The organism is Streptomyces sp. NPDC050433, from assembly GCF_044458565.1.
Taxonomy (GTDB): domain Bacteria; phylum Actinomycetota; class Actinomycetes; order Streptomycetales; family Streptomycetaceae; genus Streptomyces.
Genome location: NZ_JBITIB010000015.1, coordinates 57052 through 172394 on the forward strand (window position 1 = coordinate 57052; position 115343 = coordinate 172394).

Here is a 115343-nt window from a genome sequence, read left to right on the forward strand (position 1 = left end):
CGGAGGTAGACGCCGTAGCGGTACGGGTCACCGGGAGCCTGCGCGAATCGGCTGGCCGATTCGGCCGGGGTGGGGTTCGGGGTCACGATCGCGGTCACTGTCCTGCCTGCTTCCGGTAGTCCTGGATCTTGGCGGTCGCCGCCTTCTCCGCCGCCTTCAGGGCGCTGTCGAGGGAGGTCTTACCGCTGAACGCCTGCTGCATCGCGGGTACGACCTCGGCACGTACGCCCGTCATGGCTCCGGTGAGGCAGCCTGAGGTGGCCGTCGTGGCCGGGGTTTCGGCGAACTGCTTGCCGAGCACGGCATAGGGCTCGTTCTTGGTGAGGAACTGCTTCCAGGCGGGCGAGTTGTCGACGCCGGTGTTGATCGGGGCGTAGCCGGATGCCTCGGCGAACCGTTCCTGCGCCTCGGCCGAAGCGAGGTAGCTGACCACCTTCCAGCTCGCCACCTGCTCGGCCTCGCTGTGTCCTGCCTGGTCCACCCACATCGCGGCACCGCCGACCGCCGGCCCCGCGGTGCCCTTCGAACCCGACAGGGGATAGGGCAGCGCGGTGTAGTCCGTCATGCCCGACTCCTTCAGGCCGCCGATGGCGCCGCTGGAGTTGAACATCATGGCCGTCTTGCCTGTGGCGAAGGCCGACAGGGCCGCGTTGCCGTCGACGCCGGTGTCGAGTGCGACGCCGTCGGTGTAGAGCTCCGCCATCGTGCCGATCGCGGCGCGCTGCGGCGCGCTCGTCAGCTTCAGCGCCGTGGCTCCGTCCTCCTCGCGGCCGTTGTACGGCGTGCAGTAGGGGACCCCGGCCGCGGCGGTGAGTTGCTCGAACCACCAGCCGTCCAGAGGCATGTCGATGCCCTTGACTCCGGACACCTCGGCGTGGATCTTGCGGGCGGCCGCTGCCACGCCCTTCAGCGTGCCGAGGGTGGAGCGGTCCACACCCGCTCGGTCCAGCAGCTTGTCGTTGACGTACAGCAGGGGCATGGACGTGTTGAGAGGAACCGCGAGCAACTCGCCGTCGGCCGTGTAGTAGTTGCGCGCGGCCGGGCGGAGCTGGTCGAGGTCGAGGTCCTTCGGGTTGGCGGCGGCCATCGCCTGGGCGGAGACGGTCTGCTTGGTGTCGCGCAGATAGCCGGTGGTGATGTCGTTGGAGACCATGATGCTCGGCGTGCCGCCGTCGCGGGTCGCGGAGGTGTACTTGGCGATCGCGTCGGCGTAGTTGCCCTGGAACGACGCCTTGACCGAGATCTTTCCGGTGTTGGCCTTGTTGAACGCGTCGATCTCCTTCTGGAGCGCTTCCCCGGCGGGGCCGCCGACCCCGTGCCACAGGGTCACGGTCACCGGCCCCTTGGCCGCTGCCAGCGCTGACGGTCCCGGTGCGGCTCCGGTGGCCTCCTCGCCGGAACCGCCGCAGGCGGTGAGTGTCGTGGCGGTGACGGTCGTCAGGAGTGCGGCCAGGAGGGGCAGTTTTCCGGGACGCGAGGATCGCGAGGATCGCGGGAATCGGGAGGATGGTGAGGACATGGCGGATCGTCTTCCTTCTCGGAACATGTCTTGGTACATGCGTGACGGTGGGTGGGTGGCAGGTGGGGCGACTACGCGGTCACCCGCGCGGCGAGGCCCCGGACCAGGAAGCGCTGCCCGAACAGGACGAGCAGCAGGGTCGGCAGCAGGACGAGCAGGGTGCCCGCGTAGATCACGGCCGGGGTGGCGGCCTGGTCGACGACGAGTTGGGCGAGGCCGACCTGGATGGTGCGCCTCTGGGGGGAGTCGGTGATCAGCAGCGGCCAGAAGTAGCCGTTCCACGCCGACAGGGCGCACCACATCGCCGCCGTGATCAACTGCGGCCGTGCCATGGGCAGTACGACGTGCAGCAGGGCCCGCAGTTCACCGCAGCCGTCCAGTCGTGCGGCCTCCCAGGTCTCCCGCGGCAGCGCGAGGAACGCCTGGCGGAGCAGGAAGACCGCGTAGCCGGCGGCCAGGTACGGGATGACGATCCCGAGCAGGGTGTCGCGCAGCCCGAGCCCGGTGGCGGTTTCGAAGTTGGGGATGACCAGGCTCTCTCCGGGAAACGCCAGGGTGGCCAGCACCAGCGCGAAGGCGATGCCCCGGCCGCGCCAGCGCGGAAAGACGAGCGCGTACGCGGCCAGTGCGGCGGTGGTCAGTTGGGCGGCTGCCTGGAGGGCGGTGACGGCCACGCTGACCAGGTACTGCCGGGCCAGCGGAGCGGAGTCCAGGGCCGCGCGCACGTTGTCGAGGGTCAGTCGGCCCGGCACCGGTATGAGGCGGCCGGCGGCGACATCACCCGGCGGGAGGAGGGCGGTGACGACGGTGACGTACACGGGGAAAGTGACGAGCACGACCACGACACCCAGCCACAGCCAGCGCAGCACGGAACCGGCCTGAACGCGTTTGCTGTTCACGCCCACCTCCTCAGCACCCGGAACTGGATCGCGGTGATCACCAGGACGAGGGCCAGCAGGACCACGGCCAGGGTCGAGGCCAGGCCCACCTGGGGCAACGCCTCACCGAACGCGCGCTGGTACAGCTCGTACACCAGCGTGGACGTGGCGCCGGCCGGGCCGCCACGGGTGAGCACCTGTACCTGGGTGAACACCTGCAGACCACTGATGGTCTGGGTGACCAGGAGGAACACCAGGCTCGGCCGGAGCATGGGGATGATCACCGACCGGGCCAGCCGCAGTCCCGAGGCGCCGTCGAGCGCCGCGGCCTCGATGACCTCCTGATCGAGCTGGCTCAGCGCGGCCAGCAGTACGAGGAAGGCGAAGCCGAACTCGTACCAGGCAGTGGCGATCGAGATGCTGAGGACCGCCCACGCCGGAGACTGGAGCCACTGCGGCCCCGTGACGCCGAGGTGGGTCAGCACCTGGTTGAGCGTCCCGACCGCCGGCGCGAACAAGCCCGCGAACACGGCCGACGCCGCCGCAGCCGAGTAGGCGAACGGCAGGGACAGCAGCACCGACACCACGGCACGGGGCTTCCGGGCGGCCCGGCGCAGCGGAAGCGCCGCGGCGAGCGCCCCGCCCACGGAGAGCAGCACGCTGAGCCCGGCGATCGTCCCGGTGGCGAGCAGTGCACGCTGGAGGTCCGGGTCGGCGACCACGTCGACGTAGTGCGCGACGCCGACGAACCGGGTGGGGTCACCCAGCAGATCGGTGTCGTACAGGCTCAGGGCGACGCCGCGGACGACCGGCCAGTACGCGAAGACGAGTAGCAGTCCGACGCACGGCAGGACCATCAGCGGACCGGCCAGGGTGGCCGGACGTGGTCCGGCCGATCCGCGCGGTCTGCGCGGGCTGCCGCGTCGACGGCGGAGTGGAACGTTCCCAATCATGAGTGGAACGTTCCCACTCCGCGCACGTCCACCGAAGGGCCCGACGGGTGAACAATCCGTAAATTGCCGTTCGGGTCTCAGTCGTGAGGCAGCGGAGACGCCGTCGTCCGGCCCGCCACCAGCGCGCCGGGCAGCGCGCGGTGATGGTCCGGCGGCTGCTCACCGTCGAGCAGCTGCACCAAGGCGTCGACGGCCCCGCCGCCGATGAGGTCGATCGGCTGGCGCCAGTGCGTCAGCCCGATCAGGGACGTGGTCAGGTCCCCGACGCCGTCGTAGCCGGTGACGGACAGCCTGTCCGGCACGCCCACGCCCCGGAGCCGTAGTTGCTCCAGGAGAGCGACCGCGTGACGGTCGCTGGGAGCCATCACCGCGGTGATCGCCGGATGCCTCAGGACCTGCGTCGCCCACGCGCCGGCCGTCTCCCGGTGCGGTCCCGGAATCTCCAGCACACGCGCTCCGCGCTCCCGCAGGCGGCGGACCATGGCCCGGGTCCGCGGCCCCATCGTCACGGAGCTGCTCGCCGGCACCGTGACCACCGCGACCTCGCGGTGCCCCAGTTCGACGAGGTGGTCCGCCAGGGCGGAACCGCCCTCCTCCTCGTCGCAGTACACACTGGTGATGCTCGGATGGGTCTCCGGGCGTCCGGCCACCACGGTCGGCAACCGCTCGGCGAAGGGCAGGATCTGCTCGCTCGACAGCAGCCCGCTGCACACGACCAGCGCCTCGACCCGCAGCATCGCTAGAGTCTCCAGAGCCCGGTACTCGTCGCTCACCTCGAACCCGCCGGACCCGGTCGCGGTGACCACTCGGTAGCCGTGGAAGGCGGCGCGCTCCTGCATCGCGGTGAGCAGGTGACCGTAGAAGGGCGTCGCGGCGTCACGCACGAACGCCCCGACGGTGTACGTACGGCGGGCCACCATGGCACGGGCGGACGCGTTGACGACGTAGCCCAACTCCCGCGCGGCTTCGAGGACCCGCTGCCGGGTCTCCTCGCCCACGCTGCCGCGCCCCGAGACGACGCGGGACACCACCGACTTGGACACCCCGGCCCGCCCGGCCACATCTATGATCGTCGGGTTGCGCGGCCGGTCAGCCATCGAGCACGCCCTCGCCCGCCAGCGCCGCTGCCGCGGCCTCGCCCGACGTCCACACGTGCGCGTTCCAGCCGTGCGCACGGGCCGCCGCGACGTTCTCCGGCCGGTCGTCGAAGAACACGATCTCCGACGGTGACCGGCCCAGCCGTTCGCCGGCGGCCCGGTACACGAGCGGGTCCGGTTTCATCAGGCCGAGGTCCGACGAGAAGACCAGCGTCTCGAAGCAACCGCTCCACGACGCCCGGCGGACGACCCGCGCCAGCGAGGCCGGGGCGTTGGAGAGGATCCCCAACGGCGTCCCACGCTCCGTCAGCAGGGCGAGCAGAGCGGCGGCATCGGGTTCGAGAGTGGCCCAGCACTCGGTGTCGATCCGATCGAGCCGCTCGACCCACGCTGCGTCGATCCGGCGCCCCAGCGCCTCGGCGATCGGACGCCAGTACGCCTCCGGGGAGGCGCCCAGGTCGTAGGCATCCCGGTGGGTCCAGTAGGGCTCGGCCAGTTCGGACTCGGGTACGTCGAGGGCCTCGGCGAGGGCGGCCTGCGCGCGACCCGACGGCGCGAGGACGCCGCCGAGATCCCAGACGACGATGGTCGGCGAAGTATTTTGGGAACGTTCCACATCGGGATGATAGCGGGACTCGGCCCGGCCCGGTGAAGATACTCGCTTCGGCTTTCTGCTGCGGGCCGGCTCTGCCGCCCGATCGGCCCGAGGGCTGCCGGAACCGCGTCCTCAGTGGGTGATCGGGTGCGAGTGACGGCCCGACGTCTCGTCGATCTCCGAGTGCGCCTTCTCAAGGAGCTGCGACGCGATGTCCGCCAGGGCCCGCGAGCCCGCGATCTCCTCGCCCACCCGCGGTTGCTCCGAGTCGGTCGGGTGCCGCAACGCGTAGCCCCGGCCCCTCAGCTCCGAGCCGTCGGCAAGTCTGACCAGCGCCGCCGCGGTGGTGCGGTTGCCCTCCTCGGTGAACTGAAGCTCGACGTGCCATCCGACGAGCGTGAACATGATGAACCACCTCCAGGTCCCCCGGTGTCGTGCATCGCATGACGCCCCTCTTCCAGACTGCGCCCGGCCCAGCCCCCGAGCCACTCGAAGCGGATTCCCGGCGGACCGGCGCAAGCAGCCGCCGAGCTGAGGCGCCGATCGACCACACGCATCCCGGACACCCGCTGGGACGCCTACTGTCCGAGGGCCGCGCGGGTGTCCCCCCGGCCGCTGTGAGCGCACCCGGAGGCCGGCTGCCCGCCGCGCAATGAGGCCTGGACCTCCGAGGGCCCGCCGATCGCGCCAATTACCTTACATAGAGGCCGGGTTGTGGTGGAAGGTGCGTGGAAGTCGTGAGAGTTCGTACAAGATTCCCGGGATTCGGTAACGGCGGCGGAAAACTTGGAGGGCTCACTCGGCGCTTCGAACAGGTCGGGCGCCGATCCACGCGATGGGAGACCGATCAACGATGCTCACTCTGGTACGGAGCAGAGTGCGGACGGCCGCACTCGCGCTCTCGGCCGTCGCGGCCCTCGCCTTCGGCACGACCGCAACGACCGGCGCGACAGCGGCTCCCGCTCCCGCTCCCGGTCCCGCTCCCGCTCCCGCGAAACAGGGGCCCACCTCGGTGGCGTACGTCGAGGTGAACAACCACAGCATGCTGAACGTGGGCAAGTACACCCTCGCCAACGGCGGCGGCAACGTCTTCGACGTCGCCATCATTTTCGCGGCGAACATCAACTACGACACGGGCACGAAGACGGCGTATCTGCACTTCAACGAGAACGTGCAGCGCGTCCTCGACAACGCCGCCACGGAGATACGGCCGTTGCAGCAGAAAGGCATCAAGGTCGTCCTCTCGGTGCTCGGCAACCACCAGGGCGCGGGCTTCGCCAACTTCCCGACGCAGCAGGCGGCTTCGGCGTTCGCCAAGCAGCTGTCGGACGCCGTGGCCCGGTACGGCCTCGACGGCATCGACTTCGACGACGAGTACGCGCAGTACGGCAACAACGGCACCGGTCAGCCCAACGACAGCTCGTTCGTTCACCTGGTGACCGCGCTGCGCGCGAACATGCCGGACAAGATCATCAGCCTCTACAACATCGGCCCGGCCGCGTCGCGGCTCTCGTACGGCGGCGTCGACCTCTCGTCCAAATTCGACTACGCCTGGAACCCGTACTACGGCTCCTGGCAGGTCCCCCGCATCGCACTGCCCAAGTCGAACCTGTCGCCGGCGGCCGTCGAGATCGGCCGGACCTCGCAGAGCACGGCCGCCGACCTGGCCCGCCGCACCGTCAGCGAGGGGTACGGCGTCTACCTGACGTACAACCTCGACGGCGCCAATCGCAGCGCCGACGTCTCCGCGTTCACCAGGCAGCTGTACGGCAGCGAGGCCAGCTACACACCGTAGGGCGCCCGCAGGCGCCGTAACCCACGCAGGCCGCGCCTTCGACAGCGATGTCGGAGGCGCGGTCGCACGTTTTCCTGGTCCAAACGAGCGATCAATGCTGACCTTTAGTAATCAATTGATGACTTTAAGTCATTTTGTCTGTTAGGTGGCGTCACCGGTCAGAACGCCTCCACCAAGGTCGGGCGAGAGGATGCCTGCATGCCGCCTGGATCCGACGGTCCGACGACGCACCGCTTCGCACTGCGCGGCCGTATCGTCACCCTTGACGACAACGGCACGGTGCTCGACGACGGCGTCCTCTACGTCAGTGGCCGGTCCATCGACGCCGTGCTCCCGGCCGGGGCACCGGCTCCACCGGGTTTCGGACACGTGACTCCTGTCGTGACCGCCGGCACCGTGTATCCCGGCCTGATCGAGCTCCACAATCACCTGCCTTACGACGTCCTGCCGTTGTGGAACGTGCCGAAGAAGTACGGCAACCGCTCGCAGTGGGGCGGCAGCGGGAATCCGGCCTATCGCACCTTGGTCACCGGACCGATGCGGGTGCTCGGGGAAGATCCGAAGCTGATGCCCGCCGTGGTGCGCTACGTCGAGGCCAAGGCGATGTTCAACGGAACCACGACCACGCAGGGCATCGCCCTGTTCAGCAACGCCGGGGCGCGCCGGATGTACCGGGGAATCGTCCGCAACGTGGAGGAGACCGACGATCCCGAGCTGCCCGAGGCCAACTCCCGGATCGCCGATGTGGTGGCAGCCGACGCCGAGAAGTTCCTGGCGCGTCTCAAGCAGCCGCACCGGCTGCTGCTCCACCTGGCCGAGGGCACGGACAAGGCAGCTCGGGATCATTTCCTGGCCCTCAAGATCGAGGAGGGCCGGTGGGCGATTACGGAGAACCTGGTCGGCATTCACTGCACCGGGCTCGCGGCCGAGGACTTTCAGGTCTTGGCCGACCACGGCGGCTCGATGGTGTGGTCACCGTTGTCGAACCTGCTGCTGTACGGGCGGACCGCCGACATTGCCGCTGCCCGCCGGGCCGGTGTGCTCATCGGGTTGGGTTCGGACTGGTCGGTCTCGGGCAGCAAGGGTCTCCTGGGTGAGCTCAAAGCCGCCCGGCTGGCCGCCGACGCCGACGAAGTGGAGCTCAGTGACCGGGAGTTGGTGGCCATGGCCACCAGGGACGCGGCCCGGATCTTGGGTTGGGAACGCGCCGTGGGTTCATTGCGGCCTGGCCTGCGTGCCGACCTGTTGATCACCGCCGGCACGGCCGGCGACCCCTACACGGCACTCATCCAGGCCGCGGACACCGACATCCGGTTGGTCGTCATCGACGGCGTCGCGCGCTACGGCCTCCGCGACCTGGTCAAGGCCCTGGCATCCGCCGAGGAACTGGAAGAGGTGTCCGTGACCGGGCGGGGCAAGCGTGTCGTCAACCTGCACGACGAGGCCGCAGATCCCCTTGTCGCCGGTCTGACGCTGGCTGAGGCGGCCGATCGGCTGACCACCGCCCTGGCCGACCTGCCCGCGCTCGCGGCCCGCACCCCACAGCCGACACCGCTGACCGGCGCGGCCGTGGGTGGCGTGCGCTGGCAGCTTGCACTGGACGAACTAGCCCCGACCGGCGCCGAGTTGCGCCCACGACTACCCCTGTCGGCCGCTGGGGGAACACACCGCACAGGCCCAGAACTGGGGCCGATGACGGCAGCGGTCGGCGCTCTCGCGCCCATCGTGCTCGACGGCCTCACCGCCAGTTCCGACAGCGCTTTCGCGGCGGCCCTGGCTCACGAGAACAACCTGCCCGCCGGCTTTGGCGCCCGGCTGGCCCGGCTACTCACCTGACCTTCTCATCCGGTGCAGCCGCACCCACGCCGACAGAACAGGAGCCCCGTCATGCTTGTCACTCAGCTCGCTCTGGTGTCCGAGACTCGCCAGATCACTTCCTCTCAGCTCAACCGGGTGGCCGCTGCCCTACAGAAACAGGCGATGCGGGACTTTTCCCCCATCTGGAAGACCCGGGCCACCGTCGACGCTTTCGACAAGCTCGACGACGTGCCGGTGGGCTACTGGCCGATGATCGTCAAGGACGACATCAACCAGGAGGGGGCCGCCGGTGTTCATCTCGACAAGAACGGCCAGCCCTTCTCCCTGATCGAATACAGCGACAGCTGGTCGCTCACCGCCAGCCACGAAATGCTTGAGATGCTCGGTGATCCCGGCGGCAACCGCCTGGTCGCCGGCCAGTCCCCGAAGTCCGGCCAGGGGGTGGTGGAGTTCCTGGTGGAGGTCGCCGACCCGTCCGAGGCACCGGAGAACGGCTACACCATCAACGGCCTGTTGATGTCGGACTTCTTCACGCCCCACTTCTACGACCCGGTCGCGGCACCCGGTGTGCGCTACAGCTTCACCGGCAAGGTGGACGGGCCGCGCAAGATTCTGCCCGGCGGCTACATCAGCTGGCACGACCCGGTCGGTGACCACTGGTGGCAGCAGGTCTGGTTCGGTACCAAAGAGCCCAAGTTCGTCGACCTGGGCCGACTGACGGCCAGGGCCGGAAGCCTCCGGGCGGCCATCGATTCCCGCACCGGGACGATCACGCGCATCGCCCGCAGTGGTCCGCAGTCCGATCGTTTCGCGGCTGCCCGCACGTTGACCGCGGCGGCCAAGCAGTCCACCGCCTCCCGGGCCAATGGATGGCGCAGCCGGATCGAGGAGCTGCAGGCCGAACCGGTCGTCGAGGGCACCTGGGAGGACGCGGAGTAGGACAGCGGAGTAGGACAATGGAAGCGACGTTGGCATCAGGTCGCCTGAGACGGAGGGCGCACCGTGACTGAGAATGAGAAGAGCGCCAAGGACCGTGCCGATCAGCTGCATGAACTGATCGACCGGCTCACCGACGGCGCGGTTCGCCCCGACGCTCCTGCTCCGACCGGATCCCGCGGGGAAAGCTTGCGCGAGGCCGTTCACCGTCGGATGCGCGAACTCCGTGCTCCTGGGAATGGGAGGAAGGAAGAGCCGGCTCCGGACGACGAGTCCGCTTGACGGCGGACGGCAGTCGGCCCTCATCCCCGCCATCGGCGATGTTCCGCCGAGTCGCGATGTCGTGGCAGGCCCTTCAGTCCCAGGGCGTGACTGCGAGCCGGATACTCGACCGGTCACCGAGGATCGGCACGGCGGTGGCGGGCAGTGGTATGTGCGCGACCCATGTGCCGCTCTGCGGGTCCTCGTCGCTGAGGGGCGTGCCGCCGGGTTCGTGCTGACTGATGGCGCCCGGGATGAGCGAGTTCCAAGTGGCCCAGATCCCGGGGCCGCTGTGTGCTGTACCGACGTCGACGACCAGGGTGTCGTCGAAATCAGCGGCCCGTTCGAGATGGTCGCCGAAGCTCAGGAACCCATGGTGTTCCCGTAGCGAGAGGATTCGCACGTGCAGCGCGTATCGCATGGTCCCGGAACCGGGCGGACGGGACAGGTCGCCGCACAGGAATGTCGTCGCCAGCGTGACGGCTCCGTCAGTCGCGTCGTCGGCCGGCCGGCCCGAGAGCTGGATGGGGCACCAGTGCGAGGCCAGTTGCTCGTGCATCACGATCGGCAGGCCGCGCACCGACAGTTGCACCTCGGCCTGCCATGTGACGCCGTCTCCCGAGGCGAACTGATGGTTGACCAGTGCGGCTTCGACCTTCCGGTCGCCGAAGAGGAAACGCCGTAGGTTCTGGTACCCCTCCTCGGAGTTGACCAGGCCGTACCGTCCGCTGTGGCTGCGGTGCACATACGCGCGGTGGGCTCCTGGAACATAGGCGTTCTCGATCTGGACCAGCCCGTCGCTTCGGGCGCCGACGGCGGCCGAGGACAGGCCGAGCGCGACTTCGTAGTCCTTCGGATCGGTCCCCACCAGGCAGAAGACCCGGTGCCGAGGGAAGGCCCCGTCGCGCTCGGGCATGTCACGGGCGCTCCAGGAGTCAGGACGGCCCTGCGGGTCCACGTCGTTCTCCGGGGTCAGATACTCGTACATGCGCTGCGGGCCGAAGATGTCTGCTCCGTTGATGCCGGTGGCATCCCGTATTTTCTCCAGCAGTCCGGAGCCGATATCGAAGGCGATACCTCCGTGCGGGGTTCCGTAAGTGAAGAGCTTCTCCACATAATCCGTCGGTTCGCGATTCAGATCGGGGAGGATTTTCTGCAGGAGGCATCGGCAGACGAGCCCGCCCATGGAGTGCGCGACGAGAATCACGCGCGGTGCCCCGGTCTTGGCCTGGAGTTTCTCGATCAGACGCAACAGGCCGGCTGCGGCGTCCTCCAGGCGGAACCCCTCAGGGTTCCCGCCCCATGTGCTCGCGGACACGTCGTAGAAGCGGTGCACCCAAATGCTGTTGGGCGGAATGTCGTCGTGACTGTCGAGATACGCCTCCTGGTCGCCCTCGACGAGAATACGGTAATCCTCGTCCAAATGTAGTCGCAGCAAAGGGCTTTCGAACTGGTAGAAGCTGGGTTGGTCGTCCGGACCAACTCGTACGTGGGTGGAACCCTCATTGAACCCGTAGAAGGGATCCATGACGGCGGAGTTGATCCCCGAAGCGTCACCGGCAAACCCTCGTACATATACGATCGGGAACTTGATCACATCCGTCATGAGTTCTCCCTCGTGGTCCGATGAGAACGGGGTGGGATGGGAAAGAGCACCCACAGTCCACCCGTACCGTGCCGCTCCGCATGACGCACGCCCAGGACTTTGAGCGTCACCCGCATGGCCTAATCAGCCGTTTGATCGCCCGAACGGGTGGTTGGCCGGTCTGCGAGGGGCCATCCCCGGCGCAACTGCCCCACCACAATTCATACGACGTCGCGGAGACCATTTCAGGAGCCACGTGCGCATGCTCTAACGAGCAGACCGCACCCATACGGACTATCGTTTTTTGCATGACGACACAAACGACGTACCTCACGCACTACACGGTCCAGCGGGGTAATACGCTCACCGCTATCGCCGGGATGTTCGGGACCACGGTCGAAAAGCTCGTCAAGTGGAACCGGATTGACAACCCGGACCTGATTCACCCCGGACAGCGGCTGATCGTTGGGCAGCACGACTCACCCCAGGACACCTTCTACACGGTCAAGTCCGGTGACACGCTCACCGCTATCGCCGGGAAGTTCGGGACGACCGTCGAGACGCTCGTCAAGTGGAACCGGATTGAGAACCCGGACTTGATTCACCCTGGACAGCGGCTCATCGTCGCCAAATCGGATACGACTGCGGCATGACTGAGTCCCGGCCTGACTGACTCCCTTCGATGACTCGACGGGAACGTGCGATGCGGAGGGCGCCTGACGGGCAACTTGCCCGTTGAGGCGCCCTTCGCCTGTGCTTGGAAGGAACGATGTCACTCACGCGGCCAGGTGCTCGGGGCGCTCGACCAGGACGCCGTTTTCGAACGTGGCGCCGGCGCGGACCAGGGCGACGAGGAACGTCGACTCGATCGGGTTCGTGGTCCGCAGGTGGATCCAGTGCTCGGCCGGGAAGTCGTCGAACGCCGGCAGTTCCTCGGCTTCGTCGGTGATCTTCGCGACGGCGGCCGTACGAGCGTGGTGTCAGCGGCGAGCAGCGTTGCATGGGCGGCCAAGAGAACCCCTCATTGAACACCAACAGCCACTCGGGCCCGTCTCGTTCGGACACGACGGCGCGGGTGGGCAGGTCGCCTTCGCCGACGTGACGCACCAGGTCGGATTCGCGTCCCTGACCAACCTCATGGAAGCGGGCCGCGCTCCTCCTCCAGTTCGCGGATCCTCTTCCGCGCGGCGGCGAACTCTGCTTCCACCGGGCCCGGGCCCGGGCCCGGGGCCGGTGCGGCGCAGCCGTACGCGTCGGGGAATGCGCTCCGGGGCGCGACCATTTCGCGGCCAACGCCCGGGCCGACGCGAAGCCGCCCGCTCCTTGCAGCTCCGCCGTCTGCCGCGCACGAAAGCCGTGAGGCCCGCACCGACTCGCGGGTGGGCGACCCGATGCCGCGCAGGGTGGGGCAGGTCGGCCGGCGCTGCGGTGGCTCCGAATTCTTTGAGCTCAGGAGTAATCGTGCCGGCGGTGCCGACGACGCGGACGCCCGTCGTCCATCGGCCCGCCGCTGATGGCCGCCCATCCCACGGTGCCGATATACCTGGTCTGGCACAAAATGGGCGCATGAACCGTTACGGCGGGCTTCGATGACCCCGACCCAGGCCATTCGACGTCTGATCCCGCGCACGGTGGCCGGTCAGATGTTCGTCCTGCTCGTGGTGATGGTCCTGGTCCTGGGGGCGGGCGCGGTGGCGGCGCTGGTCGTGCAGGCGGGCAACAACAGCGAGGACGTGGCCCGGGTACGCGCGCTGGCCGTCGCGGAGACCTTCTCTCGGGCACCGGGAGTGCTCGCCGCGCTGGAATCCCCCGATCCGAGCGCGAGGCTGCAACCGATCACCGAGGTGACCCGGCGCGAGACCGGGGTCGACTACATCGTCGTGACAAACACGAAAGGAGTCCGCTACACCCACCCCAACCCGGCGGAGATCGGGAAGTCCATCACCGGCACGCTTTATCCGGCCACCGCGGGCAAGCCCTTCACCGACAGGGTCCCGGGCCAAACGCTGCCGTCCCCGTCGATCCGCGCGGTGGCCCCCGTGTTCGACAAGAAGGGCTCGGTGGTGGCCCTGGTCAACGCGGGAGTGACGATCGCGGGTACGTCCGGCACCGTCAACCGGCAGCTCCCGGCGCTCCTCGGCGGCGGTGCCGCGGCGCTCGCACTGGCGACCGTGGGCGTGGCGGTGATGAGCAGACGGCTGCGACGGCAGACCCGCGGGCTCGAACCAGCCGAGATCACCCGGATGTACGAGCACCACGACGCCGTTCTGCACACGGTCCGGGAGGGCGTCCTCATCATCTCCGACGACGGCCGACTGCTGTTGGTCAACGACGAGGCACGCCGCCTGCTCGACCTGCCCCCCGACGTACCGCTGCGCGAGGTCGCAGATCTCGGACCCCGGCTCGACCAGGCCCTCATCCGGCTCCTCGCCGATGGACGCGTCGCCACGGACGAGGTCTACAAGGCGGCGGGCCGCTTCCTGGCCGTCAACCAGCAGCCGACGCGCTCGGACGGACACGCGCTGGGCAGCGTCGCCACACTCCGGGACACCACGGAACTGCGAGCGCTGGCCGGCCAGGCCACCGAGGCCCGCGAAACGCTCACGCTGCTCTACGACGCCACCGTGACCATCGGCACCACACTTGATCTGACCCGGACCGCCGAAGAACTCGCCCAGGCGGCGCTCCCGCGGTTCGCCGACTTCGCCACCGTAGACCTGTTCGAGTCGGTGCTGCAGGGGGCGGAACCGGCTCGGGAGAGGGACGAGTTGCGCCGGGTGGCGGCGGCCGGGGCAGGCGGACAGCGTCCGTTGTACCAGGCGGGCCGGACCGTCAGCTTCCACTCCTCCTCACCGCAGGCCCGGAGCTTGGCGGACGGGAGGTCTGTGCTCGAACAAGATCTGGCCGAGGCGTTCGTGGGGACGGACCAGGACCCCGCACACGCCGAGTGGCTCCGGGCACACGAGATGCGCTCGCTGATCACGGTTCCGCTGCGTGCCGGGGGCTGGGTCCTGGGCGTGACGAGCTTCTACCGGGGCGAACGGCTCGACACCTTCGACGAGGAGGACGTGTCCACCGCCGAGGAACTGGTGGGGCGCGCCGCGGTCTGCCTCGACAACGCCCGGCGCTATGCCCGCGAACACGCCATGGCCGTATCCCTCCAGCGCAGCCTGCTTCCGGGTGAACTCCCCCAGCAGAACGCGGTCGAGGCCGCGTACCGGTACATCCCGGCCCGGTCGGGGGTGGGAGGCGACTGGTTCGATGTCATCCCGCTGTCCGGTGCCCGTGTCGCCCTTGTCGTCGGGGATGTCGTCGGCCACGGGCTCCACGCCGCCGCCACCATGGGCCTCCTGCGCACCGCCGTCCTCAACTTCTCGGCACTCGATCTGGCGCCCGACGAACTCCTCACACATCTCGACGAACTCGTCAGCCGTCTCGACCAGGACGAGAACCACCGGGGCCGGGAGAGGGGAGCGGCCGCGACCGGCGGTACGGGGATCATCGGGGCCACCTGCCTGTACGCGATCTACGACCCGGTCTCCCGGCGCTGCACCATGGCCCGCGCCGGCCACCCGGGGCCCGCGATCGTCCGCCCCGACGGCACCGTCGACTTCCCTGACGTGCCTGGCGGGCCACCGCTCGGCCTCGGCGGTTTCCCCTTCGAGGTCATCGACGTGGACATCGAGGAGAACAGCGAGATCGTTCTCTACACCGACGGCCTCATCGAGAACCGTCGCCAAGACATCGACAGCGGACTGGAGCGGCTGGAGCAGGCACTCGCCCATCGTGAGCAGTCCCCGCAGCAGACGTGCGACGCGGTACTCGACGCGCTTCTGCCCGCCGATGTGGCCGATGTGAGTGATGACGTCGCCCTGCTCGTCGCCCGCACCCGCGCCCTGGACACGGACCACTTCGTCGTCTGGGACGTGCCTGTCGATCCCGCCGCCGTCGCCACCGCTCGCGCCGACGTCACGAGGAAACTCTCCTCCTGGGGGATGGACGAGGCCGCCTTCACCACGGAACTCGTCGTCAGCGAACTCGTCACCAACGCCATCCGCCACGCGATCGCCCCCATCCATCTGCGCCTCGTGCGCGACCAGGGCCTCATCTGCGAAGTCTCCGACGGCAGTAGCACCGCACCCCATCTGCGCCGCTCCACCGCGGGGGACGAAGGCGGACGCGGTCTCTTCCTCGTGGCCCAGCTCACGGAAAGCTGGGGCACCCGGTACACGTCTCGCGGAAAGACGATCTGGGCCGAACAGGCCCTGTCCCCGGCCGACGACACCGAGCCCGGCGGGCCGACCCGGCCACCGGACCCCGACGAGCCCGACCAGGCCGCCTCGCGTTGAGCGCGGTGGATACGGCTCGCACGCGCACCGGGCGAGCCTCGCTCACGCAGCTGTTGGTGTCGTACCCGCCGCCCCGTGTCGACCAGACCCGCGACGAAGCCGCGCTCGCCGTCCGGGAGTTCAGGCCGCCGGTCTCGCGCCGTTCATCCCGAGACCGCAGCCGGTAGAGCTGTGTCCAAAAACTTACTGGCCATCCATTGACTCTCTCCGTACTCGACTCCTAATGTTCCGGCCAAGGCAACAGCGTTTCGCTCACTGGAACGCACTAAGGCTTAGCTGTGTGGATCCACCCGAGGAGTCGTGGTGAAGAACGCAGGCATAGAGCAACTAATCGAGCCATTCCGCATTGGCGGCCTTGACGTCCGCAATCGTGTGTTCGTCCCAGGGCATACGACGAACTTCGGCCACGCGAATCATCCGACCCGGCGCCATGTGCACTACCACGCCGAACGGGCGCGGGGGGCGGTGTCGGGTTGATCATCACCGAAGCCGTACGGGTGCACCCCACCAGTGCGGGGCGCCACATCAGCCTTGGCTGTTTCGACGACACCTCGGTCCCCGCCTACGCGGCGGTCACCGAAGCCGTCCACGCACACGGCGCCCTGGTCTTCGCACAACTCATGCACGCGGGCCGGCAGGCCAACGGTGACGCCACCCGCACGGCCGCGTGGGCGCCGATGGATGTGCCCTGGGCGTCGGGTGCGGCGATACCCCATGCCATGGGACCCAGCGACATAGGGGTGGTCGTCGGGGCGTTCGGTGAGGCGGCGCGCCGGATGGGCGGGGCCGGATTCGACGGCGTCGAGATCCATCTCGGCCACGGTCATCTGCTCCAGCAGTTCCTCTCGCCCTTCACCAATCAGCGCACCGACCGCTACGGCGGCAGCGAGGAGAACCGGCTCCGGCTCGTCCGGGAGGTTCTGGAGCGGGTGCGTGAGCGTGCCCCGGACCTGCCGTTGGGCATCCGGGTCAGCGCCGACGAATTCCTGCCGGGCGGCCTGGGACCGGCCGAGGTGATGGCCGCCGTCGGCGTGCTGCGCGCCGAACACCCGATCGCGTACGTCCATGTGAGCCACTCCGCGTACCACGGCAGTTCCTCACTGGCCACTCAGATGGCCGACATGAGCTTCGGGCACGCGCCGTTCCGGCACCACGCGGCCCAGTTCAAGCGGGCGTTTCCCGATCTGCCGGTGCTCGCCGTCTGTCGGCTGGACAGTCTGGCCGAGGCGGCGGTGCTGGTCGAGGAGGGCGAGGCCGATCTGGTGGGGCTCGCCAGGCCGCATATCGCCGACCCCCATCTGGTCCGCAAGACACTGGACGGCCGCGCGCACGAGATCCGGTCCTGTCTTGCCTGCAACCAGGGATGCGTGGGGCGGCTGGAGGCGAGCCTGCCGATCTCCTGCGTGGTGAATCCCGAGGTCGGGGCGGAGCGCGAGTGGATCGCCGTACGGTCGGCCGCACGGACCCCCGCCCGGCGGGTCGTGGTCGTCGGCGGGGGACCGGCGGGGATGGAGGCCGCCCTGTCCGCCCGGCGGGCCGGTCACGAGGTGACCCTTGTCGAGGCCGGTGACCACCTTGGCGGCCAGATCGTCCGTGCCGGATCGGTTCCGGGCCGGGAGCGGCTGACCCTGATGACGGACGAACTCGCCAGAGACATCGCCCGTGCCGGTGTGACCGTACGGACCGGCGAGAGTGTCAACGCGGCCGACCTGCTGCCCGGGGGGCGCCACGACGGCTTCGAAGGGGTGATCCTGGCGACCGGATCGCTACCCCGAAGGCGTGAACTCCCCCTGGGGCCCGAGGTGTTCGACCTCTGGCAGGCGATACACGCACTCTCCGGCAAGGATCCTGACACACCACCAGCCCTACGCGGCACGGTGGTGATCCGTGACGACGGCGGCGACTGGCCCGCTGCGTCGCTCACCGAATGCCTGGCACGCGAGGGGGCCGCCGTACACCTGGTGACCCCGGCGGCGGCGCTCTTCCCGCGTATCACCACCTACTCCAGGCTCGGCCTCACCCAACGGCTGGGCGCCCTGGGGGTGAAGGTCCGGCCGCTGCGTACGGTCGTGGACGCCGTCGGCGACCGGGTCACGTTGAAGGACACCCTGAACGGCGACACCGAGGAGCTCCACGGCGTCACCGCCATCGTCGACGCGGGCCTGCCGACCGCGGCCGACGACCTCTACCGCGTGCTCGACGGGCACCCCGACGCGCCACCGGTGCTGGTGGTGGGAGACGCCAACGCGCCACGGACCGCGCTCGAAGCCATCTACGAGGGACGCATGGCAGGAACGTTTCTTTCCAGCGCGGCGAGCGGAGCCGGAACCCTGGCCACCGCGGGAGCCACCGCTGTCACGGCCCACTGAACGGCGCCACCACCACGCCGCCGACGGGCCCCGTCCACCGCACCCCGCAGACCTCCGCCGTATCTCGGCGGTCCGCTGCCCGCCCACACCCCCGCCGGCACAACGGCCCCGTCCACCTCACCACTCCACCCGTTCCGCGTACCGCGAAGCTCCGCCGCACACGTACCGAGAAGGAGTCGTCATGATCGATATCGAGGACCGGCTGACGCTCGACGAGCGCTCCCGAGTCGACTACATCCTGGCCCTGCGCAAGCAGTGGGCCAACACCGTCTATCCCGCGCTGACGCGGGAGTACGCCGCAGACGGCGAACCGCCGGCGGACACCGTCGAGCAGGCCGCGAACCGGCTCCACGAACTCAGCCTCTACCCGTGGTTCAGCCATCTGGAGCGCGTCCAGCAGAAGATGCTGTGGAAGGCGGCCGGCGAGGCGGTGCTCAGCCGCCGCGCACAGCTCACCGAGCAACTGGCCGAGACGGCGGCGGACGGCGCCGGCACACTCACCCTCAACTCGTCCCTCGAACTGCCTTCCTGGTACACGGACTTCGACATCCACATCCAGCCCGGCAGCTTCTTCTCCGACGACATGTCGGCCTATGTCTACGAGTTCGGCGCCCGCATCGTGATGCTGCGGGACAACGACGGCTACAAGTTCCACAAGCTGTTCACGCAGACGGCCCTGCCCGAACTCCCCGCCGCCGAGCGGGTCGTGGACATCGGCTGCGGCTTCGGGAAGAGCACCCGGCCGCTCGCGGGCAAGTACCCCGGCGCGGAGATCATCGGGGTCGACCTCGCGGCACCGGGGCTGCGCCTGGCACACGCCGAGGCAGCCGCCGAGGGCCTCGCCCTCAGCTACCGCCAGGCCGACGGCCGCGCGACCGGACTGGAGTCCGGGTCCTGCGACGTCGTCACCGGGACGATGGTGCTGCACGAGATGCCGTCCGACGCGGTCCGCGAAACCATCCAGGAGGCCGCGCGGCTCCTCAAACCCGGCGGGGCGCTCCGCTTCCTGGAGTTCCAGCCGACCGGCGACCCGTTCCGCGACGCCACCGTCTTCGAGCACGCCGAACGGAACAACGAGCCCTTCTTCCACGACCTCTTCGGGTCGGACCTGCTCGCGATGTGCGCGGAGGCCGGGCTGACAGGCGCCTCCTGGGCCCCCTTCGACGAGCGCAACGACGGCGTCCGCGAGGACGGCTGGGGCGACCGTCGCGAATGGCACTTTCCCTGGGCCGTACTGGCGGCGAACAAGCCGGAGGAACGATGAGTGACGAGTTCGACTACTTCAAGGACCCGCGCATCGGCAAACTGCTCGACCTGGTCCTGCAACTCAGCACCGACGTCCATGTCACCGCCCAGCGGACCCTCGCCCTGGAGGCGCTGCTGGTCAGGAACGGCACGCTGAAACAAGGGGAGTTGGACTCCTTCCTCCCCGAGCCCGCCGAGCAGGCCCTCCTCGACCGCGGACGGGAGGAGATGCTGGGCCGCCTCGTCAGCATCCTCTCCGAGGCGGGACCCGCCGAGCACCCGCTGCGCGACCAGTGGGAAGAGCTCCTGACGAGACGGGCCGGCTGATGGACGCCCGGCCCGAGCAGCCCACCGCCCTGGTGGACCGCTATCTGCGGCTGTGCGAGGACCGGGACCTGGAGGCCGCGGCCGGTCTGCTGGCACCGGGCGTGGCCTTGGTCTTCCCCGGCGGGCAGCGGCACGCCTCGCTCGCAGCGATGGCGGCGAGCGCCCGAGGTGACTACCGCTGGGTGCGCAAACGGCGCGAGCGGTACTTCGCCGCCCCCCTGCCGGACGGCTCCGGTGCCACCGCCGTCACCTCCCTCGGCACGCTCTACGGGGAAGACCTCGCGGGCAGTCCGTTCGAAGGCATCCGCTACGCGGACGTCTTCGTCGTCCAGGACGGCCTCATCTCCGAGCAGCACGTCTACAACGACCTCGCTCTCGCCGGAACATCCCGCTCCACCGCCATCGGCGCACCCTCAGACCCACCGATCCGAACGAGGTGTCGGACATGAAGCGTTCCCTACGAATCAGCTGCGCGGCGCTCGCCGTCGCCACCCTCTCGGCGACCGCCGCCTGCGGTGGCGGATCAGCCTCCTCCAGCAAGGAGAAAGGCGGCACGGCGACGATCGAGTTCTCCATCGCCTCCGCCGTGATCGGTCCCAAGGAAGAGGTCGCCACCTATGCCGTCGGCAAGCAGGAGGGCTTCCTCGACAAGGAGCGGATCAAGGTCGAGACCTCCAACGCGGACGGCTCGGTGGCCGCGCTCCAGGCGGTCGCGTCCGGCAGCGCCGACATCACCGCCGCCGACGTCGGCGCGATCCTCGCGGCCAGGGAGAAGGGCGTTCCGGTCAAGGCGATCGGCGGACTGGTGCAGAACTGGCCCTGGGTGATGGCCGTTCCGCCCGGCAGCGGCATCAAGACGGCGGCCGACCTCAAGGGCAAGAAGATCGGCGTGATCTCCCTCGCCTCGGGATCGGCGATCTACGCGAGGGCGTACGCGGCGAACGCCGGACTGGACGAGAAGGACATCGAGCTGCTCCCGGTGGGTGTGGGGGCGCAGGCCGCCTCCACCCTCAAGCAGGGCAAGGTCGACGCCCTCGCCCTCTACACCCAGGCGTACACCACGATCGAGAACACCGGCACGACCTACCGCTACCTCGACAACCCGGACATGTTCCAGGGCATCCGCTCCATCACCTTCGCGGTGCGAGAGGACACGCTCGACAAGCGCCGGGACGAACTCGTCCGGTTCCTGCGGGCCTCCTACCAGTCGATGCTCTTCTCGGCGGTCAGCCCGGAGGCGGCGATGAGGGACGGATACAAGGTCTTCCCTCAGGTCCTCGCCGGCAAGTCGGCCGACGACCGCATCGCCGACGACACCAAGATCTTCGAAACCTGGATGAAGTCGGCCACTCCCAGCAGCGGGAACCCCGAGGACTTCGCCGACTGGGGCGCCATCAGCGACCAGGAGTGGCTGAAGACCGAAACGTACACCAAGGAGTCCGGACAGATCACCAAGGACGTCCGGATCGACGACGTCTGGGACGACAGCCTCCTCAAGGACGCGAACGACTTCGACTCCGCAGCCGTCGTCGCCCGCGCGCAGAAGGCCGGGACGGCCACCGACTAGCACCGACCAGCACCGACCGGAAACGGACCGAGAGTTAAGGACGCCAGCATGGCCATCAGAACACTCGGCCGCCGACAGGCGGCCGCACCGGCCCCCACGGCTGACGAGACGGCCTGGATCGAGGTGGCCGGACTGGAGAAGCTGTACCGCCCCCGCAGGTCGGAACCGACCCGGGCCCTGTCGGACATCGATTTCCAGGTGCGGCGGGGGGAGTTCGTCTCCGTCGTCGGCCCCTCCGGCTGCGGCAAGACCACGATGCTCAAGATCCTCGCCGGCCTCATTCCCAAGACCGCGGGCACGGTGCGCGTGGCGGGGCGCGAGGTGACGGGGCCGCTGCCGGAGATCGGCATGGTCTTTCAGGCGGCGACGCTGCTGCCCTGGCGCACCATCCTGGAGAACGTGATGGTGCCCGTGGAGGTCCAGCGGCTGGACCGGACGCGCTACCGCGAACAGGCCCGCCGGCTCCTGAGCATGGTCGGCCTCGACGGATTCGAGGGCAAGTACCCGCACGAGCTGAGCGGCGGCATGCAGCAACGGGCCGGTATCTGCCGGGCGTTGGTGCACGATCCGGCGGTACTGCTCATGGACGAGCCGTTCGGTGCCCTCGACGCCATGACCCGCGAGTACATGAACGTCGAACTCCTGCGCATCTGGCGGGAGAGCGGCCAGACCATCGTCTTCGTCACCCACTCCATTCCCGAGGCCGTCTTCCTCTCGGACCGGGTCATCGTGCTCACCCCCCGGCCCGGACGGATCGCCGAGGTCGTGGACATCGATCTGGAACGGCCGCGCGACCTCGGCGTGATGGCCTCCGACCGGGCCGGGGTGTACGTGGACCGGATCCGCCGCCATTTCCACGCCACCGGCGTGATGGGCTGAGGAGGCCTCCGATGACGATCACCAAGACCGGCACCGCCGGCACCTCACCGTCGGCCGCGGCCCCGGGGCCGCCGAAGCGCGGGCGCCGCCGGCCGCGCCTGCCCGACCTGCGCGAGCGCCCCGAATTCATCCTGGTCCCCGGCGTGTTCGTGCTGGTCGTCCTGGTGTGGGAGTACGCCATCCGGCCGCTCGGGATCGACGAGTACGTCCTGCCGCGCCCGTCGCAGATCGCGGACGCGCTGTGGACACAGCTCAACGACCCGCTGTTCTGGTCCCACTTCAGGGTCACGCTCCAGGAGTCCGTGCTCGGCTTCCTGCTCGGTGTGAGCGCCGCGATGATCCTCGGTACCGCGATCAGCCAGGTTCGGATCATCGAACGCACCTTCATGCCGTACATCGTGGCGTTCCAGACCGTGCCGAAGGTGGCACTGGCCCCGCTGTTCGTCGTCTGGTTCGGCTTCGGCATGACCAGCAAGGTCGTGATGGCGGCGGTCATCTCGTTCTTCCCGGTGCTCGTCAACGTGATCGAGGGGCTGCGGTCGGCGGACGCCGAACGGATTCAGATGCTGACCGTCTTCGGCGCGAGCCGGGCCCAGGTGTTCCGGATGGTCCAGCTCCCCAACGCGCTGCCGTTCATCTTCGCCGGGCTCGACATCGGGATCGTGTTCGCGATCCTCGGCGCCGTCGTCGGCGAGTTCATCGGTGCCAAGGAGGGCCTCGGCTATCTGCTGCTCCAGACGAACTACAACTTCGACATCGCCGGCATGTTCGCGGTGCTGCTGGTCCTGTCGGTGCTCGGCCTGCTGGCGCACTTCGTCATCCGCTTCGCCCAGCGCCGGCTCGCCTTCTGGTCCGAGGAGAACCGGGTGATCGCGTCATGACCGACCCCGTCCGGCTCGACGGCCATGTCGCCCTCGTCACCGGAGCCGCACGCGGCATCGGCGCTGCCGTGGCCCGCAGGCTGGCCTCACTCGGCTGCCGGGTCGCCCGCGCGGACCTGGCGGCTCCCGCCGACTGGGAGCCCGTCGGGCCGGACGGGGACGGTCACACCCGCCACCGTGTCGACATCCGCTCCACGGCGTCCTGCGAGGAACTTCTCGCGGAGGTGCTCGCGGCGCACGGCCGTCTCGACCACCTGGTGAACAACGCCGGAATCGTCCGCAGGGGACCGGCGGCGGAGACGACCGACGAGGACTTCACCACCGTCGTGGACGTCAATCTCTCCGGCACCTTCCGGGTCACCCGCGCCGCCCACCCGGCGCTGAAGGCCGCCGGTTCGGCCAGTGTCGTCAACATCGGCTCCACCAACGGCCGGATCGCGGTCCGCGACTCGCTCGGCTACTGCGTCAGCAAAGCGGCCGTGATGCACATGGCCAGGGTCCTCGCCCTGGAGTGGGCACCCGACGGGATCAGGGTCAACGCCGTCGCCCCCACCATCGTCAGCACCGACATGACGGCGGACGTCCGCGGCGACGCGGACTACCTCCGGGACAAGCTCGCCTCCATTCCGCTGGGGCGCATGGCAGGGCGGGACGACGTGGCCAACGCGGTCGCCCATCTGCTCAGCCCCGCAGCGGCGATGACCACCGGCCACACCCTGTTCGTCGACGGCGGCGCCACGATCCACTGACAAGAAGGAAGAGAAGAACCGATGCCCGAACCGGACCTCTCCGCCGCACTCGACGCGGTCGACACCCACTTCGACACCTTCGTGACCGAACTCCGGGACCTGTGCCGCATCCGCAGCCGCCGCCAGGAGGCGGACCAGATGCGTGCCACGGCCGACTTCCTCGCCGGTTCCCTCGCGCGCTGGGGCGGCACCGCCGAGGTCATCCCCTGGCAGGACTCACATCCCTACGTCCTGGGCGAGATACCCGGCGGCGAGCGGTCCCTGCTGCACTTCAACCACTACGACGTCGAGGTCGAGCCCACCGGCGACGACGACGCCTGGACCAGCCCCCCGTACGCGGCCGACGTCCGTGACGGAAGGCTGTACGCCCGGGGTGTCGCCGACGACAAGGGGGCGCTGCTCTCGCGGGTGCACGCCGCCGCCGCGTGGCGGCTGGCCGGGCTGGAGGCCCCGGTCACCAGCCGTTTCATCATGGAAGGCAAGAAGTGGCTGCACAGCCCCGGCCTGGACTCGTTCGTCGCCGCCCACCGCGACCGGCTCGCCTCCGACGGGGCGCTGTGGGAGAACTCCTGGGTCGACGGACAGGGCCGTCCGCTCCTCAAACTCGGTGAGAAGGGCGTCCTCTACCTCCGGCTGACCGCCACCACCCTCAGCCGCGAACTGACCAGCCAGAACACCGCGTTGCTGCCGACGGCCACCGCCCGCCTCGCTGCCGCGCTCTGTACCCTCCAGCGGCCGGACGGCACGGTCACGGTCGACGGATTCGCCGACGGCGCGCGGCAGCCGACCGAGCACGAGCTCGAACTGCTGCGTCAACTGCCCTTCGACGGAGCCTTTCTGCGGGAGCGGGCCGGAGTCGAATCCTTCGTCGGCGGTCTCGACGACACCGAGGCCGCCATCGCCATCCGTACCAGGCCCACCCTCACCGTCACCGGGATCGAGGGCGGCGACACCCGCGACGACATCACCCTCGGGCTGCCCGCCACCGCGACCGCCAAGATCGAGATCCGGCTGATCGCGGGCCAGGACCCGGAGAGGGTGTTCACCACCCTGCGCAAACACCTGGTGGAGCACGGATTCGGTGATGTGGGTCTGGAGATCATGGCCGCCAGCCGCCCCCATCTCACCGACCACCGGGACCCGTTCGTCGCGCTGGTGGCCGACGCCGCCCGGCGGGCGTACGGCACCGAACCGATGGTCGAGCCCTTCACCCAGTGGATCGGCAACCAGGGCGCCCTGGGCGGTCACCCCATCGTCGGTGTCGGCGTGTCCCGCGCGGACGCCGGGATCGACGGCCCCGACGAGCACATCCTCCTGGAGGACTACCGCACGGGCGTCAAGCACGTCATCGAGGTGATGGCCGCCCTGGCCGCGACGGAGGAGAACCGATGACCACCCATCTGCGGGGCTCCGCCCGCCGCGACTACGTCACCCTGCCGTGGGGCAGGGTCCACTACCGGCACGCCGGTGACCAGGACGCGCCGGTGGTTCTGATGCTGCATCAGTCGCCGCTCTCCTCGGCCACCTACGAGCCGGCCCTGGCCCCACTGGCGGCCAGGGGCGTACGGGCCGTGGCCGTGGACACCCCCGGATTCGGTATGTCGGACGCGGCTCCCGGGCCCTGGTCGATACCGGAGTACGCGCGGGCCGTCTGGCAGATCGCCGACGCGATCGGCCTGGACAGCGTCCATCTGCTGGGCCAGCACACCGGCGCGACAGTGGCCGCCGAGGCCGCGCTGCAACAGCGTCAACGGGTCCGCGGACTGGTCTTCCAGGGCATCCCGCTCTACTCCGACGAGGAACGGGCCGAGAAGTCCTCCTCGTACGCGCCCGGCTACACACCCGCCGACGACGGCGGCCATCTGCGGGTGATCTGGGACCGTGTGAGGTGGCTGTACCCGACGATCGGTGCGGAGTCCGCCAGCCGTCAGGTCGCCGAATACCTCAGCGTCGGCCCCGACTACGCGGTGGCCTACCGCGCGGTCTTCGCCCACCGTCTCGACACGGCGGCCCTCGCCGGCATCCCCACCCTGCTGCTGCACGGCGGCGACGACGTGCTCAACCGGATGAACAAGGAAGTCCAGGCCGCGTTCCCGGACGCGCCCCTGACGGTGATCCCCGGCGGCACGGACTTCGTCGCCGAGGAACAGCCGGAGGAGTTCGCCTCCGCGCTTGCCGCCCACGTACGGGCACACGCGGCCGGCGCTCAAGCCCGGGGCACCGCCCCCGTACCGCTGTCAAAGCCCTTGTACACGGCGACGGTCGAGGCCGAGGGCGGCCGCGCGGGCCGGGTCCGCTCCCTGACCGGGGTACTGGACCTGCCGCTCTCCCGCCCGGCAGACCGTACCGACGGAGATCCGGGCAGCGACCCGGAAGAACTCTTCGCCGCCGGTTTCGCCGCCTGCTTCCGCAGCGCACTGGACGTGGCGGCCCGCAGGCGCCGTACCGCCCTCGCCACGACGACGGTCACCGCCTCGGTCACCCTCGGCACCACCGCACCCGAGGACAGCTCAGGCCCCGGCCGCTACGGCCTCGCTGTCGCGCTGCACGTCAGCGCCCCCGGCGTACCGGCCGACGAGCTGGCGGAATTGGTCGCTGACGCCGACAGGATCTGTCCCTACGCCAACGCGATACGCGGCAACATACCGGTGTCCACACAGGTGACAGGGAAAGGCTGAGCGGCTTGTTCCCTTGCCCCCGTCCCCCCACCCGGCCGCGCCGGCGGCCACGACACGACAGAGGACCCCATGACCACCGAGGACAGCCTCGCCCACCCGGACCAGCCCCGATCGGGCATCGCCCGCGCCCTGGCGGTCATCGACGCCATCGGCCGTTCGCCGCAGAAGCACGGGGTGTCGACGATCGCCCGGGAGACCGGTCTGTCCAAAGCGGTGGCCTACCGCATCCTGCGGGAACTGGTGTCAGGTCAGTTCCTGCGCTTCGACGAGGAGACCAAGCTCTACGGTCTCGGCCCGGGGGCCCTGAACATCGGCCTCGCCGCCATGCGTGAGCTGGACATACCCGCTGTCGCGCACCGTCATCTCGCGACGCTCTCCGAACTGACCGGCCAGACGAGCACCCTGTCCGTGCGCCAGGGCTGGTCCCGCGTCTACGTCGACCAGGTGCTCTCCCGCCACGAGATCCGGATGTCCGTCGCGCTCGGCACCAGCCATCCGCTTCACGCCGGGTCGTCGTCCAAGGCGATCCTCGCGGCGCTGCCCGACTCGGAGGTGGAGGACTACATCGGCCACCACGAGCTGGACAGGGTCACTGCGGCCACGATCACCTCCGCCGACCTGCTCAGGGAGGAGATCGCCCGGATCAGGAGGCTCGGCTACGCGGCCAGTTACGGAGAGCGGCAGACCGAGGCGGCCAGTGTCGCCGCCGCCGTGCACGGGGCCACCGGACAGGTGGTCGCCTCGCTGTCGGTCTGCGGCACCAAGGCGATGTTCGACGGCGACGGCACCAGCCAGGAACGGCTGGGTGAAGCGGTGGCCAGGGCGGCGGCGGCGGTCTCCGCCGATCTGGGCGCCGGGCACCGCGGCCCGACGGGCGCCCCGGCGGGTGTGACGCCCGTACTGCGGCAGAACGGGCGGGCAGGTCTGTCCGCCGTCCCACGAGAGGAGCACCATGAGTGACCCGACCGCCCCCGCGGAGGTCTCCGCCGAGGTCCCGGCGGCTCCGCCGGGACCGCTCCACGGGCTGCTGGTCGTCGACGCGTCGACCATCCTCGCCGGCCCGCTCTGCGCCCAACTGCTGGGCGACTACGGCGCGGACGTCATCAAGATCGAGCACCCCGTCGCCGGCGACGGCATGCGCGGGCACGGCCACACCAAGGACGGCCACTCCCTGTGGTGGAAGGAGATATCCCGGAACAAGCGCACGGTCGGGCTCAGTCTTTCCGTCCCCGAGGGAGCGGAGATCTTCCGTTCCCTGATCGCCCGTGCCGACGTCCTCGTCGAGAACTTCCGCCCCGGCACGCTGGAACGCTGGGGCCTGGGCCCCGAGGAACTGCACCGCGTCAACCCGGGTCTCGTCATCGTCCGGATCACCGGCTTCGGACAGACCGGCCCCTACGCCGGCCGGGCGGGATTCGGCACCTTGGCCGAGGCCATGAGCGGCTTCGCGCATCTGACCGGGGCGGACGACGGGCCGCCCACCCTGCCGGCGTTCGGGCTCGCCGACAGCCTCTGCGGTATCGCCGCGTCGTCGGCGGCGGCCATGGCCCTCTTCGCCCGTGAACGCGACCCGCACCGGCGCGGCCAGGTCGTGGACATGAGTCTGCTGGAGCCGCTGATGGCCGCGGTCGGTCCCTCGCCCACGGTCTACGACCAACTCGGGCTGGTGGAACGGCGGCACGGCAACCGTTCCACCAACAACGCCCCGCGCAACACCTATCTCACCTCCGACGGCCACTGGGTCGCGGTGTCCACCAGCGCCCAGGTCATCGCCGAGCGCGTACTGCGCCTCGTCGGCCACCCGGAGGTCATCGGCGAGCCCTGGTTCGCGTCGGGGGGCGGCCGGGCAGCGCACGCCGACGTCCTCGACGGCATGGTCGGCGACTGGATCGCGGCCCGTACCCGGAACGAGGTGATCGAGGAGTTCACGGCGGCCGGCGCGGCGGTGGCACCCGTCTACGACGCCCGCGACATCGTCGAGGACCAGCACATCCGGGAGACCCGGATGATCACCAAGGTGGCCGACGACGACCTCGGACCGCTCCTGATGCACAACGTGATGTGGCGCATGTCGCGATCGCCGGGATCGATCCGCTTCACCGGCCGGTCCCTGGGGGCGGACACGGAGAGCGTCCTGGTGGACGAACTCGGCCTGGACCCCGCCGAGGTGGCGCGGCTCCGCGAGGAACGCACTGTCACCTGAACCCGTCGGGAAGGCCGGGCGCCCCGGCCGCCAACGACCGCACGTACCCGGCCCCGTGCCGGGAGCCGCACTTCGATCAGAAACGGATACTCCAGTGAGCAGCACCACGACATCGTCGGGCCAACTGGTCCGACCCGGCAGGGACCGCCTCCTGGACGCGCTGCGGGACGGCGTCCGGGCCTACGATCTGGCTCGGCCGATGTTCATCGGTATGCCGCAGTCCCCCAACCACCCGGCCTACTGGCACACCCTGCCGCGCCGCCACGGAGACCGGATCAGATCCGACGGGGGCTCGGCCGCCAACGACATGCTCGTGATGGGCACACACGTGGGCACCCATATCGATGCCCTCGCCCATGTCTCCCACAACGGCCTGTTGCACGGGGGAGCCGACGCGGCGGAGGCGGGAGCCGGCGGCGTCTACGCCGACCACGGTGTCCACACCATCGAGCCCATGGTCCGCCGGGGCGTCCTGCTCGACATCCCAGCCCTGCGCGGGGAGGAGTGCTGCCCACCGGGTTACGAGATCACCCCGGCCGATCTCGAAGCGGCGGCGCGGCGGCAGGGCACGGCGATCGGCGAAGGCGACGTGGTGCTGATCCGCAGCGGCTGGGGACGCCACTTCGACGACCCCGACACCCGGACCTACACAGGAGGCGAGTCCGGTGTGCCGGGGATCTCGGAGGCGGGCGCGCGCTTGCTGGCCGCCCGGCGGGTCCACGCGGCTGGCGCCGACACCATCGCCTTCGAACGGTTGGCGCCCGGCCAGGGACACAGTGTGCTGCCCGCGCACCGGGTGCTCCTGGTGGAGTCCGGCATCTACATCATCGAGACGCTGGCCCTGGAGGAGATCGCCGAACAGCGAGTGTATGAGTTCACGTTCGTCCTCGCGCCACTGCCGCTGTACGGCGCGACAGGGTCACCGGTGCGTCCGCTGGCGCTGGTCGGTGACGACCGGCCGACGACCGGGAGGGCCACCGATGGCTGAGCCGACACTCGCCGGTGAGCTGGCGGCCTTCGCCGGGGGCACCCCCTACGACGCGCTGCCGGCCGATGTGACCCACAGCGTCGGCCGACGGGTCCTGGACGTCCTCGGGCTGTGCGTCGCCGCCCACCGCCTGCCCACCAGCGGCGCGATCATCGCCCACGTCACCGAGCAGGGCGGACGCCCACAGGCTCACGCGGTCGGCGGCGGCCCTCGGGCGCTTCCGGCCCCGCTGGCCGCGCTCGCCAACGGTGTACTCGCCCACTCCCTGGACTACGACGACACCCATCTGCCGTCCGTGCTGCACCCCAGCGCCTCCGTCGTTCCCGCCGCGCTCGCCGCCGCCGAACTGGCCGGTGCCTCGGGCCGGGAGACCGTACGCGCCGTCGCCATCGGCCTGGAGGTGTGCGTCCGGCTCGGGATGGCCGGCTACGACCCGGAGGCGGGCAACTCGACGTTCTTCGAGCACGGCCAGCACGCGACGTCCATCTGCGGGACGCTGGGCGGCGCGGTCGCCGCGGGGATCCTGCTCGGCCTGGACGAGGGCGGTCTCACCGATGTGCTGGGCATCGCCGCGTCCACCGCGTCCGGCATCATCGAGGCCAACCGCACCGGCGGTACCGTCAAACGGCTGCACTGCGGGTGGGCGGCGCACGCAGCCGTCACCGCGGCGCAGCTGGTGGCCCGGGGCTTCACCGGACCGCCGACCGTGCTGGAGGGCAGGTTCGGCTTCTTCCAGGCGTTCCTGCACGGTGTCTACGCGCCGCAGGAGATCACCCGCGGCCTGGGCACCGACTGGGCCGTACCCGGCATCTTCTTCAAGCCCTACCCCGCCAACCACTTCACCCACACCGCGGTGGACGCGGCCCTGGAACTGCGCCGCCGGGGACTGGTCGCCGACGAGGTGGAGTCCGCCGTCCTCGGGGTGCCCGCCCCGGTTCTGCGGACCATCGGCCAGCCCCTGGAGCGCAAGCGCGCGCCGGAGAACGGCTACGAGGCCCAGTTCAGCGGTCCGTACGCCGTGGCCGCCGCGCTCTACGGAGCGGGGGAGGGGCTGGGCGTCGGCCTCGGCGACTACACCGACACGCTGGCAAGGGAGCCGCGGCGGCGCGCACTGATGGCGAAGATCGACGTGGTGGCGGACGCGCGCGCCACCGACGGCTTCCCGTACCAGTTCCCCGCCACGCTGACCGTCCGCGACACCCGCGGCCGGACCTGGCACACGGAGATGCTCACCAACCGGGGCGGCACCGACCGTCCGCTCACCGACGGTGAGCTGGAGACGAAGTTCCGGGACAACACGGCGGGCCGGCTGTCCCCGGCCACCGCCGACGCCGTGACGGCGCGGGCCCGGCAGCTCGACAAGCTCGACGACATCCATGAACTCCTGGGCTTCTTGGCGGAGTTCGACAGCAACAGCGGGAGGCAGTGAGATGAGCGACTACGACCTTGTGGTGAAGAACGCCCGGGTGGTCAGCCACGAGCGGGACGAGCCCGTCGCGGCGGACATCGCGGTCCGCGACGGCCGTATCGCCCTGGTGGCGCCGGAGATCGGCGCCGGTCCCGGCACCGAGGTGGTCGACGCCGGCGGCAGGCTCGCCTTCCCCGGTGTCGTGGACGCGCACCAGCACTGGGGTATCTACAACGAGCTGGCGCAGGATGCCGGTTCGGAGAGCCGGGCCGGCGCGCAAGGCGGGGTGACCACGGCGCTCACCTACATGCGGACCGGGCAGTACTACCTCAACAAGGGCGGCCCGTACGCGGACTTCTTCCCGGAGGTGCTCGCAGCCGCCGAGGGCCGTGCCCACATCGACTACGCGTTCCATCTGGCGCCGATGAGCCGCGGCCACATCGACGAGATCCCCGATCTCATCGAGCGATTCGGGGTGAGCTCGTTCAAAATCTTCATGTTCTACGGCAGCCACGGACTGCACGGGCGTTCCGCCGACCAGAATTCCTTCCTGATGACTCCGGAGGGCGAGCGTTACGACTACGCGCACTTCGAGTTCGTGATGCGCGGCATCCAGGCGGCGCGCGAGCGCTTCCCGGAACTCGCCGACCGGATCTCGCTGTCGCTGCACTGCGAGACGGCGGAAATCATGAGCGCGTACACCAAACTGGTCGAGGATGCGGGGGAGTTGACCGGCCTGGCCGCCTACCACGCGTCCCGGCCACCGCACTCGGAAGGGCTGGCCGTCTCCATCGCCGCCTACCTGGCGCACGAGACCGAGCTGCCGACGATCAACCTGCTGCACCTCTCCTCGCGCAAGGCGGTGGACGCGGCCGTCCGGATGGCACGGGCCTTCCCGCACATCGACTTCCGCCGCGAGGTCACGGTCGGACACCTGCTCGCCGACATCACCACCGCACAGGGACTCGGCGGCAAGGTCAACCCGCCGCTGCGGCCCCGCGAGGACGTCGAGGCACTGTGGGAGTACGTCCTGGACGGCACCGTCGACTGGGTCGTGAGCGACCACGCCTGCTGCCGCGAGGAACTGAAGTTCGGCGAACCGAAGGACGACGTGTTCCTCGCCAAGTCCGGTTTCGGCGGCGCCGAGTACCTGCTGCCCGGACTGATCACCGAAGGGAGCAGACGGGGCCTGTCCTACGGCCGGATAGCCGCCCTTACCTCCTGGAACCCGGCCCAGCGCTACGGGCTCGGGACCAAAGGAGCGATCGCCGTGGACCACGACGCCGACTTCTGTCTGGTCGACCCGGACGCGCACTGGACCGTACGGGCCGCGGACTCCGAATCGGCCCAGGAGTACACGCCGTTCGAGGGCTTCGGACTCACGGCACAGGTCACCGACACCTTCCTGAGGGGCCGCCAAATCCTCCGAGCGGGCAAGCCGGTCGGCGAACCGTCCGGTCGCTACCTGCGTCGGCCGGTGGCACGGCCGTGACACGCCGAGCGGCCGTGCCACGCGGAACGGCGCGAGGGGAGGGGGCCGGGCCGTGAGATCCGCACTGTACGTCCCGGGCGACCGGCCGGACATGCTGGCCAAGGCACCGTCCCGAGGCGCCGACGCCCTCATCGCCGACCTGGAGGACGCCGTCCCGCCGGCGGGCAAGGACCGGGCCAGATCGACGGTCGCGGAATGGCTCGCCGGGCGGAAGACGGACGCGGCGGGACCCGCGATCTGGGTACGCATCAACCCCGGGAAGCGCGGGCACGACGACGTACGCGCCCTGCTCGGCAGAGGAGTCACCGGCTTCTTCGTGGCCAAGGCGGAGTCGCCGGAGGACATCGACGCCGTGGCCCAACTGCTCGCGGACGACCCGAATGCGGTGCTCTGTCCCGTCCTGGAAAGCGCCGCGGCCGTCCTGGCGGCCCCCCGCATCGCCGGCTGTTCACGGGTCGCGCGACTTCAGCTGGGGGAGGCCGATCTGCGGGCGGACCTCGGGGTCTCCCTCGGCCCGGGAGAGCACGAACTGCTCTGGGCCCGGTCCCATGTGGTCCTCGCGTCGGCGGCGGCGGGCCTCGCTCCACCCATGGCGCCGGCCGGCACAGACGTACGTGACCTCGGGGCGCTGAGGGCCGGCACGGAGGCGTTGAAACGGCTCGGCTTCCGCGGACGTACCTGTGTGCATCCCGCCCAATTGCCGGTGGTCCACGAGGTGTTCACCCCGACCCCCGACGAACTGGCCCGAGCCCGCGATCTGGTGAACCGTTTCGAATCCGCCCATGGCGGAGCGATGCTGGACGAGGGGGGCCGCATGGTCGACGAGGCGGTCGTCCGACGAGCCCGCCGCCTGCTCTCCGAGACACCGGTGCCGGTCCTCGATCGCGGGGCGATCGAGGAGTGAGGCTGGTCGGACTCGAGGCCCGACCTCGCCACTCGCTACCGGACGAGCTGAATCATCCACGTCGCCCGGATCGCCGCTGTTGCCGGACGCCTGCCTACCCGCGGGTTTCCTCCGGGCCTCACTCGGTGCGCACAACTCGTTCTCACTCGGAGTGGGTCCGACCGTCGGCCCCGATGGACGGCCGAGCCGCTGGCGTACTCGGGCAAATCGACCGAGATGGTGCCACCCGGGAAACCGGTCACCCGGAACGAGTCGGCGCAGGGCGGGAGCCGCGTGGCCGGGTCCGCCGTGTGGGACAGCCGCTCGGTGCCACACCGGATGCGGCACCGAGCGGCCCGGTCCTCCGGGTCAGCCGTTCCGGCCCACCCGGAACGTCGTCGTGTACAGGCGCTCCTCGCCGGGTTCCAGGAACGTCATGGACCCGTCCTCCCGCGCGGCGGTCTCCCCCGCGACGTGGTGTGTGGACGGTTCGAAGCCCACCGCGTACGCGCCCTCGCGCAGGTGCATCCACTGGAAGTAGGCGGGGAACTGTTCAGGGTCGTACTCCAGCTCGAAGTACATGCCCAGGCGGTCGTTGACCAGCCGGGGCCGGACCAGACCGTCGGCGTCCGATACCGGCTCGTGCTCGTAGACCTGTTCCACGAACCCGCTCAGCGGACCGGGCATGTCCGTGTGGGAGACACCCTGCTCCGCGACGCTGTCGCTCTGCCACAGCGTGCGGCGCACGGGGATTTCGTAGCGCGCGCCCTCCTCCAGGAACGGCCAGCCGATGTTGATGTGGTACAGGAACATGTGGGGTGTGAGGTCGAAGCCCGCGTTGCGCACCCGGTCGATCAGCCGGATCTCCGTGCCGCCGAGGTCGGCCTCGATGCGGCGGGTGAGCCGCAGGTGCTCACCGAAGATCGCCGCCTGGCGCACCTCGCCCTCCGCCCACAGGACGCAGCGGTCGTCGCCCTCCCACCGCTCGCCGTACCCGGTGAGCCGGGCCGGCAGGTTCGCGACGCGCCCGTGCAGTCCGTTGGAGACCGTGCGGCGGGGCGGATAGCGGTACTGGGAAGCGTCCACCTCGGCTCCGAAGAGTGTGTGGTCGAGGCCGGCAGTGAGCAGCAGCCCGGAGAAGCTGCGCATGATCGACAGCCCTTCGTCGTCGCGGTACTCGTGCAGCCCGGGGTGGCGGAAACCGGTCGCCGAGCGCCAGCCGAAGCCGCGTCCCTCGAACTCCGCACCGCCCAGGTCCATGGCCCGGTCCACCAGTACGTCGAAGTTGAGACCGGCGCCGGTACGGAACTCCAGCGTGCGGATGCCGCGTTCGGAACCGTCGTCCAGGACGACGGACCGCACGCCGCCGGCCGCGCCGAGATCGCCGGCGAGCCGGGCGAGGGAACCGCGGTCGTAGTCGCGTCCGTTGAGGTTCACGACATCACCCACCCTCCGTTGACCTCGACACACTGGCCGGTGATGAACGTGGAGTCGGGTCCCGCGAGGAAGGAGACCACGGAGGCCAGTTCGTCGGGCCTGCCACGCCTCTTCAGCGCCTGGTGGTCGAGCACGTGCCGTGTGTACACCTCTGGGTTCTCGTGGATCTCCTCGGCTGCCGTGGGGAAGGCGCCGGGGGAGACGCAGTTGACCCGGATCTCCTGGGGGCCCAGTTCGCGGGCGAGGGCACGCGTGAAGGCGACGGCGGCGCCCTTGGTGGAGACGTAGGCGGCGAGTGAGTCCCAGCCGCCGTGCATGGTGATCGACGCGACGTTGACGATCGCCCCGCCACCCGTTGTGGCCATGTGGCGCGCCGCGGCCTGTGCGGCGACCCAGTAGGCGCGCTGGTTTACCGCCACGACCTCCTCGTACTCGGCGAGCGGCACCTCCAGGAAGGGCCGGCTCGGGTACACAGCGGCGTTGTTGACCAGGACGCGCAGGGTGCCCAGCTCGGTGGCGGTCCGGTCGACGGCCGCTGCGATCGCTGCGGCGTCGCGCAGGTCGGTGGTGAGTGCCAGCACCGGGGAACCGGCCTTCCGCACCTGCTCCACGGTCCGCTCCAACGGCTCCGCGTCGTGGTCGAGCACGGCGACACCGAATCCGTCGGCGGCCAGCCGGGAGGCCGTGGCCCGGCCCAGGGCGCCGCCGGCGCCGGTCACGAGTGCGGCTTGCGGTCGTTTCATCGGTGGTTCCCATCTTCCCGGTGTCGACCGGGCGCCGAGGGGGCGGATCGGGGCGTTGACACTGCGAGCCGTGCCCGCTTAGCGTGAATGTTAGCGCTGCCGGTAGCGCTAACAACAGGGTTCGGAACGACGGAACGACGAGAACCCGCACGACGAAAGCCCGCACGACGCGACAGGTTCCGCGCCCCCTTCCTCCACCCCTCCTCCAAGGAGTCCCATGAGCACGCGCGACAAGCCCGGCATACTCGCCGGGTACCGGGTCCTCGACTGCTCGATCGCCATGGCCGGCCCCTTCGCGGCGCAGCGGCTCGGCGACCTCGGCGCCGACGTGGTCAAGGTCGAGCCGGTCACCGGCGAGTGGCAGCGCCACGCGGCCGCCGGCGGTGCGGGCGGCAACCGGATCAACGTCTCCTTCCTGTCGCTCAACCGCAACAAACGCTCGCTCGCCGTCGACCTCAAGGACCCCGCGGGCAAGGACGTGTTGCGCCGGCTCGTGGCCGACGCGGACGTCTTCCTGCAGAACTACCGGCCCGGCGTCGCCGCCCGTCTCGGCGTCGACTACGCCTCGTTGGCCGCGATCAACCCCTCGCTGGTGTACGTCTCCATCTCCGGCTACGGCGAGGACGGACCGTACGCGCAGCGCCCCGGACAGGACCTGTTGCTCCAGGCGATGTCCGGGGCGATGCTGTCCACCGGCCACGCCGGGGAGGCGCCGCGCGCCGCCGGCCAGTACCTCGTCGACGCCGTCACCGCGTCCACCGCGTTCGAGGGCGTACTCGCCGCGCTGCTGCACCGTGAACGCACCGGCGTGGGCCAGCTCGTGACGGTCAACATGCTCGACGCGATCACGACCCTGCAGATGCAGGAGCTTTCGGTGCACACCGTCGGCTCCCTGGACCAGTCCCGCTCCGAGGAACCGCACGCGCACGTCTACATCCGCGCGCCATACGGCGCCTTCCGGACCGCGGACGGCTTCATCGTCCTCGCGTTCCCGTCGCTGAGGACTCTGGGAGAGACCATCGGCGAGGAGAGCTTTCTGTCCATGGAGGACGAGAAGCACGGCTGGACCCACCGCGACGAGATCTTCGCCCGCACCGCGGCCCGGCTGCTCGACAGGTCCTCGCTCCACTGGCTGGACGCCTTCAGGGCCGCCGGTATCTGGGCCGGTCCGGTCTACGGCTACGCGGACCTGGTCGACGACCCGCAGATCCGGCACAACGGCACCTTCGTCACCTACGACCACCCCACCGAGGGCCGCGTCAAGGTGCCCGGATTCCCGTACAAGTTCTCGGCGACCCCGCCACGCATCGACCGGGGCGCCCCGCTCACCGGTGAACACACCCGCGAGATCCTCGGCGAGGCCGGTCTCGACGACGCGGCGATCGAGGCGCTGTTCACCTCCGGCACCGTCGCGGAGACCTCGTGACCTACGCCGGACTGACGTGGGACCACCCGCGCGGATACGACGCCCTCGCCGCATCGGCCGGTGACCTCGTGCACTGGTCCGTCCAGCCGCTCGAAGGCTTCGAGTCCCACCCCCTCGACGATCTCTGTGCACGCTACGACCTCGTCGTGCTCGACCACCCGCACCTCGGCGAAGCCCTTGCCGCCGGCTGCCTGGTGCCGCTGGACGATCTGTTCACCTCCGAGGAACTGCACCGCTGGCGCGCCCGGTCGATCGGTTCCACCATGCGCTCGTACGCCATGGAAGGCGTCCAGTGGGCCCTCCCTCTGGACGCGGCCACCCAGGTCGCCGCCACCCGGACCGACCTCGCCGGTGAGCCGCCCGCCATCTGGGACGAGGTGCGCGACCTCGCGCGCCGCGCGCCGGTGGCCCTGTCGCTCGCCGGGCCGCATGCGTTCCTCACCTTCGCCTCCGTCGCGGTCGCCCTCGGCGAGGAGCCCGCCGCCCACCCCGACGAACTGATCGGTGACGGGACGGGGCTGGCGGTCCTCGACCTCCTGGCCGATGTCGACTCCCTCGCTCCGGCCGAGACGCGCACCCTCAACCCGATCGGGCTGCTGGAGTTGATGTCGCGAACCGACCGGCTCGCACACTGCCCGCTGGTATACGGCTACGTCACCTACGCCGACCGGCTGGCGTTCACCGACGCGCCGACGGCGCGACCCGGCGGGCTGCCGGGCTCCACCCTCGGCGGCACCGGGCTCGCCGTCAGCTCCCGGTGCACTCCCAGCGCCGACCTCCTCGACCACATGCGGTGGTTGATGTCTTCTCCCGCCCAGCGCGAATTCCTGCCCCGGCACAACGGGCAGCCCAGTGCGCGTTCCGCGTGGACCGATACGTCGATCGCCGGCGCGGACTTCTACCGACGTACCACCGCCACCTGCGAACAGGCGTGGGTTCGACCCCGGTACGACGGCTACATCGGCTTCCAGACCGCGGCCTCGGCCGTCGTCCGGGACGCACTCGCCAACGAGACCGGCCACCGGGCGGCGCTCGAAGGGATGCGCACGCTGTACCGGGCGAGCCGGGCGGCGGAGGAAGGACGAACATGACAGACCCCACCACGAGCACCCCGCCCGACCTCGGCACCGGGCACGTACTGCTGGAAGTCGCCGACCGCGTCGCGACCCTCACCCTGAACCGGCCAGAGAAGCTGAACGCCGTAACCCCCGAGATGTCCCGGGCACTGGTCCGTGCCGTCGAATGGTGTGACACGACGGACGACGTACGCGCCGTGGTCGTGACCGGCGCCGGCGGGCGTGCCTTCAGCGCAGGGTCGGACATCCGCGAACTCGATGGCTACCGCACGCCGTGGGAGTTCCGCAACCGCGTCGACTACTGCGACGCCATCCGCGAGGCCCGCACCCCGACCATCGCGGCGGTCGGCGGCTATGCGCTCGGCGGCGGGCTGGAGACCGCACTCTCCTGCGACATCCGCATCGCCTCGCGCACGGCGTCCTTCGGTGCGCCCGAGATCACGCTCGGCTGGATCGGGGGCGGCGGCATGGCCGCCTTCCTCAACCGCGCGGCAGGCCCCGGCAACGCTGCCCTGATGCTGCTCACCGGCGAACGAATCGACGCCGCACGGGCGTTGGCCTGGCACCTCGTGAGTGAAGTGGTCGCCCCCGGGGAACTCCTCGACCGGGCCCGTGCCCTGGCCGGAGTGATCGCCTCCCGGGCCCCCGTGGCGGCCGAAACGGCGAAGATCAACCTGCGGGCAGCCGGAAACCTGCCCGAGGACCAGGCTCTCGCCTACGAGCGGGACCTGCAGACGATCTGCTTCGCCACCGAGGACGCTTCCGAAGGCCGCCGCGCGTTCGCCGAGAAACGCCCGCCCGTATTCCGTAAACGCTGAGAGGACCGACATGAACCAGTGGCCCGACGCCGCGACCACCCTTCCTGCCGACGGAACCGAAGGGGCGCTCGTCGGCCGGATCTGGCGGCCCGGTCTCGGCCCCTCCGTCGTCACCGTCCGCGACACCGGTGTGCACGACCTGACCGCGACCTTCCCGACCGTGCGCGACCTCTGCGAAACACCGGACCCCGCGGGTCAGTTGCGCGCGGCCGACGGTGAGAGGATCACCGGACTCGACGAACTGCTCGCCAACACGCCGCCCGACACACGGAATCCGGCACTGCCCTGGCTGCTCGCCCCGGTGGACCTCCAGGCGGTCAAGGCCGCAGGGGTCACCTTCGTGGTGTCCATGCTGGAACGCGTGATCGAGGAGCGGGTCCGCGGCGACGCCTCCGGGGCCGCCGAGGCGCGCGAGCGGATCCGCGGGCTCATCGGGGACGACATCGCCTCGCTGCGGCCCGGCTCCGAGGAGGCCGAGGCGTTGAAGCAACTCCTGGTCGCCCAGGGGGTCTGGAGCCAGTACCTGGAGGTCGGCATCGGACCCGATGCGGAGATCTTCACCAAGGCCCCCGTACTGGCCGCCGTCGGCAGCGCCACCGACGCGGGGGTGCGCTCCTCGTCGCGGTGGAACAACCCCGAGCCGGAAGTGGTGATCGTCGTCTCCTCCACGGGCGAGGTCGTCGGCGCGACGCTCGGGAACGACGTGAACCTCCGTGACGTGGAAGGCCGTTCCGCACTGCTGCTGCCCCAGGCGAAGGACAACAACGCCTCGGCGGCACTCGGTCCCTTCGTGCGGCTGTTCGAGGACGGCTTCGGGATCGGGGACGTGCGGGAGGCGACCGTCACCTTGACCGTCGAAGGTGAGGACGGCCACCGGCTCGACGCGGTGTCCTCGATGTCCCTCATCAGCCGCGACCCCCTCGACCTCGCAGCCCAGTTGGTCGGACCGCATCACCGGTACCCCGACGGCGCGGTGCTCTACCTCGGCACGATGTTCGCCCCGGTGGAGGACCGCGACGCCCCGGGCCAGGGATTCACTCATCACGACGGTGACCTGGTCACGGTCGCGACTCCCCGGCTCGGCGCGCTCGTCAACCGGATCAGGGCCAGCGAGGCGTGCGAGCCGTGGACCTTCGGCCTCGCCGATCTGATGCGGTCGCTGTCCGCTCGGGGAGCAGTGTGACGACAGGCCCCACGGCCGGTGTCCCCGGCCGTGCGGACGGGGCGGTGGGCGGAACGCTGGATATCGTCTCCGGTGTGACTCCCGATCCCCGCCGCCCCCGCAAGCGTTCCGCGACCCGTTCGGTGACCCTGGCGGACGTGGCGGCCGCGGCCGGGGTGTCCGCCCAGACGGTCTCCCGCGTCGTACGCGATCCCCTGTTGGTGTCGGACGCGACCCGGGCCATGGTCGAGGCGGCCATCGCGACGACCGGTTATGTGCCCAACCTGGCCGCCAGCAATCTGGCGTCGAACCGCAGCCGCACGGTCGCCGTCCTGGTGCCGCAGATCAACGCGTCGGTCTTCGCCGACACCGTCCACGCCTTCTCGACCGCCCTGGCCGCCCACGGCTACCAGATCTTCGTCGGGACGACCGACTACCGGCCGGAGCACGAGGAAGAGGTGCTGCGCAGCTTCCTCGGCCGACGGCCGGACGGACTGCTGATGGTCGGCACCGACCACACCCCGGGCACCCGTGCCCTGGTGCGGGCGGCGGGGGTGCCGGTCGTCGAGACGTGGGGCTGGTCGGACGATCCACTGGATCTGCTGGTCGGTTTCTCGAACGAGGCGGCTGCGTCGGCGATGGTGGCCCACCTGGCGGAGCGTGGCCGGCGCAGGATCACGTTCGCGGGGCGACACACCTCCGGCGACCCGCGGGCGGCGGAACGCCTCGACGGGTACACGACCGCGGTACGCCAACTGCTGGGCGCCGCCCCGCGCACCGTCGACGCGGGTCCCGAGGCGGTCACCATGGACACCGGGGTCGCGCTGCTGGACCTGGCCCTTGAGAGATATCCGGACTCCGACGCGGTGATGTTCTCCAGCGACGTGTTCGCCGCCGGGGCCCTTCTGGCGTGTGTACGCAGGGGGATCGACGTACCCGGCAGGCTCGCGCTGGCCGGGTTCGGCGACTTCGAGTTCGCCCGCCATCTCGTACCGGCGCTGACGACGGTCGCCGTACCCGGCGCTCGCACGGGGGAGTTGGGGGCCGAGCTGCTGCTGGCCCGGATGCGCGGTGCCACGGTCGACGTCCCGCACCGGGACGTCGGCTACCGGGTCGTCGTCCGCGAAAGCTCCTGACCGGGCCGGGTCGCACGCGCCGGTCCGGCCCAGGGACGTTCAGCGGGCCGCCCACTCCAGACCCCGCTCGACGATCGTCGCCGTCTGCGGCACTTCGAGGTCCGCGACGCGGTGGCCGAGGGTGCACACGAAGACCTTTCCCGCTCCCCAGCGCCGGGTCCACACCACGGGGAACTCGACCGGCTCGTCCCACTGGTCCCCGGTGGGGTGGAGCACCGAACTCGCCAGCACGCTGTTGAGTCCGTCCGTCAGTACCCAGTAGTGCTCGGTGACGACGTCGTAGTCCCCGACGCCCGCGGTGATCGCCGCGTCCCGCACCGGCGACGGGGCGATCCGTACGGTGAAGTCCTGAAAGCCCTCCGGGTGCCAGAGGAACCGTCCTCCGACCATCCGCAGGTACCGCGCGCTGCCGACGTTCGTCCCGATGACGCCGGCGTGCCAGCCGGCGAATCCCGTGCCCGCCTCCACGGCCGAGACCAACGTGGCCTCCTGGAGCGGGCTCAGCTCGCCCCCTGACCACGAGTGCACGATCAGGTCGGTGGCGGCGAGCAGCGCCGCGTCCTCGTAGACCGCGAGATCCTCGGCGACCGTGATGTCGAACCCGGCGCGCTCCAGCCGGGGCACGAACAACCCGGTGCAGCCGACCGGATCGTGTCCCTCCCAGCCTCCACGGACCACCAGGGCCCTGCGCGCGGTCACTTGGCGATCTCCTCGTGCCGGCGCCGGCCTCCGGCGATGTGCCCCGTGGTCCCGCCCTGCGCGGGTGCGAGCCGCAGTCCGGCGTCGGCCGGGCGTACGTGCGGACCACCCGGGACGGACCACCGGCCGGACACGGACTGTGCGGCGATCTCCTTCTCGTCCACCTCGATGCCCAGTCCCGGCGAGTCGCCGAGGACGATCCCGCCGTCGGCGATCTCCTGGTCCACCCGCAGGCCGACCGGGAAGTTCAAGTCCTGTACCTCGGTGACCAGATGGTTGGGCACGGCCGCGGCCGCGTGCGCCATCGGGTTCCCGTTGTACCCCACCGGGCTCACCGGCAGGCTGTGGCCGTACGCGATCGTCGAGACCCGCAGGAAGTGGGTGATGCCCCACACACTCCCGGTCTGCACGACCCCCACCGCCTCGGCGTCGAGCAGCGCCCGGTAGTGCTCAAGACCCGTCAGGTTCTCGCCCGTTGCGACGGCGGCGCGGATGCCCGCCGCGACGGCGCGGTGTCCGGCGGCGTCCCACCGCCGGACCGGTTCCTCGATCCAGGTGAGGTCGACGCGGTCCTCGACGGAGCGGGCGAGGCGCACGGCCTGTTGGGCTCCCCAGGACTCGTTGACGTCGTACATCAGCGCGGGGCGTTCGCTGTTGACCCGCAGAACGTCACGGACGGCGGTGAGACGCCGCACGTCCCGGTCGACGTCCAGCCCACCCTTGACCTTTGCCCCCGAGAAGCCTCGTTCGACCCACCGCTCGTAGAACGCCACCAGCTCGTCGTCGGTGAGTGCGTACTCCAGGCCCGAGGCGTAGCCTGGCACGAAGCGGTCGGCGGCTCCCAGCGTCCGCCAGAGCGACTCCTGAGCGATCTTCGCCTTGAGGTCCCAGAGCGCCATGTCGAGCGCACCGATGGTCCCGAACACATGGCCGCCGTGACCGGACTTGAAGACGTAGGAGAGCATCCTGTCGTACAGCGAGGTGACCGCCCGCGGATCCTGGCCCTCGAGCGCGGGGAACACACGGTGCACATCGGGGTGACTTCCGAGGCCGACGCCGGTGAGACCCTCGTCGGTCTCCAGCAGCAGCACGGGTACCTCGGTGATCCCGCCTGCGACGACGCCGTTCACGTCGCCCACCGGTCGTCCCCACTTGTGCACCGTGGCAAGGGACCGGTATCCGGTGATTCGCATCGCTTCTCCTTGGTCCGCGCGCGTCAGCACCGTCACCATCTGCGGCGCGTGCCGTGGGAGGTCCGACCGGATGCGTGCGGGTACCTGCCGGGAGCGACGGGGCAGGGAGCGCCCGCGGGCGCCCGGCCGCCGGGGTGGCGTACGCGCCCTCGCCCCTCCCGCGACCGGTCAGTCGTAACTTGTGATACGAGTGATGACTCTAGCATGTTCCGCTAGCCTTGGAGCGTCGGACAGCGCGGGCCGGGCAACCTGCACACACCTTGGGAGTCTCTGACCAGATGAGTAAGCCATCCGCGGACACTGTTGCAGTGCCCCGCCATCGACGGCGTCGGCCACCGCTCGCCGCAGCGGTCGTCCAGAGCCTCGCGACGGCCATCGTGCTGGGGGAGTACCCCCCGGGAACGGCGCTCCCGTCGGCGGGTGATCTGTGCGAGGAGTACGAAGTGAGCCGCACCGTGATCCGCGAGGCGACCACGACGCTCGCCGAGAAGGGGCTGGTCGCAACCCGGCAGGGCTGGGGCACCGTTGTGCTCGACCAGGAGCAGTGGAGCCTGCTCGACCCGCTCGTCCTCGACGCGCTCTTCCAGCGGAAGGACCGCCTGGTCTTCCTGGACAACCTCATCGAGATCAGGACGACGCTGGAATGCGCGATGGCCGCCCGCGCGGCCCGGTGCATCGACGACGCCCAGGCGGCGGCGCTGTCGGCCAAGCTCGACGAACTGGCCTCTCTGCGGGACGATCCCACGGCCTATTCGCGGGCGGACATTGAGTTCCACGAGATCATCCACCGGGCGTCGCAGGACGCGTTCGGGCGGGCGATCGTCTACAGCATCCAGGGGAAGGCGGTCCGGTCGCCCCAGTACAGCGGTGATCCGACGCGCGAGGACATCGACCTCACCCACGAGGCGCACGCCCGGGTCGCGGCGGCCGTGCTCGCCAGGGACGCCGAGGGTGCGGCGGAGGCGATGCGCTTCCACATCACGTCGTCGTGGGAACGCCGTCGCCCGCAAGACACGACGGAGGCGTGAGAAGGCCGGGGCACCCGCCGCGCGGCGGATGCCCCGGCCCGGTCGGGGGCCTAACGCCCGGCCCCGCAGGCGCCCCCGTTCGTCCAGGGGCCGTTCGCCTCACCCGGAGTCTCGTTCCGTGTCCACCACTTCGCCGCCCACAGGCGCCCGTCGTGCGCGACCGTGTCACCGGCGCGGTGGACCGAGGAAGCCGTCCACGCCGGCACCGTGGTGCCCGCGCACGACACGGGCTTTCCGACCTCTGCCCAGGCGCCGGTGACGGACGTGCCCGGCTCCTCGCCGCGTGCGTACCACAGGGCGCCGTACGCCCGGCCGTCGCGGAAGACGGTGTCACCCGCGCCGTAGGTCTTGGAAGCGGACCAGCGGGTCGACCGGTACGTGTCGATCGCGCCCCGCAGCGCCGTGTCGGCGGCGTCGATCCGCTTCTGGGAGGCGTCGGTCGCCTCGCCGTCGTCGGTCGCGGCGGCGACGGCCTTCATAAGCGGCGGGCCATTCCCGCCCGGCTCGTCGGCGAGCGCCTTCTCCGCCCGGTCGACCGTGCTCCACAGAGCCTTGGCGTCGCCGCGGTGCGGACGCCCGATCCCCTCGGCGGTGACCCCGCGGTTCCACTCCGCGATCCACCCGGATCCGTACGACTGGGCGACCGTGCCGGAGCCGGAGAACTTCAGGGTGTCCAGGTCCAGACCCGTCTCCGTCACCGAAGTGGCCGACAGGCCACTGGTGTTGACCTTGTCGCTCCAGCGGGAGATGTTGAACACGGACGTCGGCTCGGAGAACGTCGCGTTCGTCTCGACGAACCCGGCCGGGCCCGCGGAGCCGATGGTCACCGCGTGGTCGATCTCGACCCGGGACGGCACCCAGACCGAATCGGGGTCCTCCCACACCATCGCCCGGCTGCACCCGTTGGTGCCGCTCGTCGAGTACGTGGCGCTGGTGCACACCTCGCCCGTCTCCGTCACCCGCGGGATGAACCAGTCGGTGATCTCCGGGTACGTGATCGGGGTGCCGTCGGAGTACCTCTGCTTCCCGTCCACGTAGTGCTCGTGCCAGGTGGCGACGGACTCCGGGGTCGCGCTGTACTTCTCACCCTCGCGAACGTCGAGGAACGCGTTGTAACGGCTCTCCAGCACCCAGCTGTTGGCCAGCGGCAGCCGCGTCTCGCCGTTCTTGTGGTAGATCCCGCCGTGGCCGGCGTGCTTCACGCCGATGAAGACGTTGTCGTTGACGGTGTTGCTGTGGCCGGAGTTGAGGTTGACGCCGGAGTTGGAGCCGTTCACCACGTTGTGGTGGAACCTGACGCCGGTCGCCCCGTCGTCCATGTACAGCGCGTCGTTGGAGCCGCCGATCTTCTCGAAGTGGTTGTAGCCGATCTCGTTGCCGAGATAGGTGAAGTCACGTCCCGCGTAGATGACGCCCATGTCGCCGGCGTTCTTCACCACGTCGTAGAAGTGGTTGTGATTGACTCGCATGTCGTTGCCCATGATCTGCACCGCCATGTGCGGCGCGTCGTGGACGTAGTTGTACTCGAACGAGTTGCCGACCCCGTACAGATAGCCGGCCGGGGTGTACGTGGCGAGTTTGGAGAAGCGCGCGATCTCGTTGTGGCGGGCGACGTTGTTCCCGCGCCGCAGGGTGGCGCGGTCGCCGCCGCCGAGCAGTACGCCTCCGCCGCCGAGGTCGTGCAGATAGGAGTTCTGCACGACGTTGTCGCGTCCGCCCTGCAGGGTCTCGTAGTCGGGCATGCTGGTGATCGTGTCCGTCGTACGGCCGATCCGGATCGCGTCCATGCTGACGTTGGAGATGTCGACCCCGTCGATGAGGGTCCCGACGGCGTCCAGCAGTTGCACTCCGCTGATGAGCGACCCGGTCATCGACAGGCCGCGCACCGTCACCCCCTGGGTGGAGTCCAGCAGCAGGAAGTTCTTGTCGAACGTCTGCAGCGTGGCGGTCATGCCCTCGACGGTGCCGCCCTGGGGACGGTAGTAGAGGACGTCGTTGTCGTTGTAGCGGTCGATGTAGTACTCACCGGCCGTGTCCATCTCCGACAGGACGTTGAGCACCTTGACCTTGGTCCAGGAGTCCTGCGGGATGTACATGGAGGGGTACTTGGCGTACAGCGTGTCGCCGCTCCACGACAGGATGCGCAGCATGTCGTTGGCGTAGTTGTTGCCGAGATAGCCGGAGATCCAGCCCTCGGTCTCGGACTTGGTGTTGTCGATGTCCTCGATCCACCGCGGGTCCAACTGGACCGGCACGTCCTTGTAGTCGCCGAAACCGCGGGTACCGAGGTCGTCCACCGCCGGCACCGCCTCGGGTGCCCACCGCCGGTAGCGGTCCGCCTCCGCCGCGCGCCCGCCGACGGTGAAGACCGACGGTGTCATGCGACGCATCTCCTCCGGGGTCCAGGTGTCCCGGCTCTCGCCGGCCGGGAGCTGCTGCTTCTTGTCTTCGAACTGGGCTCGGGGGGTAGTGCCGGAGCCGTTCCAGGCGCTCTCCGGACCGAAGCGGGCGTCCAGGTCCACGTTCATCAGGTCCCTGGGTCCGGCGGCGCCCCACTTGGCGCCCGTGCCCCACAGGTGGCAGTCGGTTTCCTTCGTGGAACAGCCGTTGCCGTTCGGGTACTCGGCGAGAACCTGGGTTCCGCCGTTCACCACGAGTTCCGGGGCGAAAGGCTGCTGGACCCAGTTGAAACCGTTCTTGTAGAGAGTGCCGGGGTCGATGCCGTGAGCACCCAGGTCGTACACATACACGCCCTCGCGCGACTCAGGGGTGTCCAGGCGGCTGTTGGAGGAGTACTGCGCCTCGGCGAGCGTCTCGTCGGAGAAGTCGGTGAGCTTCTTCCACCCCTCGGCCGGAAGCTCGTGCGACCCGGTGATCGTGACCTTCTCGCCCCTGTAGGCGGCGTACGTGACCCACGAGTTCTCCGGTCCCTCCAGCCGGATGGTGTCGTCGAGGACGTACGTGCCTCCCCGGATGTACACCGTGCCGCGCTCCTCGGCGGAGGTGCGGCCGGCCAGGGCGTCCCGCGCGGCGGTGATCGTCTTCAACGGAGCGTTCTTGGCGCCGCTGTTGCCGTCGTCGCCGTCGGAGGCCGATACGTGGACCGTCAGGTCCGCGGAGGAGGTGGCCGCTGCCGGGGCCGCCGACGCCGGGCCGGCCGCCGGCCCGCCGAGGCTCGTCATCAGCGCCAGCACGACGGAGGCCGTCACGATCCGCGCCTGTCGTCTCCCAGTTCTCACCATGGAGAAGCCTTTCGTTGGATGCCATGTTCCTGGCACGGCCGCGACGTGCGGGCCCGTGAGCCGCCCGGGACGAAGGCCGCAGGGCAGACAGGACATGTATGACATGTGCACAGTAGGGACCTGTGGGGGCGGGCACAAGGGTGGGGACGGCAGGAAACAGGGCCGGAATTCAGTCCAGGTGGAACACCTCCTCGGCGTTCACCCAGCGCTCGCTGGGCTCCGCCGAGTCGAGGGGCCGCTGGCAGGGGTCGGTCAGCGCCCACCACTCCCGGGTGGCCGGATCCGCGGCGACGGCGGCCATGTCGGCCTCGTAGTCGTCGCCGGTGTACTCGTAGTACGCGAACAGTGTGTGGTCACGCAGGAAGATGGAGTACGAGGTGATGTGGGCGCGCGACAGCGTGTCCAGCACCTGCACGGGGACGTTCCGGTGCAACTCCCGGTACCTCGCCTCCTGTTCAGGACGCAGATGGATCACGGATCCGACGCGGCGGGGGGTCCGGGGTGCGGACATGGCGATGGCTCCTTGGCGGGGACTTCGCGGACACCTCCTAGCCCTTGACGGCTCCCGCCGCGAGACCGCTCATGACGTGACGCTGCATCACGACGAAGATCACCAGGATCGGGATGACCGCGAGCAGCAGTGTCGGGAACACCTTGGTGTAGTCCGTGGAGTACTGGCCGACGGCCGCGTACACACCGGTGGTCACCGTGTAGACGCCGCTGCCGGGGCCGAGGATCATCTGCGGGCTGGCGAAGTCGTTCCAGACGCTCAGGGAGTTGAGGATGAACACGGTGGCCAGGATCGGCCGCATCAGCGGGACGATGATCCGCCACAGGGTGTAGTACCTGCCGGCCCCGTCGATGGCGGCCGCCTCGTCCAGCGACCTGGGCAGCATCCTGATGTAGCCGAAGAGGACGAACAGCGTGAACGGGACGGTGGTGGCCGTCATGAACAGGACGAGCCCCGGCACGGTCCCCATCAGACCGAACGCGCGCAGCACGAAGATGACCGGCACCAGGATCACCTGGGTCGGGATGAACATGCCCGCGATGAAGAAGAACAGCAGAATCCTGGAGATCAGTCTCGGCGTGCGTGCCAGTACGTACGCCGCCGGCGCGCACACGCCCATCGCGAGCGCGTTCACGCAGAGCACCAGGGCGATGGTGGTGCCGTACCCGTTCAGGATGCTGAAGTCCGGGTTGTTCCAGGCGTCCGCGAGGTACTGGAACGTGAGGGAGCCGAAGTCCAGCGTGAAGGGGTTGGCGAGGATGTCCTGCTGGCTCTTGAAGGCGTTGACCACCAGGATGTACATCGGCACGAGCATGCCGAGGGACACCAGGGTGATGAACACCACCCGCACGGTGGCCGCCGAGTTGAGTGTCTTCTTCATCCGATGGACTCCGCGTCGTCCTCGGCGCGCCTGCGCAGGACGAGGACCGTGAGGGACAGGACCGCGGCCGCGAGGATCAGCAGCACGGCCTGCGCCGATGCGAGGCCGATGTCCCGCTGCGGGAACGAGACCGCGAGGATCGAGTAGGCGAGGGTCTTGGTGGACCCCGCGGGGCCGCCTCCGGTCAGCGACACCACGACGTCGTACGTCTTGAGGAGCGAGATGCCCGAGGTGAGCACGGCGACCGTCACCGTGGAGGCGAGCGAGGGCCAGGTGACGGCACGGAACGTCTGCCATCTGCCCGCGCCGTCGAGCCTCGCCGCCTCCAGCAGGTCCGCCGACACGGCCTGGAGACCTGCCAGATAGAGGATCAGCTGGACGCCGAACAGGGACCAGGCGATGACGGTGATCATCGACCAGAGTGCCCAGTCGGGGTCGCTGAGGAAGGGCAGGCTGTCGGTGCCGACCTTCTCCAGCATGGTGTTGACCACGCCCTGCGGCCCGAGGATGGCCTGCCACAGGAAGCCGACGACCAACGCGCTGAGCACGTGCGGATAGAACATGACCACGCGGCCGAAGGTGTTGAACCGGTTGGTGCGTTGCAGGAGCAGCGCGAGCCCCAGAGCCGCGAGGTTCACCACGATCGCGCCCACCACGGCCACCACGGCGGTGACCACCATGATGCGGGTCATGTCGTCGGAGTCGAAGATGTGCCGGTAGTTCTCCAGACCGACGAACTCGGGGACCCGGCTGGGGAATCCGTTGTACTTGGTGAAGCTGTAGTAGACGGCGTAGACCACCGGGACGACCAGCAGAGCGGCGTAGATGAGCACCGCGGGGACGACCATGCTGACGGCAGCGCCGGCGTCGCGCCATCTCCGCGGCCGCGAAATGGATTTCAGTGCCATGGTCAGCGGTTCTCGTCGACCCACTGGTCGATGGCCTTGGCGGCGTCCGCCGGGCTCGCTCCCGTGTAGAGGCTCTGCGCGACCTCGGTGAACTTCGGGTTGAAGCCCGTCACGGGCAGCCGGACATTGCCCTGGCCTTCGCCGACGGCGACCAGTTCGGGAGCGTCGTCGAGAACACCCTGGATCTGGGCGTCGACACCGGTCTGCTCGACCTCGGAGCCCTGGCGGAACACTCCGTCGGAGCCGAGCTGAGTCTCCACGGCAGCCGGGTCCGTGACCAGGTACTCCACCAGTTGTCTGGCGCCGTCCGCGTCGGTGGCGTCCTTGCTCACCATGTACGGGTTGGCCATGGTGGCGCCCTGCGGACCCGGGTGGCTCTCGCCGTCCTCGACCGGCGGGGAGAACACGCCCACCTCGAAGGGAAGCTTTCCGGCCTTGTCGAGCGTGGCGGCGAACCAACTGCCGTTGGTGTAGAGGCCCACCTTGCCCGCGACGAAGTTGCCGTCCGCCTGCGAGGGGTTGAGACCGACGTCGCTCTTGGCTATGTAGCCGGCGTCTATCCACTCCGCGTACTTCTGGAACGCCGGCTCGTAGGCGTCGCCGACGGCGAGTTCTCCGTCCTTGACGGCGCTCTGCCACTTCGGATGCGCCTGGTTGAGCGTGGGGTGGAAGACCTGCTGGAGCTGGAGACCGGTCATGTAGTCCCCGGCGGTCTGCATCGGCGTGTAACCGGCCTTCTTCAGCGCGGCCATGTCGTCCGCCAGGCCGTCCCAGGTCGTGGGGGTCTCCTTGATGCCGGCCTTCTCGAAGGCGGTCTTGTTGTAGTAGACGAGCGACTGCGTCTGGGTGCCGACACCGACCGCGTAGTGCGCGTCGCCGAGGGCGTACTCGTCGAACATCGGGGTGTCCTTGGCCCAGTCCTCGTCGGTCAGGTCGAGCAGTTCGGGGGCCGTGTCGTCGTCGGGGAAGATCGACTGGATGACGTCGGGCGCGGTCCCCGCAGCCAGCTGCTGAGGGAAGGACTCGGCCACGGACTTGCCGGTCGGCCCCTCGATCTTCACCTTCAGACCGGTCTCGTCCTCGAACGGCTTGACCAGCTTCTCCCAGTAGGCCTGGTCCAGGTTGTCGGTCAGGTTGACCATCATCCGGATCTCGCCGTCCTCGCCGCCGGACTGGCCGGTACCCGAGGAGCAGGCCGCGAGGAGCGTCAGTGGAACCACGGCGGCGAGGGCGGCGAGGCGCGCCGTGCTCCCTCTGTTGGCAGACATCATTGTCGTCTCTCTTTTCCTTCGGCGGAAACGGGGATCAGCATTCACCGGACAGTGAGGGGTGGGACGTGCGGTCCGGCGTCACAGTCGGCCCCGGTAGGGCAGGGGGCCCACGGCCGTGATGTCGGTGGGGGCTTCCTCGCGGTCGACGCGGTAGATACCGTCGTTGGCGACGAAGAACTCGGGAACGCGCGGGTAGTGAAGGTTCTCGGGCAGCGGCTCGCGGTCGGTCCAGGAGAAGAACTCCCGGGCGAACGTGTCCATGTCCTTGCGGCCGTAGAGGTGCAGGTCCCCCGCGGTGAGCGGGGAGCGTACGCACCAATGGACACCTGACTCGGCCCAGAAGGCACGGTCGCTGATCAGCACCGACTGCCGCTCCCTGGGGGCGAACACCGTGTCCCAGAACCCGTCGCCCGGACCCAGTTCGGCCATCAGGAACATCAGGTCGTGGGCGTGCCAGGCGGTGCTGGGCGCGATGTCGGCCTCGGTGTGCCAGCCACTGGCGGAGGCGAAGTAGCCGCCGGGTGTCTGGTAGTGGGTGTAGGTCGCCAAACACGCCTCGGTGAAGGCTGTCAGCTCGGCGTCCGGTTCCTCGGCCAGCACCTCGTGGATGCCGTAGAGGGTGAGTCCCATGCCCGCGATCAGCATGGGCGTGTCCGTCTTCAGGGAACGGCCGTCCCGCACGTACCAGTAACGGTGGTAGCGGGTGGCGCCCGTGGCGTCGGTCCAGGCGGAACGTACGACGTGCCGGCACAGGCGCTTCGCCTCGGCCAGCAGGCCCGGGTCGCCGTAGGCGCGGTAGCCGAGCACCAGGGGGACGATCATGAGGCCGTAGTACTCGGCCGGCTCCAGGATGCCGCCCTCGGTGCGGTCACGCACCGTACGGAAGGTTCCGGCGCTCTCCGCGTCGGGCACCCCCCGGTGGTGGAAGAGGCCGATCAGGGTGGCGAGATCCTCGGGTATCTGGCCCGCGTAGGTCTTGTCGTCGGCCAGTTCGGTGTAGAGCTGTTTGACCCAGACCCGTGCGTACTCCTGGTTGCAGGTGCCGTCCTCGCCGGCCCGGCCGCCCCCGTACATCTCGCAGGCGTCCAGGTTGCGCCGGACGGCGGCCAGCGCGCGGCTCACCTCGTCGGCGGGCAGCAGATGACGGGCGTGCTTCAGTGCCAGGAGCATGCCGAGGCTGCCGACGGCGTTGTGGATGAGCCCGGTGGTGGCCGACTCGCCGACCTGGAAGCCGATGTGCTGGTACTGGCCGTCGGCCTGCAACTCGGTGGACTGGTAGCGAATCAGCCGCCGCAGCAGGTCGACGCCCCGCTCGTCGGGCTGCTCGGCCAACGCCTGGGCGAAGGCGCCGACGGCCGGACCCGCGAAGGTGGTGTGTCCGCTGGTGAAGTCGAGGAAGGTGAACGGATTCGTCCCCCACACGCTGTGGTTGTGGAAGCCGTTGATCGCGCCTTCGTCCGTCACCCAGCTGTGCAGCCAGCCGGCCAGCGCGGCCGTGTCCGGCTTGGTCGTGCGGTGTTCCATGGCGTTCCTTCCGGGGTGGTTCACACGGCCGCGCGGGTCGGCGTCGGGGGGCCTTCGGGAAGTAGTCCGAGCGCGGTCAGTTCGTCCCAGAGCGCGTCGGGTACGCAGGCCGTCAGCCGGTCGGCGTTGGTCCGGGACTGGCCGGCGTCCCGGGCTCCGAGCACCACCGACGTGACCCCGGGATGGAGCAGGGGGTAGGCGAGTGCGGCCTCCGGCAGGGTGATGCCGTGGCGTTCGCAGACGTCAGCAATCGCGGTGGCACGGCGGGTCAGTTCGGGGGAGGCGGGCCGGTAGTCGTAGCTGGCGTCGGCCGGCGGACGCGGCGCCGCGAGCAGCCCGGAGTTGTAGACCGCCGCAGCGACGACGCCCACGCCGCGCTCCCGGGCGAGCGGCAGCAGTTCGGCCTGGGCGGAGTGGTCGAGCAGGGTGTGACGGCCGGCCACCATGACGATGTCGGTGTCGCAGCGGCGGACGAACTCCGTGAGCATCGCGGCCTGGTTCATGCCCGCGCCCACCGCCTTCACTACACCTTGGTCCCGGAGTTCCACGAGGGCGTCGAAGCCCGTGGTGGACGCCGCGTGCCAGTGTTCGTCCGGGTCGTGGAGGTAGACGACGTCGATGTGGTCGAGGCCCAGGCGTTCCAGGCTGCCCTCCAGCGAGCGCAGGACTCCGTCCCTGCTGAAGTCCCAGCTCCGGCGGAACGCCGCGGGCACTGCGAATCCGCCGTCGTCGAGGAGATGCGCGGTCTCCGGACTCGGCTCCAGCAGCCGCCCCACCTTGGTGGAGACGGTGTACTCCTCGCGGGGCCGCCGCGCGAGCGCGGCACCCAGGCGGCGTTCGGAGAGCCCGAGTCCGTAGTGCGGAGCCGTGTCGAAGTACCGGACACCGCTTTCCCAGGCCGAGTCGACGGCGCCCCGGGCGTCCTCGTCGCTGGTCACGCGAGCGAGGTTCCCCAGCTGGGCCGCTCCGAGGCCGAGTTCGGTCAGCACGGGGGAGCGCGGGCAGACGCGGGTACGCATCCGGCTCACCGGACCCTCGTACGCGCCGAGAACGCCAGGTCCTCGGGATGGGCGAAGGGGAGGCCCGCGGCGAACCGCTCCACCTCGCCGGCGACGGCGTCGCCGATGCGGTGCAGCTCACCCCCCATGGAACCGGCTGTGTGCGGGGTGAGCAGGACGTTGTCGAGCGTCCACAGTTCGCTGTCGGCGGCGGGCGGCTCCGGGTCGGTGACGTCGAGCACGGCGTCGATCCGGCCGGTGCGCAGTTCGGCGGTCAGCGCCTCCTGGTCGACGACGGCGCCGCGTGCCGTGTTCACCAGCGTCGCTCCGTCGCGCATCAGGGCGAGCCGCCCCGCGTCGATCTGCCCCCGCGTCGTGGGCGTCAGGGGCTGGTGCAGTGAGATCACCTGGCTGCTCCTCATGAGTTCGTCGAGCTCCACCGGCCGCGCGCCGAGGCCGGCGGCCTCCTCCGGCGCGAGCGTAGGGTCGTACAGGAGCACGTCCAGGTCGTAGGGGCGCAGCAGGTCGAGGACCGTGCGGCCCACTGCGGAGGCGCCGACGATGCCCACGGTCTGCCGGTAGTTGCCGAACCCCTCGGGCACGGCGAAGTTGTCCGGCGGAGTCCGGGTCCGCCGGTAGGCGCGTCCCGCCGGCAGGACGCGCTTCCCGGCCAGCAGGATCATGGCGAGCGCGTACTCGGCCACGGGCCGGGAGTTGGCGACGCGGGCGTTGGCCGCGACCACTCCACGGGCGGCGAACGCCGCGGGGTCCTCCAGACAGGTCGCGGCGACCCCACCCGCGTAGATCACGGCCCGCAGCCGCGCGGTGTACGGCAGGTGGGCGACCCGGACGACGGGCGCGTTCCAGCCCGCGACCAGGATGTCGACCCCGGCCAGCGCGTCCCGGGAACGCGCGGAGTCCAGCTCCGTGAGAACGAGATCCGTGTCGATGTCGGCGGCACGGTGCAGGCGGGCGAGTGCGTCCTCGTCGAAAAGGGACCGGGCCAGCCGCGGGGGGTTCATGGACAGCACGGCACGTGGTCGCGTCACGGGGATGCCTCCCTCTCGCTCCGGCCGTCGCGCGTCGGGCGTTCGGCGTCGGTACGGGCGCGGCGGCCGTCCGAGCCGGACTCGGCCACGAGACGCAGACCGGCGGCGACCGGCCGTACGTGCGGCCCGGCGGGCTGGGACCACCCGGCTGTCCCGTCCAGGCGCGCGAGGGCCGCTTCGTCCACCGAGATGCCGAGGCCGGGGGAGTCGCCGAGGACGATGCCGTCGTCCGCGATCACCTGGTCGACCGTGAGGCCCACGGGGGTGGCGGTGTCCTGCACCTCGGTGACCAGATGGTTGGGTGCCGCGGCGGCGGCGTGGGCGAGCGGGTTGCCTTCGTAGCCGACCGGGCTGACCGGCAGATCCTGGCCGTGCGCGAGGACGGCGACGCGCAGGAAATGGGTGATGCCCCAGACGCTGCCGGTCTGCACCACCTGGACGGCGTCCGCGGCCAGCAGGGGGCGGAACTGTTCGAGGCCGGTCAGGTTCTCGCCGGAGGCGACGGCGGTGCGGGCCGCACGGCCCACGGCGCGGTTGCCCGCCACGTCCCAACGGCGCACCGGCTCCTCGATCCAGGCGATCTCGACCTGGTCCTCGATACGGGCGAGGAGGCGGACCGCCTGGTGCCTGCCCCAGGTCTCGTTGACGTCCAGCATCAGGGCGGGGGAGCGGGTGTTGTCGCGCAGTACCTCCGCCACCGCGGTCAGCCGGCGGATGTCGCTGTCCGGGTCGAGACCACCCTTGATCTTGGCGCTGGTGAAGCCGCGTTCCGCCCAGTCCGCGTACAGCGCCACCAGTTCGTCGTCCCCGAGCGCGATGTCGAGGCCCGAGGCGTAACCGGGCACGAAGCGGTCGGCGGCGCCGAGCGTGCGCCACAGGGGCTCCTCGGCCATCTTCGCCTTGAGGTCCCAGAGCGCCATGTCGAAGGCGCCGATGGTGCCGAAGACGGCGCCGCCGTGACCGCTCTTGAACGTGTGGGCCAGCATCCGGTCGTAGAGCGCGGTGACAGCGCGCGGATCGTGGCCCTCGACGGCGGGGAAGATTCGTTCCGCCGCGGCATGGGCGCCGAGCCCCACACCGGTGAGACCGGCGTCGGTGTCGACCAGCAGGACCGGGACTTCGGTGATTCCGTTCGCGACGAAGCCGTTCGCGTCTCCGACGGGGCGGCCCCAGTTGTGCACGGTCCGGAGGGTCCGGTATCCGGTGATCTTGATGTGCTCCCCCCTCTGCGTCCTCGTTCGCCGTCCCGGGCGGAGGTGATGTCGCCTCCGGGACGCCGCCGAGGTGGCCGGTACGTCCCTGGCTCGGGTAGGTCTCGGGAGCGAGTCACGATCGCGGGCCATGGGGGAGCGCGTCGGGACGCGTGGCTCGCGGTCGACGACCGCACCTTGCTGGATGTTCCGCGGTGACTCTTCGTCGGGGCGGGGAACGGCGTGGCACGCCGCCGGGGACCCGGACCGCGCCCTCAACAGTCGTAACGTATCATACAAGTGACGACCTGGAAGTCCCCCGTTAACATCCGGATGCGGCGCGTGGGGTGGGTGAGCTGGCACGCTTCGGCCGTGCGTGATCCGCGGAATCGGCGCGATCCCCCGCTCGTTGACCTGCGCGTACCCGTCCGCGTGGCGCTCCGGAGAGTGCGAGCGCCGGGACGGGTCCCCTCGCCTCACTGCCCGGAGGAGTCCTCCGGGGCCGCCCCTGCCGGATCGGAGAGGTGGCCGTCCACCTCACCCGCCGCGTGGGCGGCGAACATCGGACCCGCGACATCGGGATCCCCGGAGCGCAGGACGTCCAGCAGATCCGCGTGGTGCTCGGCCAGGGCGCCCCAGCCGCCGACGTAGCGCGGGTCGCCCAGCACATGCAGATCCCACAGGCTGGACTCGATCATGCGCCACAGGCGGATCAACGCGTCGTTGCGCGCGGCCTCGCAGACATGCCGGTGAAACGACATGTCGGCGCTGCGGAAGCCCGCGATGTCGCCCTTGTCCGCCGCGTGACGCAGGAGCGCCACGTCCTGCGCCAGCACTCTGGTGTGCTCGGCGTCCAGGTGGCCTGCCGTGCGGCGGGCCACGTACTCCTCGAACATGACCCGTATGTCGCGTACATCTTGTGCCTGCCGCTCGGAGATCCGTGCGACGTAACTGCCCCGGTGCGGCTGGGAGATGACCAGCCCTTCGTACGCCAGGCGCTTGATCGCCTCGCGGGGCGGAGCGTGGCTGGTGCCGACCCGTCGGGCGATCTCCGACTCCACCAGGCGCTGGCCCGGTACGAGTTCACCGCCGACGATCCACTCGCGCAGCAGGGTGTAGACGTGGTCGGAGAGCAACTGGCGTGGTCTGCGGGCCGGTAGCGGCGCAGACCTGCCGGCCTCCGACACCCGGGGGCGCTGGTGCCGGGGGTGTGGCTCCGGTGGTTCGGGGAGCTTGGCCGCCTGTTCGCGCCGGATGCGCGCCACCGTGGACTGTGACAGGCCCAGCGCCTTCGCCAGCGAGCGGGTGGAAGGCATCGGCGAGCCCTTCCCGGCCCGTGCCAGCAGCCCGGCGATGTGCGCCTCCGCCTCCTGCCTGGTGACGCTGCGCGGTCGACCCGGCCGGGGCGCGTCGCTCAGCCCGGCCGTACCCAGCCGCAGAAAGCGCTCACGCCACTTCGCCACCGTGGCCGGACTGACCTGGAGCCGCTGGGACACCTCCGCGTTGGTCAGACCCTCGGCGCAGGCCAGGACGATGCTGCCGCGCAGCCGGAGCGCCCCGGGCGGCCGACGCGAGTAGTCCGAGAGAGCCGCCCGGTCCTCCCGGCTGAGCTGCGGAAACGCCGACGGATCGGGAATTTTCATGGCGTCGCCACTCCATGGAAGCGTGGATTTATGACTCGGAGGGCAGGGACGGCGCCTGCCCCCCACGCATCAACTTATTGTTCACGCCCGCGTATTGACGGGGCCCGGGGGCGAACACCTTACTTGTCGTGCTCGATCAGTGACCCACCGGATCGTGCTCACCGATGCCCGCCGAGGAGGAAACGTTGCGTGATCGACGGACCGGGGGAGTGAGGCCGACAGAGCCCGCGCCACCTCGTTCGTCCACTCCTGAACACCCTTTCCGGACCGGGCCCCCGAGCCCGGAAGACCTGGCACCGACCGACGGGGCCGGCGGCCCCCGGCAATGACAGACGGCCCGCGTGACGGCACCGCCGTACTCGCGCACAACCGGCCGGATTCTCTCCCGCGTCCATGACGTGCCCGCGCGCCGGGCCGAGTGCGCCTGCTCACCGGTGACCGCGAGCGACGACAGGCCGAACGTGGTGCCCCGACGACGTACGCGGGCATCGTCTCCGCCGCACACGAGCATGTGCCGGTCCGGCACCCACCTCTGCCCTCACCTGTCGTCCACGCGTCCACGGCCGAACGACGAAGCCACGCCACACGCGTGGCAAGGAGGCTCCATGCCCATCACCACCTTCGTACGACGAAGGTCAAGACTTCCGCTGCTGCTCGCGGCCGGCGCCCTGCTGGTCAGCGGCGCGACGCTGAACGTCCCCGACGCGAACGCGAAGCCGGCCGGCTGCACGCCCACCGAGGTCTTCGTCGCGCCCAACGGGAACGACAAGGCCAAGGGCGCCAAGAGCCAGCCCCTCAAGACCATCGAAGGCGCACGCGACCACATCCGCGACAATGGCCTCAACCGCGCCGGCCGGATGAACTGCGACATCAACGTCAACCTGCGCGCCGGCGACTACCCGGTGAGCAGGACCATCGACTTCGACGACCGCGACTCGGGCGCCGACGGGCACAAGGTCGTCTACCGCTCCTACGACGGCGTCGGCAAGGCCCGGGTGATGGGCGCCGCTCCGGTCACCGGCTGGGAGGAGTACAAGGACGGCGTCTACCGCGCCGACGTCGGAACGGACAAGCCCTTCTACACCCTCTTCGAGGACGGCAAGCGCGCCACCACGGCCCGCTACCCCAACCGCAAGTCCGACGACGCGTGGGCGCCCTACATGACCTCCGTGCTCAAGGAGCCGGAGAAGGAGGCCGTGCGCCAGTGGCTCTACTCCAACCCCGGTGAGTGGGACGCGAAGTGGGACCTCTCCAACGCCCAGGCCGTCGTCTGGTCGGGCGGCAGCTGGAGCTGGTTCACCGACACCGTCCCGATCCGGGACTGGAACCCGGCGAAGAACCAGATGACGCTCAAGTACTGGACCCGGTACGCGCTCATCAACTCCCGGGGCGGATCAAGGTACTTCCTGCAGAACTCGCTCGACTTCCTGGACCAGGCGGGCGAGTACTACATGGACTTCAAGAAGGGGCACCTCTACTACAAGCCGCGCGGCGACATCGACGACGCCGTCGTACTGCGGCCCACGGTGAAGACCCTGTTCAACCTGGCCGGCGCCGACCCGGACCGCCGGGTGAAGGACATCAGCCTCGACGGACTCTCCCTCCAGTACACCGACTTCGTCGACTGGTACCGCTACGGCTGGATCAGTGACGGCGACTCCGGAGAGCCGCAGAAGTACCCCGAGTACGACCGGCAGATCGAGATGCCGCGCAACCGCTTCGGTGCCGTCACCGTGACCAACAGCAAGGACATCACCCTGTCCCGGCTGCACCTGTCCGACACCGGGTACCACGCGGTGTACGCCCTGTTCGCCAACGACGGGCTGACGGTCCGCGACAGCCTGCTGGAGAACATCGGCGGCGACGGCATCAAGATCGAGGGACCGTACCCGGGCGAGGGCAGCACCTCCAACGGCCACCTGCTGACCAACAACTACATCACCCACTACGGCGAACTGGTGCCCGGCGACGCCTCCGGCATCGAACTCCTCGGCACCGGCAACAACACGATCAGCCACAGCCACATCAAGCACAGCGCCCGCTACGGCGTGAGCCTCGAAGTACGGCCGGAGGTCGCACCCGCGGACAACTACGCCCGGAACAACACCTTCGAGTACCTGCGCATCGAAGAAGCCGGCCTGGACAGCGGTGACATGGGCGCCTTCTACACCTATGGCATCAGCAACGTCGAGCCGCACACGATCGACAACCATGTGCGACAGGTCGTCATCGGCGATGTGCTTCCGGACGCCTCCATGCCGGACAGCGGCACCCGTGGCGTGCACATGGACGCCGGCGGCTGCGGCTTCAGCTTCGAGGACATCGAAGTCGGCCAGGTCACCGACCAGAAGTACCAGAGCTACCAGTGCAACGACGTGAAGAACGCCAACTGGGAAGCCGATTACGACGCCTCGAAGATGGAGTACGACAAGATCGGCGTCACCGACTCCTTCCCGTACCCGCTGCCCGAGGGCGACACCCAGTGACCGGTCGCTGACCGGACACCTCCACGAGAGGTACGGGCCCGGCCGCCGGAGCCGGAAACGGACCGGCCGGACCGGCCCGTACCCCCATGGGGGGGATCGGTTGGGGCGACGCACCCGCGCCGCCGCCCCACCGATCGGCACGCCCACGCCGCCGGACACGCGACGGTCCGGCCCCGACCCGACGCCCGACCGGCGGAGCGACAGCCATTGGCAGGGCTTCTGCCGCAGACACCCTGAACACCGTGGAGCGCGCCTGGCTGCGACCGCGCCGGCGGAGGCGACCGGCGCCGCAACCACCACGACCACGCCCGGCACATCGCGCAGGCGCCGCACCCGGTCACGGGTGCCCTGCCGGGGCCTGCGCTCCAACTGCCCGCACGACGCACCTGGAGGCACACCATGTCTGAGCTGTCCCGACGACACGTCCTGGCCGTGGCCGGAGCATCCGCGGCGGCGACCGCGCTGAGTACCGGAGTCGCACAGGCGGCAATCGGTGCGGCGGACACCACCGCGCCGTCGGCCACCGGGACCGGAACCCACCCGATGCGGTTGTGGTACCAGGCCCCGGCGGCGGAGTGGCTGGAGGCACTGCCGGTCGGCAACGGCCGGATCGGCGCCATGGTCTTCGGCGGAACGGACACCGAACGGCTCCAGCTCAACGAGGACAGCGTGTGGGCCGGCGGTCCGCACGATTACATCCGTCCCGGCGCAGGGGAGCACCTGGACGAGATCCGCCGCCTGGTCGTGGAGGAGAAGTGGAACCAGGCGCAGCGGCTGATCGACACCAAGTTCATCGGCAGCCCCTCGGAGCAGGTTGCCTACCAGGTGCTCGGCGATCTCGAACTCGCCTTCACCGGAACCGGCGAGGTGACCGACTACGAACGTGAGCTGGACCTGGAGACCGCGGTCGCCCGCACCAGCTACACGCGCGGCGGCGTACGCCATGTGCGCGAGGTCTTCGCCAGCACCCCCGACCAGGTCGTCGTCGTGCGGATGACCACGGACACTCCAGGGAGTATCGGCTTCACCACTCGCTTCACCACCCCCCAACGGTCGACCGACTCCGCGGTGGACGCTCACACCATCGCGCTCGATGGAGTCAGCGGCGACTGGTACGGCCTGCCCGGTTCCGTGCACTTCCGCGCACTGGCCCGTGCCGAGGCCGAGGGCGGACGGGTCTCCACCGACCAGGGGGCGCTGACCGTCGAGGGCGCCGACTCGGTCACCCTGCTGATCGCCATGGCGACCAGCTACCGCAACTACCTCGATGCCGGCGCCGACCCGAAGGCCAGAGCCCGCCGCCACCTCGACCCGGCCGCGAAGCGAAGGTATGAGCACCTGCGCACCAGGCACGTGGCCGACTACCGGCGGCTGTTCTCCCGGGTCGGCATCGACCTGGGCCCGTCGGAGCGCGCCGGCCTGCCCACCGACCAGCGCATCCCGCTCTTCGCCGACGGCAAGGACCCGCAGTTGGCCGCCCTCTACTTCCAGTACGGCCGCTACCTGCTGGCCTCCTGCTCCCGGTCGCCGGGGCAGCCCGCCAACCTCCAGGGCCTGTGGAACGACAGCCTGAACCCGGCCTGGGAATCCAAGTACACCGTCAACATCAACTTCGAGATGAACTACTGGCCCGCGGGGCCCGCCAACCTGGCGGAGTGCTGGGACCCCGCCGTGCAGATGGTCCACGAGCTGGCGGAGTCCGGCACCCGCACCGCCAAGGCGATGTACGACGCGCCGGGCTGGGTGTTGCACCACAACACGGACGGCTGGCGGGGAACCGCGCCGGTGGACGCCGCGCAGTACGGCATGTGGCCGACCGGAGGCGCCTGGCTGTGCGTGATGCTCTGGGACCACTACCGCTTCACCGGTGAAACGGGCGCTCTGATCCGCAACTATCCGGTGATCAAGGGCGCGGTGGAGTTCTTCCTCGACACGCTGGTCGTGGACGCGAAGACCGGATGGCTCGTCACCAACCCCTCACAGTCCCCAGAGGTCACCCACCACCAGGACGAGGGCGAAAGCGTCAGTATCTGCGTCGGCCCCACCATGGACATGCAGCTCCTGCGCGACCTGTTCGACGCCTACCGGCAGGCCGCGAAGGTGCTGCACCGCGATGCCGGCTTCGTCGAACGGGTCTCCGAGATCCGCGACCGCCTCGCGCCCACGCGGATCGGCTACCTCGGCCAGATCCAGGAGTGGCTGGAGGACTGGGAGGAGGCGGCGCTGGTGCGGAGCCGCCATGTCTCCCACCTTTACGGGGTGTTCCCGAGCGGGCAGATCAACCCGCGCACGACCCCGGAACTCGCCGCGGCGGCGGTGAAGAGCCTGGAGCTGCGGGGAACGGCGGGGCAGGGCTGGTCCCTCGCCTGGAAGATCAACATGTGGGCCAGACTGCTGGAACCGGCGCGCGCCTACAAGCACCTGTCGGACCTGCTCACCCCGGCGCGCACGGCCCCCAACCTCTTCGACCTGCACCCGCCGTTCCAGATCGACGGCAACTTCGGCGGCGTCTCCGGCATCACCGAGATGCTGCTGCAGAGCCACGCCGACGAGATTGACCTCCTGCCGGCGCTGCCCGAGGCGTGGCCCACCGGATCCTTCCGCGGACTGCGCTCCCGCGGTGGCTTCGAGGTCGACCTCGCGTGGACGGCCGACGGGATCACGCACGTCGAGATCCGCTCCCTGCTCGGCAACCCGGTGCGTGTCCGCACCCCGCACCCGGTGGACGTCGAGGGCGCCGGGGCCGACCGGCCCGAGGAGTGCGTGGTGTCCTTCGGCACTCGCCGGGGCGGCCGGTACCGTCTGACCGCCGCGAAGACGGGTCGCTGACCCGGGGAAGCGGCGGAACGTCACGTCACACGGAGCCGGAAGCGGACCGTCGGTCGCGCAGCGGCATCCATACCCGCATCGCGCCGTCGCCGCGGTTGTCCCACTGGAAGTAGGGCATCGCGGTGGCGGTCGCGGGGCAGCCCGAGTCGTCGCTCGCCGGGCCGCCGAGCGTGCGCTGCGGCAGCCCCGCCTGTGGGCGCCGGTGACCGCCACCGCCGGGGTCCGCAGCGTGATGGCCGCCACCGTGCCGCCGACGTCGGTTCGCCGGCCGGCCCGCACCATGGGCACCCTGGCCGCCGATGGTCTTTCCGGTGCGGGGTGCCCTGTTACGCCTGCACGGTGCCCCGCCCGTACGGCACGATCCGTACCGGGCCGATGAGCCCGTAGTCCTGCCGTTTGCCGGCCCCGAACACGGACGGGCGGGCGACCCGCAGCCGGTTCAGGAGGGTCGTCGCCACCTCCGCCTCGATGGTGTTGGCGCCCCGCCGCAGCCGGGTGCCGAGGTCGGCGACCCGGGCGAGCTGGTCCAGCGGCGGCAGCTCGCGGCCGTTGACGAGTACGCGGAACGTATCGAAGACGCCGCCCAGGTGAAGCAGCGCGCCGTGCTCTTCGGACCAGTCGTCGCCCAGGACGACGGTGGTGCGGTAGCGGCCCACACCGGAGACGTCTTCCAGGCCGGGGATCTTCGACCAGGGCGCGAGGGCGTCCAGTTGGACGACGTGCTGCTCGTGGGCCGTCTCGGTGGCGCTCGCCCCGGGGCGCCAGTCGTCGACGGTCAGCGTCCAGGAGGTCAGCGCGACGGGCTGCGGTAGCGCGCCGATGACAGTGTTCGTGCTCCGCCCGTCGTCGAACGTGGTGGTGTACGTTCCGGCCGCCGCGGCGCGCATTTCGAGGCGGCCCCCATCGCGCACGTGGAGGGAGTCGGCCTGCGTGGCGGTGGCGTGCCGTCGGGGGGTGTCCCGGGTGGGCCGGGCCAGCACGACGACGGTGACCGCACCGGGCTCGAGGTCCACGGTGAGGCGGATGCGGCCGTCGCCGGTGCGGGTGTACAGGGCGATCGGGGTGAGCGTGCCCGTCCACGGGTCGAGGCGGCGCGGGACCGCGCCCTTGACCCCGGTGGTGAGCGTGACGTCATGGGTGATGCGGGTACCGGTCGAACCCTTCTTGCTCACCGCGTCGTTGGCGAAATAGAACCAGTCGGCCTCGACGGTCGCGCGGTGGCTGTGCAGCAGCATGGACGACTGGGCGTACTCGACGTCGCGGCGCAGCCCGAGCGCGGCGATGGCCTCGGGCACGTCGGGGCGGTCGGCCACGATGTGGACCGACTTCAACTTGCCCAGGTCCGCAAGGAGTTGACGCAGCCGCGCGTCGCCGCCGGGGCGGGAGATGCCGGGGACGCGGGCGTTGGACCAGTCGCCGATGAGGATGATGGGCAGGCCGGCCTTCGCGTACGAGAGCAGCTTCTCGGCGACGCCCAGCTCCAGCGTGTGCTCCCGGCCGGCCATGACGTCGCCGTCGACCACGAGGGCCTTGAGCGCCGGCCCGTCCGGCGCGAGGCGCCCGTCGCGTACGACGGCCGACGGCAGATCGAGCAGGCGCGGGCTGAGGAACGTGTGCGTCCAGCCGACCGGTACGCCCTCGCCGGAGAACCAGGGGGCGCCGAGTCCGGAACCGGCGTAGCCCTTCTGCCGCAGGATCCCGACGTCGACCTTGTTGACGCCGGTCTGCAGCACGAGCTGCAGGCGGCCGAGGAAGTCGGCGACCGCCGGCGTGTGCCGCCACACCGGCTGGCGCGGACCCCATGCCTCGCCGTATCCGGCTGCGCCCGAGTACGGTGAGAACGCCGCGAAGCCCGGCCACTCGGCGCCCGGCGCGTCGGCGTATGCGAAGCCGTGGAAGACGGCCTGGTTGACGCCGGCCGCGTACTGCGTGACCAGCTTCTTGAGGGTGTCGGCCCAGGTCGTCGCGTAGGCGCCGCCGGCGGTGGCACCGGCCTCGTTGGACACGATGCGCCTGCCGCCCATGTCTCGGCCGCCCGCCAGGCACCGGAAGTCGTCCAGGTTCTTGAAGCCGAGCGATTCGCCCTCGCTGACGTCCAGGATCGCCGACTTGTAGATGGCATCGGTCTCCAAGCCGTATGGCTGGATGCGTAGTTGGAGGCCCAGCGAGTGCGCCCACATCTGCAGGGGACGCAGATGATGATCGACGTACAACTCGGTCACGACCTCCATGACGTCGCGGCGGACCCCCCTGTCCAGGGTCGGCTCGAAACTGAAGACGTGGTCCTCGTGCTTCTCCACGAACGCGGCCAGATATGGCAGCAGCGAGTAGCCCATGCGGCGTTCGAACTCCGCCGGCAGTGCGGGGGTCCACAGCGTGGCCTCGGTCTCCATCTCGATGGAGTCCTCGAACAGGGCCCCGCCCGTCTCGCGCAGGAGCGAGCGGATCGTGGGGGTGAGGATGTGCTCCTCCCAGAAGTCGGTGACCGCGCCGGTGCCGACGTCGCTGAAGTGGTCGACAACGTAGGAGAGGGGAGTGGTGTGGTTCCTTCCCTCCGGGCGCTGGCCGGACCCGCGCTCCCAGTACGCGACGATCAGCCAGGTGCCCCCGTCGTCGGGCGCCGTCCAGGACACACGGCCACCGTCGACATGCGTGGCGAGATCGGTGACAGTCGCCTGGTCCAGGCGCACCGGCTCGGCCGTCGGTGAACTGCCCGCCGACACACGGACGGCCTGGACGAGGAAGAGCCGCTGCTCCGTCACGCCCGGCTCGGGCTCCTCGGCTGTCGGCAGCGGACCCTCGTACGTCGATCCCGCGGCTACGGTGGTGAGTCCGTGGGCGAGTTCCTTCGCCGCGGCCGGGCTGTCGGGCGTGATGGAGGGAACAGCGGCGGGCCAGGCCGGGCCGATGGTCAGGTCGACCAGCACGTCGCGCTTCTTGGCCTCGCGCAGGGCGGCCTCGATGGCGGCGCGCCAGGCCGTGGTGCCCCAGCCGTAGCGGACCGTGTCCAGCTGCTGGGTCATGCTGTGGGTGACCGCCGCGATCTCCACACCGCCGAACCCGGCGTCGGCGATCGCCCGCACCTCCCTGGCGATCTCACCGGTGTCGACCAGTGCGTCGGGCCACCACCAGCGGAACTTGGCCCGCACGGCGGACGCCGGGTCGCGCAGGTCGAAGGCGGCGCCGGCCGCGAAGTCCGCCGCGGCGGCCCCTGTCGCGGTGTGCCAGGGCAGAGCCGTCGCGACGCCTGCCAGGGCGCCCATTCTCAGCAGTGTCCGGCGTCGCAGACTCATGGCTCTCCTTGCCGAGGTGGGCGATTGAACGATTCAATCAGTGCGGGTGGAACCTACGTTGCGGCGTGGCGGCAGACAAGGGGTGGTCGACAACTATCCCGGTGCAAGCGTCTTGACGGGCGGTGTCGCCTCGCGCAGAGTGGCCGTCGGCGCGATACGAAACGATTCAACGATACGGATTACGTCGGCGGGTGAGGTGGCTTGCTCACGCCTCCATGTGCCGGCCGAATCCCGGTCGCCGATCATCCTTGGCCCGTCCTGCTGTCCCCTCGCTCCCCGCATCCCTCCTGATCGTCTTCCGCCGTACGCCCACGCCGCAACGGAGCCGCCGCATGCCCAGTCAGCACCTGACGAGACGCACCTTCGTCGCCGGATCCGGGGCGGCGGTCTCTGTCGCGCTGGGGGCGGGAGCCGCGTGGGCGGCCGGCCCGGTGCGCACGTCCGCCAGCGTGCGTCCCGCGCTCGCCGAGCTCCCGCTGGGCGACGTACGGCTCCTTGAGGGGCCCTTCCGGGACAACATGCGCCGTACCTGTGCCTACTTGCTGGCCGTCGACGCCGAGCGTCTGCTGCACACCTTCCGCGCCAACGTGGGCCTGCCCTCCGACGCCGAACCCTGCGGCGGCTGGGAGGCGCCGACGATCCAGCTGCGCGGCCACACCACCGGTCACCTCCTGTCAGGACTCGCGCTCGCCCACGCGAACACCGGGGACGAAGCGTACGCGGACAAGGCCCGCTGCCTGGTGGACGCCCTGGCGGCCTGCCAGCAGGCCGGACCCGCCGCCGGGTTCACCGAGGGCTACCTGTCGGCGTTCCCCGAGCAGGTCTTCGCGGACCTGGAGGCGGGCGGCAAGCCCTGGGCGCCGTACTACACGATCCACAAGATCATGGCGGGACTGCTCGACCAGTACCGACTCTGTGGCAACCTACAGGCGCTCAAGGTCCTTGAGGGTATGGCCCGTTGGACCGAGGTGCGGCTGTCGGCGCTGACCGATGCCGAGCTGCGCAACGTACTGCGCGTGGAGTGGGGCGGCATGAACGAGGTGCTCGCCGCCCTCCACCTGGCCACGGGGGACGAATCGGCGCTGCGGACCGCGCGCCGCTTCGACCAGGAGGACCTCTTCGGCCCGCTGGCCGAAGGGCGCGATGAACTCGCCGGGCGGCACGCCAACACCGAGATCGCCAAGATCGTGGGTGCCGCCCGGCTGTACTACGCCACGGGCGAAGGCCGCTACCGGGCGATCGCCGCCAACTTCTGGGACATCGTGGTCCGCGACCACTCGTACGCCATCGGCGGCAACTCCAACCAGGAGTTCTTCGGGCCGCCGCACGAGATCGTCAGCCGCCTGTCCGAGGACACCTGCGAGAACTGCAACACGTACAACATGCTGAAACTGGGCCGCGGGCTGTTCCTCGGCGACCCGGACAGGGCCGCCTACATGGACCACTACGAGTGGGCGCTGTACAACCAGATGCTCGGCGAGCAGGACCCCGAATCCGAGCACGGCTACGTCACGTACTACACCGGGCTGTGGGCGGGCTCGCGGCGTCAGCCCAAGGGCGGGCTCGGCGCCGCGCCCGGCAGTTACAGCAGCGACTACGACAACTTCTCCTGCGACCACGGCACCGGACTCGAGACGCACACCAAGTTCGTCGACACCATCTACTTCGAGTCGGCGGCCGGTCCGAAGGGGGCAGCGCAGCCGCCCGAGCTGTACGTCAACCTCTTCATCCCCTCCGAACTGAACTGGCACAGCACCGGCGTGACGGTGCGTCTGTCCGGCGGATATCCGGCTGCCTCGGGCAAGGTGCGGATCGCGGTCACCCGCGGTGCGGCATACTTCCGGCTCAAGGTGCGCATCCCGGGCTGGCTCGCCGACGCGGACCGGCCGCTCATCGCGCAGGTGCGGGTCAACGGACGCGACGTCGACTCCGCACAGATACGGCCCGGCGCCTATCTCACGCTGGACCGGCACTGGCGCGCGGGCGACACCGTCGAGCTCGCCTTCCCACGCGAGCTGACCTGGCGGCCCGCGCCCGACAACCCGCACGTCCACGCCCTGTCCTACGGGCCGCTGGTGCTCGCCGGTGCCTATGGGAGCGTCGAGTCGCCCACGATTCCGTCCCTGGTGCGCTCATCGGTGCGTCAAGTCGGAGCGGACACAGCGCAGTTCGCCGCGTCGCAGACGGACGGCACGGCTGTCGCCCTGCGGCCCTTCTACCAGGTCCACCACCAGCACTACAACGTCTACTTCGCGACCGAGCCCCGCCCCGGCCGTCCCCGCGAGTTGGCGCGCTACCTCCTCGACGAGGGCACCGGCGCCACCGTCGCCGATGCCACCGGAGCGACGCCCGACGGCAAGCTCGTCGAGGGGGCCTCCTGGACCACGGGACGCGACGGACACACCCACGCCGTCGCCCTCGACGGAGCGGGCGGCCATGTCGCCCTGCCGCCGGGCCTCATTGCGGGACTGACCGAACTCACGCTCAGCGCCTGGGTCCGCGTCGACACCCAGGTCAACTCGGCACGGATCTTCGACCTCGGCTACCACAAGAGCACCTATCTCTTCCTCGCCGCCCGGACCGGCACCGGGCGCCCCCGCGCCGCCTTGAAGATCGCCGGTATGGCCGACGAAGACTTCATCGACGGCGACGCGCCGCTGCCCACGGGGAGGTGGGTGCACATGGCGCTCGCCCTCCGCTCCGGTGGGGGAGTGCTGTACGTCGACGGGGCCGAGGCCGGGCGCAACGACGCGTTCGTCTCCTCCGCGCTGCTGCTCGGCGCGACGCCCCGCAACTACCTGGGCCGCTCGCAGAACTCCACCCACCCGCATATGCACGGAGCGGTCGCCGAATTCCGCGTACACAACCGGGCGTTGACGGCCCAGGACGTCGGCGCGCTCGCCCGTTCCTGACCGGCCGCCTCAGCCCCGCCAGGCCCCATATTCCTCGTACACAGGGAGCGCACTCACATGCCCCAGCAGCTCGATCCCTCCGAGCAGTTCCCGAGCTCTGGCCACTCGGCCGTGACCAGACGCCACTTCGTAGCCCTGTCCGCCCTCACCGCCGCAGCGGTCACCGTAGGTCTGCCCGGCGCGGCGTTCGCCGAGGGTCGGCTTTCGGGAGCAGCCCGGTTCGACCCTGCCGGGTTCGCAGATCCGCGCAGGGACAGCCGGCCCGCCGTCTATTGGTACTGGAACGGGCCCGTCACCCACGAACTGGTCGAGCGGCAGATGGCCGATCTGCGCGACAAGGGCATGTACGAGGTCGTCGTCTTCCCCTACGACAACGCGGACATGCAGCCCGCCTTCTTCACAGAGGGCTGGTTCGATGTCGTCGGACACGTCATCGAGACCGCCGATAAGACCGGCATGAAGGTCTGGCTGTTCAACGACAACCACTTCCCGAGCGGCCGCGCCGGCTACTTCATCACCCAGGGCGGCACGGTCGGTTCGCGCACCTACGAGCCGCGCCCCGACCTGCGTCTGAAGGGTCTGTGGCGGTCCACCGCGGTCGTCGAAGGGCCGGGCACGGTGAGCCTGTCCCAGACCACCGGCGTCGGCGTGGACAAGGGCCAGCTCGTGGCCGATGCGGCCGTGCTCGCCGGGCCCGCCGTGCTGCGCGACGGCGCCGAGTGGGGCGAGGTGACCGTCAGCTGCACCGTCAGGGCCGACGTCATCGCCGCCGGTCTCCTCGTACGCGCGTCGTCCTCAGGGCGCGACGGGCTGCTCGTCGAGGCCGACCAGAGCGGGGTCGTCACCCTGTCCCGTGTCGCGGACGGTGCGGTAACCCAGGTCGCCAAGTCCTCGCGTACCGACGGATTCAACAAGACCAAGTTCCACTCCCTCGCGGTCTCCCTGCGCGGCCCGGACTGCTCGGTCACCCTCGACGGCAAGGACAAGGGCACCGTCACCGACGAATCGCTCACGCGCGGCGGAGTCGGCGTGTACGCCCGCGACGGGCAGCGCTCCCTGTGGGAGGACCTGACGGTCACCGGGGCCGACGGCGGCACGCTCTACACCCAGGTCTTCGACGACCCGGCGGCGGCGGGTGACTTCACCGCACGCGACATGCCCGAGCACGCCCCGCGCCCGGCCGCGGCCACCGCACGCCCTGCCGGTTCCAAGGACGGGAGTGAACTGGTCGAGCTCACCGAGCAGGCCGACGGCGGCAGTTGGCGGGTGCCCGAGGGCCGCTGGCAGATCGACCTGTTCGGCGGCGTCGACCTGGTCGACAACACCTCTGGCTACATACGCGGTTACACCGATCTCCTCGACGACGAGCCCGTGGAGCTGTTCCTTGACATTGTGCCGGGCGAGTACCACCGCCGGTTCGGCCGCTACTTCGGCAACGTGATCAAGGGCTTCTGGGACGATGAGCCGTTCATAGCCTCCGCCGGGCCGCACCCCTTCAAGCGCCGCCCCTGGTCGCCGACGCTCGCCGGCGCCCTCGCCGAGATCGGGGCCGAACCGGGCGCCGCGTACGCGAGCGCCTTCGACGACCTGGGCGAACGGGGCCGGGTGCTGCGCGGCCGGTACTGGCAGGCCGTCTCCGACCGGTTCTCGCGCTACTTCCAGAAGCAGGCGGAGCAGTACGCCGAGTGGGGCGTACGCCTGGTCACCAACCCGCTGTACGACGAGGTGGGCCTGTCCAAGCGCATCGTCTCCACCGGTGACCTGCACAAGATCAACCAGTGGGCGCAGGTGCCCGGCGGCGACTGCATCACCGCCGAGTACGAGCTGAACACGCCGACGACGGATCCGCGCAACCCGGCATCCGTTGCCCACCAGACGGGCCGCCCGCGGGTGCTGATGGAGGCGTTCGGCAACATGGGTTGGCAGATCGCCCCGGACTTCATGCGGGCCCTGCTCGGCGCGTTCGCGACGCGCGGCATCAACCTCACCGTGCTGCACGCCCTGTGGACCGACGAGACACGCGTCTTCTTCGCGCCGCCGTTCGGGCCGCGCAACCCCTGGTGGTGGGCGATGCCGCCGGTCTCGGCGTGGATCGGACGAGTCATGGAGCTCGCGCGCGGCACCTCCGGCGCGCGGACCGCGCTGCTCCAACCTCAGCGCGCCGCCGAGCAGTTCACCGCCACCGACCAGCAGGCCGCGGTGGACGACGGCTTCACGGATGCCGCCTACGCCCTGGAACGCGCCCAGGTCGACTTCGACCTCGTCCACGAAGGCGCGCTCAGCGGGGACAAGGCGCTCCTCGCGCACGCCGAGGCGGACGACGGCAGGCTCCGCGTGGGCCATGCGGCGTACGAGCTGGTCGTCCTGCCCGCCACTCCCGTACTCGACACCGCGACCGTGCGCGCGCTCGCCGACTTCGTACGCTCCGGAGGCACCGCCGTCGCCGTGGGCGAGCTGCCGGCGCTCGCGGCCGACGGTGACGAGGCGGTGCTCGCTCGTGAACTCGCCAAGCTCTTCCCCGCAGTGGGGATCCGCCGCTTCGGCAAGGGCCGCGCCGTGCACCTCACGGACATCGGGAGGCTGCGGGACGTAGCACAGGAGGCGTCGGTCGCCGCCGCCGTCCTGGAACCCGCGGCCGACGCGGTCCGCGTGCTGCGCACCACGCGCGGCGGTGACACGGCGTTCCTGTTCAACAACGAAAGCGGCATCCCGGTCACCACCATGGCCCTGCTGCCCGCCCACGGCGAGCCCGAACTGTGGGACCCGGCCACCGGCACGGTGCGGCCCGCCCCCGTCCGCGGCCCGCTCACGCGCGACGGCGTCCGCTTGCCGATCACCCTCGCCCCGTACGAGACGCTCGCCGTGGTGGTGCGCAAGAGCGCCAAGGCCGCCCCGTACCTCACCGATGCCGACGGCCTGCCCGTCACCCAGGTGAGCCGCGGGCGGCGCACCCTGCACGTGAGCGCTCTCGCCGAAGTCCCCGGCACCCACCGCCTCACGGGCAGCGACGGCGAACGCACCTACCGGGGGACGGCGAAGGTCGACGACCCGCTCACACCGCTCGCCCTCGACGGCGACTGGACACTGACCCTGGCCAAGGACGGCGCCGAGCCCGTCACCCGCCCCCTGGCGAGCTGGGTCGACCTCGACCCGCTGTTCTCCGGCAGCGGCACGTACACCAAGGACGTCACCCTCGACGTGGCGGCCCTCGACGGGCGGCGCTTCCTTCTCGACCTCGGCACGGTGCGCGAGGTAGCCGATGTCACCCTCAACGGCATGGAGTTCGCACCAGCGGTGTGGGCGCCGTACGTCGTGGACGTGACCGAAGGCCTGAAGCCCGGCGTGAACCACCTCAGCGTCCGGGTCTCCAACACCCTGTCCAACGAACGCAAGAAGCCGCTGCCGTCCGGCCTGGTCGGCCCGGTGACCCTTCGCCCACGGCGGTCCCTGACCGTCGACCTGACGCCGACCCACGCCTGAACCCGGAGACCTCCCATGGCCAGACGGACCCTCCTGCTCGCCACGGCACTGACCGCCCTGGTCACCGTCGTACCCTCCGCGGTGCCGGCCACGGCCGCCACCGATCACGGCGCCATGGCAGCCACCTCCCTGCGCACCCAGCACCTGCGCACCGCCCTCGGCATCGACGACACCACGCCCGATCTGAGCTGGCAGCTGACCGCTGACGGTCCGGGTGCCACCCAGCACGCCTACCGCGTGCAGGCCGCCACCAGCCGCGCCGTGCTGGAGCGGGGCCGGCCCGACCTGTGGGACTCGGGTCAGGTCGACTCGCCCGTGCCGCAGGCGACGTACGCGGGCAAGGCACTCGGCTCCCGCAAGATCGTTCACTGGCGCGTCCAGCTCTGGTCGCAGGGCTCCGGCCGGGCCTCCGCATGGAGCGCGCCCGCCGTCTTCGAGACCGGGCTGACCGAGGCGGGCGACTGGTCCGCCGACTGGATCACCCACGGGGACTGGCAGCTCGGCAAGCGCACGGTGCAGCCGGTGACAGTGTCCCTGCCGCGCACCACGGCTCGCCATGTACGCCTCGACGTCGCCCGCCTGGGGCTGCCCCTCGCCGACGAGTTTCCCGCGCTCACCCATCGCCTGCAGCTGGCCGAGATCGCAGTGCGCGACTCCACCGACCCGGCCACCGAACTCGCCGAGGGCGCCACAGTCACCGCCTCCGAGTCCGACACCGAACGCAAGGTGTGGGAACCGAAGCTGGATGTCGACGGCGTCACCAACAGCGCCTGGAGTCAGGCCGCCGGATACGCGAGTCTGCCCCACCCGAGCGCCGACGTGAGCGACAAGCCCGTCACCGTCACCCTCGACCTCGAAGAGACGAAGACCTTCGACCAAGTCGTCCTCTATCCGCGCGGCGACATCCTCACCGACGACGGACGCGTACCGGGCTTCCCCGTCGACTACAAGCTGGTCGCTGCCGACGCCGCCGACGGCCCGTACACGACGGTCGCCGACGTCACCGGGCAGCGGCCGCCCGAGCCGTACCTGCCCTCCGGACTCCCGCTGTTCGCCAAGGACTTCACCCTGCCCAAGGATATCCGCCAGGCACGCCTCTACATGACGGGCCTCGGCGTGTACGACGCGGACGTCAACGGCGAACCGGTCGGCGACGCCGTCCTCGAGCCGGCCAACACCGACTTCGCGGACCGCGTCCAGTACGCCACGTACGACATTACGGACCAACTCCGTTCCGGTGCAAACACGTTGGCCGTCGAGCTCGGCAACGGCATCGCCAACCAGCTCAGCACCGCCGGCCGCTACCGCAAGCTGTACGGCAACAAGGCGGACCCAGCGCTCATCGCCCAGCTGGAGGTGACGCTCGCGGACGGCACCGTACGCCGCATCTCCAGCGGCGCCGACTGGCACACCGCACTCGGCGCGACGACGTCGTCGAACTGGTACGGCGGCGAGGACTACGACGCTCGCCGCGAGATCCCGCGCTGGAACAAGCCGGGAGCCGATCGTTCGAAGTGGGGCCACGCCACCGAAGCCGACGCGGACAACCAGCCCGAACTCAGTGCCCGCGAGACCGAACCGGTCCGCGTCGTCGAGACGCTCAAGGCCACCGAGGTGCCCGAAGCCGCGGCCGGTAGCCGCATCTTCGACCTCGGCCGCAACATCGCCGGCTGGCCGGAGATCACCGTCACCGCACCCAAGGGCACCACGATCCGCGCCTACCCGGCCGAAAGCCTCAAGGACGGCCACGCCCACCAGTCGATCAGCAACGTCGGCGCACCCCTGTGGGACAGCTACACGACGAGCGACGGCTCCCGGCCGCGGACCTGGCACCCCAAGTTCAGTTACCACGGCTTCCGTTACGTGGAGATCAGGGGACTGCCCGAGGACGCCACCCTCTCCGTGCGTGGCAAGGTCCTGCGCGTCGACAACACCTCCGCGGGCTCCTTCACCAGCTCCAACGAACTGATCAACGGCATCCACTCGCTGATCCGCCGCTCCGTCGAGGGCAACATGATGAGCGTCCTCACCGACTGCCCCAGCCGCGAAAAGCTGGGGTGGCTGGAGCAGGACCAACTGGTCTTCCCCACCCTCGCCGCCAACTACGACCTGAGCGCCCACCTCCGCAAGATCGTGCGCGACATGGCGGACGCTCAAACGGCAGACGGCCTGATTCCCTCCACGGTCCCCGACTACGTCCAACTCTCCGGTACCTACCGCAATGACCCGAACTGGGGCGGCGCGTTCGTCCTCGTCCCTTGGCAGCTGTACACGACCTACGGCGACAGGGAAACGCTGCGCACGTACTACCCGCAGATGAAGAAGTACGTGACGTTCCTGGAGCAGAAGGTCTCCGGGGGCATCCTCGACTACTCCCTTGGAGACTGGTTCACCCCGGACCGGACGTTCCCCAAGGCGGTATCCGGCACCTACGGCTACTGGCGCGTGGTGAACACCCTCGGCGACATCGCGGAAGTCCTCCGCGAGGATGACGACCAGGCGACATACCGGGCCAAGGCCCACGCGAGCGCGCAAGCGCTGTCGGACAAGTTCTACGACCCGGCCACGGGGACGTTCGGCGGCGGCGGGCAGGGCGCGGAGGCGCTCGCCCTCGACATGGGTGCGCACCCGCAGGCCGAACGGTCCCGTCTGCTCGACCACTTGGTGACGTCGGTGACGGCAGCGGACCACCATCTGCTGCTCGGCGAAATCTCCCTGCCGGCCGCCATCCGCGTGCTGTCCCAGGAGGGCCACGACCAGCTCGTCTACAAAATCGCCACACAGACGACGTCCCCCAGCTACGGCTACCAGGTCCTCGCGGGCAACACCGCACTTGGTGAGAGCTGGGACGGCGGCTCGGGCCAGTCGCAGAACCACTTCATGCTCGGCGCGATCGACGCCTGGTTCACCACGCGCCTGGCCGGCCTCGGCCAGGCCCCCGGCTCGGTCGGCTACCGCGAGCTGCGCATCGCCCCGGCGGTCGTCGGCGACCTGTCCTCGGCACGTGGCACCTACACGACGCCGTACGGCCAGGCTGCGAGTGAATGGCGGCGGGACGGCAACGAGTTCCGCCTCACCGCGCGGGTGCCCGCGGGCAGCACGGCCAGGATCGAGGTGCCGGTGACCTCAGGCGAGGTGCGGGCGCCGCAGGGTGCGCGCCTGGTCGGCAAGGACGGGAAGACGGCTGTGTACGAGGTGGGTTCCGGGGTGTGGCCGTTCGCCTCGGTGTATGAGAACGAGTAGGAGAAACGGAGGCCGTGGGTTCGGCCGGGGCCGACTCGGCCGGATCCTGGCCGGTCTCGGCCCGGGGAAGTTTGCCGCTGAGCGCACCGTCACGCCGGACGCCTGACGAGTCACGCGACGCCGCGCCCCGGGGCGGCATCCGCGTCGGTCACGGACTCCGCGCCATGCCGCCTGCACTCCTCCTGTTTCCCTCGCCGCAGACGAGCTCGTCGACGGGGGCCATCCGCCGCCAATTCTCGTTGTCGAGGCGCCAGGCCATGTCCAGCGCCACCGGATTACTGCCGAATCAGGTGACGGGCCGCAGCTCGGTTCTTTCGAGCCGGGGAAGCCGGGCTGCTCAAGGTGGAAGTCACTGACCTTGAGCCCGAAGCAGAGACACGACACGGGGAAGTACCCACCTCGTCGCGTGCCCCCGACGTGAACAGCGAGGAAACGGCATGCGCAGGGTTCGCGCTGCGACGGCTTGCTTGTAGTCGCGTGCGTACTGGGTTGCGGGGTGCTGGGGGTCGTGGAGTTCGACGGCAGCGCCGATGTAGGGGCACAGGGGGGTGGTGGGGGGATGTCGAAGGCGGCGAGGAGTCGTTCGTTTTGTCCCCGCCGGGGTTGTTTGGCGTCGAGGGTTCAGCGTGTCGCGCCAGTTCAGGGTGGATTCGCGAGTGAGTCTCCGGCTTATGAGGTCGATGATCGCGACGTGGATTATGGCTTCGGAACGGGGGGTCTTAGTCGCGGGCCAGTCGGCGGTGATGCATCAGCCGGCCGAAGGTCCGCTCGACGACCCGGCGTCGCGGGATCACCTTGAAGCCTTTGACGCCCGGGGCGCGTTGGGCGACTTCCACGTTGATGCCGGGGCGGGCGCCGTGTTCAATGGCTTTGGTGCGGTAGCCGGTGTCGGCCCATGCTTTGGTCACGCGCGGTTGAGTGGCAGCGATGTGGGACATCAGGTGCATGCCGCCGACGTTGTCGGAAATGCTCGCCGCGGTGACCCGGACAACCAGGAGCAGGCCGAGGGTGTCCACCCCGATATGGCGCTTGCGACCTGCGATTTTCTTGCCGGCGTCGATGCCCTGGCTGCTCGCGGGTACGTTCGCGGACCCAGGGCCAGGCTGCTGCCCGTTCTGCTGGAGGGCCTGAGACTGCTGCTGCGCCTCCTCCGCTACGCCACCCAGAGCAGCCCGGCCTCCGCCCTCGGCCACCTCCCACCCGAGGAATTCGAGGTCCAGCACCACTGATCACAGGCAGCCCCAAACGCTGCCAGAAACCAGAGAAACCGGCCGCTACGAAACTTGGGGCAGCTCACCCGGGGGTGATTCGCGTAGCCAACTCCCTGGCCCGTAACGGGCCGCGTCCCATGCCGGCACACACAGCGAACGCAGTAGTCAGTTGTATGCACCGAAGGCACGGTGGGTTACACCGTGCCTTTCGGTGCACGTGATCGGCGTCAGTCCCTTACGAGAAGACTCGCACCGATTCCGCCGCATCCCGACACGTTGAACGAGGTAATGTGGTAGCCGGGCGGGATTGGTGAGCCCCCGCATATCCACGTGCCGGTGTCAACGGGCAATGCGTGGGCCCAGGAACCTATGCCGCCACAGCCGGTCCTGTCGTAGTTCACAATGACATATCCGGGCACGACCGGAGAGCCCGAACAAGTCCAGACACCGTTATAGGGGAGGGCGTAGGTCCAGGAACCTATGCCGTTGCAGCCGGTGCTGTCGTACGCGACGATGACATGCCCGGCCGGTACAGGCCCTCCAGAGCAGACGTACCCGATTCCGAGGTTCTGCGACTCGCCGGCGGCCGCAGCGGGGGTCGCGCCGGTAAGCATGGCCGCCGCGGTCATCGTAAGCGCTGCTATTACTGCGGCGATCCTGCTTTGGACGGCTGCCGTCGTGCGACTCCGTAGTTGGCGCAGGTGGCTGTTCAAGTCTCACCATTCCTTTCGGCATGCGCGCTTTGTTGCCCATGGCCGAGAAGGCCGGGCCGTGGAATACGTGACCTTATCTTTGCGCAGTGTTTGGGACATGTGAAACTACGCAACTACCTACGTAAGTTTGCCGTCAGGGCCTCGGGGAGAGTCATGTTTGCCCGGTTTGATCAGGTAGGGCTGGGGTCACTGACGTGAAGTTTGCCGTGGGCGTGTGCGCCATGACCAGCGCGGGTCACAACTCCCTGACGGCGGTCGGCGAACTGGTCCGGTGCTCGAAAAGCGCACGCCATGGCGTGCCCCCGTGGCGCACCATGAGTTCATGCGCACTCGACTTTCGTACCAGCAACAGGACGAGCGACCGGCTTCCTCGCTAGCGGCCGCGCTGAGGCGTGTCGGGGCCGACCTCGTACTCGACGCGTGGACGACGGGCCCGGACGACTCCCCTACGTCCCGCAGTATGGCGAACCCCTCCGCCGACACGGACGACGCCGTCGTCCTCCTGTGGTCGGCCGCCGCCGGAACCGCGTGGGGCGAGGCCCTGGCGGAATCCGGCCTGCCGAGCGGGCTCACCGGCACCGGCGAGGCCCGCCTCGTGCCCGTCCGCCTCGATGACACGCCGCTGCCGCCCTCCCTGGGCAGCCTGCGCCACGTACGCCTAGCGGGGGGCACGTACCGTATGACAGACGCAGCGGCGGCCATGATCGTGCACCTCGGTTCAACCGCCGTGCCGGCGCCCGCCGTTCGGGGCAACGTCTCCGAAAACGTCTTGGTCATCAGCGACTTCGGCCGCCTGGGCCTTTTCGCGGCTTGTCCGCAGTGCGGCGTGAGCAGTGACCGGCTGCGCTCGTACACGACCGTCGAGCACATCAGCGACCGGGCCCTGTACCTGGTCAGCTGCGGCGCGTGCGACTGGCAGGACGCCTGCGACCTCTGACTCGGCTGAACCGGAAGACCTCTGACGAACCGAAAGCACGCGACACGGGGGCCCTATGCCAAAGCGACACCCGCGCCGGCGGAGAAATCGGCGCCCGCTCAAGGGCATCCAGCTCCGCACTCCGAGCCCACCGGCCCAAACCGTGAGAACCGGAGTCGTGCGATGGCGGGTGCACGTAGGAGGCAGGGTGCACTCGGCGCCGTACGTCACCGACGGGACCGTCTATGCCACCGGCCGGGGCCTGTGGGCCGTGGACACGACCGACGGATCCGTCCGGTGGACCAACGCCGACGCCGGACTCATAGGTTCTCCCACCGCGGCCGGTGACACCGTCTATGCCGCAGGCTATGCCACACACTGGGGCACGTTGCTCGCCCTCGACGCCGCCGACGGCCGACCCCGCTGGCACAGGCGGATGAGGCGGTACTCCTTCACCCAACCCCTCGTCGCGAACGGGCTGCTCCACTACGTCAACGGCAGCTACCTGCGGACCGTGGACGCGGCGGTCGGGCGCCGCCTCTGGAGGGCGAAGTACCAGAGCAGGAGCTGGGGGATCGAGTCGGCGCCCGCGCTCGCCGACGGCATCCTGTACGCGGCCAACAAGGACGGAACCATCTGGGCCTTCGACCCGGCCACGGGCAAGGTCCGCTGGAAACAGATCATCATCGGCCGTTCCCCCGCCACGCCGCTGCTGCACGACGGCACCCTGTACGTGGGGGACGGGCTGGGCCCGTACGTGCAGGCGCTGGACGCCACCACCGGCGCGTTCCGCTGGCACACGATGCTCGACTCCCTCGGCAGCGTCCGGACCACGCCCGCGATCTCCGGCAACACCCTGTACGTCGGCTGCCAGGACCACCGGCTGTGGGCACTGAACGCCACCACCGGCGCCATCAGGTGGCACGTCACCACGGACGGCCCCATCGGCTCCTCCCCCGTGGTGGCAGACGGCACGGTGTACTTCGGCAGCGACGACGGCCACCTGTGGGCCATCAGCGCGGCGAACGGCCGTGTGCGGTGGAAGGTGAAGACGGGCGGGCCGGTGAAGTCCCCGGTCGTGGCCGACGGCGTGCTCTACGTCGGTAGCAGGGACGGATACCTGTATGCGATAGAGGCGAGCCCGGACCCAGGCAGACCGTTGCCGTAGAAGCATGGATACCGCCGCAGAAAGGAGCGCCTGTCCCGCCGGCCGCCCTGTGGTGGTCATGGCGAAGATTGGTCCGGGCCAGGGTGGGATGGGGTGATGTTCCCGCGGACTCTGGCCCAGTCCAGTTACCGGTCGGCGGTGCCTGCCGGCCGGGGGCGCGGTGGCCTCGGTGTGCTCGGTGTGCCGCGCTGTTCGGTGGGCTTGATCGGTCTACTGCGGCTCGTCGATGTCCGTCAACGCTGCTCCGGGGCGGGCCAGTTGCGGGTGGACGGTGGTGCCCGAGCGGGTTTCGACCACGAGCCGGACATGGTCCTGTGCATCGAGCGTGAGCACCAGCTCGGCGGGTCCGTCCGGATCAGCGCCCGCGTGCAGATCGGGAAGGACGATGGTGACCGGGCGCCGGTCGGCGGCCAGCTGTGCCAGGAACTCCCCGGGCCCCTGGGTGACCAGACCCAGTTGGTCGGCCATCGTCGAAACCGCGCCGTGCACGCTCTGCCCCGCGAGAGGGACATACGAGTGGACGGTTCGCTCCCGTCCGGTGCCGGGGCGCGTGCCGTGCCGCACCAGCCATGCCAGCAATGCCGACTTCCCGCGCCGCGCCCCGCCCGTGATCAGACACAGGCCCGGCGCGAAGGGATCGGCCAGCCACCCGAGCAGCGCGGCCCGGCCGGTTCACGCCCGGCCGCAGGCCGGCCCCACCTGGTCACGCTCACCCGCGGCCTGCCTGCTCGGCCGCTCGCGTGATTAGTGCCTCGGACAGCTCCCGCCAGACAAGCCCCTCCGGATGCGCACGCCCGGCCCCGTCGCCCCGGTGACGATGTGCTTCTCCCGGGCGTCGTCGGCGTACTCGAACGCCGCGGAGAAAGGGAAGTTGAGCGTGTGCCGCACATCGTCCAGAACCCGCGGCCACCACCCCTCCCGCTCACTGAACGCGCCCGCGTCGAGCCCCCGCAGTGTCTCGTTCAACTCCTGGAAAGCGCCGGACGCTTCCGTCAGGCCGGACGATGTCGCGATGACCGGCAGGATCCGGTCCGGCACGGCCAAGGACGCGTTGAACGAAGCAAGGTCCGAGCTGACGTACAGGTCCTCCTCGCCGCCTTCCAGCATGACCGCCTGCAGAACGCCGTCCGGCCGCAGGCACAGATGGGCCAGCCCGTCGTGACCGAGCTGTACACCGGAGTCGGCCCAGTCGATGCCGAGCTTGGCGAGGGCAGCGCGCTGTTCGGGGGTGAGGTGTTCGCGTCTGGTGCTGGTGATGAACACGCCGAGTTTCACGATGTGTTCCTGGCCGTCGATGTCGACGGGTTCTTCGTGCTTCCTCGGGATTGGCCGTTCGTGTCCTTCCCACTGGAGGTACTGCGTGAGGGCTGCGACGCCGCGCCGGAACGGCGCTGACAACCCACCCGTCTCCTTGGTCGTGCGTGTCTTCACCCGGGAGGGTTCGGGCTCGTCGGGTGTCACACAGAGCCCGCCGAGCCGCTCCTGCTGGAACATGGCCTTCGCCGCCGGCGCGAACGGTCTTCCTCTCGGCCTGGGCGCGCCGACGCGCGTCAAGGCGCCGGTGTTCGACCCGAAATTGCCCGGCTCGGCTGGCGTAATCGGCTGCGCGACGCCTACCTCGCCACGATGGCCGACCTCGGTGTCGGCGCGGACCTGTCGCCGGAGGACTTCCTGGCGGCGATGGACGGCTGCCGTGGCCGTGACCCGGAGCTCGCGTTCGTCGTGTCCGCCGTCAAGGCCACGGTCAAGGGTCGCCTCGGCAAGCTGCGAGAGCGGCCCCGGGGCGAGGGGTGGAAGCCAGGCCAGCCGTGGCGGGCGCTGTCCCGTCCGACGTGGCGGCGGACATCCGCGCGGCCGTCATCTCCCGGCATCGCTTCTCGCCGACGGCAGCCTCGTCCCGTCGGCCATGGAACACCATCAGCTCACGGACTTCGTGGAGTACGGAGACGCGGTGGGCGCCGAACCGGTGATGCACCGGCACATCGGCCAGGTGCGGGGGCTCTGGGCGGCGCGCTGACGTCCCTTCCGTCCGCGTAACACAGGTTTTACCGGACGGATCGTACGGGCGGGGGCCCGGTGCGACGGCGCTCCGTACGGGCCGGCCCAGGGCCGCCGAGGGAGTGAACTCGCAGGTGACAGGAGGGTGTTGAGGCTCGGCCGAGCGGGCCCGGCGCCCGCTCCTGAGTCCGGTCGAATGGCTTGAACAGTGCCCTGCGAATCGTCGCCGGTTCAAGAACTTCGTGATCGGCCGTTGACCGCACCCTCGTTACTCGCTTAGCGTCCTGCCCACCCCAGTGGAAGCCAAGTTCCAATGAATGGAAGTTCAGGTGAACGCTGTGAACCCGGACGATCCGTCGGTTCTCGACGCCCGATTGACCAATGTCAGCAAGACCTATCCCGGCGGCGAGGCCGCGGTGACCAGCATGAACCTCGGTGTCAGGCGCGGTGAATTCTTCTCGCTCCTGGGGCCGTCGGGATGCGGGAAGTCCACGACACTGCGCATACTCGCCGGTCTCGAACAGCCCACGGAAGGCACTGTCGCCATCGCGGGCAAGGACATGACCGGGGTGCCGCCCAACAAGCGGCCGACCAACCTGATCTTCCAGAAACTGGCGCTCTTCCCGCACCTCACTGTGGCCGAAAACATCGCCTTCGGCCCGAAGATCCGCCGCCAGTCACGGGCGGAGATCCGGACGACGGTCACCGACATGCTCGACCTGGTCGACCTCGCGGGTTACGCCACCCGCAAGCCCGCGCAGTTGTCCGGCGGCCAGCAGCAGCGGGTGGCGATCGCCCGCGCTTTGGCCAACAAGCCCGCCGTACTGCTGCTCGACGAACCTCTGGGCGCGCTGGACCTGCGGCTGCGGGTACAGATGCAGCGCGCTCTGAAGCAGATCCAGCAGGAGTCCGGGACCACCTTCGTCTTCGTCACCCACGACCAGACCGAGGCGTTCACCATCTCCGACCGGATCGCCCTGATGAACCGGGGCCGGGTCGAACAGGTCGGCCGGCCCGACGAACTCTACGACCGCCCCGCCACCGAGTTCGTCGCCACGTTCCTCGGCGACACCAACATCATCCGCGGCGCCGTCGATGACAGGGTGCTGCGCGCGGACGGCTTCACCTGCCGCACCCCGGGCCCCGGCACTGCGCTGTCGGTCAGGCCGGAGGCGATCGCCATGCGGCCCAGGCTGACCACCGGCTTCGACAATCTCTTCACCGCCCGCGTCACCGACCTCACCTTCCAGGGAGCGAGCGTCCGCTTCCAGGTGGCCGTCGCGGACTCCGGTCCCGAACTGGTCGTACAACTCCCCGCCAAGGACGCACGGGGGATCGCCACGGGGGACGAGGTCGAGATCGGCTGGCCGTCCGACGCCGCCGTCATGCTCGGCGCCGGCAACTAGGGCCTGTCCGCCGGACAGGCCTTGGCCGAGCGCGGGCCCACCACCTGAAGTGCTTTGACCACCAGGGAGAGACCATGCACAGCAACACGGGCAGATCGAATGGGGACAAGGCGGCGGCCGGAGCCGCGCCGCCCGCAGGAGAAGGAACCAGCCGTACCTCGGTTTCGCGGCGCTCGCTGCTGGCCGGCGGCGGTGCGGTGACGGCCGGGCTCTTCCTGGCTGCCTGCGCCTCGAACAAGCAGCCCGGCGCGTCCGCGAGTTCGGGCTCGGGCAAGAAGCTCACCATCACCATGACCCCCTTCGCGGGCGCCGATCTGGGCGTCATGCCGAGGGAGTTCGCCAAGGAGTACCAGGACAAGCACCCCAACGTACAGATCAAGATCGACGACACGCTCAATCTCGCCAAGCAGACCGCCGCCTACCAGGCCAGCCCGCACAAGCCGCTGAACAACCTGGTCTTCTCCAACGGCGGCGCGACGGCCACCGGCAAGGCCACCGGTATGTACCTCAAGCTGGACTACAGCAAGATCCCCAACACCGCCCGGCTGCACTCGCAGTTCGTCGAACGCGACCACTGCGGTGTGGTGTTCGGAGCCGACCAGATGGGGCTGGTCTACAACACCAAGACGTACCCCAAGGGCTTCGAGTCCTGGACCGACCTGTGGTCGCCCGACCAGCGCGGAAAGCTCTGTTTCTTCACCATCCCCTGGTGGGCCATCGGCATGGCCGCCAACCTCAACGGGGGCGGCTGGGACGACATGGATCCGGGCTTCAAACTGTGGATCGAGCACGCCAAGAACATCCGCACGATCGTGACGGCCAACCCCCAGTTCCTCAACGTCCTGTCCACCAGCGAGGCCCCGCTGACCTCGCACTACCTGGGCACCTCGACCGCCTGGCGCAGCCAGGGCGCGCCGCTGGGCTACAGCCGTCCCACCGAGGGCGCCTTCTTCGACCCGGTCGGCGTGAACATCAACTCCGGCAGCTCCGACGACCAGCTCGAGGTCTGCTACGACATCGTCAACGAGATGCTCCAGCCCAAGTGGAACCAGCGCTGGGTGGACACCTCGATCCAGATTCCTGCCTCCAGCACGTCGACGCTGACCCCGAAGCTCAAGGCCATCCCGGCCATCGCCGCGGGCCCCGACCAGAAGTTCGTGGACGTCGACTGGGACACCGTCGGCAAGAACATGGCCGCCTGGACCGCGCGGTGGAACGAGGAAGTCGTCTCCAAGATCTGACGGCCCAATTCTGACAAGCCAGTTCTGACGACGTCCACCCACGACCGGAAGGACCTGCACGATGGCGGACAACCCTCCAGGCGGCATACGAGAAGCCGCCCCGGTGAGCGGGTCGGCGACGGCCACGGCGGAGCGCCCCGCCCCCGAAGAGCCGGGACCCCGCCGAGGACACTCCAAAACCTTCACAGGCAAGGGCCGCGACCGGCGCACCGCACTGCTGCTGCTCGCCCCCAGCATCGTGCTGCTGCTCGCGGTGTTCGTCTTCGCCATGGAGTCGCTCGTCGAGTACTCCCTGCAGGAGTACCAACCCGGTGGCGTCAACACCACCAACACCTTGGCCACATGGGCGAAGGTCCTCACCAGCTCCTACTACTGGTCGGTGATCTGGCAGACCGTACTCGTCGGTCTGCTGGTCACCGCGATCACCGCGGTCGTCGGCTACCTCACCGCCCTGGCCCTGCACCACACCAAGCGGACCGGCTGGCGCAACGCCGGATACGCGGTGGTCTTCTCCTCGCTGGTCTTCTCCGGCATCGCCAGCGTCTATGCCTGGCAACTGCTGCTCGGCCAGGAGGGTTTCCTCAACTCCGCGCTCGGCCTGTTCGGCATCGGTCCTGTCCATCTGCTGTACGAGCGCAGCGCCGTCGTCATCGCGCTCGTGCACACGCTGCTGCCGCTGATGGTCCTGCCGATCAGCAGCACCTTCCGCCAGATCGACGGCACACTCGCCGACGCGGCCGACGACTTCGGCGCCTCCCGCTGGCGCACCTTCCGTTCCATCACCCTGCCGCTGAGCGCACCGGGGCTCATCGCCGGCTGCCAGCTCACCTTCGCCCTGGCCATCTCCAGCTTCACCGCCCCCAGCCTCCTCGGCGGCGGGCGGATCGCGACCCTGTCCACCAGCATCTACTCCCTGGTCGGCACCACGGACTATCCGGGCGCCTCCGCCTGCGCCCTGGTGCTACTGATCCTGGCCCTGGTCTCCACCGGAGCGTTCGTACTCCTCCAGCGCCGGTTCGCCGAGGCCGACCAGGGCGGGGTCACGATCAGTCCGTCGCCGCCGAGGGGCATCCGCGGACTCGGCGTGTGGATGGCCGCGCTGTACGCCTTCCAGCTCGTGCCCGCCGCGATCGTCGTGATCAGCTCCCTGTCGTCGGTCTCCTACGGGGTATGGCCGCCGCCCGGCTTCTCCACCCGCTGGTACACCAACCTCTACCACCAGGACGGCGTCATGGACGCCTTCGTCGGCAGCCTGTGGATCGGTGCCCTGGTCGCCGTCCTCGCCGTACTGCTCGGCTCTGCCGGTGCGGTCGCCCTGGTGCGCTACCGCTTCCGGGGCAGCGGAATGATCCAGTCGGCGCTGTTCTCACCCGTCGTGGTGCCCAAGATCGCCTTTGGCTTCGCCGTATTCATGCTGCTCGCCCGGGCGGGCCTGCCCTCCGGCCGCTGGGCTGTGGTCCTCGCCCACACCGTGGCGACCGTGCCGTTCGTGATCGTGCTGCTGTCCGCAGCCCTGACGCGGGCCGACCGCACCCTCGACTACGCGGCGATCGACCTCGGCGCCTCGCCGCTGCGCGCCTTCCTGGGCACAACGCTGCCGCAGATCGCGCCCGCCCTGCTGATCAGCGGAGTCTTCGCCTTCCTCGTCAGCTTCAACGAGATCGACCTGTCGATCTTCCTGCTCAACTCCGACCAGCAGACCCTGCCGGTGTGGATGTACGGCTACCTCAACAACTACCAGGACCCGACGCCCGCCGCCCTGTCCACGATCATGACCGCGCTCTCGGTGCTCGTCGTCGGACTCGGCGCGCTGCTCCTGCGCGTCGTCCAGCGCGGACGCCGACTGGAACTGTGACCGACCGCGGCCCGCGACGACATACAGGCGACCCCGTACACGCGACCGCCTACCCGTACACCGCACGACTGCGTACCGCCCCGACCTCGCACCACCACCAGGGAGACCACCGATGGCTGAGCTGTTCCCACGGCTGCGCCACGTCTGCGACTTGGACGCCGCCTACCTGCGCGAATACTCAGGACTGCACGACGAGTACGACGGCACGATCGTCGATCTGTCGCCGTCCGGGGTGGCCTCGGCGCTCGCCGCGCTCGGCGGTCCCGCGCTGGACGACGCGCACGACGAAGCACAGCTCGCGGCCACCGAGAACGCCATGCGGACCCGGTTCGGCCGTCTCCGCCAGCACCGCTGGGACCCCTGGGTTCATATCGAGGCACTGGACCTGTCGCCGTACGACCGGCCCTACGACGACGGCGCGGTACGCGGGGAGGCCAGGCGCCGCCACCTGCGGCTCTGGCCGGACGCCGTGGACAACGCGATCGAGGCGCTGGACGAACTGTCGTCCTCCGTCGCCGGGATGTTCCTGCCCGCGGCGCGCGGGATGGCCGCCGAGGTCCGTGAGGACGACGGCGAGGACGGTGTCCGCGCACTGGCCGCGCTGGCGCGGCTGACCGCGCACCTCGAACACGCCGCACGCGAGGCCGTTCCGGCCGCCGGCCTCGGCAGGGCCGACCTCACGGCGCTCCTCGGCTGCGAGGACCGCGTCGTGGCGGACCTGGAAGAGCTGGCCGCCATGGCCGACAGCGAGTACGCGCGGATGAGCGACATCCTGGACGATGCCGCAGCACGCCTCGACCCCGCGGGCGCCGACGATCCGGCCGCTCGGACCCGGCGGCTCAGCGCTCGGGTGCGGGCCGACCACGGCGACTTCCCGCAGATCCTCGCCGACACGCAGGCCCAGGTCGCGCTGGCCGCCCGCTTCGTCCGCGAGCGCGAACTGGTGCCGATCGTGGACGAGGCGTGCGTCATCGAACCCAGCCCGCCCGCGCGGAGTTGGGCGGCAGGAAGGGTGAGCTGGACCGCGCCCTGGGAGACACGGGGCCACTCGCTCTTCCATGTGACCGGGCCGTCCGCGCACTGGTCGCTCGACGATCACCGCGCCTGGCTGTCCCGCTTCAACCGGCCCGCGATGGCCGTGATGGCCGTCCACGAGATCGGCCCCGGCCACTGCAGCCACGCTCTGATGATGGGTCAGGTCGACCGGCCGATCCGTAAGACGCTGTGGTCCGAGCTGTTCTTCGAGGGCTGGGCCCACTACGCCGAGGAGATGATGTGGGAGGAGGGCTACCAGGACGACAGCCCCCTCTACCAGTTCGGCATGGCGCAGGAAGCCATGATGCGGGCCGTCCGCGTACAGGCCGCGCTCGGTATCCATACTGGTGCGCTCACCCTCGATGACGCCATCGCCCTCTTCGAACGCAAGGCGTTCCTGGCGGGTCCCGCCGCGCGGGCCGAGGCGCTGCGCGGCGTCTGGGAGCCGACGTACATCCGCTACACCTGGGGCAAGACCCTCATGCGGCGGCTGCGCGATCAGGCGAGGACCGCGTGGGGCAGCGACTTCACCCTGCCGCGCTTCCACCGCGAGTTGATGACCTTGGGTTCCCCGCCGGTCGGCCTGGTGGCGTCGGCGATGGGCATCGGCCCGGCGCCGGTCCCGCAGCCGGTCTCGCGGCCGGGCCAGGGGAGCGGGTCGGTATGACGGAGGGCCGGCGGCCGGTCGTGGACCGGGCACTCGAACAAGGGCGGAAGACCGCGGCCCACGGCGGCACCGCCATGGTCTCGGCCATGCATCCCCTCGTCGCCGACGCGATGCTTGACGTCCTGCGGCGCGGCGGCAACGCCATGGACGCGGTGCTGACGGCCGTCCCCCTGCAAGGCGTGGTCGAACCGCAGATGACCACGCTGGCCGGTGGCATGTCGGTGCTCCACTACGACGCGGCGCGGCAGACCTACGACTACATCGACGGCGAACTCGACCACACTCGCGACGACCCGCCGGTGTCCGCCACCTGGGACCACTATGTGACGGTGGACGGCGCCCTGGGCGCCTCCTCCGGCCGACGGGTCGCGGTCCCCGGCGCCGTGGCGGGCATGCACCTGGCCATGGAACGCCACGGCAGCATTCCCTGGGCCGACTACTTCGCACCGGCCGTCGAGGTCGCGGCGGCCGGCTTCCCCATGTACTCCTTCCTGTACGGCGAAGCCTTCGAAGCCGCCGCGGGCCGGTTGTCCGCCCACCCCTCGGGCCGCGCCGAATTCCTGCCGGACGGCCACGTACCGCCGGTCGGGGAGCGGCTGGTCCGCCCGGCGCTGGCCGAGACGATGCGGCGGATCGCCGTGGATGGCCCTGACCACGTCTACCGCGGCGCGTGGGCGTCCCGCTTCGTGACCGCCGTGCGGGAAACCGGCGGTACCGTGACCGTCCGCGACCTCGACGACTACGCGGCGCGCGGGACTCAGCCCGTGCGCCGCGCCTACCGGGGCCACGAGATCGTCGGCGCCCCGCCCCCGTCGTCCGCGGGCGTCCTCATCGCGCTCGTGCTCGGCATCCTGGAGAACTTCGACCTGCCCGCGATGGGTCACTACACGCGCGACGCCGAAGCCCTCGAAGTGCTGCGGCGCGCCATGGCCTTCGCTGAATTCTTCACCGAACGCTTCGTGAAGGACCCGCTGTCCTACGACGTACCGGTGGACGAACTTCTGTCACCTGACTTCGCGGCGTCGCTGGCCGCGCTGATCCGTGGCAACGCCAGGCGGGACCCGGTGCCCGCGAGCAGCGGTACCGTCCGGCCGCCCGGCACGCCGCACACCAACAACACCGACCACGTCGTGGCGGTGGACGGCGCGGGCAACATGGCGTCGCTGACCCACAGCGTCTACGGCACCACCTTTGGCACCGGTCTGGTTGTGGACGGCATCCACGTCAACAGCGGCAACAGCTTCCCGGGCACCGGCAACGGCGAAGGGCGGCGCGTCCTGTCGCCGTTCCCACCCACCATGGTCGCGCGCGACGGGGCACCGCACCTCGTCCTCGGGTCACCCGGCCTGTCCGCGCGCGCCACCGCGATCGTGCTGGCCAACCACCTCGGCTACGGCCTCGGCCTGCCCGAGGCGATCGACGCGCCGCGCTTCCAAGGTGCCCAGACCGACCAGCCGTTCACCGTCGAGGCCCGTGTCGATTCGCGGGTACTTGACGCGCTCGCCACCCGCTACGGCGCCGACGTACGACTGACGACCCCGTACTTCTGGCACTTCGGTTCCGTCCACGCGGTGGAAGTCGACGCGGACGGCCGGCGCCACGGATACTGCGACCCGCGGCGCCCGGGACGGGCCGCGGGATGGTGACCGCCCCGCCCGAACAGCCGCCCTACGCAACCGACTTGGGACGACAGGAGAGGTACGTACCCATGGCAGAGGACACCGAAGTCCCCAGACCCGCCCCCACAGAGAACACCAAATCACCCAGCTACATGGGGCGCATCCTCAACCTGTTGGAACAGTCCGTGGTCGCCGAGGGCGCGCCACTGACACTTACCGAACTGGCGGCGGCGGCCGATGCGCCGTTGTCCACTGTGTCCCGGCTGACGGCCCAACTCGTCGCCTGGGGCTTCCTCAACGAGACCGCCACGCACCGCTTCGTACCCGGCCGACGGCTCGCCGTCATGGCCGCCGCCGTCAGCGAACACCTCTACAGCAACGACCGCCTCCAGCAGGCCACCCGGCTGCTCACCGGCATCACCGGCGAGAGCACGACGGCCGGACGCATCGTCGGGAACAGCATGTTCATCATCGCCCGCACCGAGTCCGAGCAGCCGCTGCGAGCGGTGAACCGGATCGGCGAGTTCATCCCGCCCGACAACTCCGCCCTCGGCAAAGCCATCATGTCCCGCCTGCCGCGAGCCCGGCAGCTCGCGCTGCTGCGCGGCGCCGACGTGGCCGACCCCGAGGCCACGCTGGAGAAGATACAGCCGGAGCTGGAGGAGGCACGGCGGCGCGGCTACGCCGTGGACGAGGAGACCTACAGCGTGGGTCTGCGCTGCCGGGCCGCCGCCGTCATCGGCCCGGACGGTCTGGCGGTCGCCGGTCTTTCCATCAGCGGGCCCGCCGCCCGCTTCACTCTCGACCTCGCCGAAGGAGCCGTCCCCGCGCTGCGCCAGGAGGCGTCCGCGATCGGCGACATGCGGTGACCCTCGGCCGGGGCCGGGGACACCGTCCCCGGCCCCGGCACCGATATGAGCGAGCACCGATCCCCGTACCCCATAGCCGTATCAGCAAGGAGACACAGCGGATGAGCGACACCACAGCCACCGGGACCCCGGCCACGCAGCCCGGCCACACCATCGAGACCGTCCCCGTCACCCGCGTGGACAGCGGGCACGACCTCGTGCTGACCGTCCACCGCCTGACCGGCGCCCGGCCAGGACCCACCCTGGTCGCCTTCGGCGGCGTCCACGGCGACGAGGCCATGGGCCCCGAGGAGATACGCAGGTTCGTCTCGTCGGTCGACCCCGCCGAGCTGGCGGGCACGATCGTCGCCGTACCGGTGGCGAACCCGTACGCGTACGCGGCGATGTCCCGCTTCACCCCGCAGGACGGTCTCAACCTCAACCGCATCTTCCCCGGCGACCGCAACGGCTCGGTCACCGAGCAACTGGCCGCCGTGCTCGCCGAGATCATGCTCCAGGCCGACTACTTCGTGGACTTCCACTCCAGCGGCCTGTACTCCACGGTCGAGTACTCGTACATCATGGACGACGGCCGGGAGATGGCCACGTCCTTCGGCGCCGCGCTGCTCTACCACCACGAGCCCTACGAGGGCACCTCCAGCGCGTGGGCCATCAAGAACGGCATCGCCTCGACCGTCTGCGAACTCGGCGGCGGCGGCCAACTGACCGACGCCTTCCTGGACAAGGCCGTACACCAGGGCCGCAACATGCTCAAGGGCATTGGCATGCTGGAAGGCGCCCCGGAGGCCATCGTCGAGCGGCAGACGGTGATGACCGAACTCCTCACGCTGCGCCCGGCCAAGGGCGGCACGATGATCTCCCACTTCACCCCCGACCGGCTCGGTGAGGTGATCAAGGGCGGCACGGTGCTGGGCGAGGTCGTGGACCCGTACACGTTCGAGACGCTGGAACAGCTCGTCGCGCCCTACGACTCCAACATCCTGGTGCTCAGCCGAGAGGGCTACACCCGCACCGCACCGGGCGACTACGGCTTCATGGTCGGCAACGCCAACACCACGACCACCGTCGACGAGCTGTTCGGCGCCTGAGCGCCGGGGGCGCGAGTGAAGTAGGCGACCGGCGGATCGGCTCAGCGGAAACGAGGGAGAGGCTACCGGAATGGACATCAGACACGTCCACGTGGTGGACCCCGAGAGCGAACAGGTGCTCAGGGACCGGCGGATCACCCTGGAGGGCGACCGGATCACCGCCGTCGCGGCCGACACCCCCGACCCACTCGCGCCCGGTGACCTGGACGGCACCGACCTGTACGCGGTCCCCGGATTCATCGACTGCCACGTGCACGTCACCTCGGTGACGGCCGACGAGTGGGCCGACACCGGGATGCCGCCCAGCTACGTCACCGCCCACGCGCTACGCGAACTGCGCGCGATGCTCGAACGCGGCTTCACCACGGTCCGGGACGCGGGCGGCGCGGACGCCGGACTGGCCGACGCCCTGGACGAGGGGCTGGCGCCCGGCCCCCGGCTGTACGTGTGCGGCAAAGCGCTGTCGCAGACCGGGGGACACGGCGACCTGCGGCCCCGAGGCCGGCACCACGCCGACGACCACCCGGCCGCGCCCGGCATCGGCCGGATCGTCGACGGACCCGACGCCCTGCGCACCGCCGTACGGGAAGCCGTACGGTCCGGGGCGTCGTTCGTGAAACTGATGCTCTCCGGCGGGATCTCCAGCCCCACCGACCGGATCGACACCCCGCAGTACAGCGAGGACGAGATCCGCGCGGCGGTCGACGAGGCAAGGCGGGCGGGCGTCTACTGCGCCGGGCACGCCTACACCCAGGAGGCGGTGGCCCGCGCGCTGCGACTGGGCGTACGCACCATCGAACACGGCAACCTGATCGGCCCTGACGAGGCGCGGCTGTTCGCCGAGCACGACACGTACTACGTGCCGACGCTGGTGACGTACACGGTGCTGGCGGAGGAGGGCCCGCTCCACGGGCTCCCTCCCGCGAGCACCGCCAAGGTCGCGGCCGTGCGTGACAGTGGCCTCACCGCGCTGGCCCACGCCCACGCCGCCGACGCTCCGATCGCCTTCGGCACCGACCTGCTCGGTGCCATGCACGTCCATCAGTCGCAGGAGTTCGCGCTGCGGGCCAGGGTGCAGCCGGGCTGGGCGGTGCTGCGCAGCGCCACCACCACCGGTGCCCGGCTGCTCGGCGCGGCCGGTGAACTCGGTGTGCTCGCCCCCGGCGCCCGCGCCGACATCGTCCTGACCCGCCACAACCCCGCTGTCCACGTCGAGCGGTTGGCGGACCCGACGGCCGAGGTCGCCGCCGTCTTCTCGCGGGGCCGCCTCGCGGTACGCCGCTAGCGCGGCGCGTGCGGCAACCGCCGGGAATCGCCGGGCCGGTCGCCGAATCGACTGTTCGCCGACCGGAGTTGTGCCGCCCGGCGGCTGCCGCGTGGCAGCACCATCAACGAGACAGGGAGCCGTATGCACCACTCACCGCACTTCACCAACCCGACCCGCGCGTGCGGGCGTTCGAAGGTCTTCCCGGTCGGCCTGGGCGGCATGCTGCTGTCCATCGAGGGCCGTCCGGACCGTGCTCAGGCCATGGCAACGATCCACACCGCGCTCGACGCCGGAGTGACCCTCATCGACTCCGCCTCCGCTTACCACACCGGCGCCGACGAGGTAGGGCACAACGAGACGCTGATCGCCGACTCATTGGACAGTTGGGACGGCGACGCGGCCGGAGTCACGGTGGTGACAAAGGCGGGCCGGGTCCGGCCGGGCGACGGGCGATGGCTCACCGACAGCAGCCCCGACCACCTCGTCCGCTCGGCCACCGCGTCCCGCGACCGGCTCCGCCTCGACCGCATCGAGCTGTTCTTCCTGCACGCCCCGGACCCGGTGGTGCCGATCGCCGACTCGCTGACCGCGCTGCTCCGGCTGCTCGCGGAGGGGACGGTCACCTCGGTGGGCGTATCCAACGTCACCGTCGCCGAACTCGACCTGGCCCACGAGCTGTTGGGCGAGGCCCTCGTCGCCGTGCAGAACGAGTTCTCGCCCAGCGCCACCCAGCACCGCGCGGTACTGCGCCGCGCGGAAGAACTCGGCCTGGCGTTCCTGGCCTGGCGGCCGTTGGGCACGGTCGGCACGAGGGACGACGAACTGACCGCCGCATTCACCGAGGTGGGTCGCGCCCACGACGCCAGCCCTCAACGCACTGCGCTGTCCTGGCTGTTGTCCACCAGCCCGGTGGTCATCCCCATACCGGGCGCTCGCCGCCCCGAGACGATCCTCGACTCCGCCAGCGCTGCGGAACTGCATCTGGGCGACGCCGAAGTGAGCCGACTGGGCGCGGCGGTCGCGAGCCGGGCGGGGCTTCAGGACTGAGGCCGCGGCATCCGTACGGCATGGTTCCGCCGGCGCACCTTGTCCGCGAATGCGGACGAGCCGGGTCCAGCAGCGGGCCCAAGGCGCTCGCCGACGTCGTCCTGCGCGAGGCGGAAGGCCGGTTGTCCGCGACGCTGGAGTTATCTAGGGTGCCGATTGAGCGTCAGGCATGTTCTGGCAAGTAGCCCTGAGGGCCCGTGCCTTACAAGTATCCGATGGTTGTTCAGGCAAGTTCGGCACGTGCGGAGAAGCTCCGGCACCCAACCTTTTTCGGAACCGAAAGAAGTCCCGTGACCTCGTTACGGCCGTAACGAGGTCACACATCAGCCGCCATCGCCGGTCTCCGGCGGGACGCGCGGTCCTTGTCGGCCGGCTCCGGTGTGGGTGTGGCGGGTGTCGTGGTGGGGGCCGTGCCAGTCGAGGCACAGCACGGTGGCGTCGTCGGCCAGGTGGCCGTCGCAGGCGTCGGTGACCGCTGCTGTCAGGACGCGCACGACCTCTCGGGGATGTTCGGAGGCTGTGTCGCGTATGAGGCCGGGCAGGTCGACGGACTCGGCTTGTTGTTCTTGCATGCCGTCGGTGTAGAGCAGGAGCCGGTCGCCGGGGCGCAGGTCGAGGTCCTGTACGTGGTAGACGGTGCCTCCGGGGGCGCCGAAGAGCAGGTCGATGTCCAGGCGCGCCTCGTTTACCGTGCCGTCGCGAAGGAGCAGTGGCCAGGGGTGTCCGGCGTTGACGAGCTGTGCGCCGGTTCCGTCGAGGGCGATGCGCAGGAGCTGACCGGTGGCGAGGGTGTGGTGGCCGTGGTCGAGGATGGCCTGGTGGATCTTGTGGGCCTGGCCGGCGAGGTCGGCGCCGTCGCGGCGGGCGCCGCGCGAGGCGTTGACCAGGAGGGTGGCCATGAGGGCGGCGTTGACGTCGTGGCCCATGGCGTCGGTGATGGACAGGTGCAGGGTGTCGTTGTTGAGGGTGTAGTCGTAAGTGTCCCCGGCGGCGTCGTCGGCGGGTACCAGGGCCGCGGCGAGCACGAACTGTGCGGCTTCGCAGGAAGGCGCGCCGGGCAGGAGCTGGCGCTGGATCTCGGCGGCCAGGGTGAGCGGGGTGGCGCGCTGGCCCCACCGGTAGAGGTCGGTGAAGCGGCGGTCGGTGACGATGATGTACGCCAGCGCGTGCGCGGCCTCGCGGACTTCTTCCAGGATTTCCTGGCTGACGTGCGGCAGGGACAGCTCCAGGACGCCGATGGTGTCGCCGCGGTTGGTCACCGGGGCCAGTACCCGCTTTCCGTGCCCGGCGGCGGGGGCCTGCACCAGTTCCTGGGTGCGCAGCACTCGGTCGTAGACGCTGCCGGCCAGCCGGATCCGACCGGCGTGGAGGGCGGCCTGCGAGGCGATCGTCTCGTCGACGCGCACCATCTGCTGGCCGACGAGGTCGACGAACAGGAACGACACCGCCCGCGCGTCGAACCGGTCGCGCAGATTGCGCGCCACCACGGCGAGAGACGCCCCCGGTGCCGCGTCTTCCGCCGCGGCGAGCACCTTGTCCAGTCCGAAGAGGTCACCCGGCACGTTGCCTCCCCAGCGTCCTCGTGCGCAAATCCCGGCCCGGCCGCCGGAACCGCCCGCACCCGATCACACGCTGCTTCCAGCTTGCGCCCTTGCACGGCAGCACGCGAGCCCCAGTCCCTCGCCTACAGGACCCCCCAGCAGGGCGAGCTGCGACTCGGCGGCTCTGGCGACGGCGCCCACGAAGGCCAGGCTGTGCGGATGGGCCAGCCGGTCACCGCCGGTGATGTCCACGGCGCCGAGCAGCCGACCGGTGCGCGGGTCGTGGTGGGAGCGGCGGCGCAGGTCCAGGGGTGCACGGGACGCAGGAAGTGCTCGGCGGCGAACACCTGGACGGGCCGGTCGACGGCGATGGCGGTGCCCGGCGCGTTCGTGCCCGCGGCGGTCTCGGACCAGCGGGCGCCGGGCACGAAGCTCATCGTGCCGGCTCTCGCGCGGGTCGCGGCGTGGCCCTCGACCCACAGGAGGCGACCGTGCGCGTCGTACACCGCGATCAGATGTTCACCGTCCGACGCGTAGGCGCCCATCAGCTCACGGAAGAGCGGCATCACGCGTGCCAGTGGGTGCGCGTCCCGGTAGGCGCCCAGGTCGTCGTCGGACAGCTCGACACGGGCCGTCCCTTCGGGACGGACGTGCGCGCGGGCGGAACGCCGCCAGGAGTCGGCCACCACGGGTCGTACGGGCCGGTCGACCCGCCCGGCGGTCGCGAACGCCTCGTCCGCGCGGCGCATCGCTCCGCGTCGTTCCGCCGCATCCGCTACTTTTTTCAGGGCCACCCACGCGTCGGCCAACTCGGCCTCCCGAGGCCACTACTGCACCGGCCTCCCCCATGTTCGCCGCGGGTACGTCACCGGGCGAGGCTCGGGGGCACTTTCAGCCCCGCCGGCGTTTGAGGCGCGGAGTCCGGGGCGGAGCCCCGGTTGTGGGAAGGGGCGGGTAGGGGAAGGGCCCCGCGCAGCGTCCCGCCCCCGCACCGTCAGACCTCCACCCCCACGCTCGCCGACGCAGAGGCGGACGCCGACGCCGGATCGGGAGCGGGAGGCCCCGCAGGGACCCAGCGCCCCCGTACCTTGCGGTACGGCCACCAGCGCCCGTCGCGCCCGTAGCGGAGCTGGGTGTCCGCTCCCACCACCGTCCAGCGACCCGCCGCGCCCGCGCGGAGCTGCGGGCGTTCGCTCTCCTCCCACGCCCCCGCCAGGTCCGCCTTCGCGCGGGCCAGTGCCTCGGGGTCCGGGTGCCACTCCTCCTCCAGTACGGCGAGAGCCGCCGCGCCGCCCTGGTGCCAGGCAGCCACGGCCAGGTCCAGTTCGGCGCGCCGACGGCCGGTGCCCCCGGCGAGCCGTACCACGATCAGCGGATCGTCGCACGACGCCGCAAGCCGGACGGCGTCCTGGGCGGGTGTCAACTCCGCGTCGAGCGGGTGGCGTTCGTGCCCGGCGGACAGCGCGTCGGCCAGCAGCCGCAGCGCGCGTCCCGCCGTGTCCGCCGCCAGGAACTCCAGCGCGTCCGCGTCGATCCCCGGCGGCGGCTCCGCCTCCGTGTCGAGGGACGGCGGCAGTCCGGGCTCCTCAGGGACCGGCGGGGGAGGCGGCAGCGGCGGGAGGATGTCCCGTGCCGCGAACGCCTCGTCCGCGCGTATGCCCGCCGGCTCATCGGCCGGGCTCCGGTCCGTCCGCGCGGCTCGCGCCGACCGCACCTGCAACTCGTCGAGGAGCCGGCGCTCGCCCCGGCCGCGCATCAGTAGGAGGACGAACGGATCCTCGTCCAACAGCCGCGCCACCTGGTAGCAGAGTGCCGCCGTGTGCGGACACAGGTCCCAGGCGTCACAGGCGCACTCAGGCTCCAGGTCGCCGATGCCGGGCAGCAGTTCGACCCCGGCACTCGCCGCGTCCTCCACAAGATGCGGCGGCATGTCGCGGTCCAGCAGCGCGGCGATGTGCCCCGCGCGCTCGACCGCCATGTCCAGGAACCGGTCCCACTCCTCAGTACTGAGCTGCTGCAACAGCACGTCGCTGCGCTGGGCCGTGCCGTCCCTGTCCCGTACGACAGCCGTGATCCTTCCGGGCCGTACGGACACCGCGCCGACCGCGCCGTCGCGGGCCTGCTTGCGTCCCTTCTTGAGCTGACCCAAGTCGAGCGCCGTGTCCTCAAGGGCCTTCAGCCACGCCTGTCCCCACCACGTCTGCGCGAAGGCGCGGCCCCGCGCGGGCGGCAGGGCGGCGAAGGTGCGCTCGTTCCCCTCCGTACCGCGACCTCCACTGCTGACGCCGCTGACGCCGCCACTGCCGCCGTTGCTGCCGCTGTCGGCTCCGGTCATCGCGCACTCCCTCGCAGCTCGACCAGATCGGCCAGCTCGTCGTCGGTCAGTTCGGTCAGTGCCGCCTCACCACCGGCGCCGAGGACGGCGTCCGCCAGCTGCCGTTTGCGCGCGAGCATGTCGGCGATCCGGTCCTCGATCGTGCCCTCCGCGATCATGCGGTGCACCTGCACCGGCCGGTTCTGGCCGATTCGGTACGCGCGGTCCGTCGCCTGCGCCTCGACGGCCGGGTTCCACCAGCGGTCGAAGTGCACCACATGCTCGGCGCGAGTCAGATTGAGACCGGTGCCCGCCGCCTTCAACGACAGCAGGAAGACAGGGACTTCACCCTCCTGGAACCGCCGCACCATCACTTCGCGCTGCCCGACCGGTGTGCCGCCGTGCAGGAACTGCGTGGGGACGCCACGCGCGGCCAGATGCCGTTCGAGGAGCCGCGCCATCTGTACGTACTGCGTGAAGACGAGCACGCTCGCCTCCTCGGCGAGGATCGTGTCGAGCAGTTCGTCCAGCAGCTCGACCTTCCCCGAACGCCCGGCGACACGCGGCGAGTCGTCCTCTTTGAGGAACTGCGCGGGATGGTTGCAGATCTGCTTGAGCGATGTCAGCAGCTTCATGACGAGGCCGCGGCGTTCCATGCCGTCGGCCTCCGAGATCGCCGCGAGGGTTTCGCGTACGACGGCCTCGTAGAGCCCCGCCTGCTCCGTGGTGAGCGACACCGCCCGGTCGGTCTCCGTCTTCGGCGGCAACTCGGGCGCGATGCCCGGATCCGACTTGCGGCGCCGCAACAGGAACGGCCGCACCAGCGCGGACAGCCGCTCAGCCGCCGCCGGGTCGCCCCCCTCGACCGCCTGCGCGTAACGCGTACGGAAGGTGGCGAGCCGGCCGAGGAGCCCCGGCGTCGTCCAGTCGAGGATCGCCCACAGCTCGGAGAGGTTGTTCTCCACCGGAGTGCCGGACAGGGCGACGCGCGCCTTGGCGCCGATGGTGCGCAGTTGGCCGGCGGTCGACGAGTACGGATTCTTCACGTGCTGCGCCTCGTCGGCGACGACCATGCCCCACTCGGCAGCCGCGAGCTTCGGCGCGTCCAGGCGCATCGTGCCGTACGTCGTGAGCACGAACTCGCCGTCCGCGAGGGCGTCCAGGCCGCGCGACGCGCCGTGGAAGCGACGCACCGACGTGCCGGGTGCGAACCGTTCGATCTCGCGCTGCCAGTTGCCCATCAGCGACGTCGGGCAGACCACCAGCGTGGGACCGGCCGCCGACTCGTCGCTCTGGCGGTGCAGATGGAGTGCGATGACGGTGATGGTCTTGCCGAGCCCCATGTCGTCGGCGAGACAGCCGCCGAGACCGAGCGACGTCATCCGGTGCAGCCAGTTGAGGCCGCGCAGCTGGTAGTCGCGCAGCGTCGCCGTCAGGGACGCCGGCTGGCCGATCTCCTGGTCCGTACCCTCCGGGTCGGCGAGACGGTCGCGCAGCGCCGCGAGCCAGCCCGACGCCTGTACCTCGACCCGGCGCCCGTCCACCTCGGTGGATCCGGTGAGTACGGCTCCGAGCGCGTCGACGGGCGTGACCTTGCGGTCTTGGCTCTCCCGGAACCGCCTGGCTTCCTCGGGGTCGATGAGGACCCACTGGTCGCGCAGCCGTACGACAGGGCGGGTCGCCTCGGCGAGGCGGTCCAGCTCGGCGCGGGTCAGCTCGTGGTCGCCCAGTGCGAACCGCCAGTTGAAGGCGAGCAACGCGTCGGCGGACAGGAAGGACGGCAGATCCGAACCGGCCGTGTCCGAGAGCCCGCCGCCGCGCGTGTCGTCCTCGTCGTCGCGGGCTCGACCCGGCGTGTCGCCCCGCGTGTCGTACGACCGGGGGCCCGGCTCGTCGCCGGGCGGGCCGATCACGGCGCGCGCCGTCAGCTTGCGCGCCAGTGCCTTCGGCCAGTGCACCTGGACACCGGTGGCCGCCAGCGCGCGGGATGCCTCTCCGAGCAGTTCGGTGACCTCCTCGTCGGCGAGGTCGATGGCGTCGGGCACCGTGGCCGACAGGAGCGGGGCCAGCGGCGGCCAGGCGCGTGCGGCCCGCCGCAGGGCCAGCAGGGCGTCCATCCGGGCCCGCGGACCGAACGACTCGCCCGAGGCGTCGGCGGGCCCCGTACCGGCCCACACCTCGCTCGCGTCGGCGACGACCGACGGATCGCTGACGCTGTGCATCTGTAGGACGGCGCGGAACGCGGGGGCGGAGCCGAAAACGTCGCTGTCGGAAGAGTCGCCTTCAGTGGAGGCGCCGTCGGAACGGGAGGTGTCCCGCACGCCGGCCAGACCGGGCAGCTCCACCCTGAGCGACAGTCGTACGCCCGCGTCGTGCCCGGCCGCCACGTCGGCGGCCCAGCCGCGCAGTTCGGGCAGCCGGCGCGGCTCCGGCGCGGCGAAGGCGGGCGATCCGGCGGCGATCGGCGCGGCGGGTGTGCGTACGAGACCGTCGGCGACCGCGTCGAGGAACTGCCGCAGCAGCCGTTCCGGCTCGGCGAGCAGCAGCGGACCCGTCGCCGCGGCGGAGTTGAGCGGTACGGCGTGCGCGGCCGGCGGCATCGCGGCGGCGAGCGCGCGGATGCGCTCCAGGTCGTCGGCGGCGACGGGCCCGGCCCGCCAGGCGTCGTGGCCGGCCGCCGAGAGTCCGGGCAACAGCTTGCCGCGCGCGGCCAGTTGGAGGGCGAGCAGGGAGGCGGCGCCCCAGAACGCCGTCGCGGGCGAGGCATGCGCCGAGGCCCTGGCGCGGGTCAGCACGGGCAGCGCGTCCCGTACGGGCAGCGAGAGTGCCGGGACGGTACGGAGTTGTACGTCGTCACCGACGACGGTCAGGTCCGCGACGGAACCGGCCGGGTCCAACGCTCCGGTCGAGTCCGGCGACGCCGCCGTGTCCGGTGGCGCGGGCCAGTCAGGGAGAGCGGTGCCGTCCGGGGCCCAGAAGGCGACCCGGCCGGTACGGGCCGGGTCGGCGGGCAGGAAGAGCGCGTGGCAGCGGGCGAGTTCGGCGATCTGCGAGGGTGTAGCCGCGGAGGGCCTGTGTACGGCGATGACACATTCCTCAAGTTTGACTAGTGAAGGTGGAGCGGCCGAGGGTACCTCGCGCGGAACGCCGGTGGGCGGCACCGGACGGTGACAAGAATCATGGGCCACGACAGGGGTGTAGGCAGCACCACCCCCTCAGTCGGGAATATCCCCCGTCACCTCGGGGTGTTGGCCGCATGGCCTTGGAGGGTCAACTCCGCGTAACTTTCTCCCGGTCGGCGCGATCAAGCTCCAACAGCGCCACTCGAACGGCCTCACAGACCTGCCATTTCCCAGCTCAACGATCTACGCGATCGTCGGCCTACAGACCGGAGACCGACATGCCCCAGGCCCCCGCAGCAGTCGCGGAGACCACCGACCCCGGCCCCGCCGCCGCCCGCACAGGCGGCAGCGACTTCGCGCCCCTTCTGCGGACGGTCAGGGAGCAGGGCCTCCTCGAACGGCGGACCGCCTGGTACGCCCGCGGTATCGCCGTCAATCTGCTCGGGCTTGCGGCGGTCGTGACCGGCATGGTGCTGATCGGAGCGTCCTGGTGGGCGCTGCTCCTGGCGCCGCCGCTGGCGCTCCTGTCGGCCCGGATGTCGTTCGTCGCGCACGACGCCGGCCACGCCCAGATATGCGCCACCCGAGATCGGAACCGTCTCGTACAGCTTTTCCACGCCAATCTCCTGCTCGGAATGAGCCAGGACTGGTGGAACGACAAGCACAACCGGCACCACGCCAACCCCAACCACCTGGAGAAGGACCCGGACGTCGGCGCCGACATCCTCGTCTTCGCGCAGCACCAGACCGGAGGCCGCAAGGGATTTCGCCGCTGGCTCACCCGCCACCAGGCCGCGATGTTCTTCCCGCTGACGACCCTGGAGGGTATCGCCCTCAAGGTCTACGGCTTCCAGTCCGTCTTCTCCCGCACCTCAAGCCGTCAGACCCCGCGTGAGCGCCTTCTTGAGGGCTCACTGCTCGTCGTGCACGTCATCGCCTACCTCGCGCTGCTCTTCACGACCCTCAGCGTCGGACAGGCCGTCGTCTTCCTGCTGATCCACCAGATGATGTACGGCCTCCACCTGGGCATGGCGTTCGCGCCCAACCACAAGGGCATGAAGATCCCGACCGAGGAGGAGTTCGCGAGCTGGGGGCATCTGCGCCGCCAGGTCCTCACCTCCCGCAACATCCGGGGCGGCTTCTTCACCGACTGGTTCCTTGGCGGCCTGAACTACCAGATCGAGCACCACCTCTTCCCGAGCATGCCGCGCCCCCACCTGCGGCTGGCCCAGCCGCTGGTCCGCGCGCACTGCCGGGAGCTGGACGTCCCCTACGTCGAGACGGGCCTGGTCGACTCCTACCGGCAGGCACTCGGACACCTGCACGAGGTCGGCGCACCGCTGCGCGCCGCGGCCTGACCCGCGACACGAAGCGCCGCTCACCGACGCACCGCGCACGCGGGCGGCGCATAGTGGAACTGGGGGAAGCGCGCGAGCGTTCAATCAGCAGTAAGCGGCTTCGGCCGCGGAGGAGGCGTCGAAATGTCGACTAGGGCAAAGATCGCTGTCGGGGGAGTGGCCGTCGGTCTTCTCCTGATTCCATTCATCGGATTCTGGATGTCGCTGCTGGTGGTGCTCGGTGTGCCCGCGGTGGCCTATCTGATGCTCGACCCGTCGCAGCGCCGTCGGCTCAAGCGCATCACACGCAAGGAGATCGGCCGCTGACCCGGCGCTGACCTGCGGAGGAGCCCCCGTACGGAGACGTACGGGGGCTCGTGACGTGCCGGGCCGGTCACGACGGGAAAGTCGGGCCGGTCAGGACGGGCGGACAGCGATCTTGTCGAGCGCTTCGAGGAGCTTCGGCAGCTCGGGCCCACGACCGACCGGCAGCACCTCGTTCGGTTCGTCGTCCAGGAGGATGTAGGCGATGTCGTCGGTCCTGGCGACGAGGGACCAGCCGGGGCCGTCGGCCCGCAGCATCCGCGCGCCGGCGGGTGCGAAGCCGGAGCGGACGCGGCCCGGCGGAGGGGGTGACTCCAGGTAGCCGTGCAGCTCCTTCAGAACACGCCGTACGCCGTCGTGGAGGGCTTCCAGGCCGCCGGGGACGCCATCGGTCTCCGCGTCCGAGGCGTCCTCGCCCGCAGGAGCCGCCTCCGCTCCACCCTCGGTGTTCGTACGCTCCTCGTCCTCGGAATCGAACTGTGCGCGCCAGGCCTCCCACTGAAGGGCGATCTCGTCCGCGCCGAGACGGCGCTGCGCCGACCCCCAGCTCGCCGTGTCGGGCGGCGCGAGCGGCGGTCTCGCCCCGTCGTCGTCCATGCCCGGCTCCGAATCGGGGTCGGGGTCGTGCGGTGCGGGAATCCCGGGCGCCGCGACCGAGAGGGCCAGCGGCCAGCCGGGCAGGGCCGCGACCACGGTGCGTTCGTCGGGCGACAGGTCGTACTCCATGCCGCAGTCCCACGCGGCGATGGCGACGGCCACCAGCGACACGTCGTCGACGGCCACCGTCCAGCGCGCGCCGGTGCCGTCCTGGCCGAGCACCAGGCCGTATCCACGCTCGTACGGCTCCAGCCCGAGCGTCACGCACGCCTCGGGGAAGTCGTCGCCGAGCACGCTGGGGAACTGCGCCGGTGTCAGCAGTACGGCCGACAGCACAAACAGCTGGTCCTCATCGGCGGATTCGTCCGTACCTGTCACGGCACCTCCCCATCCGATCGGTCGTGTCCGATCGGTTGTCGGCGCACCTTAGCCAGTCCGCCGCCCGGCCGTCGAGAGGTGCGTGATCGGCCGCGCCCGTCCGTATCCCGCCATCATGCGGCGGGCAGCCCGAGGAGGCTGCGTGCCACCGTCTGCGGTGACTCGTCCCGCTCCCGTGCCAGCGCGATCACGGCCCGGCACGCCAGCTCGTTGACGCCGAAGGACAGGGCCTCGGGGGAGACCCAGCCCGACGCCTCGTCCATCCGGTCCTGGTCGTCTTCGGCGGTCGCCGAGACGTAGGCGGCAGCCGCCTCGAACAGGTTGTGCTGCCGTGTCCGGTTCCGGGACGACGCGGCCGGCTCGGTGACCGGCGCGGCGGTTCGGTTCGTCACGAACAACCGGCGCAGCTTGTCGAACATTGTCCCTCCACCTTCCGCACATCCCTCGGGGCCCTGCCTCCAACGTAAGTCGATACCCGTTCACGCGACAGGGCACCCGGTGCGGGCCGCCACCCGGCCGTGCGGGGCCACCAGGGCGGGTCAGCCCTCGTGTACGGCGAGCGCGAGGAAGCGGTCGTCCTCGTCCACGTACGAGTCCAGCCGCCAGCCCGCCCCCGCGAGCAGCGGACGCAGCATGCCCTCGGCCCGCAGATCGTCCGGTGTGATCCGGCGGCCCTGCCGGGCGGCCAGCGCGGCCCGTCCGATGGGGTGGAACAGCGCCAGGCTCCCACCGGGCCGTACGACTCTGGCCAGCTCCCGCAGATTCGCGGCGGGCTCCGGCAGATGGGCGATCAGTCCGGCGGCGAAGACCGCGTCCAGGGAGTGCGCGCGCAGCGGCAGGCGCGCCACGTCCGCCAGCAGCAGGGCGCCGACCGCGTCGCGACCGCTGCGGACGGCCGCCACGAGCATCTCGGGGGTGAGATCGGCGCCCAGCACCGTGCCCCGCGGCCCCACGGCATCGCGCAGGGCCGACAGCGCGCGCCCGGTGCCGCAGCCCGCGTCCAGGACGCTGTCGCCCGGACGCAGCCCCATGCCGGCCGCCGCGGCGGCGTAGGCCGGGCCGTCGTCGGGGAAGCGCGCGTCCCAGTCCGCCGCCCGGACGCCGAAGAACTCCTGGATGTGCGTGTGGTCGTGGGCCATGGGTACATGATCCCCCTGCCGCGCATCGCCCGGCCCCCCTCTGTCCGGCCCTGATCAGCCCCGCCGGACGGCGTACGCGCCCGCGTTGCGGGCCCGCCCCCGCCGCGCGAGTGTCGGAGAACCGAGTCAGAGGAGGACTGTCCCATGCCCATCGCCACGGTCGATCCCGCCACGGGCGCGACCCTGAAGACGTTCGACGCCCTGGGGTCCGACGAGATCGAGCGGCGGCTGGCCGCGGCTGCCGCCGCCTTCGACCGGTATCGCACCACGGGCTTCGACCACCGGGCCACGCTGATGAACCGCGCCGCCGACCTACTTGAGGAGGACAAGGACGACATCGCCCGCACCATGACCACGGAGATGGGCAAGCCGATCGGCGCGGCACGCGCGGAGGCGGCGAAGTGCGCCAAGTCGATGCGCTGGTACGCGCGGCACGCGCGGGACCTGCTCGCCGACGAGCACCCGTCGGCCGCCGACATCCAGGACTCGGGCGCCGCACGCGCATATGTCCGCTACCGCCCACTGGGCGTCGTGCTGGCGGTCATGCCGTGGAACTTCCCGCTCTGGCAGGTCGTACGGTTCGCCGCCCCCGCCCTCATGGCGGGCAACGTCGGTCTGCTCAAACACGCGTCGAACGTCCCGCAGACCGCGCTGTATCTGGATGACCTCTTCAGGAGGGCGGGCTTTCCCGAAGGCTGCTTCCAGACGCTACTCGTGGGGTCCGGCGCGGTCGAGGGCATCCTGCGCGACCGCCGTGTGGCCGCGGCGACCCTGACCGGCAGTGAGCCGGCCGGGCGCTCCGTCGCAGCCGTCGCGGGCGACGAGGTGAAGCGGACCGTACTCGAACTCGGTGGCAGCGACCCGTACATCGTGATGCCGTCGGCCGACATCGACCGGGCCGCGCGGACCGCGGTGACCGCCCGGGTGCAGAACAACGGACAGTCCTGCATCGCGGCCAAGCGCTTCATCGTGCACGCCGACGTCTACGACGCGTTCGGTGAACGCTTCGTCGCCGGGATGCGGAAGCTGACCGTCGGCGACCCGATGGACGAGTCCACCGATATCGGCCCGCTCTCCAGCGAACAGGGCCGCGCCGACCTGGAGGTGCTGGTCGACGACGCGGTCAACCGGGGCGCCATGGCCCGCTGCGGCGGGCGCCGTCCCGACGGGCTGAGCCGCGGCTGGTACTACGAACCCACTGTCCTTACGGATGTCTCCCCCGACATGCGCATCCACCACGAAGAGGCGTTCGGCCCGGTGGCCACCGTGTACCGCGTGGCCGATCTCGACGAAGCGGTGCGCGTCGCCAACGACACTCCGTTCGGACTGAGTTCCAACGTGTGGACGCGCGACGACGAGGACGTGCGGCGCTTCGTAAGCGACCTCCAGGCCGGCGGTGTCTTCTTCAACGGGATGACCGCCTCCCACCCCGCGCTCCCCTTCGGCGGCGTCAAGCGCTCCGGCTACGGGCGGGAGCTGTCGGACCACGGGATCCGCGAATTCTGCAACGTCACAACCGTCTGGCACGGTGCCGAACCCGACGACAACGGCTGAGAGAGCGAACGCGTCCTCGCACGCGAACCGCCTCTGAACACCCTTTGTTTGCAAGGGGTGTTCAGGGGCACACGCTGTTCGTGCTTCGGACAGGAGGCACGTCCGTGGAGCGGCGTACCGCTCCGGGCGTCGCCCGGCGGCCGGCCGAGCGCTCCCCGGTGACGACGGCCGCGTGGAGCGAGGAGCTGAACAGCATCATGACCCCTCGGGTGATGGCCTACCGGGTGAGACACGAGGACGTGCCCGACACCTCCGAGGCCTTCGAGCGGGCCGCCGGACTGCCGGACGGGCCCGAGAAGGACCGGACCCGCGAGGAGATCGTGTGCGCCTGGCTCCCGATGGCCGACCGCCTGGCGGGCCGGTTCCGGCACCGGGGAGAGGCGCTGGAGGATCTGCGGCAGGTCGCGGCGATCGGACTGGTGAAGGCCGTGGAGCGGTATGACCCGTACCGGGGCACCGCGTTCGAGAGCTTCGCCGTACCCACGATCACCGGGGAGCTGAAGCGGCACTTCCGTGACCGCCTCTGGTCGGTCCATGTGCCGCGGCGGGTACAGGAGTTACGGGGCCGTGTGCGAGACGCCCGCGACGAACTGGCTCAGCGGCACGGGAACATGGCGCCGACCGTGGAGGACGTCGCCCTGCACGCGGAAATGACCGAGGACGAAGTGCTCATGGGCGTCGAGGCGATGGACTGTTTCAGCGTGCTGTCGCTCGACGCCAATCTGTCCGCCCTCGACGAGGAGGGTTCCGCGACGCCCGGTGACTCCCTCGGCGGCTGGGACGAGGCACTGGACGCGGTGATCGACCGCGAGTCGGTCAAGCCGAACCTGCGCCGGCTTCCCGACCGGGAGAAAAGGATCCTCTTTATGAGGTTCTTCCACGGGATGACACAGAGCAGCATCGCCAAGGACCTCGGCATCTCGCAGATGCACGTCTCCCGGCTGATCAACAACTCCTGCGCGCGCATCCGTAGGGAGGTGATGCGCGACGCGGCGTAGGCCGGTTCGCCGACCGGCTCGTCGTCGCGCACCGCACGTCCGGCGCCCGACGACGAACCGGCGGGTCAGGAAGGTTTCACGGCGGATCCGCCCTGGTGCGGGAGCCCGTTCCCGGCGGCGGACCCGTGGCCGTACTGCTCCGCCTGCATACGGAACATCGAGGCGTATCTGCCCCCGGACGCCAACAGGCTCTCGTGGTCGCCCTGTTCGACCAGCCGGCCCTCGTGCAGTACGTAGATGAGGTCCGCGTACCGCACTCCGGACATACGGTGTGTGACGAGTACGACGGCCCTCCGCTCGTCGGCCAGCCCCCGGATCCGGTCGAAGGCCGCGATCTCCGCGCCCGGATCGAGGGCCGATGTGGGCTCGTCCACCACGATCACGCGGGCGTCCCGGTAGTGGGCGCGGGCCAGCCCGAACTTCTGCCACTGCCCGCCCGACAGCTCGGATGCCCCGCGGAACACACGGGCCAGCAGGGTGTCGAACCCCCTCGGCAGGTCCTCGGCGATCCGGTCCGCACCCGAGTACCGCGCCGCCGCCTCCATGTCGCCCTCGGCGGCGTCGGGTCGGCCGATCTCGATGTTCGCCCTCGCGGTCACCGGCCAGCGCTCGAAGTCCTGGGTGAGAAGCGACACCCGGTCGAAGATCTGCTCGCGGTCCGCCTCCGCGACATCGACGCCGTCCCACGTCAACCGACCACTGTCGGGCAGGTGCAGCCCGGCGAGCAGCTTCACGAGAGTGCTCTTGCCGGAGCCGTTCTCGCCGACCAGGGCCACCACCGAGCCCATCGGGATCGCCAGGGACAGCTCGGTGAGCGCGGGCGTCTCCCGGTCCGGATAGCTGAAGGAGACATCCTCGAAGGTGATCATCTTCATCGGCTCGGGGATGGGGATGCCGCCGGAAGGGATGGACCTGTCGCCGGCCTCCGCGAGGAACCGCTCCATGTCACGTACGTACAGAGACTCCTCGTGCAGCGAGTTCGTGGTCAGCACGAGAGCGCCCAGGCTCGCCGAACCCGAGCGGACCGCGATCACGGCGGTGCCCGCCACGGCCAGCTCCATCCGCCCCGACATGATGAGCCCGGCCATCGCCCCGTACGTGATCAGTGCGGCCACACCCGACAGCGCCGCGGCCAGCAGCTCGGTGACCGCCTTGTCCTTGGCGAGCCGCGTCGCCTCGGACTCCGCGCTCTCGGCCATGTTGCGGTAGTGCCGCAGGAGGAAGCGGCCCACGCCGTGCACCCGTACCTCGTGCGCGGCGGAGCGGGAGATGAGCAGCCCGGCGATGAGCCGGCTGGCGCGCAAATGCTCCACCCAGGACATCACCGACAGATACCGCCGCTGGGACACGCGCATCGCACCCCAGCCGCGCGGCGCCGCGATCAGCAGGAGCATCGGCAGCAGCAGCGGGTGCAGCACGGTCAGTACACCGCCGACGGCGAGCAGCGAGATGACGCCGTTCATGGTCGCGACGCAGGCACCGATCATCCGCCGGGCCGACGGTGGGCCGTGCTGCGCGGTGTCGATCAGGCGGCGGAACTCGCCGTCCTCGATCGCCTCCAGCTCCACCCGCGCGGCGGCGCGTAAGTACTGCTCGTTCGCGGCCCGTTCGACCTTCGGCTCCAGCCGCCCGGCCGCCGATGTGGACCACGAGGCCAGGAGCGCGCCCACGACGGCGACCACCGCGCCCACGATCAGGGCGGGCAGCGCGTCGGAGACACGGTCGGCGGCGCCTCCTGCTCCGAGGAGCGAGCCGAGCACGGAGTTGACGACCAGCAGACTCAGCGCGGCCGTCAGCCCCTGGCCGGCCTCGGCGACGCCGACGGTCACCAGCGCCGGCCGATCCGCCCGCCAGGCGAGTCGCAGGGTGCCCGCCACCATTCTCGGCATGGTGCGGACCGCGGCGAACAGGCTCAGGTCGAAGGAGGCCCACTCGTGGTCGGACCAGCCGGTGTCGTAGCGGAGCGGGCCGCCGAACAGCTCGCGTTCGCTGTCCGACACAGCGATCTCGGCGGGCTTGGGACGCTTCAGCAATCTCACGCGGCGTCACCTCCGGCGTCAACCTGGCGCATCACGGGCCGGGCGGGGACCGGCCGTCTCTCGAACGCGCTGTGAATGTCGAACGGCAGCGGGATGAGCTTCATGGTTCCTCCGGGAGAGACGTCGATGTGCGGGCCGTTGGATGAACGCTGCTGATCAAGAGGCCGTAACGGGGGGAAGTAGTGCGAATTCTCGTCGGAAGGTCGTGATGGCGCGGTGGAGATGAGCAGGCGCCGTGAAAGTGGCCGTAATCCTGTGTTCGCCTCACTCCGGCGTGACAGGTGGCCCGATCGAGGGATGTCGTTGCGGTGGTGAATTGACCGAAGTGGCCACTCGGCGCCGGAGGCCGGGGAGGGGGAGCGGTCTAGCGCCGACAGCGGGGTGGCGAGTTGCGAAGGCATACGGACGGTCCCGGTGGTGATCGTTCCGCCCGACGGGAACGGCCTGTTCCGTGTGACGCTCCTGGGCGGCGGGATCGCTTGCCCGTGAGCAGTCGGTGCGCGAGGCTTGGCGACCGACGGGGGAGATACGGGGCACAGGGCGCGGTACCTGTCTGAACGGGGAGAGTGGTCACCAATGGCGCTGGAAGACGGACTTGACTGGCTTCTGGAGGATCTGACCAGTCGGGTCGAGCCGATACGGCACGCGCTGGTGCTGTCCAACGACGGGTTGGTGACCGGGGCGAGTTCCGGTCTGGCGCGGGAGGACGCCGAGCATCTGGCGGCCGTCTCGTCCGGTCTGCACAGTCTCGCGCGGGGATCCGGTCGGCACTTCAACGCGGGCAAGGCCCGGCAGACCATGATCGAGTTCGATGACGCGCTGCTGTTCGTCACGGCCGCCGGGGACGGCAGTTGCTTGTGCGTGCTGAGCGACGCGGACGCCGATGTCGGTCAGATCGCCTACGAGATGACGCTGATGGTGAATCGCGTCGGTGAGCATCTCGGCATCGCGGTGCGGCAGTCGGGGCATACCACGGTCACGGACGTCTGAGTGCCGCAGGGAAGTTATCCACAGGGCAAGCGGGAATTCTGACGCGGGGATACGGTCGTCACCGAGAGTAGTCAATCGCTCGCGGGGGAGACCGTCGATGTCCGTCATGGAAATCTCAGAGACACTGGCCGCCGGCCGAGCGGCGCAGGAACTGCGTCTGAAGCGCGGCGAGTTCGAATTGGCCACACAGTTGGGGCATGTCCGCACGGTCGGGGGGTCGGTGAGTGGCCGCCGGAGGGTCCCGCGCGGCGAGGTCGAGCGGCTTCGGCGGGCGGCGGGTTTCCCCGACACGCTGCGCGAGCGGGTGCGGACGGTGGGCACGGCCGAAGGGGCGGAGCTGATGGACATCAGCCCCGGCCGCTTCACCCGGCTCGCGCGTGCGGGGTATCTGGTGCCGGTGAGGTTCTACCTCAATCGCTATCGAGCGGTCGTCTGGCTCTATCTGGCCGAGGAGCTACGGGCGTTCGCGAGCAGCGAACCGGGTCTGCTGGCGGGCCGATTGCCGCACGGGCCGACCCACTCGCGGACGCATGCGGAGCCACGGACGCCGACCGGCGGGTCCGAGACCGACTCGGAGGCGCCCGAGGCTCCTGAGTCCGGCGATTCGGGCGCGGGAGAGGACTGCCGTCCGCGCAACTGGCGTGGACGTCGTATCGGTCTTCTTCTGCACGAGAGCGATGACCGGTGGGAGCGTGCGGCGATCGTCGGGTCCGTGCTGGATCCGATCCAACTCGCCGAGCTGGTACCGGATCCGTACGAGCGCGCGTGTCTGAACCGGCTGCGGCCGGACCTCGCGCCGGGCCGTCCGGGATCGGAGGCGGGGCGCGAGGCGGTACAGCGACTGCTGACCGCCGACGATCCGGACGAGATCAGCTGGCACCGGTCCAGCCTGACCGCGCTGCTGGCGGACGCCCGTCGGGACCGGCAGGCGCGGCGCCCGAGCGGCACGGCCCCCGAGCCGGCCCCGGTGCCGACACCCGTACCGGTACGGACAGTTGAACCGGTTCCGCACGGTGTCGGGCGGGGGCGTCCGTTGCTGACCCGGCTGAGGATCAGGCGGAACCGGGACCGGGAGACCGCCGCCGTGCCGCGTGGCGGCAGCGCCGACGGGTGAGGTCGAGCCGCCCGGCCCGACTGTCCCGGCATCGCTCGGTCAGGACTTGGCTTCGCCCGTGACCACGGTGAGTTCGGGGGAGAAGCTGCCCCACTCCCCGTCCGGCAGCTTCGCGCGGATCTTCACCTTGTAGCTGACACCGGGCTTCTTGCCCGCGTAGACGCTCTCGGTGGTCTTCCCCACGGGCGGCTTGTTGCCCCAGACCAGCGTGGTGGTCAGCTTCCCGTTGAGATGGATCTCGTACGAAGGCACCTGACCGTCGACCTTCGGCGGCAGCCACGACAGATCGAGATAGTAGGCCCCGTCCTTGGCGTTCTTGTGCCGCGCGGCCTTGAAGCCGATCGGCGCGGTGTCGGGGTCGTCGCCCGGTCCCTTCGGGGTGCTGATCTTCACCGGGTCGCTGGCCGGTGAGGTGTTGTCGGCGGCGTCGCGGGCCTGGAGGGTGAAGGAGTAGGCGGTGCCGGGGCGGAGTCCGGTGACCTTGGCCGTGGTCTCGTCGCCGCTCACACTGTGGATCTTCGAGCCGCCCTGGAGGATGTCGTAGGAGGTGATGCCCTCGTCCTTGGCCGGTGCGCTCCAGGAGAGCTCGGCGCCCTTGGAACCGTTGTGCTTGCCGCGCAACTTCACCGGCTGTGCCGGAGCCTTCTTGTCGTCCGTGCCCGCGGCGGGCATGGTGACAGGTTTCTTCTGGCTGTGCGGGGAGAGGTTCCCGGCGGCGTCCTTGGCCCGCACGGAGAACGAGTAGGCGGTGGACGGCTTCAGACCCGTGATGTCGATCATCCGCCGCTCGGCGGGGACGTCCTTGATCTTGTCCTTCCCGCGGTACACCACATAGCCGCTGACCGCGACATTGTCCTTGGCCTCGTCCCACATGACGTGAGCGGACAGCGCGCTGCCTGCCTGGACGCTCAGACCGGTCGGCGCCGATGGAGCCTGCGAGTCCTTGTCGTCACCGCCGCCGCAGGCGACGAGGGTGAGGGCGGTAGCGGTAACGAGCGCGACCTGGGTGGGGGTCCGTCGCACGATCGTCTCCTCCGTCGGAAGCACGGGGCAATGGTCTAGACATATATGACACAGTGTCGGGTTCACTTCAAGAGGTGGTGCGCGTCGGAATCCGAAAACAATGGATGCCTCGACTCGGTCGTTCCTTGATTCCTGATTGATGGCAGGATGGCTCGCTGTGCAGACCAACACGCTTGTCGTCCGTCGTGCGGTGCCCGCGGACGCGTCCGACATCTCCGGACTGTGGCTGAGATCCTTTACGGCCGCGCTCCCGAGTGTCACGCGCCCCCACAGTGATCAGCAGGTGCACGCCTGGATCCGTGACATCGTCCTGCCCACCCAGGAGACCTGGGTGGCGACCGCGGGGGAGGCGGTCGTCGGCATGATGGTGATCGAGGGCGGCGACATCGATCAGCTGTATCTCGATCCGGACCACCGTGGCTGCGGTATCGGCGCGCGCCTGATCGACCTGGCGAAGCGGCGTCGGCCCGACGGTTTGTCCCTGTGGACGTTCCAGATCAACGGCCCGGCACGGCGCTTCTACGAGCGCCACGGCTTCGTCCCGGTCGAGAAGACCGACGGCCGGGGCAACGAGGAGAACGAGCCGGACGTCCGCTACTGCTGGCACCCCGACCCGGCACTGCGGGTGCGCCCGCATCTCGAACAGGGACCGGGTAGCACCCACTACTGATCTTTTCGTAAGTTCGGTGGGTGTGGTGGGCGGATGGTCAGGCCGGTGTGGGCGAGGAATGACCATGGCAGTCGGGGGTTGGCGCTGATGCGGTGGATGCCTTGCTCGGTGGCGTCGGCGACATCGGCGAGGTGGTCGCCGGCGAGGTTGGCGAGTTCACGCTTCTTGAGAGAGGACCACAGCAGTTCCACCGGGTTCAGCTCGGGAGCGTAGGCGGGTAGCCGTTCCAGGGTGAGCCAGTCCTGCTCGGCGACCCAGGCCCGCATCGCCCGGCTCCAGTGGGCGGACAGGCCGTCCCAGACCAGGACCACTCGCTCGCCGCGGCAGAACACCTTCATCTGCTCCAGGACCTCGATGAGTCCGGCGGTGTCGTAGCTGCCGGGCTTGAGGTGGAAGCACAGGCGGGCCCCGCGATCGGGGTCGGTGGAGTGGTAGCCCAAGGCCCCGGCCATCGACGCGCGCTTCCAGTTCAGGCGGTGCCGCAGGAGCGGAGTCCGCCCCCGGGGCGAGTAGGTGCGGCGGATCTGAGGGAGCAGGGAGACGCCTGATTCGTCGAGGAAGACGATCCAGGCACGTGTGTTCACGGCCCTTTTTTGATACGCGGCCACTCGTGCACGATCCAGCGGGCGATCTCCGACTCGTCCCGCTCGACCGCCCGCCGCTCGGGCCGTTGCAGGCTCCATCCGAGCCGGCCGGTCAGCAGCCGCCACACCGACGCCCTCGACAGCACCACCCCCGTTGCCCGGGTGACGACCGCGCCGACTCGTTCCAGGGTCCACAGGTCGGCCTCGAAGCCATGAGCCTGGGCACCTCGCTCCAACGCGGCCCGGACCATCTCGACCTGGGCGTCGTCCAGCTTGGGCGGGCGTCCGGTGGCTCCCCGTCGCCGCAGGGCCGAAGCACCGCCTCGCTCCCACACCCGCCGCCAACGCCGCACACTCTCGGCACACACCCCCACCGTCCTCGCGATCTCCGCATTCGAGACGCCACCCTCGAACAACTCGACCGCCCGAACACGACGCGCCTCCGCCAACTGAGGCCGCGACAAAGGAGGAAGAGAGAAGCCGGCAACCGAAGGGGAAGGTTGATAAGCCACCCCGACAGCCTCCCACCCACACGCCCACCACACCCACCGAACTTACGAAAAGATCAGTAGGGCGCGTTGCGAAAGTAGCGCCGTCGGCCCCGCCCTCCGGGCGGACGGCGCTACTTTCGCAACACGCCCTAGGGCGAGATCGCGTCACATCCGCGGCGCGACGGCCGATCCAACAGCCGCATGCGGCGCCCGGTTGGGGTGCGGCGGGTGCCCGCTGACGACAGCGTGGCGGGCATGCCCTGCTCACTCGCGCCGAACTGGGTTGTGGGGTGGCCGATTCAGGGGCGGACCGGCTGAAAAACGCACGTTGGTCTAGACCTTGACAGGTAATAAGGATTCCGGTTTGGTTCCCTCACCCCCATGGCGGCCGTCCCCCAACGACGGCCGCGCGAAGGAGTGAGTCGCTTGCGACAGCGAATCCTTGCCCTGTTCACCGCGCTGGTCTCGGCACTGGCCCTCGCGGTATTCCTACCCGCGTCGACCTCGGCGGCAGCCACGTCGGCCGCCGCCTGTACGACCCCCTGGAACGCGTCCAGCGTCTACTGGGGCGGCGACACCGCTTCGTACAACGGCCGCAACTGGACGGCGAAGTGGTGGACCCAGAACGAGAGACCAGGCACGGTCGACGTCTGGGCCGACAACGGCGCCTGTGACGGCGGTGGCCCGACGGACCCGCCGCCCGGTGGCTTCGTGGTCAGCGAGACGCAGTTCAACCAGATGTTCCCGAGCCGGAATTCCTTCTACACCTACAACGGTCTCAAGGCCGCGCTGGGCGCCTACCCGGGCTTCGCGAACACCGGCAGTGACACCATCAAGCGCCAGGAGGCCGCCGCCTTCCTCGCCAACGTCAGCCACGAGACCGGCGGTCTCGTCCACATCGTCGAGCAGAACCAGGCCAACTACCCCCACTACTGCGACACTTCGCAGCCGTACGGGTGCCCGGCCGGCCAGGCCGCGTACTACGGCCGCGGTCCCATCCAGCTCAGCTGGAACTTCAACTACAAGGCCGCGGGCGACGCTCTCGGCCTCGACCTCCTCAATAACCCCTGGCTCGTCCAGAACGACGCGGCCGTCGCCTGGAAGACCGGTCTCTGGTACTGGAACACCCAGAGCGGTCCGGGCACGATGACCCCGCACAACGCGATGGTCAACAGCCGTGGATTCGGCGAGACCATCCGCAGCATCAACGGGAGCCTTGAATGCAACGGAGGCAACCCCGGACAGGTCCAGAGCCGGATCGACAAGTACCGTCAGTTCACCGGAATCCTCGGCGTGGATCCGGGTGGCAACCTCAGCTGCTGAGTCCGGAGCGTCACTACGACAATCGGACGTAGTTCAGAGAACTGTTCTGCGATCTCCTCGTTGACCGGTTCGG

General features: G+C 70.1%; 87 protein-coding genes and 5 pseudogenes (1 of these 92 running past the window's edge). 53 read left to right on the forward strand and 39 right to left on the reverse strand.

Features of this window, described 5'->3' with window-relative positions:
- The 7 genes from ACIBLA_RS19760 to ACIBLA_RS19790 form a co-directional block, all read right to left on the reverse strand.
- Positions 1-98, reverse strand: the beginning of a protein-coding gene (locus ACIBLA_RS19760) for a 2'-5' RNA ligase family protein (protein WP_399199293.1). The gene continues 586 nt to the left of window position 1, outside the view; the window shows 98 of its 684 coding nt (coding positions 1-98); the start codon lies at positions 96-98; its stop codon lies beyond the left edge, outside the window.
- Entirely contained in the window at positions 95-1519 is a 1425-nt protein-coding gene (locus ACIBLA_RS19765) for an extracellular solute-binding protein (protein WP_399199294.1), read from the reverse strand. Before ACIBLA_RS19765 ends, ACIBLA_RS19760 begins: the two co-directional genes overlap by 4 nt.
- A gap of 71 nt (positions 1520-1590) precedes the next feature.
- The gene (locus ACIBLA_RS19770; protein ID WP_399199295.1) at positions 1591-2418 is read right to left on the reverse strand and encodes a carbohydrate ABC transporter permease; all 828 of its coding nucleotides are present in this window, start codon (positions 2416-2418) and stop codon (positions 1591-1593) included.
- The gene (locus tag ACIBLA_RS19775; RefSeq protein ID WP_399199296.1) at positions 2415-3350 is read right to left on the reverse strand and encodes a carbohydrate ABC transporter permease; all 936 of its coding nucleotides are present in this window, start codon (positions 3348-3350) and stop codon (positions 2415-2417) included. Before ACIBLA_RS19775 ends, ACIBLA_RS19770 begins: the two co-directional genes overlap by 4 nt.
- 77 nt (positions 3351-3427) lie before the next feature.
- Positions 3428-4447, reverse strand: coding sequence for a LacI family DNA-binding transcriptional regulator (locus ACIBLA_RS19780; RefSeq protein ID WP_399199297.1), 1020 nt, complete (start codon positions 4445-4447; stop codon positions 3428-3430).
- On the reverse strand, positions 4440-5063 hold the full coding sequence (locus tag ACIBLA_RS19785) for an HAD family phosphatase (protein ID WP_363242628.1): 624 nt from the start codon (positions 5061-5063) through the stop codon (positions 4440-4442). The genes ACIBLA_RS19780 and ACIBLA_RS19785 overlap by 8 nt, the downstream gene beginning before the upstream one ends.
- Before the next feature lie 111 nt (positions 5064-5174).
- The gene (locus ACIBLA_RS19790) at positions 5175-5447 is read right to left on the reverse strand and encodes a DUF1876 domain-containing protein (RefSeq protein ID WP_363242629.1); all 273 of its coding nucleotides are present in this window, start codon (positions 5445-5447) and stop codon (positions 5175-5177) included.
- 448 nt (positions 5448-5895) lie between these two features.
- On the opposite strand from ACIBLA_RS19790, the gene ACIBLA_RS19795 reads away from it, so the two are divergent.
- From ACIBLA_RS19795 to ACIBLA_RS19805, 3 genes are all read left to right on the forward strand, one after another.
- Positions 5896-6837 carry an endo-beta-N-acetylglucosaminidase H gene (locus ACIBLA_RS19795; protein ID WP_399199354.1) on the forward strand — a complete coding sequence of 314 codons (942 nt, stop codon included), beginning with the start codon at positions 5896-5898 and terminating at the stop codon, positions 6835-6837.
- A 279-nt stretch (positions 6838-7116) separates the two neighbouring features.
- Positions 7117-8673, forward strand: a complete 1557-nt coding sequence (locus ACIBLA_RS19800; protein ID WP_399199298.1) for an amidohydrolase family protein — start codon at positions 7117-7119, stop codon at positions 8671-8673.
- A 51-nt stretch (positions 8674-8724) separates the two neighbouring features.
- Positions 8725-9594 carry a hypothetical protein gene (locus ACIBLA_RS19805; protein ID WP_363242631.1) on the forward strand — a complete coding sequence of 290 codons (870 nt, stop codon included), beginning with the start codon at positions 8725-8727 and terminating at the stop codon, positions 9592-9594.
- A gap of 352 nt (positions 9595-9946) precedes the next feature.
- Here the strand turns inward: ACIBLA_RS19805 and ACIBLA_RS19810 are convergent, their stop codons facing one another.
- Complete coding sequence (locus ACIBLA_RS19810) at positions 9947-11458, reverse strand: esterase/lipase family protein (RefSeq protein WP_399199299.1); 1512 nt, start codon at positions 11456-11458, stop codon at positions 9947-9949.
- A gap of 287 nt (positions 11459-11745) precedes the next feature.
- On the opposite strand from ACIBLA_RS19810, the gene ACIBLA_RS19815 reads away from it, so the two are divergent.
- Complete coding sequence (locus tag ACIBLA_RS19815) at positions 11746-12090, forward strand: LysM domain-containing protein (protein WP_363242633.1); 345 nt, start codon at positions 11746-11748, stop codon at positions 12088-12090.
- Positions 12091-12213: 123 nt separating this feature from the next.
- Here ACIBLA_RS19815 and ACIBLA_RS19820 read toward each other — a convergent pair.
- A pseudogene (locus ACIBLA_RS19820) lies at positions 12214-12399 on the reverse strand (IS256 family transposase); the annotation flags it as partial.
- Between the two features lie 627 nt (positions 12400-13026).
- On the opposite strand from ACIBLA_RS19820, the gene ACIBLA_RS19825 reads away from it, so the two are divergent.
- The 18 genes and pseudogenes from ACIBLA_RS19825 to ACIBLA_RS19910 all read left to right on the forward strand — a co-directional run bounded on the left by ACIBLA_RS19825 (position 13027) and on the right by ACIBLA_RS19910 (position 33476).
- Positions 13027-15786 carry a SpoIIE family protein phosphatase gene (locus ACIBLA_RS19825; protein WP_399199300.1) on the forward strand — a complete coding sequence of 920 codons (2760 nt, stop codon included), beginning with the start codon at positions 13027-13029 and terminating at the stop codon, positions 15784-15786.
- Positions 15787-16253: 467 nt separating this feature from the next.
- Positions 16254-17105 (forward strand): annotated as a pseudogene (locus ACIBLA_RS19830) (hypothetical protein); the annotation flags it as partial.
- 162 nt (positions 17106-17267) lie between these two features.
- Positions 17268-18155 carry an FAD-dependent oxidoreductase gene (locus ACIBLA_RS19835; RefSeq protein ID WP_399199355.1) on the forward strand — a complete coding sequence of 296 codons (888 nt, stop codon included), beginning with the start codon at positions 17268-17270 and terminating at the stop codon, positions 18153-18155.
- A 181-nt stretch (positions 18156-18336) separates the two neighbouring features.
- The gene (locus ACIBLA_RS19840; RefSeq protein ID WP_399199301.1) at positions 18337-19419 is read left to right on the forward strand and encodes a class I SAM-dependent methyltransferase; all 1083 of its coding nucleotides are present in this window, start codon (positions 18337-18339) and stop codon (positions 19417-19419) included.
- The gene (locus tag ACIBLA_RS19845) at positions 19416-19727 is read left to right on the forward strand and encodes a hypothetical protein (protein WP_399199302.1); all 312 of its coding nucleotides are present in this window, start codon (positions 19416-19418) and stop codon (positions 19725-19727) included. The genes ACIBLA_RS19840 and ACIBLA_RS19845 overlap by 4 nt, the downstream gene beginning before the upstream one ends.
- Positions 19727-20176, forward strand: a complete 450-nt coding sequence (locus ACIBLA_RS19850; RefSeq protein ID WP_363242637.1) for a nuclear transport factor 2 family protein — start codon at positions 19727-19729, stop codon at positions 20174-20176. Before ACIBLA_RS19845 ends, ACIBLA_RS19850 begins: the two co-directional genes overlap by 1 nt.
- On the forward strand, positions 20173-21294 hold the full coding sequence (locus ACIBLA_RS19855) for an ABC transporter substrate-binding protein (RefSeq protein WP_399199303.1): 1122 nt from the start codon (positions 20173-20175) through the stop codon (positions 21292-21294). The genes ACIBLA_RS19850 and ACIBLA_RS19855 overlap by 4 nt, the downstream gene beginning before the upstream one ends.
- A 48-nt stretch (positions 21295-21342) precedes the next feature.
- Positions 21343-22173 carry an ABC transporter ATP-binding protein gene (locus tag ACIBLA_RS19860; protein WP_363242639.1) on the forward strand — a complete coding sequence of 277 codons (831 nt, stop codon included), beginning with the start codon at positions 21343-21345 and terminating at the stop codon, positions 22171-22173.
- 11 nt (positions 22174-22184) lie between these two features.
- Positions 22185-23054: an ABC transporter permease gene (locus tag ACIBLA_RS19865; protein WP_363242640.1), complete on the forward strand. Its 870-nt coding sequence runs from the start codon at positions 22185-22187 to the stop codon at positions 23052-23054.
- The gene (locus ACIBLA_RS19870) at positions 23051-23803 is read left to right on the forward strand and encodes an SDR family NAD(P)-dependent oxidoreductase (RefSeq protein ID WP_399199304.1); all 753 of its coding nucleotides are present in this window, start codon (positions 23051-23053) and stop codon (positions 23801-23803) included. Before ACIBLA_RS19865 ends, ACIBLA_RS19870 begins: the two co-directional genes overlap by 4 nt.
- Positions 23804-23824: 21 nt before the next feature.
- On the forward strand, positions 23825-25195 hold the full coding sequence (locus tag ACIBLA_RS19875) for a M20/M25/M40 family metallo-hydrolase (RefSeq protein ID WP_399199305.1): 1371 nt from the start codon (positions 23825-23827) through the stop codon (positions 25193-25195).
- A complete protein-coding gene (locus tag ACIBLA_RS19880; protein ID WP_399199306.1) occupies positions 25192-26481 on the forward strand; it encodes an Ohr family peroxiredoxin in 1290 nt (429 codons plus the stop codon). The genes ACIBLA_RS19875 and ACIBLA_RS19880 overlap by 4 nt, the downstream gene beginning before the upstream one ends.
- A gap of 69 nt (positions 26482-26550) precedes the next feature.
- Complete coding sequence (locus ACIBLA_RS19885) at positions 26551-27441, forward strand: IclR family transcriptional regulator (protein WP_363242644.1); 891 nt, start codon at positions 26551-26553, stop codon at positions 27439-27441.
- A complete protein-coding gene (locus ACIBLA_RS19890; protein ID WP_399199307.1) occupies positions 27434-28684 on the forward strand; it encodes a CaiB/BaiF CoA transferase family protein in 1251 nt (416 codons plus the stop codon). The genes ACIBLA_RS19885 and ACIBLA_RS19890 overlap by 8 nt, the downstream gene beginning before the upstream one ends.
- A gap of 94 nt (positions 28685-28778) precedes the next feature.
- Positions 28779-29672 (forward strand): cyclase family protein, encoded by an 894-nt coding sequence (locus ACIBLA_RS19895; protein WP_363242646.1) that lies wholly within the window; start codon positions 28779-28781, stop codon positions 29670-29672.
- Positions 29665-31101, forward strand: a complete 1437-nt coding sequence (locus tag ACIBLA_RS19900) for an MmgE/PrpD family protein (RefSeq protein WP_363242647.1) — start codon at positions 29665-29667, stop codon at positions 31099-31101. Before ACIBLA_RS19895 ends, ACIBLA_RS19900 begins: the two co-directional genes overlap by 8 nt.
- A 1-nt stretch (position 31102) precedes the next feature.
- Positions 31103-32572 carry a dihydroorotase family protein gene (locus ACIBLA_RS19905; protein ID WP_399199308.1) on the forward strand — a complete coding sequence of 490 codons (1470 nt, stop codon included), beginning with the start codon at positions 31103-31105 and terminating at the stop codon, positions 32570-32572.
- A gap of 52 nt (positions 32573-32624) precedes the next feature.
- Positions 32625-33476: a CoA ester lyase gene (locus ACIBLA_RS19910; RefSeq protein ID WP_363242649.1), complete on the forward strand. Its 852-nt coding sequence runs from the start codon at positions 32625-32627 to the stop codon at positions 33474-33476.
- A gap of 348 nt (positions 33477-33824) precedes the next feature.
- Here ACIBLA_RS19910 and ACIBLA_RS19915 read toward each other — a convergent pair whose 3' ends face one another.
- Positions 33825-34892, reverse strand: coding sequence for an aldose 1-epimerase family protein (locus tag ACIBLA_RS19915; RefSeq protein WP_399199309.1), 1068 nt, complete (start codon positions 34890-34892; stop codon positions 33825-33827).
- A complete protein-coding gene (locus tag ACIBLA_RS19920; protein ID WP_363242651.1) occupies positions 34889-35635 on the reverse strand; it encodes an SDR family oxidoreductase in 747 nt (248 codons plus the stop codon). The genes ACIBLA_RS19915 and ACIBLA_RS19920 overlap by 4 nt, the downstream gene beginning before the upstream one ends.
- Before the next feature lie 217 nt (positions 35636-35852).
- Here ACIBLA_RS19920 and ACIBLA_RS19925 point away from each other — a divergent pair, with 217 nt between their 5' ends.
- From ACIBLA_RS19925 to ACIBLA_RS19945, 5 genes are all read left to right on the forward strand, one after another.
- Positions 35853-37061, forward strand: coding sequence for a CaiB/BaiF CoA transferase family protein (locus ACIBLA_RS19925; RefSeq protein WP_399199310.1), 1209 nt, complete (start codon positions 35853-35855; stop codon positions 37059-37061).
- Complete coding sequence (locus ACIBLA_RS19930) at positions 37058-38152, forward strand: carbohydrate ABC transporter substrate-binding protein (RefSeq protein WP_399199311.1); 1095 nt, start codon at positions 37058-37060, stop codon at positions 38150-38152. The genes ACIBLA_RS19925 and ACIBLA_RS19930 overlap by 4 nt, the downstream gene beginning before the upstream one ends.
- A complete protein-coding gene (locus tag ACIBLA_RS19935) occupies positions 38149-38955 on the forward strand; it encodes an enoyl-CoA hydratase/isomerase family protein (protein ID WP_363242654.1) in 807 nt (268 codons plus the stop codon). Before ACIBLA_RS19930 ends, ACIBLA_RS19935 begins: the two co-directional genes overlap by 4 nt.
- Before the next feature lie 10 nt (positions 38956-38965).
- Positions 38966-40138, forward strand: a complete 1173-nt coding sequence (locus ACIBLA_RS19940; protein ID WP_363242655.1) for a fumarylacetoacetate hydrolase family protein — start codon at positions 38966-38968, stop codon at positions 40136-40138.
- A gap of 74 nt (positions 40139-40212) precedes the next feature.
- Positions 40213-41253, forward strand: coding sequence for a LacI family DNA-binding transcriptional regulator (locus ACIBLA_RS19945; RefSeq protein ID WP_399199312.1), 1041 nt, complete (start codon positions 40213-40215; stop codon positions 41251-41253).
- 39 nt (positions 41254-41292) lie between these two features.
- Here ACIBLA_RS19945 and ACIBLA_RS19950 read toward each other — a convergent pair whose 3' ends face one another.
- Together ACIBLA_RS19950 and ACIBLA_RS19955 are read right to left on the reverse strand one after the other, a co-directional pair.
- On the reverse strand, positions 41293-41952 hold the full coding sequence (locus ACIBLA_RS19950) for a ThuA domain-containing protein (RefSeq protein WP_399199313.1): 660 nt from the start codon (positions 41950-41952) through the stop codon (positions 41293-41295).
- Positions 41949-43145 (reverse strand): mandelate racemase/muconate lactonizing enzyme family protein, encoded by a 1197-nt coding sequence (locus tag ACIBLA_RS19955; RefSeq protein WP_399199314.1) that lies wholly within the window; start codon positions 43143-43145, stop codon positions 41949-41951. Before ACIBLA_RS19955 ends, ACIBLA_RS19950 begins: the two co-directional genes overlap by 4 nt.
- Positions 43146-43423: 278 nt before the next feature.
- On the opposite strand from ACIBLA_RS19955, the gene ACIBLA_RS19960 reads away from it, so the two are divergent.
- On the forward strand, positions 43424-44173 hold the full coding sequence (locus ACIBLA_RS19960) for a FadR/GntR family transcriptional regulator (protein WP_399199315.1): 750 nt from the start codon (positions 43424-43426) through the stop codon (positions 44171-44173).
- Positions 44174-44223: 50 nt separating this feature from the next.
- Here ACIBLA_RS19960 and ACIBLA_RS19965 read toward each other — a convergent pair whose 3' ends face one another.
- The 10 genes from ACIBLA_RS19965 to ACIBLA_RS20010 form a co-directional block, all read right to left on the reverse strand.
- Positions 44224-47382 (reverse strand): carbohydrate-binding protein, encoded by a 3159-nt coding sequence (locus tag ACIBLA_RS19965; RefSeq protein WP_399199316.1) that lies wholly within the window; start codon positions 47380-47382, stop codon positions 44224-44226.
- Positions 47383-47584: 202 nt separating this feature from the next.
- Positions 47585-47926 (reverse strand): L-rhamnose mutarotase, encoded by a 342-nt coding sequence (locus ACIBLA_RS19970; RefSeq protein WP_329391160.1) that lies wholly within the window; start codon positions 47924-47926, stop codon positions 47585-47587.
- A gap of 37 nt (positions 47927-47963) precedes the next feature.
- Positions 47964-48806, reverse strand: coding sequence for a carbohydrate ABC transporter permease (locus ACIBLA_RS19975; protein ID WP_363242661.1), 843 nt, complete (start codon positions 48804-48806; stop codon positions 47964-47966).
- The gene (locus tag ACIBLA_RS19980) at positions 48803-49714 is read right to left on the reverse strand and encodes a sugar ABC transporter permease (RefSeq protein WP_363242662.1); all 912 of its coding nucleotides are present in this window, start codon (positions 49712-49714) and stop codon (positions 48803-48805) included. The genes ACIBLA_RS19975 and ACIBLA_RS19980 overlap by 4 nt, the downstream gene beginning before the upstream one ends.
- A gap of 2 nt (positions 49715-49716) precedes the next feature.
- Entirely contained in the window at positions 49717-50982 is a 1266-nt protein-coding gene (locus ACIBLA_RS19985; RefSeq protein ID WP_363242663.1) for an ABC transporter substrate-binding protein, read from the reverse strand.
- Between the two features lie 81 nt (positions 50983-51063).
- Positions 51064-52509 (reverse strand): hypothetical protein, encoded by a 1446-nt coding sequence (locus ACIBLA_RS19990; protein ID WP_363242664.1) that lies wholly within the window; start codon positions 52507-52509, stop codon positions 51064-51066.
- Between the two features lie 20 nt (positions 52510-52529).
- A complete protein-coding gene (locus ACIBLA_RS19995) occupies positions 52530-53528 on the reverse strand; it encodes an aldo/keto reductase (RefSeq protein ID WP_399199317.1) in 999 nt (332 codons plus the stop codon).
- A gap of 5 nt (positions 53529-53533) precedes the next feature.
- Positions 53534-54556 carry a hydroxyacid dehydrogenase gene (locus ACIBLA_RS20000; RefSeq protein WP_399199318.1) on the reverse strand — a complete coding sequence of 341 codons (1023 nt, stop codon included), beginning with the start codon at positions 54554-54556 and terminating at the stop codon, positions 53534-53536.
- The gene (locus tag ACIBLA_RS20005; protein WP_363242682.1) at positions 54553-55770 is read right to left on the reverse strand and encodes a mandelate racemase/muconate lactonizing enzyme family protein; all 1218 of its coding nucleotides are present in this window, start codon (positions 55768-55770) and stop codon (positions 54553-54555) included. Before ACIBLA_RS20005 ends, ACIBLA_RS20000 begins: the two co-directional genes overlap by 4 nt.
- Positions 55771-56222: 452 nt before the next feature.
- Complete coding sequence (locus tag ACIBLA_RS20010; protein WP_399199319.1) at positions 56223-57389, reverse strand: GntR family transcriptional regulator; 1167 nt, start codon at positions 57387-57389, stop codon at positions 56223-56225.
- A 605-nt stretch (positions 57390-57994) separates the two neighbouring features.
- Here ACIBLA_RS20010 and ACIBLA_RS20015 point away from each other — a divergent pair.
- Both ACIBLA_RS20015 and ACIBLA_RS20020 read left to right on the forward strand, forming a co-directional pair.
- Positions 57995-59875: a right-handed parallel beta-helix repeat-containing protein gene (locus tag ACIBLA_RS20015; protein WP_399199320.1), complete on the forward strand. Its 1881-nt coding sequence runs from the start codon at positions 57995-57997 to the stop codon at positions 59873-59875.
- 399 nt (positions 59876-60274) lie between these two features.
- Positions 60275-62704 (forward strand): glycosyl hydrolase family 95 catalytic domain-containing protein, encoded by a 2430-nt coding sequence (locus ACIBLA_RS20020; RefSeq protein WP_399199321.1) that lies wholly within the window; start codon positions 60275-60277, stop codon positions 62702-62704.
- A 25-nt stretch (positions 62705-62729) separates the two neighbouring features.
- On the opposite strand, the gene ACIBLA_RS20025 is transcribed toward ACIBLA_RS20020, so the two are convergent.
- Entirely contained in the window at positions 62730-63005 is a 276-nt protein-coding gene (locus ACIBLA_RS20025) for a hypothetical protein (protein ID WP_399199356.1), read from the reverse strand.
- 25 nt (positions 63006-63030) lie between these two features.
- Entirely contained in the window at positions 63031-65997 is a 2967-nt protein-coding gene (locus tag ACIBLA_RS20030; RefSeq protein ID WP_399199322.1) for a glycosyl hydrolase, read from the reverse strand.
- A 332-nt stretch (positions 65998-66329) separates the two neighbouring features.
- Between ACIBLA_RS20030 and ACIBLA_RS20035 the strand changes: the two genes are divergently transcribed.
- The 3 genes from ACIBLA_RS20035 to ACIBLA_RS20045 are packed head-to-tail and all read left to right on the forward strand — an operon-like array spanning position 66330 to position 75632.
- The gene (locus ACIBLA_RS20035; RefSeq protein ID WP_399199323.1) at positions 66330-68909 is read left to right on the forward strand and encodes a beta-L-arabinofuranosidase domain-containing protein; all 2580 of its coding nucleotides are present in this window, start codon (positions 66330-66332) and stop codon (positions 68907-68909) included.
- A 57-nt stretch (positions 68910-68966) separates the two neighbouring features.
- Positions 68967-72389, forward strand: coding sequence for a glycosyl hydrolase (locus ACIBLA_RS20040; protein WP_399199324.1), 3423 nt, complete (start codon positions 68967-68969; stop codon positions 72387-72389).
- Between the two features lie 15 nt (positions 72390-72404).
- The gene (locus ACIBLA_RS20045) at positions 72405-75632 is read left to right on the forward strand and encodes a family 78 glycoside hydrolase catalytic domain (protein WP_399199325.1); all 3228 of its coding nucleotides are present in this window, start codon (positions 72405-72407) and stop codon (positions 75630-75632) included.
- A gap of 625 nt (positions 75633-76257) precedes the next feature.
- Here ACIBLA_RS20045 and ACIBLA_RS20050 read toward each other — a convergent pair.
- Positions 76258-76723 (reverse strand): annotated as a pseudogene (locus tag ACIBLA_RS20050) (transposase); the annotation flags it as partial.
- Between the two features lie 1155 nt (positions 76724-77878).
- Between ACIBLA_RS20050 and ACIBLA_RS20055 the strand changes: the two are divergent.
- Positions 77879-78493, forward strand: a complete 615-nt coding sequence (locus ACIBLA_RS20055; RefSeq protein WP_363246050.1) for a toll/interleukin-1 receptor domain-containing protein — start codon at positions 77879-77881, stop codon at positions 78491-78493.
- Positions 78494-78548: 55 nt separating this feature from the next.
- Positions 78549-79640, forward strand: coding sequence for a PQQ-binding-like beta-propeller repeat protein (locus ACIBLA_RS20060; RefSeq protein WP_399199326.1), 1092 nt, complete (start codon positions 78549-78551; stop codon positions 79638-79640).
- A gap of 210 nt (positions 79641-79850) precedes the next feature.
- Here ACIBLA_RS20060 and ACIBLA_RS20065 read toward each other — a convergent pair whose 3' ends face one another.
- Together ACIBLA_RS20065 and ACIBLA_RS20070 are read right to left on the reverse strand one after the other, a co-directional pair.
- Positions 79851-80219 carry a hypothetical protein gene (locus ACIBLA_RS20065; RefSeq protein WP_399199327.1) on the reverse strand — a complete coding sequence of 123 codons (369 nt, stop codon included), beginning with the start codon at positions 80217-80219 and terminating at the stop codon, positions 79851-79853.
- 165 nt (positions 80220-80384) lie between these two features.
- Entirely contained in the window at positions 80385-81134 is a 750-nt protein-coding gene (locus ACIBLA_RS20070) for an SUKH-4 family immunity protein (RefSeq protein ID WP_399199328.1), read from the reverse strand.
- On the opposite strand from ACIBLA_RS20070, the pseudogene ACIBLA_RS20075 reads away from it, so the two are divergent.
- From ACIBLA_RS20075 to ACIBLA_RS20120, 10 genes and pseudogenes are all read left to right on the forward strand, one after another.
- Positions 81130-81520 (forward strand): annotated as a pseudogene (locus ACIBLA_RS20075) (hypothetical protein); the annotation flags it as partial. The gene ACIBLA_RS20070 and the pseudogene ACIBLA_RS20075 overlap by 5 nt on opposite strands.
- Before the next feature lie 447 nt (positions 81521-81967).
- A complete protein-coding gene (locus ACIBLA_RS20080) occupies positions 81968-83044 on the forward strand; it encodes an ABC transporter ATP-binding protein (protein WP_363246054.1) in 1077 nt (358 codons plus the stop codon).
- Between the two features lie 74 nt (positions 83045-83118).
- Positions 83119-84285 (forward strand): extracellular solute-binding protein, encoded by a 1167-nt coding sequence (locus tag ACIBLA_RS20085; protein ID WP_363246055.1) that lies wholly within the window; start codon positions 83119-83121, stop codon positions 84283-84285.
- Positions 84286-84346: 61 nt separating this feature from the next.
- A complete protein-coding gene (locus ACIBLA_RS20090; protein WP_363246056.1) occupies positions 84347-86140 on the forward strand; it encodes an iron ABC transporter permease in 1794 nt (597 codons plus the stop codon).
- Positions 86141-86252: 112 nt separating this feature from the next.
- Entirely contained in the window at positions 86253-87842 is a 1590-nt protein-coding gene (locus ACIBLA_RS20095) for a DUF885 family protein (protein ID WP_399199329.1), read from the forward strand.
- Positions 87839-89488 carry a gamma-glutamyltransferase family protein gene (locus tag ACIBLA_RS20100; protein WP_399199330.1) on the forward strand — a complete coding sequence of 550 codons (1650 nt, stop codon included), beginning with the start codon at positions 87839-87841 and terminating at the stop codon, positions 89486-89488. Before ACIBLA_RS20095 ends, ACIBLA_RS20100 begins: the two co-directional genes overlap by 4 nt.
- A 62-nt stretch (positions 89489-89550) precedes the next feature.
- Positions 89551-90330: an IclR family transcriptional regulator gene (locus ACIBLA_RS20105; RefSeq protein WP_363246059.1), complete on the forward strand. Its 780-nt coding sequence runs from the start codon at positions 89551-89553 to the stop codon at positions 90328-90330.
- Between the two features lie 101 nt (positions 90331-90431).
- Positions 90432-91418 (forward strand): M14 family metallopeptidase, encoded by a 987-nt coding sequence (locus ACIBLA_RS20110; protein WP_363246060.1) that lies wholly within the window; start codon positions 90432-90434, stop codon positions 91416-91418.
- Positions 91419-91488: 70 nt separating this feature from the next.
- Entirely contained in the window at positions 91489-92703 is a 1215-nt protein-coding gene (locus tag ACIBLA_RS20115; RefSeq protein ID WP_363246061.1) for an amidohydrolase family protein, read from the forward strand.
- A gap of 123 nt (positions 92704-92826) precedes the next feature.
- Complete coding sequence (locus ACIBLA_RS20120; protein ID WP_399199331.1) at positions 92827-93732, forward strand: aldo/keto reductase; 906 nt, start codon at positions 92827-92829, stop codon at positions 93730-93732.
- A 323-nt stretch (positions 93733-94055) separates the two neighbouring features.
- On the opposite strand, the gene ACIBLA_RS20125 is transcribed toward ACIBLA_RS20120, so the two are convergent.
- From ACIBLA_RS20125 to ACIBLA_RS20140, 4 genes and pseudogenes are all read right to left on the reverse strand, one after another.
- The gene (locus ACIBLA_RS20125; RefSeq protein WP_399199332.1) at positions 94056-95294 is read right to left on the reverse strand and encodes a PP2C family protein-serine/threonine phosphatase; all 1239 of its coding nucleotides are present in this window, start codon (positions 95292-95294) and stop codon (positions 94056-94058) included.
- A 126-nt stretch (positions 95295-95420) separates the two neighbouring features.
- Positions 95421-96082: pseudogene (locus ACIBLA_RS20130) on the reverse strand (GAF domain-containing protein); the annotation flags it as partial.
- Positions 96083-96267: 185 nt separating this feature from the next.
- A complete protein-coding gene (locus ACIBLA_RS20135; RefSeq protein ID WP_399199333.1) occupies positions 96268-97608 on the reverse strand; it encodes an SWF or SNF family helicase in 1341 nt (446 codons plus the stop codon).
- On the reverse strand, positions 97605-100673 hold the full coding sequence (locus tag ACIBLA_RS20140; RefSeq protein ID WP_363246078.1) for a DEAD/DEAH box helicase: 3069 nt from the start codon (positions 100671-100673) through the stop codon (positions 97605-97607). The genes ACIBLA_RS20135 and ACIBLA_RS20140 overlap by 4 nt, the downstream gene beginning before the upstream one ends.
- Before the next feature lie 314 nt (positions 100674-100987).
- Between ACIBLA_RS20140 and ACIBLA_RS20145 the strand changes: the two genes are divergently transcribed.
- Together ACIBLA_RS20145 and ACIBLA_RS20150 are read left to right on the forward strand one after the other, a co-directional pair.
- Positions 100988-102067: an acyl-CoA desaturase gene (locus tag ACIBLA_RS20145; protein ID WP_363246065.1), complete on the forward strand. Its 1080-nt coding sequence runs from the start codon at positions 100988-100990 to the stop codon at positions 102065-102067.
- 123 nt (positions 102068-102190) lie between these two features.
- Complete coding sequence (locus ACIBLA_RS20150) at positions 102191-102373, forward strand: hypothetical protein (protein WP_031228443.1); 183 nt, start codon at positions 102191-102193, stop codon at positions 102371-102373.
- 90 nt (positions 102374-102463) lie between these two features.
- Here the strand turns inward: ACIBLA_RS20150 and ACIBLA_RS20155 are convergent, their stop codons facing one another.
- The 3 genes from ACIBLA_RS20155 to ACIBLA_RS20165 form a co-directional block, all read right to left on the reverse strand.
- Positions 102464-103345 carry a hypothetical protein gene (locus tag ACIBLA_RS20155; RefSeq protein WP_363246066.1) on the reverse strand — a complete coding sequence of 294 codons (882 nt, stop codon included), beginning with the start codon at positions 103343-103345 and terminating at the stop codon, positions 102464-102466.
- Positions 103346-103458: 113 nt separating this feature from the next.
- Positions 103459-103764, reverse strand: coding sequence for a hypothetical protein (locus ACIBLA_RS20160; protein ID WP_363246067.1), 306 nt, complete (start codon positions 103762-103764; stop codon positions 103459-103461).
- 120 nt (positions 103765-103884) lie between these two features.
- Positions 103885-104484: a class I SAM-dependent methyltransferase gene (locus ACIBLA_RS20165; RefSeq protein WP_363246068.1), complete on the reverse strand. Its 600-nt coding sequence runs from the start codon at positions 104482-104484 to the stop codon at positions 103885-103887.
- A gap of 144 nt (positions 104485-104628) precedes the next feature.
- Here ACIBLA_RS20165 and ACIBLA_RS20170 point away from each other — a divergent pair, with 144 nt between their 5' ends.
- Positions 104629-106038 carry an NADP-dependent succinic semialdehyde dehydrogenase gene (locus ACIBLA_RS20170; RefSeq protein ID WP_399199334.1) on the forward strand — a complete coding sequence of 470 codons (1410 nt, stop codon included), beginning with the start codon at positions 104629-104631 and terminating at the stop codon, positions 106036-106038.
- Positions 106039-106235: 197 nt separating this feature from the next.
- Positions 106236-107036 carry a SigB/SigF/SigG family RNA polymerase sigma factor gene (locus ACIBLA_RS20175; protein ID WP_399199357.1) on the forward strand — a complete coding sequence of 267 codons (801 nt, stop codon included), beginning with the start codon at positions 106236-106238 and terminating at the stop codon, positions 107034-107036.
- A gap of 65 nt (positions 107037-107101) precedes the next feature.
- On the opposite strand, the gene ACIBLA_RS20180 is transcribed toward ACIBLA_RS20175, so the two are convergent.
- Positions 107102-109075 (reverse strand): ABC transporter ATP-binding protein, encoded by a 1974-nt coding sequence (locus ACIBLA_RS20180; RefSeq protein ID WP_399199335.1) that lies wholly within the window; start codon positions 109073-109075, stop codon positions 107102-107104.
- A gap of 576 nt (positions 109076-109651) precedes the next feature.
- Here ACIBLA_RS20180 and ACIBLA_RS20185 point away from each other — a divergent pair.
- Together ACIBLA_RS20185 and ACIBLA_RS20190 are read left to right on the forward strand one after the other, a co-directional pair.
- Positions 109652-110065 carry a roadblock/LC7 domain-containing protein gene (locus ACIBLA_RS20185; RefSeq protein ID WP_363246072.1) on the forward strand — a complete coding sequence of 138 codons (414 nt, stop codon included), beginning with the start codon at positions 109652-109654 and terminating at the stop codon, positions 110063-110065.
- 106 nt (positions 110066-110171) lie between these two features.
- Positions 110172-111179 carry a DUF6397 family protein gene (locus tag ACIBLA_RS20190; RefSeq protein ID WP_399199336.1) on the forward strand — a complete coding sequence of 336 codons (1008 nt, stop codon included), beginning with the start codon at positions 110172-110174 and terminating at the stop codon, positions 111177-111179.
- 39 nt (positions 111180-111218) lie between these two features.
- On the opposite strand, the gene ACIBLA_RS20195 is transcribed toward ACIBLA_RS20190, so the two are convergent.
- Positions 111219-112202, reverse strand: a complete 984-nt coding sequence (locus ACIBLA_RS20195) for a fibronectin type III domain-containing protein (protein WP_363246074.1) — start codon at positions 112200-112202, stop codon at positions 111219-111221.
- Between the two features lie 157 nt (positions 112203-112359).
- On the opposite strand from ACIBLA_RS20195, the gene ACIBLA_RS20200 reads away from it, so the two are divergent.
- Positions 112360-112872 (forward strand): GNAT family N-acetyltransferase, encoded by a 513-nt coding sequence (locus ACIBLA_RS20200; RefSeq protein WP_399199337.1) that lies wholly within the window; start codon positions 112360-112362, stop codon positions 112870-112872.
- Here the strand turns inward: ACIBLA_RS20200 and ACIBLA_RS20205 are convergent.
- Both ACIBLA_RS20205 and ACIBLA_RS20210 read right to left on the reverse strand, forming a co-directional pair.
- Positions 112866-113456 (reverse strand): transposase, encoded by a 591-nt coding sequence (locus ACIBLA_RS20205; RefSeq protein WP_399199338.1) that lies wholly within the window; start codon positions 113454-113456, stop codon positions 112866-112868. The two genes, ACIBLA_RS20200 and ACIBLA_RS20205, sit on opposite strands and share 7 nt — an antisense overlap.
- Positions 113453-114001: a winged helix-turn-helix domain-containing protein gene (locus ACIBLA_RS20210; protein WP_363246077.1), complete on the reverse strand. Its 549-nt coding sequence runs from the start codon at positions 113999-114001 to the stop codon at positions 113453-113455. The genes ACIBLA_RS20205 and ACIBLA_RS20210 overlap by 4 nt, the downstream gene beginning before the upstream one ends.
- 327 nt (positions 114002-114328) lie before the next feature.
- On the opposite strand from ACIBLA_RS20210, the gene ACIBLA_RS20215 reads away from it, so the two are divergent.
- The gene (locus ACIBLA_RS20215) at positions 114329-115270 is read left to right on the forward strand and encodes a glycoside hydrolase family 19 protein (RefSeq protein WP_399199339.1); all 942 of its coding nucleotides are present in this window, start codon (positions 114329-114331) and stop codon (positions 115268-115270) included.
- The last annotated feature ends 73 nt before the right edge of the window (positions 115271-115343 follow it).

Excerpts from the sequence above, each read along its gene's own strand:
- ACIBLA_RS20015 (WP_399199320.1), top strand. The coding sequence starts at position 57,995 with ATGCCCATCACCACCTTCGTACGACGAAGGTCAAGACTTCCGCTGCTG.
- ACIBLA_RS19795 (WP_399199354.1), top strand. The coding sequence starts at position 5,896 with ATGCTCACTCTGGTACGGAGCAGAGTGCGGACGGCCGCACTCGCGCTC.
- ACIBLA_RS20115 (WP_363246061.1), top strand. The coding sequence starts at position 91,489 with ATGGACATCAGACACGTCCACGTGGTGGACCCCGAGAGCGAACAGGTG.
- ACIBLA_RS19990 (WP_363242664.1), bottom strand. The coding sequence starts at position 52,509 with ATGGAACACCGCACGACCAAGCCGGACACGGCCGCGCTGGCCGGCTGG.
- ACIBLA_RS20215 (WP_399199339.1), top strand. The coding sequence starts at position 114,329 with ATGGCGGCCGTCCCCCAACGACGGCCGCGCGAAGGAGTGAGTCGCTTG.
- ACIBLA_RS19880 (WP_399199306.1), top strand. The coding sequence starts at position 25,192 with ATGACCACCCATCTGCGGGGCTCCGCCCGCCGCGACTACGTCACCCTG.
- ACIBLA_RS20145 (WP_363246065.1), top strand. The coding sequence starts at position 100,988 with ATGCCCCAGGCCCCCGCAGCAGTCGCGGAGACCACCGACCCCGGCCCC.
- ACIBLA_RS19810 (WP_399199299.1), bottom strand. The coding sequence starts at position 11,458 with ATGACGGATGTGATCAAGTTCCCGATCGTATATGTACGAGGGTTTGCC.
- ACIBLA_RS19780 (WP_399199297.1), bottom strand. The coding sequence starts at position 4,447 with ATGGCTGACCGGCCGCGCAACCCGACGATCATAGATGTGGCCGGGCGG.
- ACIBLA_RS19855 (WP_399199303.1), top strand. The coding sequence starts at position 20,173 with ATGAAGCGTTCCCTACGAATCAGCTGCGCGGCGCTCGCCGTCGCCACC.
- ACIBLA_RS19775 (WP_399199296.1), bottom strand. The coding sequence starts at position 3,350 with ATGATTGGGAACGTTCCACTCCGCCGTCGACGCGGCAGCCCGCGCAGA.
- ACIBLA_RS19975 (WP_363242661.1), bottom strand. The coding sequence starts at position 48,806 with ATGAAGAAGACACTCAACTCGGCGGCCACCGTGCGGGTGGTGTTCATC.
- ACIBLA_RS20105 (WP_363246059.1), top strand. The coding sequence starts at position 89,551 with ATGGCAGAGGACACCGAAGTCCCCAGACCCGCCCCCACAGAGAACACC.
- ACIBLA_RS19920 (WP_363242651.1), bottom strand. The coding sequence starts at position 35,635 with ATGAAACGACCGCAAGCCGCACTCGTGACCGGCGCCGGCGGCGCCCTG.
- ACIBLA_RS20175 (WP_399199357.1), top strand. The coding sequence starts at position 106,236 with ATGACCCCTCGGGTGATGGCCTACCGGGTGAGACACGAGGACGTGCCC.
- ACIBLA_RS20030 (WP_399199322.1), bottom strand. The coding sequence starts at position 65,997 with ATGAGTCTGCGACGCCGGACACTGCTGAGAATGGGCGCCCTGGCAGGC.
- ACIBLA_RS19970 (WP_329391160.1), bottom strand. The coding sequence starts at position 47,926 with ATGTCCGCACCCCGGACCCCCCGCCGCGTCGGATCCGTGATCCATCTG.
- ACIBLA_RS20095 (WP_399199329.1), top strand. The coding sequence starts at position 86,253 with ATGGCTGAGCTGTTCCCACGGCTGCGCCACGTCTGCGACTTGGACGCC.
- ACIBLA_RS19840 (WP_399199301.1), top strand. The coding sequence starts at position 18,337 with ATGATCGATATCGAGGACCGGCTGACGCTCGACGAGCGCTCCCGAGTC.
- ACIBLA_RS19985 (WP_363242663.1), bottom strand. The coding sequence starts at position 50,982 with ATGTCTGCCAACAGAGGGAGCACGGCGCGCCTCGCCGCCCTCGCCGCC.
- ACIBLA_RS19765 (WP_399199294.1), bottom strand. The coding sequence starts at position 1,519 with ATGTCCTCACCATCCTCCCGATTCCCGCGATCCTCGCGATCCTCGCGT.
- ACIBLA_RS20020 (WP_399199321.1), top strand. The coding sequence starts at position 60,275 with ATGTCTGAGCTGTCCCGACGACACGTCCTGGCCGTGGCCGGAGCATCC.
- ACIBLA_RS19860 (WP_363242639.1), top strand. The coding sequence starts at position 21,343 with ATGGCCATCAGAACACTCGGCCGCCGACAGGCGGCCGCACCGGCCCCC.
- ACIBLA_RS19905 (WP_399199308.1), top strand. The coding sequence starts at position 31,103 with ATGAGCGACTACGACCTTGTGGTGAAGAACGCCCGGGTGGTCAGCCAC.
- ACIBLA_RS20150 (WP_031228443.1), top strand. The coding sequence starts at position 102,191 with ATGTCGACTAGGGCAAAGATCGCTGTCGGGGGAGTGGCCGTCGGTCTT.
- ACIBLA_RS19845 (WP_399199302.1), top strand. The coding sequence starts at position 19,416 with ATGAGTGACGAGTTCGACTACTTCAAGGACCCGCGCATCGGCAAACTG.
- ACIBLA_RS19805 (WP_363242631.1), top strand. The coding sequence starts at position 8,725 with ATGCTTGTCACTCAGCTCGCTCTGGTGTCCGAGACTCGCCAGATCACT.
- ACIBLA_RS19925 (WP_399199310.1), top strand. The coding sequence starts at position 35,853 with ATGAGCACGCGCGACAAGCCCGGCATACTCGCCGGGTACCGGGTCCTC.
- ACIBLA_RS20035 (WP_399199323.1), top strand. The coding sequence starts at position 66,330 with ATGCCCAGTCAGCACCTGACGAGACGCACCTTCGTCGCCGGATCCGGG.
- ACIBLA_RS20060 (WP_399199326.1), top strand. The coding sequence starts at position 78,549 with ATGCCAAAGCGACACCCGCGCCGGCGGAGAAATCGGCGCCCGCTCAAG.
- ACIBLA_RS19980 (WP_363242662.1), bottom strand. The coding sequence starts at position 49,714 with ATGGCACTGAAATCCATTTCGCGGCCGCGGAGATGGCGCGACGCCGGC.
- ACIBLA_RS19885 (WP_363242644.1), top strand. The coding sequence starts at position 26,551 with ATGACCACCGAGGACAGCCTCGCCCACCCGGACCAGCCCCGATCGGGC.
- ACIBLA_RS20185 (WP_363246072.1), top strand. The coding sequence starts at position 109,652 with ATGGCGCTGGAAGACGGACTTGACTGGCTTCTGGAGGATCTGACCAGT.
- ACIBLA_RS20160 (WP_363246067.1), bottom strand. The coding sequence starts at position 103,764 with ATGTTCGACAAGCTGCGCCGGTTGTTCGTGACGAACCGAACCGCCGCG.
- ACIBLA_RS19825 (WP_399199300.1), top strand. The coding sequence starts at position 13,027 with ATGACCCCGACCCAGGCCATTCGACGTCTGATCCCGCGCACGGTGGCC.
- ACIBLA_RS20100 (WP_399199330.1), top strand. The coding sequence starts at position 87,839 with ATGACGGAGGGCCGGCGGCCGGTCGTGGACCGGGCACTCGAACAAGGG.
- ACIBLA_RS19900 (WP_363242647.1), top strand. The coding sequence starts at position 29,665 with ATGGCTGAGCCGACACTCGCCGGTGAGCTGGCGGCCTTCGCCGGGGGC.
- ACIBLA_RS19960 (WP_399199315.1), top strand. The coding sequence starts at position 43,424 with ATGAGTAAGCCATCCGCGGACACTGTTGCAGTGCCCCGCCATCGACGG.
- ACIBLA_RS19865 (WP_363242640.1), top strand. The coding sequence starts at position 22,185 with ATGACGATCACCAAGACCGGCACCGCCGGCACCTCACCGTCGGCCGCG.
- ACIBLA_RS20135 (WP_399199333.1), bottom strand. The coding sequence starts at position 97,608 with ATGACCGGAGCCGACAGCGGCAGCAACGGCGGCAGTGGCGGCGTCAGC.
- ACIBLA_RS20070 (WP_399199328.1), bottom strand. The coding sequence starts at position 81,134 with ATGTTCCAGCAGGAGCGGCTCGGCGGGCTCTGTGTGACACCCGACGAG.
- ACIBLA_RS19815 (WP_363242633.1), top strand. The coding sequence starts at position 11,746 with ATGACGACACAAACGACGTACCTCACGCACTACACGGTCCAGCGGGGT.
- ACIBLA_RS19890 (WP_399199307.1), top strand. The coding sequence starts at position 27,434 with ATGAGTGACCCGACCGCCCCCGCGGAGGTCTCCGCCGAGGTCCCGGCG.
- ACIBLA_RS20055 (WP_363246050.1), top strand. The coding sequence starts at position 77,879 with ATGCGCACTCGACTTTCGTACCAGCAACAGGACGAGCGACCGGCTTCC.
- ACIBLA_RS20045 (WP_399199325.1), top strand. The coding sequence starts at position 72,405 with ATGGCCAGACGGACCCTCCTGCTCGCCACGGCACTGACCGCCCTGGTC.
- ACIBLA_RS20120 (WP_399199331.1), top strand. The coding sequence starts at position 92,827 with ATGCACCACTCACCGCACTTCACCAACCCGACCCGCGCGTGCGGGCGT.
- ACIBLA_RS20040 (WP_399199324.1), top strand. The coding sequence starts at position 68,967 with ATGCCCCAGCAGCTCGATCCCTCCGAGCAGTTCCCGAGCTCTGGCCAC.
- ACIBLA_RS20170 (WP_399199334.1), top strand. The coding sequence starts at position 104,629 with ATGCCCATCGCCACGGTCGATCCCGCCACGGGCGCGACCCTGAAGACG.
- ACIBLA_RS19870 (WP_399199304.1), top strand. The coding sequence starts at position 23,051 with ATGACCGACCCCGTCCGGCTCGACGGCCATGTCGCCCTCGTCACCGGA.
- ACIBLA_RS19875 (WP_399199305.1), top strand. The coding sequence starts at position 23,825 with ATGCCCGAACCGGACCTCTCCGCCGCACTCGACGCGGTCGACACCCAC.
- ACIBLA_RS20110 (WP_363246060.1), top strand. The coding sequence starts at position 90,432 with ATGAGCGACACCACAGCCACCGGGACCCCGGCCACGCAGCCCGGCCAC.
- ACIBLA_RS20010 (WP_399199319.1), bottom strand. The coding sequence starts at position 57,389 with ATGAAAATTCCCGATCCGTCGGCGTTTCCGCAGCTCAGCCGGGAGGAC.
- ACIBLA_RS20085 (WP_363246055.1), top strand. The coding sequence starts at position 83,119 with ATGCACAGCAACACGGGCAGATCGAATGGGGACAAGGCGGCGGCCGGA.
- ACIBLA_RS19940 (WP_363242655.1), top strand. The coding sequence starts at position 38,966 with ATGAACCAGTGGCCCGACGCCGCGACCACCCTTCCTGCCGACGGAACC.
- ACIBLA_RS20090 (WP_363246056.1), top strand. The coding sequence starts at position 84,347 with ATGGCGGACAACCCTCCAGGCGGCATACGAGAAGCCGCCCCGGTGAGC.
- ACIBLA_RS19995 (WP_399199317.1), bottom strand. The coding sequence starts at position 53,528 with ATGCGTACCCGCGTCTGCCCGCGCTCCCCCGTGCTGACCGAACTCGGC.
- ACIBLA_RS20190 (WP_399199336.1), top strand. The coding sequence starts at position 110,172 with ATGGAAATCTCAGAGACACTGGCCGCCGGCCGAGCGGCGCAGGAACTG.
- ACIBLA_RS19850 (WP_363242637.1), top strand. The coding sequence starts at position 19,727 with ATGGACGCCCGGCCCGAGCAGCCCACCGCCCTGGTGGACCGCTATCTG.
- ACIBLA_RS20165 (WP_363246068.1), bottom strand. The coding sequence starts at position 104,484 with ATGGCCCACGACCACACGCACATCCAGGAGTTCTTCGGCGTCCGGGCG.
- ACIBLA_RS19935 (WP_363242654.1), top strand. The coding sequence starts at position 38,149 with ATGACAGACCCCACCACGAGCACCCCGCCCGACCTCGGCACCGGGCAC.
- ACIBLA_RS19955 (WP_399199314.1), bottom strand. The coding sequence starts at position 43,145 with ATGCGAATCACCGGATACCGGTCCCTTGCCACGGTGCACAAGTGGGGA.
- ACIBLA_RS19790 (WP_363242629.1), bottom strand. The coding sequence starts at position 5,447 with ATGTTCACGCTCGTCGGATGGCACGTCGAGCTTCAGTTCACCGAGGAG.